Origin of the sequence: Serratia sp. ASV30 (genome assembly GCF_016428815.1) — a bacterium.
GTDB classification, from domain to species: Bacteria; Pseudomonadota; Gammaproteobacteria; order Enterobacterales; family Enterobacteriaceae; genus Chania; species Chania fonticola_C.
Map to the genome: position 1 here is coordinate 1 of NZ_JAELTL010000014.1, position 113,112 is coordinate 113,112.

Genomic DNA, 113,112 nt, shown 5'->3' on the forward strand with positions numbered 1-113,112 from the left:
CCCCCCCCCCCCCCCCCCCCCCCCCCCCCCCCCCCCCCCCCCCCCCCCCCCCCTTTTAGATGTGTATAAGAGACAGGTCTTATTTATAAGAAAGCTGAATCGTTTCAATTTTAAAGCAAAAAAACGCGTTAGATATAATATTTATATAATATAAGTTAAATACAATGAGCGGGTGGATATATTGTTCCCCCTCGTCCATTTTTAACAAAATTACTACAAGGAACGTTATGTCTTACGGTCATCCTATGAAAAAAAAACTTTCCCCTGGGTTAATCATCGCAGTCAGTGCCACACTGCTTTACGGTTGCGATAACTCAACTAACAGTAATCTCCCAAACGATGATAAGCATGTTCAATCCTCTTACCTGGAAAAGTATCGACCTCAATTACAATATACCGCAGCTAAAAACTGGCAAAACGATCCTAACGGATTAGTTTATTACGATGGGGAATATCATCTTTTTTATCAATACAACCCTAACGGTAATGGCTGGGGCGACATGTCCTGGGGCCATGCGATCAGCACCGATCTGGTACATTGGGAAGAGCTACCCGTGGCTTTAGCCGTTGAGAAAGATGCTGAGGGAAAGGCAACTCAGATGTTTTTCTCTGGTAGTGCTGTCGTCGATATCGATAACACCAGCGGCTTGGGTGAGCCAGGCAAACCCGCCATGATAGCCATGTATACCAGCTATTATCCGGCAAGTATGACATTGGCAAACGGTAAAACCGTTGAGGCAGGCACTCAGGCACAATCTCTCGCTTATAGCCTGGATAAAGGCCGCACTTGGCAGTTGTATGCCAATAATCCAGTATTGCCTTTGCCACCAACCGGCTATGAAGATCAATTCCGAGAGTTCCGCGATCCTAAAATGTTCTGGTTCGAACCGGAAAAAAAATGGGTAATGGTCGCAGTACTCGCCACCCAGCATAAAGCAGTCCTGTATTCTTCTAAAAATCTACGCGAATGGGAGTTTATGAGTGAATTCGGGCCAATAAATGCCACTGCTGGCGTGTGGGAGTGCCCTGATTTATTCGAACTCCCCGTCGATGGTGATCCCGCAAACAGGAAGTGGGTGATGGTCATCAATCTTAACCCTGGTGGGCCGGTTGGCGGTTCGGGCTCGCAGTATTTTGTCGGTAATTTTAACGGTACCACCTTTGAGGCTGATGACAACAGTGTCTTTGACAGCACACCTCCAGAAGGCGCCGTTGTTGAGAACTTCGAAGGTGACTATAACTCACTGGGATGGACCGCAACGGGAGATCTGGTTGATAGCTATGTATCGCAAGGTAATAATCCAGGTCAGAATGGAGTAAGCCTTTATCAGGGTGAGAAGTTGCTGAATACCTTCGTCAATGGTGACGCGGCAATCGGCACCGTAACGTCCCCGACGTTTAAAATTACCGATAACTATATCAACCTTATGGTTGGCGGAGGCAACCATCCCCACGTTGCTGACAGTACCCTGAAAACCGAATTGCCAGCGGGAGATCTATTGTTCTCAGGTGCAGATTTTGAAGGTGATGAAAAGGTGACCTATAGTCAACTCGGATGGACAGCTGAAGGTGATTTTGTCAATCAGCAGGTTGCCACTGGCACCATTGGCGATCAGCAGCAAGTCACCGGCTTCCTGGGTTCACACCTGGTAAACAGCTTTTTTGGCAAATTAATCAATAAAGAAGATGGAGATTCGGCAATAGGAACATTGACCTCTCCCGCGTTTACCCTTGAAAAACCCTATATCAACTTCCTGATCGGCGGCGGCAATAATCCCTATGGCAAAAGTGGGGCTACTGCGGTGGTGCTGTTGGTAAATGGAGAGGTCATGCGGAGCGCAACCGGAAATGGCAGCGAAGCCCTGAACTGGGTCAATTGGGATGTCGCCGAATATCAAGGGCAGCAGGCCAGGATCGCCATTATTGATGACAACAGCGGCGGCTGGGGCCATATTCTGGCCGACCACTTTATTGCCTCAGATCTACCGGCTAAACCGATTTCATCCGAAACCACGGTAAATCTGCTGGTTAATGACAACATCATCTATAGCGAGACTGGCTCAAATTCTGAAGCCCTTGGCTGGCGGTCGTGGAACGTCGCATCACTCAAAGGGGAGAATGCTCAAATCCAGGTTATTGATAATAATACCGGTGGCTGGGGTCATATACTGGTTGACCAAATCCTCTTATCTGACCAACCAAAACAAACCGCCAACTGGGCAGATTTTGGCTCCGATTTCTATGCTGCCGTTTCCTGGAACGGCGCTCCTGATGGTAAACGTTATTGGGCCGGTTGGATAAGCAATTGGGATTATGCCGGTAGTATACCCACCACTCCTTGGCGCGGTGGACAGACCTTGGTCAGAGAGTTGAAGCTGCAAACGGTGGGGGACCACGTCAAACTCACCCAGGCCCCGGTTGAAAGCATGACAAGCCTGCGTGGTAAACCGCTCTACCAGTTAAAAGAAGAGACGGTGCTCTCGGCAGGAGACACTCTGTTGGCAGATGCTGATGTGCAAGGACAAGTGTATGAAATAGAGGCGCAATTGAAACCGGAGCATGCTACAGAAGTCGGTTTCAAAGTCCGTAAAGGTGCACAGGGTGAAGAAACCCTCATCGGTTATGATGCAGTGGCAGGCGAACTCTATCTGGATCGGACAAAATCGGGTGAAAGCACATTCTTTTCAGGCTTTGCTGCCAAACACCGCGCCCCACTGCCACTTTCAGATGACGGCATACTGAAATTACGCATTATTGTTGATACATCCTCAGTCACCGTTTTTTCCGGTAAAGGTGAAGTAGTTCTGACCGATCTGATATTTCCCGATCCTTCCAGCACAGGCATTGAGGTTTACAGCCAAGGCAACTCAGCGACGATTGCTACGATGACCATCTGGCCGCTGAAATCAATTTGGGCTGATAAGTAGCCCTGCCCCCGCCCCCCCGAGCTTCCTGGAAGCTCGGGGGTAATTCATAATGTTGCGGTGCCCCTTCCGTCAAGAAGAATCGTAACTCAAAGAAAATTAATTATATTTACTCAATTTTAAAAAAAACATTCAAATTAACTATATAGGCTTCAGTTTTCTGATGTCCTGTCTATCTAACAATATCACCCCCTCATTTTAATTTATGGATATATCGTTTAAAAATGATATTTTCATCCTGTTACATATGTAGTAATGAAAACCATCACATCTACTTGCTATTTATTATGTTCAAGCATTACTATCTCACCGCTTTATTCTCATCACGGGGGCCTTATGGACGATGGAAGTTTTAGTTTTAGCTTAGTACTACTGGCTAAATTTCAGTAATGTAGTTCGTGCTACATTCTGAAATAAACAGAATGTAGACAATCAATCAACGGGTTATCAGCAACGGCCTGGCACTACCGATGTGCCTTGGCATCTGATAATACCGGCTTGTCATGCCTGTTCCTGTAGTATTCATCGTTCACCATCAGCGTAACAATCAGCAAATTAATTTATCTCAAGCTATATGCTTGTTTAAAACGGAGGCGCTCGGCTTAATTAAGCTGACGTTCCCGCCGGTTTTTTGAGAAATTTATGGGATTGGCATTATGCAAAAAAGCAGAAGTACATCTATTTCTAGAAAGTACTATCTAAATGACCTCATTGTTTTTGTAATAGCATCATTGGTCATCGTCTTTCTTATCCGTGCCTGGGGGGACATGCACGGCTCGTTCGATGAACACAGCGTGGGCACCATTAGTCTGGACACCTGGAATCTTTTCTATTACTCACTAAGAACGACAATGCGGTTTGCGATCGGCATGATTTGGTCATTGTTATTTTCCATTGTCTTTGCCGTCTTAGCAGCTCGCTATGTGCCATTACGCAGGGTGATATTACCTTTCGTCAACTTTATGGAGTCAGTACCTTTGGTGGGTTTTTTAACCTTCACCACGGTATATTTTCTTGACCTGTACCCACACAGCGTAATGGGGCTGGAGTGTACCGCTATCTTTGCGGTATTTACCGGCCAGGCATGGAATATGATGTTAACGCTGTACCAGACGCTGCGTATCGTTCCAAGTGAACTGGATGAAGCCGCACGCAGTTTCAACTACAATCCATGGCAACGCTTCTGGCGGTTAGAGTTTATCTATTCCGTACCCGGGTTATTGTGGAATGCCATGGTGTCACAATCGGCTGCATGGTTCGCTCTGGTGGCGTCGGAGGCTATCCCGGTCAGCGATAAATCAGTGGAGTTGCCTGGTGTAGGCTCCTATATTGCCGAAGCGCTGGCGCAGCAAAACCTGCACGCTATTCTGTTTGCCGTGATCACATTGGCAGCCAATATTATCGTGCTCGACCAATTGGTTTTCCGCCCGTTGGTTCGCTATACCTCCCGTTTCAAATACGAAGATGTTACCGCCAATAAAACAGAGGGCAGCTCATGGTTTTATAACTGTCTGAGCGATTCCCATATAGGATCAATGTTGTCAGCAGCCCTGCGTATGCTGGCTGATTTATGGCTGTTTAAACTGCCGCAGATCTGGTACGGCCTTGGCTTGCACAAGCTGTTTCGTATCACCGCCAAAGCCAACTGGCTGTGGCGCAGTACTTGGTATCTCGCGGTGGTCATGGCCTGTGCCTGGTTCGGTTATCAACTGTGGGAGTATTTCCCAAAGCAATACTTCGCCATGATGCCTGAATGGATGCTGCTGACGACTGCGCGTGTAGTGGCTGCAATGGTGCTCAGTATCGTGATTTTCACCCCACTCGGCGTCTGGATAGGTATGAATCCACGCCTGGTGAAATTCTTCCAACCGATCATTCAAATCCTGGCTGCTATCCCGCCGAATATTTTCTATCCTCTGATCGCCGCTTTTATCGCTGTTTATCATCAGGACCTTGGCTGGTGGGCGATTCCAATGATCATGCTCGGCACGCAGTGGTACGTGTTGTTTAACGTCATTGCTGGCGTCACGGCAATCCCATCACATATCACCGAAGTCAGCGAAACCTTCGGTTTACGGAGTTTCAAATGGTGGCGTTACTATATGCTGCCCGCGATTTTCCCCTACATCGTTACCGGCATTATTTCTGCAGCAGGCGGTGCCTGGAATAGCGCCATTGCAGCAGAGGTCATTCAGTGGGGAGCTACCACGATCAGTACTACCGGGCTAGGCGCTTTTATTTCAGTCGTGACCGATGCTGGTAAAAACCCGGAATCCGCGCTGGGCTGTGCTGCCATGTGCTCGCTGGTGGCGTTATGCGTAATCTTTATCTGGCAGCCGCTGTATCGCGTAGCAGAAACCAAATTCAAATATGATTAACGTGGGAAAATTAAATGACTATTCAAGAAGTGGTGCTCAGCGCCAAGCAGGTAAACAAAGCCTTCATTGGAGAAAACAAGCTCCCTAAGGAAGTTCTGCGCGACGTGAATCTGAATATTCACAAGGGTGAATTCGTTACGATCCTTGGGCAGTCAGGTTCTGGTAAATCAACGTTGATGCGCATATTTGCCGGCCTTATTTTCCCTGATACCGGCACGGTATCGCTGGCTGGAAAACCTATCGAAGGACCCGATGCCGATATCAGCATGGTATTCCAGTCTTATGCTCTTTATCCGTGGCTCACAGTGTATGACAACATCGCCTTTGGCCTGCTCGCGCAAGACTTGCCAGCGCCCTTGATCGACAAAAAGCTGAAAGCATTACTCACGCTGGTTGGCTTGAATGGGTATGAGAAAGCCTGGCCCCGTGAACTTTCCGGTGGTATGCGCCAGCGCGTAGGTTTTGCCCGAGCATTAGCCGTGGAGCCCAAAGTTTTACTGTTGGATGAACCCTTTTCTTCTCTTGATATCTTCACCGCGCAGAAACTGCGGATGGATTTAATGAATATCTGGACGAGCAAAAAAAATAATACCAGCGCCATCGTCATGGTGAGCCATGACATAGAAGAAGCGGTCATGATGTCCGATCGAGTCGTCATTATGGATGCCAATAGCCGACAGATCACCGATGAGATCGTTATCGACAGACCACGAGGATCACGGGGCAGGCAGAATATGGCATCCATTATTGATGAAACCAGCGATCGTTTGTATAAGAAAATTGCGATATCACAAAAAGCGTCATAACTTTCAACGTATTTATTAACATCAGGTTATTGAAATGAAAAATAAAATGCACTTGGCTGTATTGGGGCTACTATTGCCAGTAGCCAGCACCACGTTGGCCGCAGAAATCGTAAATAAAGACGGCAATAAATTGGATTTATATGGGCAGATTAATGGCGTTCATTATTTCAGTGATAATGCTGGCAGCAGCGGGGATCAGTCCTACACTCGCTTTGGCTTTAAAGGTGAAACACAAATTAATGATGACATCATAGGATACGGCCAATGGGAATATCAGATTGGGCTGAACGAAGCGGAAAACGGCGAGCAAAGTGGTAACTATACGCGGTTGGGTTTTGCCGGGGTGAAATTCGGCCCGTTTGGCAGCATCAGCTATGGGCGCAACTACGGTTTACTCTATGATGTTGGCAGCTGGACCGATGTATTACCCGAGTTTGGTAATGACAGTTATGAAGCTGCCGATAACTTTATGACCAGTCGGGGCAACGGTATGTTGACCTATCATAATCAGGGTTTGGGGGGGATTATTGATGGCCTGAATATCGGCATGCAATATCAGGGAAAGAATCGGGGGGACGACGCTCATCGCACGCAAGACCTACAGACACAAAACGGCGACGGATATTCCTTCTCCGCAACCTACGACATGGGTTGGGGACTGAGCGCTGGCGGTGCCTACGCCAATTCGGATCGTACACAGGCACAGCGTAGTTTTGGTCTGGCCAATGGCGATCGTGCCAGAGCCTGGACTCTGGGCCTGAAGTACGATCGGGATAACCTCTATCTGGCAGCAAACTATACCCGCACTCAGAACATGACCTACGTGGATGGTGGCAACTACACCGGCTTTGCACCAAAGGCCGATGCCGTCGAGGCCGTGGCGCAGTATCACTTTGATTCTGGCATCACCCCTTCTCTTGCCTATTTGCAATCACGTGGGCGTGACCTGCCTGGCATCGGTGATACCGATCTGGTCAAGTATATAGATATGGCGCTGGGTTATAGCTTCAATGCCAATATGTCGACCTATGTTGAGTACAAACTGAACCTGCTGGATAAACACAATGCGGCCGGTTTAAGTGCTGATGATGTCGTCGAGACGGGGATTATGTACCAGTTCTGAGAAGTTAAGCACTGAAACACATGCCCAATGAGGTTTGGCCTCATTGGGCTTTTTTATCGTTTTTGAACGGATAAAAGGCAGCAAGCGGACAGATGAATGAAAGTTAAAAACAGTGAATACAATCATGCTAGCCGTTTTTTCTGCACTCCGCATTGCCAATCGGCATTTCCCTCTGAAATTATAGTATTTATCATAGCGAAGCCAAAGATAATAATCACCACATTGACTGCATTGCAATCATTTAACGGTTTAGTTTCACTTCCATTTCTTCGGGATTTATAGCCAGCCACGTATTTAAACTACAACCTCGTTGACGCTATGTTTAGTTTAAACAACCCTTGCGACACCCATTAATATTAAATTACATTTTGCAGTTTTAAAACACCACTCAGTTATTGAGCTTCCAGAGCCTTGTGGGTACTATGAGACTCCGATTTGATACAGGATAAAATTATGGACACCGACGGTTCGTTATTCATTGGTTTGTTGAGCCTGCTGGAGGCTTAGGCGCAATAGTCATTTTACTGCGTCCTGAATAGTATCCGGATGTGACATACTCACGTCACAACTGCACTTTATTCTTACTTCCTTCAGCGCCTTATACTAGGCGATCCCTAGCTGACAGCACCACTCAATAGCCAGAATTCAACTTATTAATCAGACCAATAAGGCCGCTGGCATTCTCCCGTGTAAATTTTCACGTCTGGATGTTCCTGTGTAAAACTCAGCGGCATATCCTTTTCGCCAATTTTTAAATATAACCAAGGAAATATGATGGCCAAGAAAAAAGTATTACTTACTGTCAGCAACGTTAGCAAGAGCTTCCAACCTACGGCCAAAAAATCACATTTGGTCCTTAGTGATATCGACCTCAAAGTCTATGACAATGAAGTGATCAGCGTATTAGGAAAGTCCGGATCGGGCAAATCTACCCTACTGCGGATCATCTCAGGTTTGATATCTCCTGATTTTGGTGATGTCATGCTGGGTGAGGACAAAGTCTCAGGCCCTAACCCACAAATCAATATGGTTTTCCAGAACTTTGCTATTTTCCCTTGGTTAACCGTCTATCAAAACATCGCCTTTGGATTGCAGGCACAGCATTATTCCCAAGACACCATCGATAAACAGGTGATAAAAATGCTGAACCTTATTGGTCTGGAAAAGTATCGCAATGCTTTCCCACGAGAACTTTCCGGTGGTATGCGCCAACGGGTAGGGTTTGCCCGTGCGCTCGTCGTCGAACCTGAATTGCTGCTACTGGATGAGCCTTTCTCTTCCCTGGATATTTATACCGGAGAAAATCTGCGCAGTGACCTAATGCAGATTTGGTCGACGCGGCAAATAAAAACTCGCTCCATGATTTTAGTAACCCACAGCGTAACAGAAGCCGTAATGATGTCAGATCGGATTATTTTGCTTGGTTCAGAACCCGCTACCGTTACTGGCAATTATGAAATCACCCTGCGGCGTGAAGAGCGGAACAAACGCTCAATGCAAAGCCTGATCGAAGAAATCAGCGCGGAGCTAAGCCAGCAAATTGCCACTTCGGCCTATTAAAGCCAAGCCCTGTGTAAACGCCGCTGATCCGCGTCTGCCAAGGCATAATATCGAATTTTAATCGCTGACTGGCAGATGAAAAGTCTGCCATTTTAACTACCTGTTTATCAAGAGTTACCTTTTATTCGGTGTTTCATGATAAGCAGATACCATGTTGAGTTTTATCATGCATTTTTTTCAAACATTATTAACGTTGTCAACGGCATCGTTACTTGGCGCAATTATTGGCTATGAAAGACAGTTCCGGCAACGCACCGCCGGGTTACGCACCAATACGCTTGTTGCCACCAGCGCAGCTATTTTTGTACATCTGGCTATGACCATTGATGGCAGTGGGGGTGCGGTAAGAGTGATTTCTTATGTGGTTTCTGGCGTCGGTTTTCTTGGGGCCGGGGCAATCATGAAAGAAGGAATGAATATCCGTGGCCTGAACACAGCGGCTACGCTTTGGGGGTCGGCAGCCGTTGGTACCTGTGCGGGTTGTGCATTATATGGAGATGCACTGGCCGCTACCTTATACGTGCTGGCTGCCAACACACTGCTGCGCCCGATCGTCAATATGGTCAACAAGCAACCCTTCAGCGATGTTAACGGTGAATCTACCTACCAGATCTGCGTTATTGCATTTGAACACGAGCAGCGCGAAGCGTTAGCCAAATTCAAGCAGGTGATGCAAGCCGAAAACTGCTTTATCTCGCACCTGGATATCGAGCCTTTTGGCGATGATGACGTGGAGATCACCGCAACTCTCATGCCCGCCTCTGTCACTACTACGGTACTTGATAAAACCGTCAATACTTTACTTGGCGATAGCATGATGAAGCAGGCCTATTATAGCCGAATTTGTGGCTCTGGTTAAAAAACGTCATGCAGGCCCCTTTTACACAGCTGATTAAAATATGAATGAAGAGACTTATTATGAAAAGTATGCCGAAATTATCTCACCTGACTACCTTTAAAGAAATTGTTTATTGCGGTAGTTTACATGAAACATCAAAAAAACTGGCTATTTCACAACCGACACTCAGCCGTATTATTAAAGAACTTGAAGAAAATATTGGATCGCGTCTATTGGAACGCAGCAACCGTGGTGTTCGGCTCACGGCGGTAGGTGAAGCTTTTTTTCAACGCATTGACGCTATCACCAATGAGTTAAGAAATACCATTTATGAATTCCGTGGACTGCAAGAAACCGGAGAGAAATTCTTGCGCCTTGGCATGAGCACCTATCCATTGCTATGCTATCTCCCCGACGCCCTTGAGATCTTTAATCAGCGTTATCCACACACCCGTATTGTCGTGATTGAGGATTGCCCCGAAGGGTTGGTCGCCAAGTTGAGAAATAACGAATTGGATCTGGTGGTCTGTAACCTCAGCGAGGGGATTAACTGTGTCGATCTGGTAACGCAGGACTTTAAGTGTGAAACGTTTTCGCTTTATCAAGGGAACAATCAATCCCCTGATGACCTGCCGCTGGACAAAACCAAGTGGGTAGTCCCACATTCCTGTACTGCTGGCCGTTTAGCAATGCAAGACTCCTCTTTCCCGTGCACGCAGCAGGGTCATGTCGTGGAAACTGATTCTTTCCTCGCCACCTGGTGCCTAGTGAAACAACAGGGTTATCGCGCGCTATTAAGCGATCGTATCGTGACACAATACAGCCCGCAGCTGAACCTCAAGAAAATATCTGCTGAAGATATCAATATCAGCGCATGCTTTTATATTATTCAACGTGACGAGCCCATGACATCATCCATTACTAACGATTTTACCGAGATCCTGATGGCGATGTGAACGACAGGTAAACGTCCTCTTCCAGTTGGCTTTGTTGATTAAATCGAACTTCTGACTGCAATCAGGATCAGAACACCACATTCCTGATCCTGTAGCGGTGTCCCGTGGCAAAAAATTTAAAAACAACAACTGGGCGGCCTACAACAGAACTCTCGTCAATCTGGGGGCATTAATGAGGTTAATGTTGCCTAACGCCGCGGCGTTCACCGTTAAATAATGGCACGCCTAAAAGTTAAACCTCTCGGCTTTGGTTGGCTCGCTGTCGGTGTAGCAGCGTCATGGGGATAATCGCCCGCTGACTTTGCCCTTCTCCTTTTAACGCCTGCTGCATGGCTCCAAACGCCTTTTCGACCCAGGCATCCTCATTTTGGCGTACCGACCAGATGTTATTGGATAAAAATCCTAGCATCGGGTGTTCGTCGAAAGTTCCAATATTAATTTCCGAAGGAATATAGCCAAAATGCGAGCGCAGCACGCTTAATGCCCCTTCCAGCACCGGCAGCGAGGAAGCAATAAACGCAGGCGGCGCTGAGTGATGATGTTCCAGAAAAGTACGCATCAGCATTTCGCCATCTTCCCGGCGGTTATGCGCCGCCTCCATTATCCATTGGCGCGTATCTGCAATACCTCGCGTAGCCAGCACCGCCTCATAGCCACTCATACGCTCTTTGATCGTCGGTTGGCCGACGTCACCGGCCATGAAAAACAGTGGCATCTGGCCCGCGTCAAACATCGCTTCGGTCAGCGCGGCGCTGCCGCGCTGATTATCACTCACCACCAGCGATACGTCGGGTATGCCAAAGTCTCGGTCCAGCAATACCAAAGGTTTGGTTGAGCGTTTCATATGGTGTTTCTGCGATTGCAGCGAGGAAGGCACCACAAACAAGCCGTCCACGTTGCGTGCTACCAAGGCTTCCACCAGCCTGTTCTCATGTTTCAAATCGCTATAGGTACAGCAGATCATCAATTGATAGCCCGCCTCACGGCAGCGGATTTCCAGTTTTTCGGCCAGCGTTGAGAAAAATACGTTAGATAACCGTGGAATGATTAACCCAAGCGTTTCGGTTTTATTCAGTTTGAGGCTGCGAGCCGTATGGTTAACGGTGTAGCCATGTTCGGCCACGTATGCATTGATGCGAGCCTGGGTCTTGCTGCTGATACGGTATTGTTGCGCTTTATTATTCAGCACCAGACGGACGGTTGTGATGGAGATATTCAGTGCAGTGGCAATTTGCTCTACTGTTTTAGCCATGAGCAACAGCATCCATGAAAAACAATCAAGAACTCTAGTCTATCAGACTTAGCTACTTCGAGTCAGCGCGGGATCTAGTGGTATGAGCAAACACCGGCGGGGCACAAATTGGTGGTTGAAAGATACCTGCCAGAGCGGCGTAATCGCCCTGGCAGGTTGCGGATTACAGCGTATCTTTCGTCAGATCACGTCTGGAGGTTTCTGGCGCCCGCCAGGCGGCATAGGCCGCTACCAGTGCCGCAATGACCACATAGCAGGCAACCAGCGTCCAGTCATTGTTATCGATTGCCGTTAATCCTTTAGCAATAAACGGCGTGAAGCCTCCGGCAACAATGGCCCCCAGCTGTGCGCCAATCGATGCCCCGCTGTAACGGACTTTTGGGCCAAACAGCTCCGTGAAGAAAGAAGGCTGTACGGCGTTAATCGAGTTATGGGCAATGTTAATCAGCAGGATATAGCCCAGCACCATCAGTACGAAAGAGCCGCTTTCCAGTAACCAGAAGAAGGGGAAGGCCATTGCTGCGGCAAAGAGTGCACCGAAAATGTATACCGGGCGTCGGCCAACCTTATCGGACAAAGCGCCGAACAGCATATGCATCGGGAACGCCAGCACGCAGGTGGACATAATCACGTTCAGCATGGTCTGTTTATCGACCCCAAGCTGAGTGGTAGCGTAGGACACTGCAAATACCGTGGTCATGAAGAACGGCACGCTTTCGGCGAAGCGCAGCACCATAATCAGCAGAATACTGCGCCACTGGTCGCGGACCACCGTGATCACCGGGCTCTCTTCTTTTTGCACAACCTTTTTCGGATTCAATTTCTGCTGTCTTTGCACTTCCTGGAACACCGGCGTTTCATCCAGGCGACGGCGCATGTACATGCCCACCAGCACCAAAACGACGCTCAGCATAAATGGAATACGCCATCCCCAGGACAACAGCTGTTCTTCCGGTAACTGGGTCACTAGCGCAAATATCCCGGTAGCCAGTAACTGACCAGAGAACCCCCCGGTCTGTGGGATTGAACCGAGCAGCCCACGGCGATTGGCGGGAGCACTCTCGACCACCATCAACATCGCACCGCCCCATTCACCACCGACCAGAAAACCCTGTACGAAGCGCAGCACCACCAGCAAAATCGGTGCCCAGATCCCGATACTGTTATATGAGGGCAGGCAACCAATCAGGAAGGTCGCAGCCCCCATACCGCCCAGCGTGATTAACAGGGTAATTTTACGCCCGAGCGTATCCCCCATGTGACCGAAGAATACTCCGCCCAGCGGGCGGGCAACAAAGCCCACCCCGAAGGTGGCGAAAGAGGCCAGCATCGCGGTCAGAGGGCTGACGTTGGGGAAGAAAACCTTACTGAAAACTAACGCACTCGCCAGGCCATACAGCAGGAAATCATAGTATTCGATGGTGTTACCAATCCAGCTAGACACCACTACGCGGCGAATACTGGATTTATCCAGTACGGCTTTTTGTGTTACAGGCATATCCAGAGAAACTGACATGGCATACTACCTCATTGAGTCGCGCCAGAACGTTTTAGGCACTCTGGCGTCACCGCACTGCTTACAGCCGGCGAATGTTGTAGGGTACTGTTATGGTTCGTCCGGGCTGCTTCAAGCCAGATGCAATGCGCAGTAGACGATATTTTTTCGGTTCCAGGTGTAAGTGAGGTGCAAAGTATCCCCCTCAAAAATGATTGCGGGGTAAGAAAACTCCCCTTCCCCGCTCTCTACATCCAGCGGGGTTGACCAGTGCTCACCGTTATCAAACGACAGACTGAGTGAAATCGGGAAACGCCGACCCCAATTGCCTTCGATCGGGTTATAGGCAAGTACCAGGACGCCCTGAGCCGCGCGTACCAGATCGATACCGCTGTTATTATTGGGCAGGCAGGTAGCGTAGGCCGCGCACCAACTTTTACCGTTATCCGTAGAATCACTGCGATAAACGCGCCCGCGAGTGCTACGCATCAACATATGAATATGTCCTGCGGCCGATTCCCACAGCGAAGGTTGAATCACCCCATCCCACTGAAAAACCCTTTCAAGATCGTTTTCCCATAGGGCATCGGCCTGTAACCCTTGCCATAGCTGACTGTCATCATGGCTGGCCTGCTGTTGATGCTTAATGGGCACCTGAACCATCTGCCAGTGCTGGCCCCCATCTTCACTACGATCGACAAAGGCATCCCAATGGCGATCGTCTTCGGTTGACCCTGGTGCCAACCAACACCCGTCGCTGGTCACCAACAATTTGTTTTTCACCGGCCCGCGTGGCAAAGCATCCCTCTTGACCAATTCCGCGGGTGCGCTCCAGGTAACGCCGTCATCCGATGATTTCACACAGCGGGTCTTCCATTCATGGACATTGGGGCCGACTTTATAAAACAGCCAGATATCTCCCTGTTGTTTGTGCAGTACAGGATTCCAGTGTGCCAATCCCTCGCTGAAAATGGTTCTCTGCGGTGTCTGCCATACTCCCTGGTGTTGCCGCGATAGCCAGATAGCCGTATCGCTACTACCTTCTTTCTGCCCGGCAAAATAAGCCACCAGCACGTCACCACTAGTTAAGGTAAGTAGCGTTGAGGCATGACAGTTGTTAAAACCCGACCAGTCTTGAGGCAATAAAAATTGCTGAACCCTGAGTGTCAAAGACATAGCTTTCCCCGTCATCAAAGCTGTAAATGAATTTGCAACATTTCGCCGAGCCGCAGCATGCTGTTAATCGCTTCGGGATAAAAACTTTCCGGATACGATTGGCTATTTTTAGAGCGGCAAGCGATGGCGCTGAAATTACCTATCTGTTGCTGATAAAACTTGGCGCACACCGGATAATCGAGATTCTCGACCAACGCAGCGGTAGAAAGGTAGTCGGCTAATTGAGCCGCTTTTTCTGGCTCGGCGCGCCAGTGTTCAAACAGCCAGACATATAGCGCAGGATGGAAGTTGGCCATCACCCCGCTATAGGCCTGACACCCGGCCTGCAGTGAGGCCAGTAAGGTCTGACTATTGGCATTGGCCAGATGCAGACGGCTACCCTGGCTTAAGCTCAGCCTTCGCTCAATCACGGGCAACGAACAGCAGGTGTCTTTGATAAAAGTGTAACGCCCGCTGCTGGCACACCAGGCCACCACCTCATCGGATAGCAACCGTTTAAAGGGGTATGGGCACTCGTAAATACCCAGATCTATCTCCTTGGGGAGCGCGGCGGTAAGTTGCTGCAATGAGGCCAATACCTGACTGTCCGGCTCCCCGGCCAGGGCCAGGCGGTTGCTTATCAGAATCTGGCCATCAATCCCCGTCTCACACATGGCGTTGAGCTGTTCCTGTTGCTGGCTGATGCCACTGGCGGTATGGCCAGAAGCCACCACGGGCACACGGCCGTCAACCTTCTCGACAATAAACCTGACTAACTGGCGGGTTTCGCCGTCGCTGAGGAAAAACATTTCGCTCGACTGGCAGGCAGCAAACAGCCCGTGGACGCCCGCATCCAGATACCAGTCCACTAGTTTTTCCAGTGAGCCCCAATCAATTTCCCGCCGTTCGCTAAACGGCGTCAGCATCACGGGCCAGATACCGGTGTACTTCTGTGCTTCAGTTCGCGTTTGCATCATCGTTTCCTTACAGCAATTTGAGAGCATCGCCTGCTACCTGCACGCGGATCCCCTGAGTCAGAGACTGGGCCACAAAAGCCTTGAAGACCTCCGCCAATACCGCTTCCTCTACATAGGCCACCGTCAGGTGATTACTTTGGTGACCCGCCATCAGGTCATCTCGCCCAACGCCGTCCAACACCGCATTCAATAATGGCCACTCGTAGTTGGTTGCCCGCCGACGGCGTTCAAACTCGGCTTCGGGCAGTTCCACCGCGTGGCCGGTACCGATGTGCATAATCACCTCAATGCCCTCATAATGTGCACGCGCCCAGATAAAGCGGCCGCCTTTGCCCTGGCCGGTAATAGTTGAGCCACCATATGGGAAGAACATCGCTGGCTGGCGATAGCCGGTAGCACCGGCGATGCCTCCTTTTAGATGTGCGAACGGCACCGCCCCGGAAATCTCCAGATCCCAATAGAACGTGCCCTGATACTCACTCCCCCAGCGAATATCGTGCAGCGTAGTTTCAGCTGGCATGCCCAACGCATCCAGCAACTGCCACAGCATTGCCTGAGGGATCGCCGTACCCATATCGACTTCGTTGATGCAAGGAATGGCTTTGCCGGGCCAGATGATTTCGCCATTTTCGTCTGGGATAGGGAAACGCTCCGCATTACCGATAGCCCCTTCAGCGAAATCTGACGCCGCACAGCTGTCTTTCAAGCCCTGCTGATATTGCACTCCCACCGCAGCCAGGCCAAAACGCTTAACAAAGCGCGCCATGGCAATCATCATGGCGCATTGCTCCAGCACCTGCTCACGAGTCAGCTCCTGCTGGCTGTCGCTACCCAACTTAAAGTCCATCCCACGGTCTTCATACCACTGCAAACAGGCCTCGCGCAGCGCCTGTGGCACCTTGTTCATCTCGATCAGCAATGCCGATTGTGAAAGTGACTCGATAGGCATACCGATATTCACCATCGCTTGCTGCGGGAATACGCCATTTATCATTCCCATACAGAAAGTATCGAACAGCCCGATAATCGCCTTGTTGCGCAGCAGATATTCCCCTACCTGCCGCCCCTGCTGGCCTGCTACGCTGGCCATCACCGGGTGCGTTGGCTCAATGGGCCGCAAGTAGCCGGTAGGATGACTGACGGCCCCGTTACGTAGCCAGGTTGCCAACCCCTGTTCAAATAAATCGTCGTCAAAATTCACCGACCACAAACGAGAATATTGCTTGCCCAAGCTGGTCAAGCTACCTGCCATACATAGCATGCCAACCAGGCCAGGCCAGGTACCGTCAAAATTTGCCAGCAATAACACCGGACCACGGTGGTGGATCAGTGAAGGGGCGATATGGTGTGAATACTGCCAGGCGGTTAACAGCACGATCACTGGCGCATCAGCATCGATCTGCGCAAACAGGTCACTACCCTGGCGCTGGTTGCTAATAAACCCGTGGCCACGCTGAGCATCTACCGGGTGGGCACGCCGCATACGGTAACCATGCCGCTCCAACGCCGCCTGCAATTTTATTTCAAACTGCTGTTGTACCGGCCAACATGCCAGGTTGGCGGACTCGCGCAGATCGGCGTTTGTCACCATCAGGATCTCTTGGTGTTGGGGCTCAATCGGCGCGGGTGCCGATGGAAGTTTTACTGTCAGCATCTTCGATTCCTTAATATTGATTAGTTAAGCCCATACCTGCATGACATCCGCAGCCAGCTGTTGATGCTGATACATCTGCAAATACAGTTGATATTTTGCCTGCCGGATTTCCTCTTACGACTGTTCCACCACCTTTGTGTGAGGATGAAACTGGCTGATTGGGCGAACAGCAAAGACCAGACGCTCCCCCCTCAGCGTTAAATATCCGCGCTCTGACGCTCGCTCTGCACCGACATCAATTACGATAAAACAGCTGCCGCATTGCTCCCGCCCTCATTGCTAACTCGAGTTAGCAATGTATGACCCAGAGAAAGAACAGACAAAGCCTTTAGATGGAATTTGTGACTCAGTTCATGGTGAATTATTTAATTCATTGATTTGTATTAACTAAAAAATCACGATTAGCAGAAAAACCAGGGGCGGTGATGAGCGGATTTTTATTCAGGATAATTAGTGCGGAAGGACAGTTCTGCGACAGGCGTAAACCAGCTGGCATATGGTGTATTAGCGTATTGGCATAAAGCCCGTAACGGCCCCCTCAAATACCTGCTCAACACAAGGCAAACAAGGGTAACTACAGTCAACATCCAATGGCTTACTCAACATTGCCACAAACGAAAAACCCCAAGCTCTTACGAGCTTGGGGTCTGTATTTGGCGGAAGGACAGAGATTCGAACTCTGGGAGCTGTTACACTCGACGGTTTTCAAGACCGTTGCCTTAAACCACTCGGCCATCCTTCCAATGGGCGCAGATATTAACGGTACCGTTATGAAATGTCTATCGTTTTCACGTAAAAAAATACGTCAAAATGCGCGTTCGCTTAAATTTCAGGCCGATTGTGGTAAAAAAAGCCAGAACCCCGCATCAGCGAGGCTCTTTTGAACACTAAACAGGCCGTTATTTAGGTTGGGTATCGTACTCAGAACAACTCTGATAGCCCTTGTTCATCACGTGGCCGGTGTCGTTGTAGCTGACAAAATAGGTCTGCACTTTGCCATCCCGTGGTGCCACGGCATAGGTATCACAGGTACCCTTCGCATGGATCAGGGTGGCTGAGGTGGATGGCGGCCCGGCAATGGCTCGCACCTGCTGCTTCGTCATCCCGACTTTGACATCGCTTACCACAGGCTCGTTCACATAGCTCGCGGCCCTGTCGTAAGTGGTACACCCAGTAAGTACGGTAAATAGCGCCGCAGAACATACGGTCAAAACCAGTTTCTTTGTCATCGCTTATCTCCTTAGCATGCTTATTGTTATCTAAGTGTAGATGCTAAAAGGCTTTTCTGCCAATAATGCTTTGCCGCCGTTAATAGTTGGCCCAGATACCCGGCGTTACCAGTTCCAACAGGTGGCCATCCGGATCGCGGAAATAAATGCTCTCTGCCCCCTGTTCCCAACGCATACGCCCCTCTATCTCAACACCGTGTTCGGCTAACTGCTGCTCCCACAAGGGTAACTGGGCCTCGCTCACGGCCAAACCAAGATGTTGTGGGCCACTGCCGTCATGAGGGGGAATATAGCCTCCCGGATAGTGAGCACCGTCCAGCGAATCCCCGGCGACAAACAGCAGCAACACGCTTTGATCGGAGATGTTATAGGCCCGGAAACGATCATTTGCGACCATAGCTGGCAGTTGCAATACCTGCTGGTAGAAGGCAGCGGCTCGTTCGATATCATTGACATACAGCACCGTCTCAATCACGCGTTCAATCTTAAGTTCCATAACAACCTCCTGATTTATCAATTTATAAACAGGGTAGACAGGTACGGGCTCAGCAGAATAGCAATCAGTGCCGCGCGAAGATCAATCTGTGCTGCTGGAGAACGGGCAAAAAAAACGCGGCCCGAAGGCCGCGTTGTCACATTCACAGTATTGCTTAGAACTGGTAAACCAGGCCTACAGCAACCACGTCGTCGGTATTGATACCGGCTTTGTCGGTAAATGTGTTGTCGTCCAGCAAGTTGATTTTGTAGTCAACGTAGGTGGACATGTTTTTGTTGAAGTAGTAGGTCGCGCCCACATCAACATATTTCAGCAGATCCTGGTCGCCGTAACCGCCACCAATGTCCTTGCCTTTAGACTGCAGGTACGCCACGGAAGGACGCAGGCCGAAGTCGAACTGGTACTGTGCAACCACTTCGAAGTTCTGTGCCTTGTTCGCGTAACCGTACAGAGAGCTATTGCTGTTGCCGAAACGGGTAGCATTGTAAGACTGAGTATACATCGCTGCCAGATAGACGTTGTTGGCGTCGTATTTCAGACCACCGCTATAGCCTTCGGCCTTACTACCACGACCCAGAATAGAAGAGGTGCCGTTAGGGCCACCGTTCTGATCGTTGGTACGGTCAGCATTGAAGAACGCACCAGCAGCACTGATGCCATAGCCCAGATCGTAGGAAACGGACATACCGTAACCGTCACCGTTCTGGTTCAGGACATCACGACCATTGTTGCTTTCTTCACCGTTGCCGTTTTTACCCTGATACTGCAGAGCAAAGTGCAGGCCATCAACCAGACCGAAGAAGTTGTTGTTACGATACGTCACTACACCGTTGGTGCGTTGGAACAGGAAGTTGTCTGCACCATAGGTATCGCCACCGAACTCAGGCAACACGTCGGTCCATGCGCCGATGTCATACATCACACCGTAGTTACGGCCGTAATCCAATGAGCCGTAATCGCCGAATTTCAGACCAGCGAAGCCCACACGGGTGAAGGCATCATTTTCAGCTTCGGTTTTATTCAGCTGAACCTGATATTCCCACTCACCATAGCCGGTCAGCTGATCGTTGATCTGAGTTTCGCCACGCAGGCCAAAACGCATATAAGACTGATCGCCATCGGTTTTATCGTTGTCGGAAAAATAGTGAAGACCATCGATTTTACCGAACAAATCCAGTTTATTGCCGTCTTTGTTGTAGATTTCTGCTGCACCTGCAGTGCCTGCCATCAACAGAGCTGGGACGATCAGGGAGAGTACTCGAAGTTTCATCGTTATTATCCTCTTAATTATGTCGAGCTACGGCCACTGCTCTTCTGAGCATTATTAGCGCGACTGTGAATCACCATTCTGGTAACAAGGGCTATATTAATCCAGAAAGAAAATGATACCAAGTATCCGATAGTGTTTCATACCAATATTTAAAGGTTTCAAAATGTAAATACTGGCGAACTTTAACAAAAACTTACCGACAAATAAAATTAAGCACCGAAAGATAAAAAAATAAATTAAACCTTATAAAACAATGAAATATACAAATCTTTATAAAAATAAAGATATCAGTACAAAAGTATCAAACAATAAGCACGTTGTGCCAAAAATCGCTTCAACGCCTGGCGCTATAATCACCCCGCTATCATCATTATTTTCATTATTACCTTCATTATCCGTATGATAATTTTTGTAGTTACGACCGGCCTCTGGCCGGTTTTTTTATACCCAAAACCAGCGCGCAAATCGTTCCAATAAAGCATTTTATGCACAAATTTAATCACAATGAGATATCATAAACATGGTCAATCACCGCACTAATAGCTAAATAAATAATAAAAATACCGACCACTAATTAACCAGTGAATAATTTTCAGGTGCTCATCGTTTAAATAGCCCACAATCACATACAAAATAACAATGAATCCTGCATCAATTCCCTCGATAATATATTTGTTACTTTGAGAAACTATCTCACCCTCATCAGCAAGTGATCTAACACAGCACCTCCCCCCCTGATGGGTTACAGGGTTAACGCGAATCCTTTCGACCCCGATCACAGATTGTGATAAAAACAGGGGTTCATTTAAGCCACTATCCAGAGCCGATCCCGATACCGACATGACAGTCACTTGCAACGAACAAAGTAAGCCCGGTGTGCCCGAGCAGAATGCTACCCGCCTGGCCTTTTTTATCGCCGGACTGGCGATGGCCACCTGGGCGCCGCTGGTACCTTTTGCCAAAACGCGTATCGCGATAGATGACGGCTCATTAGGCCTGTTGCTGCTGTGCATCGGGGTTGGCTCGCTCATGGCAATGCCGTTGACTGGGCTATTGACCGGCAAATTTGGCTGTCGACGCGTGATCCTGCTGGCGGGCATCGCCCTATGCATCGATCTGCCGCTGCTGGTGCTGATGGACTCCACCTTGGGGATGGCATTGGCGTTGCTGCTGTTCGGTGCGGCGATAGGTATGATTGACGTAGCCATGAACATCCAGGCCGTGGTGGTCGAACGCGCCAGCAATCGTGCCATGATGTCCGGCTTTCACGGTTTCTTCAGCGTTGGTGGGATCGCCGGTGCGGGTGGAGTCAGCGCCCTGCTATGGCTGGGGCTAGGCCCGCTGCAAGCCACGCTGATCGCCGTCGTCGCCATTCTGGCTCTGCTGCTGATTGCCAGTAAAAACCTGCTGCGTGAGAGCGGCGGAGATAAAGAAGGCCCGATGTTCGTTCTGCCACGTGGCTGGGTGATGTTCATTGGCCTACTGTGTTTTATCATGTTCCTGGCGGAAGGCTCAATGCTCGACTGGAGCGCGTTGTACCTGACCACCATGCGCGGGATGGATCATAGCCAGGCAGGCTTGGGTTACGCCTTGTTCTCCATTGCCATGACGATCGGCAGGCTGAATGGCGATCGCGTGGTAAATGCCATGGGCAGATATCAGGTACTGTTGCTGGGTAGCCTGTGTGCGGCCATCGGCCTGGCATTGGCTATTACCATAGACAACGCCATAGCCTCTTTGATTGGTTTTATGCTGGTCGGCGTCGGGGCATCCAATGTGGTCCCTATTCTATTTAGCGCAGCTGGAAACCAACGCGTCATGCCTGCCAACCTGGCCATCGCTTCGGTCACCACGGTGGGCTATGCCGGTATTCTGGCCGGCCCGGCGGTGATCGGGTTAATCGCCCAGATCTCCAGCTTGACGTTTGCCCTGGCCTGTGTGGCGGCATTACTGCTGATCGTCACTGCCAGCGCCAAAGCGGTCACTCGCTAATTTCAGGAATGCGTAGCCATGTTGCAAGATAGACAACTGACCATTAACTCCCGCTACATCACACGCAGCTTCTGGCTGTTTATCGTGCTGCTGGCCATGGCCATTGGGTTGTACAGTTACAACTACACCAACGCCTACCTGACGGAGAAAAAGCATGCCGTCAGTACCATCGCCAATATGCTGCAAAAGCGCATCGACAGTTACCGCTTTCTGACCTACCAAATCTACGACAAATTTGGTAATACCGCGGCGCTTCCCGTTGAAACCCATCTGCAGGAAACCCGCCTGCGCCCGGATGTTTATTACGTTGAGAAGCCACGCAGCAAAACCGATGCGGTCATTTTTGGCAACCACGACAACGCCACGTTGGCTGCGGTTGCCAGGATTTCGGACTTCCTGGATAACCGTTGGGGAACCGAAACCGAAAACTATGCGATGTATTTTCTCAACGGGCAAGATAACAGCCTGAGCCTGGTGACAACCCAATCGCTGAAAGACCTGACCTCGCGGTTGAAAGAAAACTACCTGACCACGTCGGTATCGGACCGCCGCACCGAAATGCTACAACAGGCCAATATGCTGGACGAACGCGAGAGTTTTTCCGGCCTGCGCAAACAACGCTTCCAGAACGCCTACTCGTTTTCTATCCGCACGACCTTTAACCAGCCGGGGCATTTGGCCACGGTGGTCGCCTTCGACCTGCCGATTAACGATATCATTCCGCTTAACATGGCCCGCTCCAACTTCCTGTTGCTGCCCGATGAGCAAGAGATCGACGATAGTGTGGTGCCAAGCGAAACGGCAATCAACGCCCAGGCCGCCTTGAAAGGCAGTTGGGTTGAATTCAGTGTTTCATTGCCCAACTCGCCTCTGCAGCTGATTTACCGCGTCTCAGCTTTCAATCTGGCGATTGACCTGTTGCGCAATAACATCTGGCTACTGGCGATCAATCTGCTGTTGCTGGCGCTATCGATGGTGGGTATTTATTTCCTCCGCCAGCAATACATCCGCCCCAGCGAAAATATCGCCGCCGAGCTGGATCTCCAACGCTCGCTCAACCAGGAAATTGTCGCCAGCCTGCCTTGCGGGCTACTGGTCTATGACTTTGCCGACAACAGCGTGATTACCAGCAACAAGATCGCCGAGCACTTGATGCCACATCTTAGCCTGTCCAAAATCGCCCATATGGCGGAGCAGCATCATGGCGTGATCCAGGCGACGGTCAACAACGAAGTCTATGAGATCCGCATCTTCCGCAGTCAGCGAACGGCGGAAACCTATCTGTTCCTGCTCAACGATCAGGATAAAGAAGTGATGGTGAACAAACGGCTGCAACAGGCCCGCCGCGAATACGATAAAAACGTTCAGGCCCGTAAGTTGATGTTGCACAACCTGGGGATCGAGCTGAATCAGCCGGTGCGACAAATGCACGAACTGACCCGGAGCCTGTGCCAGCCATCAGATGTCGAGCAGCAACAGACATTGCTTAAACAACTCAACCTGGCTTCTGCATCGGTATTGGATCTGATCGACAATATCACCCTGCTCACCCGGCTGGAAACACAGGATTGGCAGCCGGTACGTCAACCATTCAATCCCTCTGCACTGCTGGATGAACTGCTGCTGGACGTGCTGCCAGCCATCAACCAGAAAGGGCTGGCGCTATTCAATCACGTTAATCTGGACGTCAACCAACAGTACATTGGCGATGCTGGCGCACTGCGCAAAATCCTTTCATTACTGCTGCGCTACGCCATCATCACCACCTCCTACGGCAAGATCACCCTGGTGGTAGAACAGGAAGCCGAACGCCCTGAACACCTGGTATTTCATATCAATGATACCGGCACCGGCATTTCCAATGAGGAAATCAGCAACCTGACCTACCCGTTCCTCAGCCAAACGCTGGTCGATCGCTTCGATCACGGCTCTGGGCTGACGTTTTTCCTGTGTAATCAGCTGTGCAAGAAACTCAATGGCCAGTTGGATATCCGCAGCAAAATCGATATCGGTACCCGCTATACCATTCGTGTCACTATGGAGCAGGAGAACATCGAGGAACAGGCGACGGAGAAATTACTCGATGGGGTAACGGCGCTGCTGGATATCACCTCCGACGAGATCCGTCGTATCGTGACTCAGCTACTGGCGGGCTATGGGGCCAACTGCATCGTGGCCGAGGAGCACCAAAACAGCCAGGATTATGATGTATTACTGACCGATAACCCGCAGCAGGCCGACGACTATACGTTACTGCTAACCAGCGATGAAGCAGGCTGGCAGCAGCTTGATAAAGGCTATATTCGCGTCAACTATAACCTGCACAATGCCATGATTGACGCGGTTCTGATCCTGATAGAACACCAGATGGCGGCACAAGAGCAGGAAGAAAACCCGGTAGGATCGCTGGCCGATAGCGCCCAAGTGTATGAAAAACAATTGAGATCAAGTGATTACTATGGTTTGTTTATTGATACAGTACCCGACGATATCAAAAAACTGTATACTGAGGCGGGCAGCAGTGATTTTGCAGCGCTGTCTCAAACTGCACACCGCCTGAAGGGCGTGTTTGCTATGTTAAATCTGCTTCCCGGAAAGCTTCTGTGTGAATCGTTAGAACAGCACATCGCGGACGGTGATGCGCTCAAGATCGAGAATAACATCAGTCAGATTGATTTTTTCGTCAGTAGACTGCTGCAGCAAGGTAGCCAACAACATGAATAACTTGAACGTAATTATTGCCGATGACCACCCTATCGTACTGTTTGGCATCCGGAAGTCACTTGAGCAAATTGAGTGGGTGAATGTCGTTGGGGAGTTCGAGGACTCTACAGCACTGATCAACAATCTGTCCAAGCTGGACGCCAACGTACTGATCACCGATCTTTCGATGCCGGGTGACAAATATGGCGACGGCATTACGCTGATAAAATATATCAAACGCCACTATCCGCAATTGTCGATCATCGTTCTGACCATGAACAACAATCCGGCCATTCTCAGCGCGGTGTTGGATCTGGACATCGAAGGCATCGTCCTGAAACAGGGTGCGCCCACCGATTTGCCAAAAGCGCTGGCCGCATTGCAGAAAGGCAAGAAATTCACGCCGGAGAGCGTCTCGAAGCTGTTGGAGAAAATCAGTGCCAGCGGTTACGGTGACAAACGTCTGTCTCCGAAAGAAAGTGAAGTGTTGCGTCTGTTCGCCGAAGGTTTCCTGGTGACCGAAATCGCCAAAAAACTGAACCGCAGCATCAAGACTATCAGTAGCCAGAAGAAATCAGCCATGATGAAACTGGGTGTTGATAACGATATCGCACTGCTCAACTATCTCTCCTCCGTCAGTATGACGCAGTTGGATAAAGACTAGTGTTCAACGGGTGCAGCATGCGGCACCCCTGAAACAACATTGTTATCAATCTAAAGGGCGCTCTTAGGCGCCCTTTGGTATTTATGCAGTTTCCGACTCAGCCCTAAGCCGCCGTACCCGTTGACTGTAATAGCCAAGCGACTGCTCCAGCGTCTCTAGCGTGACCGGTTTCGACAGGCAGTTATCCATCCCGGCCTCAAGACAGCGCTGTTTCTCTTCTGCCAACGCATTAGCCGTCACGCCAATCACTGGAGCCGTGAAGTTCGACTGACGCAGGCAACGTGTCAATTCATAGCCATCCATGTTCGGCATATTGACGTCGGTCAGAACTATATCCACCGTATTGCGTTCCAATACGCTGAGCGCGTCGACACCATCATTGGCAGTGATCACCAGATAGCCCAACGATGCCAGTTGATCGGACAGTAAGCGCCGGTTAATCGGGTGATCGTCCACCACCAGCAGGCGAATATCCCCATTATCGGCACTATTGGCCTTAACCGGTAACGGCAGTTGCACCAATGCCTTGTCGCTTTCGGTAACCACACCAAACAGCCGGTTCAACAGCAGGATGGCATCCCGTGGCGTAGAGGTACTATGCAGCCAGTAACCCGGATGCGTTTCCAATGACGGCCCGATGTGCGCGATGGAGAACTCTATCTGTGCCAACAGCGGGGTATCCACCTGCAAAGGATAATCGCTGAGCAGAACATCCCCTGTCGCGGTTTGCTGCCCCTCATAACGTAATACCGTGGCACCGTAGCCGCCAAGGATCGCCTGCAGATAGCTTTCCAACCGCTGATTACGAATTTGCAGCCACAGGTTTTTGCCCTGCCAGGTATCGCTGGCCTGAGGCGTCGGGAACAACGCCCCAAACAGCGGAATACGAATGGTAAACAAGCTGCCGAGGCCAGGCTCGGACTCCACCGCGATATCACCGTCCATCAGGTTGATCAGTTTTTCACAAATCGCCAGCCCAAGCCCAGTACCCTGGAAATGGCGCTGCACCCCGCTGCCAACCTGGAAGAAAGGATCAAACAGGCGCAGGACTTCTTTATCTGGAATACCGACGCCGGTATCGCGAACGCTGAACTCCAGATAGCTGTCACGGGTGCAGACTTGCAGGATGATACAGCCGGTATCGGTAAACTTGATGGCGTTATTCAATAAGTTAGACAATACCTGCTGCAAACGCACGGGATCGCCATTGATACGCTCAGGCACTCCTTGTTCAATAAAACAGTACAAACCGAGCCGTTTTTTCACCACCAGCGGCAAGTAGTTGCCCGCGATGTGGGTAATGACTTCCAGGCAAGAAAACTCACGGGGCTCTATCTTCAACTGCTCCGACTCAATCTTGGAGAAGTCCAGGATGTCGCTGATGATCTTCAGCAACAGCCCCGAGGAGTTGCTCATCGCATTGACCAGGCGATCGACCCCTTGTGGCAACGCCTTGGTCTGCAGCAGATCCAGGTTGCCGATAATCCCATACAGCGGCGTGCGCAGTTCATGGCTGACGGTGGCCAGGAACATCGATTTGGACTGGCTGGCCTGCTCCGCTGCCGCGGCCATTTCCTGCAGCGACTCTTCCATTTTGACACGGGCGCTAACGTCAACCAGCACGCAGATCGCCACGTCCTCATTGCGGTAACGGGAATGAACAAAGCTGATTTGCAGGTTGTTGTTGTTACTGGTCATCACATCAACAAAGTTGACCTGCTGTTCGCAGATAATACGCGTAATGCGATCGCGATCCTCGTTGGTCAACAGGTTGATATAGTTATGCGCCAGTTCATTACTCAGGATGTTGGTACCATCACTGATGCGCAGAATGCAAATGCCCACCGGCGCCGACGCCACGATCTTGCGGTTGAACTGTTCATGCTCCTCCAACCGGAAGGCATTCTCCTCCGCAGGCAGGAACATCTTGCGTTCGAACAGCCACGCCAGGCTAAACAACACCACGGCCGACAGCAGGTTAAGCAGCACCGCGTTGAGGATCAGCACCTTGAAGCGCTCCACCACGCTCTTCACCGGCAAGGAATACACGATGCTGAGCGACGAAGGCGGCAGCGCCTTCTTCATGATTAGATCCTGGTAACTGTCGACATAGCCAAAATAGGTGTGTTCCTGCGGATAAACATTGAGCGAAGAGGCGTAACGATCGCCATTGGCCAGTTGCAACACAGATTCGTTGTTCTCATCCAGCAGATTTACCCCCACCGGCAAGTTGCTGGTGGTGACAAAGTCCTCCAGGCGGATCGTCTGTTCAATCCCCAGCAACGCTTCCAGTTTGTTACCGACATAGACCGGCGTCATCACATACAGGTAACCTACATCAGGCCGCTGCTGGCTGGGGCTGATCCAATAAAGGTTATTGTCTTTCTCCGCGCTGTTGGCGGCGTTACGGTATTTAAGGATGCGCTCATGCAGCGCCTTGAGCACCTTTTGCCGGTCGGTGATGCCGCTGCTGCTACCGAATTCCGTCATGCACAGGCTATCACTGCCGATGAAAAACACTCGGTTCAGGTCATAGGCTGCGACAAAGTTTTCTTTCCAGTATTGGATCAGACCGTTTAACGAGGTGATCGCGTCACGGTAGTTGGAGTTCAGCGCGCAGTTGGATTCCGGGTACAGCGGCTTCATCTCCGGTTGGCTGTCTTTGCCATTCATCATGCCGGTGAACAGCTCGAGGCTCCCTACCGTGCCGTTGAGGCGGTTTTCCGCCATGTATTTGATGTCGCGTATGATATCCGCCGAATGGCGAATGTAGCCCTGTGCCTGGTCAAAGTTGAGATTGTATTCCTGCCTGATATCGGATTCTTTCTCATGCACGATATCCAGGATATAAAACGTGGTCAGCAGTGCGCCCAGCGACCACAGCATGAACGCCAGCACCCGAAACAGATAGCGGGAAATTTTTAACGTGGTACGGAAAGAGGCTAAGTATTTCAAGCAGGTACCATGCCAGAGTAAGGGGTGACGAGCATAATCATAGCAAAACAACGATCCCGTGCAGCATCGACAAGTGATTGCAGCAATTAAACCATACAACTGAAAAAGGGCCTAGCATCGCTGCCAAGCCCTTTTTGATCCACCCAGATTGTACGAGATCGCACTATTTAGGCGTTCTCGTCATCCAAATCGTCTGCGGCGCCGGTATCCTCATCACCCTCATCGAGTGGTGTGGTATCTTCTTCCGCTTCATCGCTACCTGGTTCAAGGCTATCAAGCTCTTCATCTTCAACCGGTTCAGCAACGCGCTGCAGGCCGACGACGTTCTCGTCTTCCGCAGTACGGATCAGAGTGACACCCTGAGTGTTACGGCCAACCACGCTGACTTCCGCGACACGGGTACGCACCAGCGTACCTGCATCGGTGATCATCATGATTTGATCGGTAGTTTCTACCTGCACAGCCCCAACAACCTGGCCATTACGCTCGCTGACCTTGATGGAGATAACCCCTTGGGTCGCGCGCGATTTGGTCGGATATTCCGTTACCGCGGTACGCTTGCCGTAGCCGTTCTGCGTCACGGTCAGGATATCGCCTTCACCGCGTGGAACAATCAGCGAAACTACACGATCGCCTTCACCGAGGTTGATACCGCGTACGCCGGTAGCGGTACGGCCCATCGAGCGCACCTGCCCTTCTGGGAAGCGCACCACTTTACCGTTGGCGGAGAACAGCATCACTTCGTTGCTGCCGTCGGTCAGGTCAACACCAATCAGCTCGTCACCCTCGTTGAGGTTAACGGCGATGATGCCAGCACTGCGTGGGCGGCTGAACTCGGTCAATGCGGTTTTCTTCACGGTACCGCTGGCGGTAGCCATAAACACATGGCGCCCTTCTTCGTATTCACGCACCGGCAGAATGGCGGTGATACGTTCGTTGGCTTCCAGCGGCAACAGGTTGACGATCGGCCGGCCACGAGCACCACGGCTGGCTTCCGGCAGTTGATACACCTTCATCCAGTACAGGCGACCACGGCTGGAGAAGCACAGGATCGTGTCGTGGGTGTTGGCCACCAGCAGACGATCGATAAAGTCTTCTTCTTTAATACGGGCGGCTGACTTGCCTTTACCACCGCGACGCTGTGCTTCATAGTCGGTCAGAGGCTGATACTTCACGTAGCCCTGATGCGACAATGTCACGACCACATCTTCCTGGTTGATCAGGTCTTCGATGTTGATATCAGACGTGTTGGCGGTAATTTCGGTACGGCGTGCGTCACCGAACTGATCGCGCATGGCCACCAGTTCTTCACGGATCACTTCCATCAAGCGGTCTGGGTTTTCCAGAATAAAGATCAGCTCGGCGATGATGTTCAGCAGCTCTTTATACTCGTCCAGCAGCTTCTCGTGCTCCAGGCCGGTCAGTTTCTGCAAGCGCAGATCCAGGATCGCCTGAGCCTGTTGCTCGGTCAGGTAATATTTACCGTCACGGATACCGAACTCTGGCTCCAGCCACTCTGGGCGTGCAGCGTTGTCACCGGCGCGTTCCAACATCGCCCCGACGTTACCCAGATCCCAAGGTTGCGCGATTAACGCAATCTTCGCTTCTGCCGGAGTCGGCGCGCGGCGGATCAATTCGATAATCGGGTCGATGTTGGCCAACGCAATGGCTAACGCTTCCAGGATATGGGCGCGATCGCGGGCTTTACGCAGTTCGAAAATGGTACGGCGGGTCACCACTTCACGGCGGTGGCGCACAAATGCACGCAGAATATCTTTCAGGTTCAGCAACTTTGGCTGGCCCTGATGCAGTGCCACCATGTTGATACCGAAGGTGACCTGTAGCTGAGTCAGCGAATACAGGTTATTCAGCACCACTTCACCCACCGCATCACGTTTGACTTCAATCACGATGCGCATACCGTCTTTATCAGACTCGTCACGCAGCGCGCTGATGCCTTCAACGCGTTTTTCTTTCACCAGCTCGGCAATTTTCTCGATCAGGCGCGCTTTGTTCACCTGATAAGGAATTTCATGCACGATGATGGTTTCGCGGCCGGTTTTAGCGTCCGCCTCTACCTCGGCACGGGCGCGGAGATACACTTTACCACGGCCAGTACGGTAGGCTTCTTCAATACCACGACGGCCATTGATGATTGCCGCCGTCGGGAAGTCCGGGCCTGGGATGTGTTCCATCAGCCCTTCAATGCTGATGTCTTCATCCTCGATATAGGCCAGACAGCCATTGATAACTTCAGACAGGTTATGCGGCGGAATGTTGGTCGCCATACCTACGGCGATACCGGACGAGCCGTTGACCAGCAGGTTCGGGATCTTGGTTGGCATAACGGCCGGGATCTGCTCGGTACCGTCATAGTTTGGCACGAAGTCGACGGTCTCTTTTTCCAGATCCGCCAGCAGTTCGTGGGCGATTTTCGACATGCGCACTTCGGTATAACGCATTGCTGCGGCGGAGTCGCCGTCCACAGAACCGAAGTTACCCTGGCCGTCCACCAACATGTAACGCAACGAAAACGGTTGGGCCATACGGACGATCGTGTCATACACCGCGCTGTCACCATGCGGGTGATACTTACCGATCACGTCCCCAACGACACGGGCCGATTTCTTGTATGGTTTATTCCAGTCGTTACCCAGTACATTCATCGCGTACAGAACGCGGCGGTGCACCGGCTTCAGTCCATCACGAACATCTGGCAACGCACGGCCGACAATAACGGACATCGCGTAATCCAGATACGAGCTTTTCAGCTCTTCTTCGATATTTACCGGTGTGATTTCTCTGGCAAGGTCGCTCATGGAGCTGCTATCCCTCATACTGAATGATTCATCTGCCTTGGCGTAGTGCCAAAGGTGTAAAACTATATCACAAAGCGCGCTTTACGGGGAAATTACCGGCGCTGTTTCGCTGAAATGTGCTGCCCTGCGGGCGAAAAATGCCCCGGTAACAACAGCGCTGCGCCAAGCGTGCCGGAACATGTATAATCTGCACCATAAGAGAACCAGGAGCTAATAACGCCCATGAATGCTGAATCATCCCGTCACGCGCCAAACGTTGATCACCAGGAAATCGCCAAATTTGAAGCTGTCGCCTCGCGCTGGTGGGATCTGGAAGGTGAGTTCAAGCCGTTGCATCGGATCAATCCGCTGCGTCTGAATTATATCATGCAGCGCGCAGGAGGCATTTTTGACAAACAAGTGCTCGACGTTGGCTGTGGCGGCGGCATTCTGGCAGAGAGCATGGCGCGTGAAGGTGCGTTGGTAACCGGGCTGGATATGGGGGCAGAACCGCTCCAGGTGGCGCGACTGCATGCGCTGGAAAGCGGTATGCAGGTGACCTACGTGCAAGAAACGGTAGAAAGCCATGCGCAGGCTCATCCGCAACAGTATGACATCGTCACCTGTATGGAGATGCTCGAGCACGTCCCGGATCCGGCCTCCGTCGTGCGCGCCTGTGCACATCTGGTCAAGCCAGGCGGCCATGTGTTCTTCTCCACCATCAACCGCAATACCAAAGCCTGGCTGATGGCGGTCATCGGCGCTGAATACGTGCTCAAAATGGTGCCACAGGGCACCCATGATCATAAAAAGTTCATCCGCCCTTCTGAACTGATCGGTTGGGTCGACGGCACCGAGCTGCGTGAAAAGCATATCATCGGCCTGCATTACAACCCGATCACCGACCATTTCAAGCTGGGCCGTAACGTGGATGTGAACTACATGGTCCATACCCAGCACCAGGGTTGAAACGGCCACAACGTACCGGCGGCGATGTTTCCGCCGCCGGTACGACTAAGCGTATAAGATAAATACCTATTTATCCGTTTTCGATCAAAAAAGCCGATCTAAACCGTTTTTAAGAATATAAAAGCAGATCAATATGCGGTTTTTTTCTAACGTTTAATAAAGCGGCAAACGATCGAGGTTTTCACAAAATCAGCAAAATCTCCTCGCGCTTATTGACAACCTTGTCACCCCAGATAGGGCGCGCACTAGGAACAATTGGTAACATTTCACCCCCAAGTTATCCACAAGATCGGCAGGTTTTGTTCACTTGCAAACCCACCGCTTTATCACTATCTTGTTACCTCACCGACATACACCCCCTATATATAGTGTTTACATACTGAGCAGAGCGACTACACTTTCTGCTTAGGGGAATCTCACGGACAGGTAAAAATGAACCAAAGCCTACTTGTAACTAAACGCGATGGCAGTAAAGAGCGCATCAACCTCGACAAAATCCACCGAGTCATCGACTGGGCCGCGGAAGGTTTAAACAACGTCTCGGTCTCTCAAGTAGAGTTACGTTCACATATTCAGTTTTATGACGGCATCAAAACCGCCGATATTCATGAAACCATCATCAAGGCCGCAGCCGATCTGATCTCCCGTGATGCACCGGACTATCAGTATCTGGCCGCTCGCCTCGCCATCTTCCATCTGCGGAAAAAAGCTTACGGCCAGTTTGAGCCACCGAAGCTGCTCGACCACGTCGCACGCATGGTGGAGATGGGCAAATACGATAAACATCTGCTGGAAGACTACACCACTGAAGAGTTCGAGCAGATGGACTCCTTTATCGATCACTGGCGTGATATGAACTTCTCTTACGCTGCCGTGAAGCAGTTGGAAGGTAAATATCTGGTGCAGAACCGCGTCAGCGGCGAGATTTACGAGAGCGCCCAGTTCCTGTATATCCTGGTAGCCGCGTGCCTGTTCTCCAACTACCCGCGCGCCACCCGTCTGGACTACGTAAAACGTTTCTATGACGCGATCTCCACCTTCAAGATTTCACTGCCTACGCCGATCATGTCTGGCGTGCGCACCCCAACCCGCCAATTCAGCTCTTGCGTGCTGATCGAGTGTGGTGACAGCCTGGATTCCATCAACGCCACCTCCAGCGCCATTGTGAAATACGTTTCACAGCGCGCCGGTATCGGTATCAATGCTGGCCGTATCCGTGCCCTGGGTAGCCCAATTCGTGGCGGTGAAGCCTTCCACACCGGCTGTATCCCGTTCTACAAACACTTCCAGACCGCGGTGAAATCCTGCTCTCAGGGCGGCGTACGTGGTGGTGCAGCGACGCTGTTCTACCCAATGTGGCATCTGGAAGTGGAAAGCCTGCTGGTACTGAAAAACAACCGTGGGGTGGAAGGCAACCGCGTCCGTCACATGGACTACGGCGTGCAGCTCAACCGCCTGATGTATCAGCGCCTGATCAAGAATGAAGACATCACCCTGTTCAGCCCGTCTGACGTTCCAGGGCTGTACGACGCGTTCTTCGCCGATCAGGACGAGTTCGAGCGCCTGTACACCCTGTATGAGAAAGACAGCAGCATTCGTCAGCAGCGAGTGAGAGCGGTAGAGCTGTTCTCACTGATGATGCAGGAACGTGCTTCTACTGGCCGTATCTACATCCAGAACGTCGACCACTGCAACACCCACAGCCCGTTCGATCCGCAGGTCGCCCCGGTACGCCAGTCAAACCTGTGCCTGGAAATTGCGCTGCCGACCAAACCGCTGGATGACGTTAACGACGAAAACGGCGAAATCGCGCTGTGTACGCTGTCCGCATTCAACCTGGGTGCGATTGAAAGCCTGGACGATCTGGAAGAACTGGCCACGCTGGCCGTACGTGCGCTCGACGCCCTGCTGGATTATCAGGATTACCCGATCAAAGCCGCTCACCGTGGCGCGATGGGCCGCCGTACCTTGGGTATCGGTGTGATCAACTTCGCCTATTACCTGGCGAAGAACGGCGTACGCTATTCCGACGGCAGCGCCAACAACCTGACCCACAGAACCTTCGAAGCGATCCAGTACTACCTGCTGAAGGCCTCGAACCGTCTGGCTCAGGAGCAAGGGGCTTGCCCGTGGTTCAATGAAACCACCTATGCGCAAGGCATCTTGCCAATCGATACTTACAAGAAAGATTTAGACGCGATCTGTAACGAACCGCTGCATTACGACTGGGAAAGCCTGCGTAAAGAGATCAAAGAGACCGGCCTGCGCAACTCAACGCTGTCTGCCTTGATGCCGTCGGAAACTTCGTCGCAGATCTCCAATGCCACCAACGGCATTGAGCCACCGCGCGGCCATATCAGTATCAAAGCGTCCAAAGACGGTATTCTGCGCCAGGTCGTTCCTGAGTATGAGCGTCTGAAAAACGACTACGAACTGCTGTGGGAATTACCGAATAACGACGGTTACCTGCAACTGGTTGGCCTGATGCAGAAATTTATCGATCAGTCGATCTCGGCAAACACCAACTATGACCCAACCCGTTTCCCGGGTGGCAAGGTGCCGATGAAGCAGTTGTTGAAAGACCTGCTCACCACCTACAAGTTCGGTGTCAAAACGCTGTATTATCAGAACACCCGCGACGGTGCAGATGATATCCAGGAAGACATGCAGCCTGCTCAGGGCGGCGATGACGACTGTGAAGGCGGCGCCTGCAAGATCTAACGTTTGATACAGCGGGCCGGAACTCTTCCGGCCCCTTTACTTTTCAGCTCGGCACTAATGGATCCAAGCTCATGGCTTACACTACTTTTTCTCAAAACAAAAACAACCAGTTGCTTGAGCCGATGTTCTTCGGCCAGTCGGTCAACGTGGCACGTTTCGACCAGCAAAAACATGAAATCTTCGAAAAGCTGATCGAAAAGCAGCTCTCCTTCTTCTGGCGTCCGGAAGAGGTTGACGTCGCGCGCGATCGTATCGACTATCAAGCGCTGCCGGAACACGAGAAGCACATCTTCATCAGCAACCTGAAGTATCAGACTCTGCTGGATTCCATCCAGGGCCGTAGCCCTAACGTGGCGTTTCTGCCGCTGATCTCCATTCCGGAGCTGGAAACCTGGATCGAAACCTGGTCATTCTCAGAGACCATTCACTCGCGTTCCTACACCCATATCATTCGTAACATCGTTAACGATCCGTCGGTGGTGTTTGACGATATCGTCACCAACGAGGAGATCCTCAAGCGGGCAAAAGATATCTCCGGCTACTACGACGATCTGATCGAAATGACCAGTTACTATCATCTGCTCGGTGAAGGTACGCACCAGGTCAATGGTAAAACGGTGACCGTTAACCTGCGCGCCATCAAAAGGCAGCTGTATCTGTGCCTGATGAGCGTCAACGCGCTGGAGGCCATTCGTTTCTACGTTAGCTTTGCCTGTTCGTTTGCTTTCGCCGAGCGTGAGCTGATGGAAGGCAACGCCAAAATCATCAAGCTGATCGCCCGCGACGAAGCCCTGCACCTGACCGGTACGCAACATATCCTGAATCTGATGCGCTCAGGCGCCGATGACCCAGAGATGGCCGAAATCGCCGTGGAATGCCAGCAAGAGTGCTATGACCTGTTCGTCCTGGCGGCACAGCAAGAGAAAGAGTGGGCCGAGTATCTGTTCCGCGACGGCTCCATGATTGGCTTGAACAAAGACATCCTGTGCCAGTATGTGGAATACATTACCAATATCCGCATGCAGGCCGTCGGCCTGGGCTCACCGTTCCCTACCCGCTCCAACCCAATCCCGTGGATCAACGCCTGGCTGGTGTCGGATAACGTGCAGGTGGCTCCGCAGGAAGTGGAAGTCAGCTCTTACCTGGTCGGCCAGATTGACTCTGAAGTCAACGCCGACGACCTGAGTGATTTCGAGCTGTAAGTGGCTGCACCAACCATCACGCTGCGTGCCACCGGTACGCAGCTCTCCTGCCCCGAAGGTGAGAAATGCCTGCTCGACGTGCTGGAACTGCATGAGGTGGAGGTGGAATACCAATGCCGCTCCGGCTATTGCGGTGCCTGCCGAGTGAAATTACTGAAGGGTGAGGTCGCTTACCACCAGCAGCCGTTGGCATTTATCAATCATGGCGAGATCCTGCCCTGCTGCTGCATGCCCGCCATGGATATCGAGCTGGAAATCTAACTCAATAAAATAATCATCAAACACTGAATACCCTAAGAATTTCAAGTTGCAGCTAGGCGGCAAGGGGGTGAACACCCGCAGTCAACAACGCTGCAGCTTGAAAGGCGACGGGTATCAATGCCCAAGACGAAGAGTCTCAAACACCCGCAAAGCGTGTAACAACCCACTCCCACAGCGAATACCCCTTATATTGTTATGATCCATAAAGGATATCTCACCGCCATGAACGAGTTTCTACTCGATAATTTCCACAATTTCCAGCCAGCCGTTTTTGCCGCAAACCTGGCCGCCATTCAGCCAACGGCGCAGCATATCCAGCGCCAGCATCGCGACCGACTCCTGGCGTAAACGCAGGCCATGACGTGAAGCACGATAGCTCACCGTCTGGCCAATACCGCCTTTTGGCGTATGCAGGGCAACACTGACACGATCCCCTGCCATGGCGCTAACCGCCAACGCCAACTGCGCACCGGTGAGCTGCGCCAAAGACTGGGCACGCGCCAGCACTGTTGCCAATGCCTCGGAGCAATGCGCAGGTAGCAGTTCGCCACCGGCCAGCGGGGCAGCTTCGCTCTGCAACTGCAGGTTGATTAGGCCGGCGGTAAATTGCTCGCTCAGCGCCAGCGTCAAGTTCTGCTGCTGTAAGCGTTGCGTCAGCTCTGCCGGTAGCCCAGCCGTTCCTTCAAAAATCGTATTGTCACCCGCAACCTGCCGCACTCGCTGCCAGGCTTGTTCCATCGCGGCACGCTGAACCTGTGGGCCAGTCAACTTCAATTCAATAATCGGACTGGAAGAGCGATAGCCCAGTACGACGCCCGGCGGCAAAGGCATGCCGTCCAATTCAGCGGCCAAGTCGCTTTCCGAAGTCCCGAAGGTGGTAAGGCGAAGGCACAATGGCGGCTCAGGCAGAGTAAAGCTCTGTCGCAGACGTGGCAGGATCTGCTCTTCTACCATCACTTTAAATTCGGAAGGCACGCCCGGCGTAAAGAACATCCGGCACTTATTCAGCGTTAAGGCGAAGCCGCAGGCGGTACCTACACGGTTATCCAGCATTTCCGCATTAGCCGGGATCTGCGCCTGTTTACGGTTTGAAGCCGCCATTGGGCGGCCACGTTCCGCAAAGTAGGCCTCCATACGGGCGATCCATTCAGGATGTTCGACCAATTCGGTATCACAAGCCTTGGCCGCTGCCAACGCACTGAGATCGTCGCTGGTTGGCCCCAGACCGCCGTTGACGATCAGCACGTCGGCAATATGGCTACGCTCCTGCAGGATTTCGATCAGCGAAGAAAGGCTATCCCCCACCGTTTCGCGCCCGCTCATCGGTAAGCCTTGCTGGAACAGGTAATCTGCCAGCCAGGCGGCGTTGGTATCAATAATTTGCCCATGCAGCACCTCATCACCGGTACTGAGCATCTCCACCCTTAACATTGATCTCTCCCTTATGTTCAGATCCCTCCACTATAGAAGCCCGTAAACAACTTTTCACTACGCAGCGAACGATATTGCTGTCTAAAGGCATTTTTTAATACCGCCGCCCTCCCACCCACAACCGTAAATTTATATGTACACCAGACGTAACGTCGGTTTGACACAAAATCGGCAATCAACTATTCTGCCGCACTAAAAATAGGCCCCCGAAAACGCCTATAAATCATCCAATAGCAGAGAAAAACGTGAAGAATCGTACGCTGGGCAGTGTTTTTATCGTGGCAGGCACCACCATTGGTGCGGGGATGCTGGCTATGCCCCTGGCGGCAGCGGGTGTAGGTTTTGGCGTAACGCTGGCATTGCTGGTCGGGCTGTGGTTATTAATGTGCTATACCGCGCTGTTGCTGGTCGAAGTTTATCAGCATGAGCAGGCGGACACCGGCCTGGGAACGCTGGCCAAACGCTATCTGGGCGGTGGTGGCCAGTGGCTTACCAGTTTCAGCATGATGTTCTTGATGTATGCGCTGACCGCTGCCTATATCAGCGGCGCTGGCGAACTGCTGGCTGTCAGCATCAGCCAGTGGACTTCTCAGGACTTCCCGACTTACCTCGGCGTACTGCTGTTCACCTTGGTCGCAGGGGGGATCGTCTGCATCGGCACCCATTCGGTAGATCTGTTCAACCGTATTCTGTTTACCGCCAAGTCAATTTTCCTGATCGTCATGCTAGGTCTGATGATGCCGCACATCCAGCAAACCAACCTGCTGACGCTCCCGCTGGAACAGGGGCTGGCGCTCTCGGCCATCCCGGTGATCTTCACTTCGTTTGGTTTCCACGGCAGCGTACCCAGCATCGTCAACTATATGGGCGGTAACATCCGCAAGCTGCGTTGGATCTTCATCATCGGCAGTGCCATCCCGTTAGTGGCTTATATCTTCTGGCAGTTGGCGACGCTGGGCAGCATCAGTTCCACCACCTTTGTCGGTATTCTGGCACAACAGGCCGGGTTGAACGGTTTACTGCAAGCGGTACGCGACGTGGTCGCCTCGCCGCATGTCGAGCTGGCGGTACACCTGTTTGCCGATTTGGCACTGGCAACGTCGTTCCTGGGGGTTTCGCTCGGGTTGTTCGACTTCCTGGCCGATCTGTTCAAACGCCGGGATAACGTGCGGGGCCGCTTGCAGACCGGTGCCATCACCTTCCTGCCGCCATTGGCATTCGCCCTGTTCTATCCGCGCGGTTTTGTGCTGGCACTCGGGTTCGCGGCAATCGCGCTGTCCGTACTTGCTCTGTTGCTGCCTTCATTGCTGGTCTGGAAAACTCGTCGTCGGCATCAGGCCAGCTATCGAGTCTGGGGCGGGACGCCAGCGTTGGCGTTGGTGTTTGTCTGTGGGGTGGCAGTGATCGCCATTCAGCTCAGCATCGCCAGCGGTCTGTTACCCGCCATCGGCTAACATAAAAAATGGGCGCAGCCTATGCGGCGCCCGTTGAAGATCAGGCAGGATTAGAAGCCCACGCCCACGCCAATATAAGGGCCATCTGCTATCGCGTTGTCGCGGTTGCCGTCTTTACCTTCAATGTTGATGTAACGATAACCGACATCCACATTGAACGGACGAACGTTTAAGCGCACCCCGCCATTGGCCTCGTTATAAGCTTTTGCCCCGCTGGTCAAAGACTCCGGCGCAAAATAGCCTTCACCATACAGGCTGAGATAGCGGTTGAGCTCCCATTGCAGACCACCTCCTAATGCCAATGCTCCGCCATTTTTGCCATCTTCCGGGCTAAGATAAATGGCCTTGCCGCCCACGGTAGCCGTCAAAGGCCCAACCGGCAGGCCGAAGCTCAATCCCAGGCTACCAATGTCACCATCATGATCGCTACGGATCCAGTTGCCGCTGATCCCCAAGCCCGCCGTTGTGCCCCCCAAGCCTACACCAAGGTTGGTGTAATGTTCCCCTGCCTCACCGCTCACGCTGATCGCATTGGCAGAGCCAGCCACAAACAGCAAACCTGCTGCGCACGCGACTAAAGTTTTGTTCATTATTGATCCTTTTCATTCTTCATCATCAGGGAGTGATGATGTCTATCACCGCAAAAAACACACGGGTCAGTGTAACCGAGTTGTCATCAATTCCCGGCTAATTTAAAGCAATAAACTGTTAATTTTTCAATAAACTGTAAATAAATAACCATCCGTCACCGCCAAAATTGCAACGATAAGTGCTGCCTATTTGCCGAGGAGTGCGAATGAGTCTACAACTAGTAGTGTCTTTGATGGAGGTCAGCAGGGCAGGCCTTTTCATTAGTTAACATGATGAAGATCTACAGCACCCGAAACTGAGCTATCAACTTAACTGCAACAGAGTAAGGAGCAATTGATGAGCAAGAAAGGATTAACTACCGCGGCTGGCGCGCCCGTTGTTGATAATAATAACGTGATCACCGCCGGTAAGCGCGGTCCGATGCTACTTCAAGACGTTTGGTTCCTGGAAAAACTGGCCCACTTTGACCGAGAGGTGATCCCAGAGCGTCGTATGCATGCCAAGGGGTCCGGAGCTTACGGCACCTTTACCGTCACCCACGATATAACCCAGTACACCCGCGCAAAAATCTTCTCTGAGATTGGTAAGCAAACCGAGATGTTCGTCCGCTTCTCTACCGTTGCCGGTGAGCGCGGGGCTGCCGACGCCGAACGTGATATCCGTGGCTTTGCCATGAAGTTCTATACCGAGGAAGGTAACTGGGATCTGGTCGGTAATGATACCCCGGTGTTCTACCTGCGCGATCCACTGAAATTCCCTGATCTGAACCACGTGGTAAAACGCGATCCGCACACCAACCTGCGCAATCCGGTGTACAAATGGGACTTCTTCTCCCATCTGCCTGAATCACTGCACCAGTTGACCATCGATTTCAGCGACCGTGGCCTGCCTAAATCCTACCGTCATATGCACGGTTTCGGCAGCCACACCTTCAGCTTTATCAATGCCAATAACGAGCGTTTCTGGGTCAAGTTCCACTTCCGCTGTGAGCAAGGCATTGAAAACCTGATGGACGATGAAGCAGAAGCCATCATCGCCAAAGATCGTGAAAGTTCGCAGCGCGATCTGTTCGACTCCATCAAGAACGGTGACTTCCCACGCTGGAAACTGCAAATCCAGATCATGCCAGAGCATGAAGCGTCACAAACCCCGTATAACCCGTTTGACCTGACCAAAGTCTGGCCGCACGGTGACTATCCGCTGATCGATGTCGGCTTCTTCGAGCTGAACCGCAACCCGGATAACTACTTCTCAGAAGTGGAACAAGTGGCCATGAACCCAGCCAACGTGGTGCCTGGCGTGAGCTTCTCACCGGATAAAATGTTGCAGGGCCGTCTGTTCTCCTATGGCGATGCGCACCGCTACCGCCTGGGCGTCAACCATCACCAAATCCCGGTCAACGGTGCCAAATGCCCGTTCCATAACTATCACCGCGATGGGGCGATGCGGGTGGATGGCAACAGCGGCAACGGCGCAACCTATGAGCCAAACAGCTTTGGGGTGTTCCAGGAGCAGCCAGATTTCAGCGAACCGCCATTGAGCATCGAAGGTGCCGCCGATCACTGGAATCATCGTGAAGACGACGATTACTACAGCCAACCGCGTGCGCTGTTCAATCTGCTGAGTGCCGAGGAGCACCAACGTATGTTCACCCGTATCGCCGGTGAGCTGTCGCAGGTGCCAGAACAGATCCAACGCCGTCAGGTTGAGCTGTTCACCAAGGTACATCCCGATTACGGCAGCGGCGTTGCCAAGGCCCTGGGCCTGAAATAATCGGTTACAGCAATAGCAAGGCCGCCCTCGGGCGGCCTTTTTTGCAACGCTACAGATTATGCCTGCAGTTGGCTACTCGCCCACTGTTGTAGACGACGGCGCGAAATCTTGATGCCGCCGTTTTTTAGCTCGTCGGGCAACGCCAATGCGGCAATCGGCCGCTGGAAGTTCGCCAGCCGGTCCTGCGCCCAAAGCATTAACCCCTCCAGCGTCAACTCGCCTTCCAGATCGACCACCGCTACCGGCCGTTGGCCAAACTCTGCATCGTCAATCGGCACGATAAACACCTGCAACACCTGTGGATGCGCGGCAAACACACGTTCCACATCTTCCGGCTGAACGCCTTCCCCGCCGCTGAAGAACAGGTTATCCAGCCGGCCAATGATACGCAGTTCACCCTGCTCCATCGCGCCACGATCGCGGGTATGGAACCATCCTTGCTCGTCGGTAATGGGCACTAGCTCGCCCCGCAACCAATAACCCAGCGCCAGACTGGTGGAGCGGATCCAGACTTCCTGATCCACCAGGCGTATTTCGCGGCCTGGTAAAGGTGCCCCAACGCCGGGCAGCTCGTCGGCACGCTTGGCGCAAACCGTTGAAGCCAGCTCCGTCAAACCATAACCGCACCAGCAGTGGATCCCTACCGCCTCGGCCTGCTGGGTGAGTGACACCGGGATCATCGCCCCGCCGAGCAGCACTTCTTTTAGCGCATGCTTGGCCATCGGTTCAGACAGCAGGCGCCAAAGTTGAGTTGGCACTAGCGAAGCATGGGTACATCCCGCCAACGCATCGGCCAAGGGTTGCATTTCACGCACCACAAGCTGTGCCCCCACCGCCAGCCAGCGCCAGATAATGCCCTGACCAGACACGTGAAACAGCGGCAACGAGAGCAGCCAGCTGTCCTGCGGCTGAAACTCCAGCAGTTGCAACACGCCATCGGCACTGGCAAGGTGGCCGGCATAACTATGGGCGGCGGCTTTTGGCAAGCCACTGGAGCCGGAAGTCAGCGTCAACGTCGCCAGTCTTTGTTCATCCCACGGTAACAACCGCAAGTGGCACTCATCAACGCCCGGCGGCGACAAGACGATCGCGCCAGGGGGCAACTCAGGCAAGCCATCCGGGCTGAAAGCAAAGTCGATATCCAGATCCGGCAGCAGAGCCGCCAGCATCGGCGCAGGCAGCGTCGGATTGAGCGGCAGCAGGCGCGCACCGCACTGCAAAAGCGCCAGATAGGCTAACAGCAGCGGATAGCTGTTTTTCCCGCACAGCAGCACACCGATACCGGGTAACACGCCCTGGCGCTGAAAGTCGGCAGCTAACACTTCCACCTGCCGTTGCAGCATTAACCAACTGACCGGCTGTTGTTCAAAGATGACCGCGGTCGCCTGCGGGCGCTGTTTGGCCCAATGCCGCCACGGCCAATCACTCAACTGCGCCATACACACTCCAAGGTATCAATGCCTAATAGCGGCAAGGTGCTCTCTGGCCAGTTGCGTATCAACTGGGCTTGCATCAGGTTCAACGTATCCAAACCTGGCACCGTGTGCGGCGTCAGCCAATGCGCAATGCGCGCCAGTTGTGTCAACCCCAGACTGGACTCAATGCTGGAACTGATCACCGCCACCAATCCGGCCTGATGCGCCTGCATGACCAGTTCACGGCAGCGGGCCAGGCTACCCACCAAAGTCGGCTTGATCACAATCGCTGCCACGCCCGGCTCGGCCTGCACGACAAAATCGGCTTCACGCACGCTTTCATCCCAGGCGATGGCAATCCCGGTTGCCTGAGCAAACTCACGGGATTCGTCACGGGTTTTGCAGGGCTCTTCCAGAAACGCGATGCGATCGCGCCACGCTGGGTTAACGTATTTGGCAAAACCGTCCGCTTTGGCACGACTCCAACTGCGGTTGGCATCCAGCCGTAGCTTGAGATCGGGCAAGGCTTCAAGCAATACGTTGACGACCATGCCATCCCGTACCGCCTCATACAGCCCCACCTTGACCTTGGCCACTTTCTCCCCCGGCAGCGCAGCCAACAGATCGAACAGCTCGTCGGGATCGCCGGTGCACAGCGGTGCCTTGCGGTAGTCGGCCTGCGTTGGCAATTGCCCGGCCAGTTCTGCCAAGGCACAGCTGGTGCCGAAAGCCACCGACGGCCACTCGCTTTCCACAGGCAGTTCACCCGCAACCCAAGCCTGCACCCAGGCCAAGGTAGCCTGCTGCGCCTGGTCGAGCGTCTCTTGGCTGAACTCAGGTAAGGGAGCTATTTCCCCCCACCCTTGCTGCCCATCCTGCTGCAGATGGATCAGTAAGCCATCTCGGGTTTTCAGCCGCTGGTTGCGCAGCACCACGCCCGCCTCCATCGGCAGGCTATAGCGATAGATCGCAGCAACACGGGTTAGTGCCGTCATTACGGGTTACGCTTGAATTTGCTGAAGTCAGGCTGGCGTTTTTCGATAAATGCGTTGCGCCCTTCCTGGCCTTCATCGGTCATATAGAACAACATGGTGGCGTTACCCGCCAGCTCTTGCAGCCCGGCCTGGCCATCGCAGTCGGCGTTCAGTGCGGCTTTCAGGCAGCGCAAGGCCATTGGGCTGTTCTGCAACATTTCACGGCACCAGCGCACGGTCTCTTTTTCCAGATCGGCCAACGGCACCACGGTGTTGACCAGGCCCATCTCCAGCGCCGCAGCGGCGTCGTATTGGCGGCACAGGAACCAGATCTCACGGGCCTTCTTCTGGCCGACGATACGCGCCATGTAGGAAGCGCCCCAGCCGCCGTCAAAGGAGCCGACTTTCGGCCCAGTCTGGCCAAAGATGGCGTTATCGGCCGCAATAGTCAGATCGCACATCATATGCAGCACGTGACCGCCGCCGATGGAATATCCGGCCACCATCGCCACCACCGGCTTAGGGCAGGTGCGGATCTGACGTTGGAAGTCCAGCACGTTCAGGTGGTGCACGCCGCTGTCATCACGATAGCCGCCGTAGTCACCGCGCACTTTCTGATCGCCACCGGAACAAAAGGCTTTATCCCCGGCACCGGTAAGAATGATGGTGCCGATGCCGTCGTCATAGCGCGCGTTCGACATCGCCTCGATCATTTCCTTCACCGTGTGCGGGCGGAAGGCGTTACGCACCTGCGGGCGGTTGATGGTAATTTTGGCAATGCCATCGCTGGACTTGTGATACAGGATGTCTTCGAAATCACCCGAGCAGTCCTGCCAGTCGATCGCGGCGTACAGTTGTTCTTCATTGGGATACAGCATGTTTGGTTCCTTTTTTTGCAAGAAATGCATCGAGCGCGGCGGCAAAATCTGCCGGATTGGCCAGATGAGCGTTATGACCCGCTTCTGGCACGGTTTGCAATGGCAAACCGGCATCACGCGCCAACGCCTGAAACTTGTGATCGTCGGCACCGCATAACACCATCACTGGCAGTGCCAACTGTTGTAATTGTGGCACCAGCCAAGGTTGGCGCCCAAGAGACGTCGCCTCCAGCATATCGGCGATGGCCGGGCCATGGTTGTCGGCACGGGCGGCGATCAGCGCCTCGCGGTGTACCGGGCTGAGGTTGGCAAAAACCGGTTGTAAATACCAATCGGCCAACACCTTTCTGATCCGCTCCGTGCGGAAACGCTTCGCCCAGGCGGCATCGTGGGCACGCCGCTGGGCACGTAAATCTTCGTTCTCCAGCCCTGGATTACCGCCCTCGATCACAATGCCTTGCAGCCCTTGCGCTTCGCCGCAGCAAGCATGGTACATGGCAATGCGCCCACCGAGTGAATAGCCCACCAGCCAGTAACGCTCAATATTATGCTGTTGCAGCGTGGCGGTGATTTGCCTGCTGACGTCGGCAAAGTCGAGGCAGGATTGATCGGCAGAATCACCATGACCGGGTAAATCAATTGCCAGCGAGGGCCACTGTTCACAGCGCGAGGCGATCACCCGCCACTCATTGTTGTTTCCCAGCAAGCCATGCAGCCAGATCAGCCAAGGGCGTTGGCTTTCGCCTTGTTGTAACACGCGGGAAGCCAGCATCAGTTTGCCCCCATTTTTTGCACCAGATGTTGCAGAGTTTCTGCTCCATCGCTCGGCGGCACCTGCAACTCAATCAGCGTGGCTCCGCTGTGACGCCAGGCCTTTTCCACTGCCTGCTGCAACTGTCCCCAGTTTTCCGGGCAGGCATAATCAAGCTGGAACATGGCTGCCGCCTGGCTGAACTCCACATCCTGCGGCATACAGTAAAACCGCTGGCGCTCAGGTTCCGGCGTTGGCAACAGCGAGAAAATCTGCCCGCCATTGTTATTCACCACGATCAGCACCGTGGGTGCCGAACATTGGCGCAACAGTGCCAGAGCGTTCAAATCGTATAGCGCGGAGAGATCGCCTACCACGGCCAACGTCGGCTTGGCGGTAGCACGCTGGACCCCAGCCGTGGTGGAGATTAAGCCGTCGATACCGCTGGCCCCACGGTTGCTGAACACCGGATAGCCAGCAGGCAACTGGGTTAAGGCATCGATCAGGCGCACAATCAGGCTATTGCCGAGAAACAGCTGGCCGTTCTCCGGCAACAGCTCAGGCAGGCGATGGGCCAGTTGAGCCTCACCAAACCGGTTAACCAGGTATTGCGACGTCGCATCAAGGGCATCATCCGCCAACGCGGACAGATCGCCAGCCCAAGGTGAGCGAGGTTGCGCCGGATGCAGATCGAGCCACTCGCCAACGGTAGAACGAATACGGCGGCCACGATGATGCGCAGGATCGAGACGCCCAGGCAGATCGTCAATCAGCCAGAACTCCTCCGGCTGGCAGCGCTCCTGCCACTGCAACAGGCGTTTTCCCGTTAGACTGCTGCCAAACTGCACCACCAACTGCGCGCTTGCCAACAGATCGCGAGCCTGGGGGTTAGCCAGCCATAAGTCGGCACAGGGCAACGGTTGCCCCGTTTGCGAAAGGGCATCGCCGATCAACGGCCAACCAAGCATGCCCGCCCATTCAGCCAGTTGCACGCCCTCTTCCGCCCCCATCCTGCCAGCGATAATCACGCCGCGCTTCTGCCGCCAGAAAAACCAGTCAGGCTGCTTAATAACCTGATGGGGATCCATTTCACGCAGCCAAGGGTGCGTATCCTGCCACCAGTCCCCTAACTCTGCCGACCACTGCTCATACAGCTGTTCATCTCCGCCATATAACGGCTCCGCAAACGGGCAGTTGATATGCAGGGCACCCTGCCGTAGGCGCGCCATCGCGCTGTCCAAGGTAGATACCAACCAGCGAGCCGGAATATCCGGGCTTGGGCGTGGCAAATCGATGTTCAAGGTGGGGTGGCTCGAGTAGAGGCCGTTTTGGCGGATCGCCTGATTGGCGCCGCAGTTAATCAATTCCGGCGGACGATCGGCGGTGAGAAACACCAGCCGCTCCCCGGTTAGCCCGGCTTCGATCAGGGCAGGATAAAGATTTGCTGCCGCGGTACCCGAGGTGACGATCACCGCCACTGGCTCACGCGTGGCCTTTGCCAGGCCGAGCGCTAAATGGCCCAGGCCCCGCTCATCGAAATGAGTATGACAGACAAAAGCGCGGTTCGCGGCAGCGGCCAACGTAAGAGGCGTGGAGCGCGATCCCGGAGCGATACAGACATGCCGCACTCCATGGCGGACCAGCGTTTCCAGCAACAACGCCGCCCACCGGCGATTAAAAACACTTGTCGACATATTTCGCTCATCAGTAGTAAACAGAGGTTACGCGCCGAAGCCTACCCAAAGGAGGTAGCGAACCGGGGATCATAACTCTGAATTATATAAGTAATTATCTTTACGGCTTTTGCGCTGGCGCAAAAACGCCGTATTTCCCTGTGGCAGGGGGCCTGCAATAAATCAATTTCGACCCACCCATGCCAAATAGCGCCCCAAAATAGAACAAAAAAAGAAACATATAAGACACAACAAGTTTACACACGAAGATCGGCCTGCTCAATGCACCTGCCCAGAATGTTCTGACTGCAACAGAGTGCGTAAGCCCGCCGCCTTGTTTTCGATCTCTTGCCACTCCTGCGCCGGATCGGAACCGGCCACAATCCCCGCACCGGCATACAGCTCAACCCGAGCATCCTCGATCTGGCAGGAACGCAGCGCAACGCAGAACTCAGCCTGTGCCGCAGAAAGATAACCCGCAGAGCCGGCATACCAACCGCGGGAAAAAGGCTCATGCTGGCGGATAAACTCACGCGAGGCCTGGCGCGGCAACCCGGCCACTGCAGCCGTCGGCTGCAGTCTTTGCAGGCAATCGGCATCATCACCCTGGTTCAGTTGCCCTTCAATACGCCGCCGCAGATGCTGTACCTTGCGCAACCGCACCACTTCTGGTGGCAACACATCGACCGCTCTGGCACCGCCTTGCAAACGCTGGCAAATATCATCGACCACCAGCAGGTTTTCCTGTTGGTTCTTGCTGTCTTGCAGCAACCACTGGGCCAGTGCCTGGGCCTGCCGCTCATCGGGATGGTTGGCAACCGTGCCCGCCAACGCTTCGGTCAGCAAATGTTTTCCCTCACGCAGGTACAATCTTTCCGGGCTGGAGCCAAGAAATGCGGAATGTGCATCAAAGCGCAGCATAAAGTGGTAGCATTGGTGATTCACCCTGCGGCTGGCGGCCATCATCGCAGGGGCAAACAACGGACTCTCCAGCGTCAACACTGAGCTGCGCGCCAAGACCACCTTATCCATCTGCTGCCGATTTATCGCCTTCAGCGCATCGCGCAGCATGATTTCCCACCCGGAACGTTCCGGCTGATGCTGCACCGACAGCACTTTCACCTGTAAATTCTCGATCGGTTTGATCACCAGCAGATTTTCAAGCCAGGCAAGCGCCGCTTGGGCGTCATCACTCAATGCCTCTTCAGAAAACAGGTTTAGCGTCAGTTCACATTTGCCTTGGCGATTAAGAATTTCCAGGCGCGGCAAAAACAGCTGGGCGTCACCGTCAAAGGCTGTCAGCCCCCATAAACGGGCCGCAGGATAGGCATTCACGAATGCCTGCGCCATCGAAGGGTGTGAAAACTGCCGCAAAGCGCCGCACACCGCCGCCTCCTGCCGCCCTTCGCGATGACGCCAGTAGAATTGAGGGAACAGCACCTGCGCCGCCAGCCACTCCAGCAGCACATCGCTCAGATGGCCGGGAACCACCAGCGTAAGCTGCCGAAATCCGGCTTCACGGGGAAAGCCGTGCCCAAGCTGCTGACGTAGCCGCCGCAGCAATCCCGAAAGTTGTTCCACTACCACCTCATTAACCAAACGCTATGTGGGGAATTATACGGTAAATCAACCCTCACGGGCGGAAAAAAAGCGCTTATTAACCCATACCTTCCGCCGCTAATTATTTATTAAAATTGAAGTTTAAGATTAAAAAACGACCACACGCGCGCGACGGAACTATACTTAGAAGTCATGTTCCTGCCGCAGTGAAATCTTGTCATATCAAATCGATAGTTAAATCAAGATGTTCACAGCCTCCCAACGGTATTAACCCGCTGTCCTTTGGGTCAGATGTAAGGAGCTTTTTGCGTGAAAGAAATACTTATCAATTGGTTAAAGAAGCAGCGTCGCCGTCCCAAAGTGGCCCGGTTGCCCTTACGGCATAATCGGGCTACTGCAGAAACCCCTCCCGCCAGCAACATCAAGGCAGAGCTGTTTTCGGTCGATCAAATGGAACGCTACGGCCAGCGCCTGGCACGCTCCCATAAACTGGCAACTCATAAAACGCCCTACTATTTGCTCAAACGTCTCGATAACAACGAGCGGGTATTGACGGACAGTTGCCGCAGGTTGAGCAACGATAAGAAAAACACTATGACCCCGGCGGGCGACTGGCTGCTGGATAATTTTTATCTTATCGAGGAGCAGATCCGCGTCGTTCGGCACCATCTGCCGAAAACCTTCGGGCGTGGGCTGCCACAGTTAGCCGCCCCGCACAATTGCCCACGAATTTTCGATATCGCCACCGAAGCTATTGCTCACGGCGACGGGCGATGGGATGCCGAGAGCCTGACGCGCTATATTGCCGCCTACCAAAAAGAGGCCAATCTGACCCTGGGTGAGCTTTGGGCGTTGCCGGGCATGCTGAGGCTGGCGCTGATTGAGAACCTGCGCCGCGTGGCGGTAGAAGTGGCCCAGGCGCAAGAAGAGCGCAGCCTGGCCGATAGTTGGGTGACCAAAATGCTGGAGTCGGCGGAAAACGATCCGGCCAATCTGATCATTGTCATTGCCGATATGGCACGCTCCAACCCGCCCCGCACCAGCGCCTTCGTAGCAGAACTGGTGCGTCGCCTACAGGGGCACGGGACCATGCTGGCGCTACCGCTGACCTGGGTTGAGCAACGCCTGGCCGAAGTCAGCCTGACCTCCGATGAGCTTATCCATCGTTTCAACCAACAACTTGCGGTCAGCCAACTTTCCGTCAGCAACAGTATCGCTGGCCTGCGGCAACTGAGTGAAATGGATTGGGCGGAATTTGTTGAGACCATGAGCAAGGTCGATCAGACGCTGCGCGAAGACCCAACCGGGATTTATCCTTTAATGCATTTCGATACCCGAGACAACTATCGTCATGTGATCGAGAGGCTGGCTCGCCACTGTTCTTATAACGAGGTTGAAGTAGCGCAACACGCTCTGAATATGGCACGGATCGCCGCCGAAGATCCCCGCAACGATCCACGTACTCATCACATCGGCTATTACCTGATTGACCATGGGCGCACGCAGTTAGAACAACAGCTCGACGTTCGGCTTAGCCGTATTACGCGCATCCGCCAGGCGCTCAGCCAATCCCCACTGCTTTCCTGGCTGGGCAGCATCAGCCTGCTCACAACGGCCTGCTGGGCCTTGCTGTTACGCCATGCCCACCAAACCGGGCTCACCTGGGGATTGTTGATCTTGCTGTTCCCCTTGGGGATGGTGCTCGCTCAGTTCGTCATTAGTCTGCTCAGTGAGATCACCACCCGTAGCCGTTCTCCGCAGCCGCTGCCAAGGCTGGATTTTTCCTGTGGTATCCCGGCAGAGTTCCGCACGCTGGTTGCCATTCCTACGCTGATAAGCAGCAAGCCGGGCATTGACCAGTTGATCAACACGCTGGAGGTTTGCTACCTGGGCAATGCCATGAAGCACCTGCATTTTGCCCTGCTCACCGACTTTAATGACTCGCCTCGACAACAACACCCCGACGATGCCGAACTGCTGGCCTATGCCAGCCAAAAGATGAGCGAGCTCAATGCGCAGTATGCCTGCGAAGGGCCAAGCCACTTTTTCCTGTTCCATCGCGATCGCCAATGGAATGAGAAACAGCAGAGCTGGATGGGGTTGGAGCGTAAACGTGGCAAGCTGAACGCGCTGAACGATTGGCTGCGCAACCGTGGCAATGCGTTTACCACCCAGATTGGCCAAGGGCTGGAGGTGCTGAAAAACGTCAAATACGTAATCACCCTGGACAGCGATACCGTGCTACCGCGTGAAACCGCACATCGGCTGATCGCCGCCATGGCCCATCCCCTGAATCAACCCCAGTATGATGCCAAGCTGCAACGGGTGGTGGAGGGTTATGCCATCCTGCAACCCCGCATGGCCGAAGAGATCCCCACTTATGGCCAGAGCCGTTACGCCGCCCTTTGCAGCAGTACGCCGGGCAACGATCCTTATACCCAGATGGCTTCAGATATCTATCAGGATCTGTTTGGCGAAGGCTCGTTTATCGGCAAAGGGATTTATGATGTTGACGTCTTCTCCCACAGCCTGAAGGGCACCTGCCCAGAAAACCTGGTGTTAAGCCACGATCTGCTGGAAGGTTGCTATGCCCGTTCCGGTTTATTGAGCGACGTCTTGCTCTATGAGCAGTATCCGAGCAACTATCTGGTCGATGTTGCCCGCCGCACCCGCTGGATCCGCGGCGATTGGCAGCTATTGAACTGGTTGCTGCCCCGGGTCACCACTGAAGACGGTTCGCGGGCCGCTAACCCATTAAGCCCTTTGTCACGCTGGAAACTGTTCGATAACCTACGCCGCAGCCTGGTAGCCCCCTGCTTCCTGTTGCTGCTGTTCTTTGGCTTAACCTGGCTATCGGATACCGCATACTGGTTGGCGGTGTTCGTCATTATTCTGCTGTTGCCCACGCTGCTGGCGCTGTTGCAGGATGTGGTGCGTAAGCCCCCGCGTCGGCCCGTTATTCAGCACTTACAGCTGGCACTGAAGGGTTCACTGCATCGGCTGTGTCAGATTGGTCTGCGTCTGGCCGAGCTACCTCATGAAGCCTGGTACAGCCTGAAGGCTATTGGCATCACCCTGTGGCGTTTGTTGATCAGCAAACGTAATCTGCAAGAGTGGACCAGCTTCGACCGATCCAAACACCATCTGACCGTCACGCTGGCGAATTTTTACCGCAACCTGTGGATCAACCCGTTTGCTGGCGTTTCATTGTTGCTGTTGGCCGCCTTTTCCAGTCCGATAGCGCTGTTAGCCGCTATCCCGCTAGCCGCCTTGTGGATCCTGTCACCGTACCTGCTTTATTCGCTCAGCCTGGAGCCACAGCGCAGCAAAACAGCCATCGACGATCGCCAGCGCCGCTTCCTACGCCAGAGCAGCCGCGAAACCTGGGAGTTTTTCGCTACCTTTGTCACCCAGCAGGAAAACTGGCTACCGCCGGATAACTACCAGGAAATTCCAGAGCCGGTAGTGGCGCACCGCACGTCACCCACCAATATCGGGCTGGCGTTGTTGGCCGACCTCACCGCCTATGATTTCGGCTATATCACCCTCAGTGCAGCCTTGCAGCGTATTACCCTGACGTTGAATACGCTCGATCGCATGGAGCATTATCGCGGTCACCTGTACAACTGGTACGACACGCGCACCCTGGAGCCCCTGAATCCACGTTATGTTTCAAGCGTGGATAGCGGTAATTTCGCGGGCCACCTGCTGACCCTCAGCTCTGGCCTGCCAGCATTGACTATGCAGCCAGTTATCGAACCAGCCCGCATTCTGGCCGGAGTGGAAGATACGTTGCTGATACTGGAGCAGCACTGGGGTAACGCCGCACCGAAAGGATTAACCAAGCTGCGTAAACACTGGGAACAGGCGCAAAACGCCCATCCGGCGGCACTACAGGCTGAACTCAATGAAATGCGTAACCACTGTAACGGATTGCAGGAACCTGCTCTGCAACAGGGCGACGAGGTCAAACGCTGGGCCGGTAACCTGCACCAGCAGCTCAACGATCTGTGCACCGAATGGGCATTATGGTTTAGCTGGCTGAGCGACAGCATGCCGGAGCTGGAACAAATCCCTAGCTTGCATTGGTTGGCCAACCCACCTGAACGGCTAACGCTGTCGACTGAACAGCAAACACAGTTGGATGCCGTGCAGCAGTTGGCAGCGGAACGCCTCGAACAGTTGGCGCAGTTGGCACGGCGCCTGACAGCAATGGCGCAAATGGACTTCAGCTTCCTGTATGACGAAGCCACCCATTTACTGACCGTCGGTTTCAACTGCGATCAAAACCGTGCCGACAGTGGTAAATACGATCTGCTGGCCTCGGAAATCCGCCTGACCAACTATGTAGCGATTGCCACCAACCAAATTCCGCAACGTAGCTGGTTTGCGTTAGGCAGGCTGTTTACGGTGATCGACAAGGAGCCAGCGCTGATGTCCTGGAGCGGCTCAATGTTTGAATACCTGATGCCGCAACTGGTGATGCCGGCCTATCCCGATACGTTGCTGGTGCAAATGTGCCGCTCTGCAGTCGAGCGGCAAATTGCCTGGGGCAAGGAGCGCGGTGTACCGTGGGGGATTTCCGAGTCCGGTTACTTCGGCTTTGACGCTTTGCAAAACTACCAGTATCACGCCTTTGGTGTGCCGGGGTTAGGGCTGCGGCGTGGGCTGGGTGACGACATGGTGATCGCCCCTTACGCCACCATGATGGCGCTGATTGTCGATCCGGACAGTGCCTGCAGCAACCTGGTGGAGCTGGAAAAAAACGGTGCCAAGGGCCGTTATGGCTTCTATGAAGCGCTGGACTACACCACTTCACGCCTCAGCCGGGGGCAGTTGTATGTCATCGTTCGTTCCTATATGGCTCACCACCAGGGGATGAGTTTCCTGGCGCTGTCACACCTGCTGCTGGATGCACCGATGGTGAAACGCTTTGCCAGTTACCCCGCCTTCCAGTCAACCCGCTTGCTGTTGCAGGAACGGGTGCCTGATGCGGTTGAGCTGTACAGCACCCGCCGCCACTTCGAAACCCATGACGGCGCGATTACACCGGCCAGCTTCGCCGCGCGTGAGTTCACCCGTGTGGATACACCGATCCCGGAAGTACAGCTGCTGTCGAATGCCAACTACCATCTGATGATCACCCAAACCGGCGGCAGCTACAGCCGCTGGCAAAATCTGGCGCTGACCCGCTGGCGTGAGGATGCCACCTGCGATAACTGGGGCGCATTCTGCTACCTGCGCGATCCGCAAACCGGTGAAGTGTGGAGCAATACCTGGCACCCTACCGGCGACACCGAGAAAGGCGGCTATCGCGCCGTCTTCAACGATGCCGGGGCAGAATTCCAACGCAAGCAGGGGCTGCTGTCGGTGAAAACCCAGGTGGTGATCTCCCCTGAGGACGACATCGAACTGCGGCGCTTAACCTTGGTGAACCGGGGCAAACAGCCGCGGACCATAGAGATCACCAGCTATGCTGAAGTGGTGCTGGCCCCGGCCAGCAACGATTTGGCCCACCCGGCGTTCAGTAATCTGTTTGTCCAAACCGAGCTGTTGCAGGAACAGGATGCCATTCTGTGCCATCGCCGCCCGCGTGAGCCGAAAGAAAAATCGCCGTGGTTGCTGCATATGATGTCGGTCCAAGGTTCCAGCAGCAAAACGTCCTTTGAAACCGACCGGGCCAAGTTTATCGGCCGTGGCCGCACGGCAGCCAACCCGCAGGCGCTATATCAGAATCAACCCCTGACCAATAGCGCTGGGCCGGTGATCGATCCGATCATCGCCATCCGTCAGCGGATCCGGCTGGAACCCAACGTGCCGCTGACGCTGGATATCTTCTACGGCGTGTGTGAAGACCGCGCCACCAGCCTGGCGATGTTGGAGAAGTACCGCGACCGCCATATGGCCGACCGTATTTTCGAACTCGCCTGGTCGCACAGTCAGGTGGTGTTGCGCCAGTTAAACGCCAACGAAGAAGACGCCAATCTGTTTAACCGCCTGGCCAGCGCGGTGGTGTTCCCGGCGCAGGAAATGCGTGCCGCCAGCAATGAAATCATCAATAACCGCCGCGGACAGTCCGGCCTGTGGGGCTATTCGATTTCCGGCGATCTGCCGATCGTGCTGCTGTCCGTCACCGACATTGAGAATATCGGGCTGGTGCAACAGCTCATTCAGGCACACAACTACTGGCGACTGAAAGGATTGCTGGTCGACCTGGTGATCCTCAATGAGGATTCCGGTGGTTACCGGCAAGATCTGCAAAATCGGATCATGGGGCTGATCGCCGCCGGGATGGAGTCTTCCCTGACGGACAAACCCGGAGGGATCTTCGTACGCTCCAGTGAACATATGTCACCGGAGGATCACACCTTGCTGCTGAGCGTAGCGCGGATCTATCTGGATGACCGCCGCGGTGGCCTGACGGAGCAACTCAACCAAAGGTTGCAACTGCCGCAAACGCTGCAACAGCCATTGGGGCCGCCGACTGCCTCCTCCAAACTGGCGACCATGGCCAATTTACCGCGTAATCTGCATTCACCGCAGTTGCCGATCATTGACAAGCTCCAGTTCTACAACGGGTTTGGCGGATTCTCGGAGGATGGTAGCGAATATGTGATCGCCATGAACGAAAGCAAGGTGACGCCGGCTCCGTGGTCAAACGTTATCGCCAACCCGATGTTCGGCTCGGTGATCTCTGAAAGCGGCCAAGCCTACACCTGGTATGAGAATGCGCATGAATACCGCCTGACGCCTTGGGATAACGATCCGGTCAGCGATCGCAGCGGCGAGGCTTTCTATCTGCGTGATGAAGAAAGTGGTCACGTCTGGTCACCAACGCCGCTGCCCGCCCGTGGGCGCGGCCATTACCTGACGCGTCACGGTTTTGGTTACAGCGTGTTTGAACACCGGGAAGGCGGTATCGACAGCCAGTTGACGATGCTGGTTGCCAAAGACGCCCCGGTAAAACTGTTCCTGCTGACGCTCACCAACACCTCTGGCCGTACGCGTAAGCTTTCGACTACCGGCTATGCCGAGCTGATCCTCGGTGATTTACGCCAGAAATCGGCCATGCACGTGGTCACCCGCGTAGCCACCCCGCCTGGCGGCTGTGGCATCCTCGCCACCAACCATTACACCAGCAGCGGATCGCCACGTACTGCGTTCTTCGGCGTTACCGGAGTCCATTGTTCGGTCACTGGCGATAGGCGGGAATTCATTGGCCGTAACGGTTCGTTGGCCGCTCCTGCCGTGCTTAAGCTGCGGCGGTTATCCGGCAAGACCGGTGCCGGGTTGGATCCCTGTGGCGCGGTGCAATCCGCCATCAGCATGATCGATGGCGATCAGCGCAGCTTTGTGTTTGTGCTTGGCCTGGGACAAGATGGCGACGAAGCCGAATCCCTGCTGCGCCAGTACCTCAACGAGGAGGCTTTGCAACACGAATTGCAGCAGGTCGATGCCCATTGGGACAAGATCCTCAACAAGGTGCAGATCGGTACGCCTCATCCAGCGGTTAACCTGCTGGCTAACGGCTGGTTGCTGTATCAAACCCTCTCCTGTCGCATTCACGCACGCAGCGGTTATTACCAGTCCGGCGGCGCATTTGGCTTCCGCGATCAGCTCCAGGATACCTTGGCCCTGACGCATGCCTTGCCTGAGCGGATGCGTGAGCAGATCCTGCTGTGTGCTTCGCGCCAGTTTGTTGAAGGCGACGTTCAGCACTGGTGGCATCCACCACAGGGCAACGGGGTGCGCACCCGCTGCTCCGATGATTACCTGTGGTTGCCGTTGGCGATTTGCCACTACCTCGACGCGACGGACGACTCATCGATCCTCGAAGAACAGGTGGGTTATCTGGAGGCCCGTATACTGGCACCAGGTGAGGAGTCTTCTTATGAACAGCCGGGCATCAGCCCGAAACAGGAAAGCCTGTATCTGCACGGGGCCAGGGCGCTGAAGCATGGCCTGACCTTTGGCGAGCATGGCTTGCCGCTAATGGGGGCCGGTGACTGGAACGACGGCATGAACATGGTGGGATTGGAAGGCAGAGGCGAGAGCGTTTGGCTGGGCTTCTTCCTGTTCTATATTCTGCAACGCTACGGCAAACTGGCCACCCACCGCGGCGATCTGGAGCTGGCGGAACTGTGCCGCGAGGAAGCAGAAAAACTGCGCGCCAACCTGCACAATAACGCCTGGGATGGCGAATGGTATCGCCGTGGTTACTTCGATAGCGGAGAACCCCTGGGTTCACACCAAGCGGCGGAATGCCGCATTGATGCCATAGCCCAGAGTTGGTCGATCCTTTCCGGTGCGGGTGACAAAGATCGCAGCGCACAGGCAATGCAATCTCTGGATAAGCACCTGGTGGACGACCAGGCCGGCATCATCAAACTGCTGACCCCACCTTTTGACGGCAACGGCCCGAACCCTGGCTACATCCGGGGTTACCTGCCCGGCGTGCGGGAAAACGGCGGTCAATACACTCATGGGGCGGTATGGGCGGTGATGGCGTTCGCCGAGATGGGCAATATCGAGCGCGCCTGGGAATTGATGGCGCTGATTAACCCCATCAACCACAGCCTGGATAGCACCGCAGCGGAACGCTACAAGGTCGAACCTTATGTCGCCACTGCCGATATTTACGCGGTCGCCCCGCACGTTGGGCGTGGGGGATGGAGCTGGTATACCGGCTCGGCGGGCTGGATGTATCGGTTGATCGTCGAGTCGCTGTTGGGGCTAAAACGCCACGGCAATACGCTTTCCATCCACACCCGCTTACCGGCAGATTGGCCGCCGGTCACCCTAACGTACCGTGAAGGGGAAAGCGAATATCACTTCACCCTACGCCAAGGGGAAGGTGAAACGCAGGTGATTATTGATGGTGTGTTGCAGCAGGAAGCGGTGATTAACTTGGCTGATGAGGCTAAAACCTACCAGGTGGAGGTAATTCTGGGAAAGCAATAAGGGACACAGTAGCTAAATAGCGGTGTTTAATACCGCTACACCCGAAGCTTGAGACAGGAGGGAGTCATTGCAGGTTAGCCGACCGTTAAGCGCAGGGATGCGCGATTGCGAGCCCCCAGGGACGGGTTTACGGCGTGTCGGCGTTCTGCATGACTCCTTCCTGTAACACTATTCGGCAGCTACCGCTGCTCATTGGTGTTACTTACGGGCCAGCAATAGCCCAAGCACCAAACCTACTGTGGCACCAATGCCGACACTGTGCCAAGGTTTGCCACGGACATAGTCATCGGCGCGACATGCCACCTCTTTCGCCCGCACGTAGTAACACTCCGAGCTATTCGCCAGGCGCGACTTTACGTCTTTTAGCGCCCGCTCGGCATGGGATTTGATATCCGTATAGGCCTGATCGGCTCGATCGCCAGAGTAATCCAACACGTCTTGTAGCGTGTCGCTCAGCATTCTCAGATCGTCATCCAGCGTCGTTTGGTTCTCGTCTCGGTTTTTCGCCATCTTTAAGCTCTCCGTTAGTAGTCAATTCAACGTTGCTTAGCCATCAACAACCCTTGGTCGTAGTCCCATGGTAGGACACGACCTGAATACACGCCATCGGAATGTTGATGAAAAAGGAGGCAGGACAAGAAACTGACGCCCTTTCAGGCGTCAGTGGAAGCCTGTTTGGCCAGCGCTACAGAGGGGGATTTACGGCGTGCGGCCAGCCACAAGCCACTGTTTTTCATAGCGTAGCCAAACAATAGCCCGACCAGCAGTGAGGCTGTGATCAATGGCCAGTTACCGTCACAGGCGAAGGTGGCGCAGGCACCGATAAAAGTCCCGGGAACAAAACCAAGCCATTGCTGTTTGGCCTGAATGCACATCAGGAAGGCGACAACGCCAGTCAGCAGGTAGCCCAGAATGCTCCAGGCGGGTTCCAACGCGCTGCCGTGAATAATGACCATCGCCCAGAACACGCCGCTCATACAGGTCAGTGTGCTGATCGCCAGGCCCTTTAGGCCACCTTGCGGGCAGGCAAAATAGGCCGTGCAGCCAAGAAAGCCCGCCCAACTGATTAGCCCAAGGCTGATGGCAACCCAGCCCCATACTCCGGAGAGAATACCGGTAGTTACCGCAATGGCAAAAATGACGTTCATAATCCTGATCCGCTAAAAATAATCCACCTAGTTTACGCGAAACCAGACCGTCATATGTGATAAAAATCACATATAAAATGCAATTTGATATATGAAAATCACAACAATGAGATTTTAATCACAAAAATAGCGTGTTTTTTCATCATGCAAGGCGTGAATACCTGTAGCCACATTACTGAGTTAACGCGGTAATACCGATCTACCATCGACCTGCAACGTTAAAAATAACCAGGTTCAGCGCGGGAAGCCCACTCGCGTAACCCATATGCCCAACCCTACACACACCATGGCGCTGACCAGAAATAGCAGGTTAACCGCCAGTTGCAGGCTGGCATGATCGATGATACTGCCAAGCAAAATGGGCACCCAGTTGGCAACATAAGCAATCACATAGAACAGTGAGATCAGGCGTGCATGGCTGGCTTTGGGTGAAATCAGGTTAACCAGTGTCGCACTGCCGACAAAGATGGCTCCGTAAGCATAACCGGCAATAACCATCCCCGCAGCGGCCAGCCCCAGCGAATGGATCTGAATGGCTTCGGCAAATACCACCACCGCTAACGCCTGTGCCAGGCAGCCAAACATCAGCGAATGCCGCGCATTAATTTGGCGGCTCAGGATCTGGCTGGCTCCGGCAATCAGCAGGTAGACCGCAATCACGTAGCCGAAACTGCTGCGGTTTTGCATGCCCAACAGCGTTTCCGCCACGTTGGGGCCGATAGCCAGAATGCTGGCAGCCAATGCCCAGCAGATAAATAGCGCACCGGCACACACCAAGAATCGGCTCCCGGTCGCACGCAGGCCCGCAGCCAAGGTATTTTCCCCTGCCCCTGCCTCCTCTGCCAAACTGACGCTAGCTTTGACCACTACGCGCGCAGGCCAGCTCAGCATAATCCCCAAAGCGGCCATCGTTGCTACCACCATGATGATCACAAACGGCATTGAGGTGGTATGAAAACCGGTCTGCAACGCTATACCGCTAAAAATCGGCCCCAATGCCAACCCGGCAGTAAAGGACAGGGTAGCAATTAACGCCGCCTGCTTGCCGCCGTCCGCTGGGCCAAAACGCACCAACGCAATATTTGCCGCACCGGTCAACGCCCCTGTGCCTACCCCGGCCAGCAAGCGAGCCATCAGCAGCAGAGAAAATGAATCGGCCAGGGCAAAAAGCAATGCCCCCAGCAACACCACCAGTAGCGCCGGGACGATCATGCTGCGTAAATCTTTTACCTTGCCAGCCAGGTTGCCCACGGCGAACAGGGAAATCAGTACGCCAGCAGCATAGGCCCCGTAGATCAGGGTCAAGCTGACCGACGTCAGTGCCAGTTGCTGTTGGTACAAGGGATAAAGCGGCGTTGGCGCACTGCTGTTGAGCAGTGCCGACATCAATGCCAGTGCCAGAAACAGCACAATGGCTCCAGCCGAGGAAGTCGTATTGGCTCGCGCGGTTTTATCAGCGGCTACACCGTCGGTCATGATTTTCTCCCTAAATACGCAGGCAAATCACCTCACCCGCAAAATATCAGGCGCTCATCATACCGTTCAGAGCTGACCGCCCAAACCACCAACAATGCAGCACTATGATGCATTGTTGCAGGTGGCCGGCGGCAAAATCACACCGAAGCCGTTGCTACCTTTTTAGCGGGTGCACGGCGCAAAATGGCCAACGCTCCGGAAAGGATGATCAGCACCATGCCCGCCGCGGCAATAAACGACAGGGTCTGGGCAAAAATCAGGTAGCCTAGCAGCGTGGAGAAAATGATCGTGCTGTAGGAAAGAATGCCGACGGTGACCGCATTGCCACCGCCATAGGCGCGGGTCATGGTGATCTGCCCCAGGCTGCCGAATACACCGATAGCGCAGACGTAAAGCAAACTGGTCGCATCCAACGCCGCGAATCCGACAATCGAACTCATCACCACGCCGAACAAGGTTCCGACCAGCGAGAAGTAAAACACCACACGCAGCTCAGGCTCCCCGGTACGCACCAGTTTGCCGACGTTGAAATAGGCCAACGCCGTCAGCAACCCAGACAGCAGGCCAATCAGGGTGGCGGTATATTCCCCGCTCGGTACATCTGGACGCAACAGGATCAGGATGCCCACAAAGCCCAGCAGCACCGAGAACAGCAACCTGCCGGTCAGTTGACCTCTGGCCGTGACGAAGGTGATCACCGATTGGAAAATCGGATTGGTATAGCCCAGCGTGGTTGCGGTGGCGATAGGCAGATGGATCAGCGCATAGAAGCCGCAATACATGGCCGCATTGCCAATCGCGGCACGCTTCATGTGCAAGCCAAGATGGCGGGTACGAAAACCGATATTTTTGATTTTTATCAGCGCCGCCACGATGGCCACGTTGATCAGAGAGCGGTAAAAAATAATATCGAAGAAACCGACCTTGGCCGAAGCCAGTTTGATGCAGGCCCCCATCAGCGCGAAGAACACGCTGGCAGCGACCATCCATAAAGCAACCATGATTTCCCCAGAATGCGGCCCAGCCGGCCTGCAGATAATCCCTTGCTCGGCGGCTTTCACCGTCGGAAATGTGTTAGCGACACCAACCAAGAATACCAGTATTTTTGCGCAAAATGGATTGCCTGCTACAAATAAGCTTGCTCCACAACCTCACGCAGATGCATTTACTTACCGCTTACCAGATAATAACTCTCTCAACCGCCGCTGGCGGTCAAAATAAATCGGATGCCACCAAGGACACTGCACAATGAATTGGGATGATGCACGCTTCTTCCTGGCGGTGGCACGCTGCGGTACGTTACGCAAGGCCGCCCATGAGCTTCACGTCGATCAAGCTACCGTTGGGCGGCGGATCACCGCTTTCGAACAGGCGTTGGGTTCAAAGCTGTTTATTCGCACGCCAAAATCCTTCTCGCTCAGCCCGCTGGGTGAAGCCATGCTGGCAGAAGTGCTGGCGATGGAAAATGCGGTTCAGGCTATCGCTCGTAAAGCCAGCAGCGGCGATCAAAGCCTGGCGGGCGAGGTGCGCATTGCCACCACCGATACCTTGGCCGAGGCCTTTGTGATACCGGCACTGAAACGGCTGCGCGAGAAATACCCGCATATCACCATCACGCTAGTGACGGCACTCAATATCTCCGACATCTCCTATCGCGGAGCCGATCTGGCTATCCGTGGTGCTCGCCCTGAATCTGATGAACTGGTCATCAAACGTCTGGCAACTATTGAGATGGGATTATATGCCACGCAGGGTTACCTGGACCAACACGGAACGCCGAGTAAAGGCGACCATCTGCGCGGCCACGATTTGCTGATGTTCCCACGCGACCTGGTGCCGCGCCATTGGGAAAACTTCGGCGGCGAAGCGCTAAATGAGCCAAATGTGGTGCTGCAATGCAACTCACAGCTGTTACTGCGTTCGGCAACGCGCAACGGATTGGGCATCGGCCTGCTCTCTTGCTTCCTGGCCGATAGCGATCCCGATCTGGTGCGTATCCTCCCGGAGAATCAGGACTGGGTAGATATCTGGCTGGTGTTACATCCGGATCTGCAACACACGGCAAGAATACGCGCGGTAGTTCAAGAACTGGAAGACTCGTTTAACAGCGTCTAACCCACAAAAAACAAGGGCCGCCATTTGGCGACCCTTGTTGTCTAGCTCGAGATCAATCAGAACATCGGCTGTGCCATCTGCACCAGCGTGATCAGCGGCTGCGGGTAGATACCCAGCAACAGCACCAACGCGGCAGAGATCAGCACCACCACACCACCGGCGGTCAACGCCCAGTTGTTTGGCGTATCACGAACCAGCGTTTCAGGCGCACTGAGGAACAGGCTGACGGTCACACGCAGGTAGTAGTACAAACCGATCGCACTACCCAGCACTACGGCACCGGTCAACCACCACAGGTGAGCACTGACGCCCATCGCAATCACGAAGAACTTACCGATAAAGCCCAGCGTCATCGGAATACCGGCCAGGGACAGCATCATCACCGTCATCACCGCTGACAGGATTGGCTTGTGCCAGAACAGGCCGCGATAGGAGAACAGCGAGTCGGCGTCCGGGCCACGGTACGGGCTGGACATCAGGCTAACCACACCGAAGGCACCCAGGCTGCTGAACAGGTAACCGGCCAGATAAACCCCGGCGGTTTCCAGCGACAGCTGGTGGGTTTGCACCGCAACCAGCGCCACCAGCAGATAACCCAAGTGAGCGATCGAGGAGTAACCCAGCAGTCGCTTGATGTTGGTCTGGCTGATCGCCATCAGGTTACCGAACAGGATCGAGCAGACGGCGATGATAGACAACACCATCCGCAGCGCTTCGTTGTCCGCAGCCGGTGCGTACAGGAACAGACGCATCACGACGGCGAAGATCGCAATCTTGCTGGCAGTAGCCAGGAAGGTTGAGACCGGCGCTGGCGCCCCTTGATACACATCCGGCGTCCACAGTTGGAAAGGTACCAGGGAGAGTTTGAAGCCCAGACCGACGATCATCATGCCCATGCCTGCCAGGATCAGCGGCTGATGCATCATGTTCTCCTGCATGCTCTTGCCCAGGCCTGCCAGTGACAGGTCACCGGATTCGGCATACAGCAGCGCCATGCCGAACAGCAGGAAGCTCGAGGCCGCCGCAGACAGCACCATGTACTTGATGGCCGCTTCCAGCGAACGCTTCTGGCGATAGGCATAACCTATCAGACCAAACAGCGGCAGCGAGATCAGCTCAATACCCAGGAACAGTGAAGCCAGGTGGTTGGCGCTCGCCAGCAGAATGCCACCCATGGTAGCAATCAGCACCAGCAGGTAGAACTCTTCGCGGTTATCCGGGTAACCCACCAGCCATGGATAGGCGAAGGTACAGGTTGCCAGACTTGCCAGCACCACCAACCCGGTATAGAACATCGAGTAACCGTCAACCCGCACCAGCGGGGTGACGTCCATTGGGCCTACCTGGCCAACAAAGTAGAGTGAAAGCAGCGCCAGGTTAAGACCGATCACTGTCAGGGTGGCGTTGATAAAGTGGTCGCGTCGCCACGCAATGCACAGCATCACAACCACCACCGTCAATCCGACGATCAACAGCGGTAACAGTGCGATCAGTTGTTGAGGAGTTATTGTCATGGCGAATTACGGCCTTGTTGTTGAAATTGCTGAAACTGACGGACCAAACCAGTGTTGCACGTTGCTCATCGCCGCACTTGAGGTATCGAGGATTGGCTGAGGATAAACACCCAGCAGCACCAGCAGTACCACCAACAGCAGAATGATAAACAGTTCACGTGCGGTCATGCCCGGCAACGGTTGATCAGATTTCGGGGTGCCGTAGTAGGCACGCTGCATCATGATCAACGAGTAAACCGAAGCAAACACCAGACCGAAGGTAGAAATCACGGTGATCACCGGCACAACCTGGAAGCTGCCGAACAGGATCATGAATTCACCGACGAAGTTACCGGTACCCGGCATCCCCAGGGTTGCCACCGCGAAGAACAGCGACAGCGCAGGAAGGTACTTGATACGTCCCCACAGGCCGCCCATCTGACGCATATCGCGAGTATGCAGACGTTCGTACAACTGGCCACAGATGATGAACATACCGGCGGCAGACAAGCCGTGGGCGATCATCTGGATCACTGCGCCCTGGTAAGCCAACTGGCTACCGGTGTAGATGGCGATCAGTACGAAGCCCATATGGGAAACGGAGGTGTAGGCAATCAGACGTTTGATATCGGTCTGCGCGAACGCCATCCAGGCACCGTAGAAGATACCAATCACACCCAGCCACATGGCGATAGGGGCAAACTCGGCGGACGCGTTCGGGAACAGCGGCAGGCTGAAACGCAGCAGGCCGTAGGCCGCCGTCTTCAGCAAGATCCCCGCCAGGTCGACAGAACCCGCCGTTGGTGCCTGGCTATGCGCATCCGGCAACCAGCCGTGCAATGGCACCACCGGCATTTTCACCGCAAATGCGATAAAGAAGCCCAGCATCAACATGTATTCAACGTTGTGCGACATCGGGGTTTTCAGCAGATCTTCGTAGTTGAAGGTCCACACACCGGTCGCATTGTAGTGCACGAATACCAGACCCAGGATCGCAATCAGCATCACCAGACCGCTGGCCTGGGTATAGATGAAGAACTTGGTTGCTGCGGTGATACGGGTTTTACCATCCGATGCCTTATGACCCCACAAGGCGATCAGGAAGTACATCGGCACCAGCATCATTTCCCAGAAGAAGAAGAACAGGAACAGGTCGATGGCCAGGAACACGCCGATCACGCCGCCCAGGATCCACAACAGGTTCAGGTGGAAGAAGCCCTGATACTTCTGGATTTCACGCCAGGAACAGAGGATCGCCAGCACGCCCAGGAAACCGGTCAGCACTACCATCAGCAGTGACAGGCCGTCCAGCGCCAGGTGAATGCTGATGCCAAAGCGCGGGATCCACGGCAACATAAACTCAGACTGCCACTGCGGCACGCCCTGCGGTTTTATCAACGAATAGCCCCCCTGCAACCACAGTTGCAGAGAAAGCGCCAACGTCAGCCCCATTGCGATCAACGCTATCCAGCGCGGCGCCTTAGTACCGAAACGCTCGCACTGCCAGCACAGCAGACCGCCGATAAAGGGGATAAGAATTAGCCAAGGTAATAGCATGGCGTTTTGTGTCCCTTATATGAATAATCTAAAAAACTTGTATCGGGCCCTTGTTCGACAAGGGCCGAACCCAAAATGCGTCTGTTTAAATTATTCAGTTAAACCAAAATCAACAGAGCCAGTACCAGCACTGCACCCACACCCATAGACGCGATATACCAGCGGATCTGACCGTTCTCACTCACCGTCAGGCCACGGTTCCCCCAGCGGGAGAACAGCGCAGGCAGATTCATCAGCGAGTTCAGCGGATCGCTTTGCAGCAGCTTGGCGATGCCCAGGTATGGCTTGACGAACACTTTGTCATACAGCCAGTCGAAGCCCCAGGCATGGAACCACCAGGTCGAGAAGAAACGACCCGGAGCGCTGTTCGCGATGCTGTTTACCAGGCGACGTTGGCCCAGCCACAGCGCAGCTGCCAGCAGGATCCCGACGATAGCGACCACGCCAGAGGCGATCTCCAACGTCAGAACGCTGCCGTGTGCCAGTTCAGTGGTTTCCGGCAGTACACCCTGCAACGGCGGTACAATCATCGCGCCGACGAAGGTGGACAGCACCATCAGAACCAACAGTGGCAGGTGGTGAGTAATACCTTTGCCCGCATGCGCTTTGATTTTCTCTTCGCCGTGGAACACGATGAAGATCATGCGGAAGGTATACAGTGAGGTCATGAATGCACCAATCAGACCGGCAATCATCAGGTTGACGTGGCCGTTCGCCATAGCGCCCGCCAGGATTTCATCCTTACTGAAGAAGCCCGCGGTGACGATAGGCAGAGCAGACAGCGCCGCGCCCCCCACCAGGAAGCATACATAGACCAGCGGAATGCTCTTGCGCAGGCCACCCATCTTGAAGATGTTCTGCTCATGATGACAGGCCAGGATCACCGAACCGGAGGACAGGAACAGCAGCGCCTTGAAGAACGCATGAGTCATCAGGTGGAAGATGGCCGCATCCCATGCCTGCACACCCAGTGCCAGGAACATATAGCCAATCTGGCTCATGGTGGAGTAGGCAAGTACGCGTTTGATGTCGGTCTGCACCAGCGCGGCAAAGCCCGCCAGCAGCAGCGTAACGCCACCAACGATACCGACCAGATTCAGCACTTCCGGCGTCATCAGGAACAGGCCGTGCATACGGGCAATCAGGTAGACACCTGCGGTAACCATGGTTGCCGCGTGGATCAATGCAGATACCGGGGTTGGACCCGCCATCGCATCTGCCAGCCAGGTTTGCAACGGCAACTGAGCCGATTTACCGACCGCGCCACCCAGTAACATCAGGGTTGCCCAGGTCAACGCCGTATCGCCAACCGCCAGTTTCTGCGGAGCCAGCACCATCAGTTCACGGATGTTCAGCGTACCCAGCTCGTGGTACAGGATGAACAGCGCAATGGCCAGGAACACGTCGCCCACGCGGGTTACGATGAAGGCTTTCATGGCCGCCGCGCCGTTGGCCGGATCTTTGTAGTAGAAGCCGATCAACAGGTAGCTGCACAGGCCCACGCCTTCCCAACCCAGGTACATCAGCAGCAGGTTGTCTGCCAGTACCAATACCACCATGCTGGCGATAAACAGGTTGGTGTAAGCGAAGAAGCGGGAGTAGCCCTCTTCACCACGCATGTACCAGGAAGCATACATGTGGATCAGGAAACCAACGCCGGTGACCACCGACAACATGGTCAGCGACAGGCCGTCCAGCACCAGGGTGACGCCGACGTTGAAGTCGCCAACGCTCATCCAGCTCCACAGGCTTTGCTCGTACAACTGCACGCCAGCGGCTTTTTGACCCAGAAAATCGATCGCCACATACACTGTGACCAGTGCCGCCAGGCCAATCGACCCTACGCCAACGGTAGCCGAGGTGTTTTCAGACCAGCGGCCACGGGAAAATGCCAACAGCAGGAACCCGATCAGCGGTAGCAGAATAGTTAAATATAATAGGTTCATCCGCGCATCTCACTGACAGTGTCAATATCCAGGGTATGCCGACGACGGTAGAGCTGTAGCAGCAACGCCAGGCCGATACTGGCCTCGGCTGCCGCCAGACTGATGGCCAGGATGTACATCACCTGCCCGTCGGTCTGGCCCCAATAGCTACCCGCCACGATAAACGCCAACGCCGCAGCGTTGATCATCACTTCCAGACTGATCAGCATAAACAGCAGGTTACGGCGTAACATCAAGCCGGTCAGCCCCAGGACGAACAGGATCGCCGCCAGGATCAGCCCATGTTGAAGAGGGATCATGCTTGCTCCTCCGATTTTCTTTTCGCCATTTCGCTGCTTGCCGGGGTATTACTGAACACTTCACCCGGTTTGTGCTCACGACCAATGTGGAAGGCAACGACCAGGCCCGCCAACAGCAGCATTGAAGCCAGCTCAACCGCCAGCACGTAAGGACCAAACAGGCTGATCCCGACCGCTTTGGCGTCCACCATCTCACCGGTGATACCCTGATCGGACACGCTGCGGATCGCCACAATCAGCACCACCAGCAAGATCAGTGACAGCAGACCAGGGCCAATCCAGACGGAAGGCTTCAGCCAGTCGCGCTCTTGCTGCTGCACCGCGTTACCGAGGTTGAGCATCATGACCACGAACACGAACAGCACCATAATGGCACCGGCGTAGACGATGATTTCCAGAGCACCCGCAAAGTAGGCACCCAGTGAGAAAAAGACTGCCGAGATCGCCAGTAAAGAGACGATCAGATACAGCAGCGCATGCACAGGATTGGTATGCGAAATGACGCGAATGGTCGCGATAATCGCAATGAACCCTGCCAGATAAAAGGCAATTTCCATGCTTGCTGGCTCCTTAAGGCAACAGACCTTTGACGTCGATCGGTTTGGCTTCGTTTTCGGCTTCGCCTTTGGCTTTGCCGTCAATCGCCATACCGGCCATCCGGTAGAAGTTATATTCCGGATATTTACCCGGCCCCGAGATCAACAGATCTTCTTTTTCGTACACCAGATCCTGGCGCTTGAACTCACCCATTTCGAAATCCGGCGTCAGCTGGATCGCGGTGGTTGGGCAAGCCTCTTCGCACAGACCGCAGAAAATGCAGCGTGAGAAGTTGATGCGGAAAAACTCCGGATACCAGCGGCCATCTTTCTGCTCTGCTTTTTGCAGGGAGATACAGCCAACCGGGCAGGCAACCGCACACAGGTTACAGGCCACGCAGCGCTCTTCACCGTCCGGATCGCGCGTCAGCACGATGCGGCCACGATAGCGCGGCGGCAGGTAAACCGGTTCTTCCGGATACATCTGGGTTTCGCGTTTGGCGAAGGCGTGCAGGCCAATCATCCAAAGGCTGCGCACCTGGGTGCCAAAACCAACCACTAACTCTTTCAATGTCATGGTTTATTCACCCCTTATTGAGCGTTGTACAAAATGACCGCGGCGGTTGCCAGCAGGTTCAGCAGCGTCAACGGCAGGCAAATCTTCCAGCCGAATGACATCACCTGGTCATAACGCGGACGCGGCAACGAAGCACGGATCAGAATGAACATCACCATGAAGAAAGCCGTTTTCAGTGCGAACCAGATGAATGGCGGCAGGAATGGCCCCTGCCAACCGCCGAAGAACAACGTCACAATCAGGGCGGACACGGTCACGATACCGATGTATTCCCCCACGAAGAACAGACCGAATTTCATGCCGGAATATTCAATGTGGTAACCGTCGGCCAGTTCCTGCTCGGCTTCCGGCTGGTCAAATGGGTGGCGGTGACATACCGCCACACCGGCAATCGCAAAGGTAATGAAACCAAAGAATTGCGGAATGACGTTCCAGATGTGCGCCTGTGATTCAACAATCGCCTGCATGTTGAACGAGTCGGCTTGCGCCACCACGCCCAACACGGACAGGCCGAGGAACACTTCGTAGCTCAGGGTTTGTGCCGAAGCACGCATCGCCCCTAACAGCGAGTATTTGTTGTTACTGGACCAGCCGGCGAACAGCACGGCATACACCGCCAGGCCAGCCATCATCAGGAAGAACAGAATACCGATGTTGAGATCGGCCACCGACCAGGTCGGGCTGACCGGCACGATGGCAAAGGCCAACAGCAGCGAGGTAAAGGCAATCACCGGGGCCAGCGTAAAGATCATGCGGTCGGCGAAGGTCGGAACCCAGTCTTCTTTGAAGAACATTTTGATCATGTCGGCGACCAGCTGCAGCGAACCGCCCCAGCCGACACGGTTTGGTCCGTAACGGTTCTGGAACAGCCCCAGCAGACGGCGTTCGCCGAAGCTCATAAACGCCCCGCAGGTGACCACGACCAACAGGATCACCACCGCTTTCAACACGGCGATCAGGATGTCGATCACCTCAGGTGTCAACCAGCTCATAGTGCCGCCTCCCGCAGATTTTCAACCTTCGCACCCACCAGTACCGGCGGGATCCCTGGCAAGCCGAGCGGCAAACCAACCTGGCCTTGGCTCAGGGTTTCACTCAGGCGTACCGGCAAACGCAGCGTTTGACCGGCACAGCTGAACTCGACCCAGGCACCGGCATTGACACCAAGCTGCGCGGCATCGGCAACGTTGATCATCACGTAGGCCTGAGGCATACGCTGCTGGATCACTTCGGAGCGCTGTGACATTTCGTCACTGCCAAACAGGTGGTAATACGGCGCAACACGCCAGCCTTCGGCTTTAAACGCCGTAGGGATAGCGGTGAAGTAACCGAGGTTGCCCTCCCCTGCTTCGATCAGGCGGATACCCGGATCGCCATGGCGCAGTTTGCCACCCACTTCGGCCTGGAACTTGTTCCATGCCTGCGGTGAGTTCCAACCTGGAGCCCAGGCAAATGGGATCTGCTGACGGTCAGCCAGCGGGCTGTTGTTCCCTTCCATCGAGAAGGCGAACATGGTGTCTTTATCCTGCGGCTGACGCGGTTCATGCACGCTGATATCGGCACGCATCGCGGTGCGGCCACTGTAGCGGTGCGGTGAACGGGCCAGTTTCTGACCACGGATGCGGAAGGTCGCATCTGGTGCAGCTTCGACAATACCTTGTAACTGCGGCAATGCGCTCACGCAGGCGGCAATCACGTCATCTAGCTGAGTCCAGTCAACCTGGCGGCTGGTGTAGGTGGAGTGCAGCGAGTGCATCCAACGCCAGCTTTCCAACATCACGCTATAGATATTTTTCTTGGCATCATCGTAATAAGCCGGGTCGTAAACCTGGAAGAAGCGCTGTGCGCGGCCTTCCTGGCTGACCAAAGTCCCATCGCTCTCTGCAAAACTGGCCGCAGACAGGATCAGGTTGGCTTTGTCCATGATGGCGGTGCGCTGGTGATCGGCAACGATCAGGTTACTGATCTTGGCCAATGCGGCATCCACTTTGGCCGCCGGGGCGTGACGATAGAGATCGTTTTCCATCACGATGGCGGTATCAGCGGCACCACTTTCCAGTTGCACCAGTGCCTCGTCCAGCGAGCCACCACCAATCATCGCCAAGCCCATGCTGTTAGCAGCGGCTGCGACGAAGGTGATACCAACATTGGCACCGCGACCTTTCAACGCCTTGGCAATGTTGGCCGCAGCTTCAATGATAGCTGTGCTACCCGCATTGCTGCCGGTAATGATCAATGGCTTCTGCGCACCGGCCAGGGCCTGTACGATCACATCAATTTTCTTGTTCAGGTCTTCGGCCAGATCGGTCACCGCGGGAGCGGAATCATCCAGCGCGTGGGCAATGGCGAAGCCTAAACGGGCTTGATCATCCACCGGCGCACGATAGTTCCAGGCGGCGATGTCGTCCAAGCGGGTGTTATCGACGTTAGTGACGAACAGCGGGTGTTTGGCGTGCTGCCCGATGGTTTGCACCGCCGCGATCTGCCAATCGGCAACGCGGTGTGCCGCAGCCATCGCGCGGGCTTTACCTTTCACTGCCTGACGCACCGACAGCGCGATACGAGCGCCGGTTTGGGTCAAATCTTCACCCAGTACCAACACCGCGTCGTAGCTTTCGATTTCGCGCAGGTTAGGCGTATAAACGCCGCTGTTTTTCAACACGTTGAGCATCAGGTTCAGGCGCTGTTGTTCAGCCTGATTGATGCCGGTATAGAAGTTCTCGGCGCCGACCAGTTCACGCAACGCAAAGTTGCTTTCCAGGCTGGCACGCGGTGAACCGATACCGATGGTTTTGTTGGCCTGACGCAGAATATCTGCCGCGCCCTGCATCGCCTGCTCGGCGTTCAGGGTGATCCAGTCGTTGCCACGCAGTTGCTGCGGCTGACGAGGGCGATCTTTCTGGTTCACATAGCCATAACCAAAGCGGCCGCGGTCACACAGGAAATAGTGGTTTACGCTGCCGTTGTAACGGTTTTCGATACGACGCAGTTCGCCATAGCGCTCACCCGGGCTGGTGTTACAGCCGATGCTGCACTGCTGGCAGATGCTCGGAGCAAACTGCATGTCCCACTTACGGTTGTAACGCTCGGAGTGGGTTTTGTCGGTGAATACGCCGGTTGGGCACACTTCTACCAGGTTACCGGAGAACTCGCTTTCCAGCGTGCCACTTTCCGGACGACCGAAATAGACGTTGTCGTGCGCGCCGTACACACCGAAATCGGTGCCATCCGCGTAGTCTTTGTAGTAACGCACACAACGGTAGCAGGCGATGCAGCGGTTCATCTCATGCGAGATAAATGGCCCCAGTTCCTGGTTGTTATGGGTGCGCTTACTGAAGCGATATTTACGGAAGCTGTGGCCGGTCATTACTGTCATATCTTGCAGGTGACAGTTACCGCCCTCTTCACATACCGGACAGTCGTGCGGGTGGTTGGTCATCAACCACTCGACTACGCTTTCACGGAACTGTTTGGCTTCTGCGTCATCGATGGAAATAAAGGTTCCATCGGATGCCGGTGTCATACAGGACATCACCAAACGGCCACGCGTATCGTCCGCGTTTTGGTATTGCTTTACCGCACATTGGCGGCAAGCGCCGACGCTTCCAAGCGCCGGATGCCAGCAAAAGTAAGGAATATCGAGGCCGAGGGAGAGACACGCCTGCAACAGGTTGTCGGCTCCATCTACGTCGTATTCTTTGCCGTCTACATGAATCGTAGCCATAGTCAGCATGCTTCCAAGTGGCCTGCCATAAGGCAGGCGTTAATCAAAAATTCTGGCCGTGTTTCAGGGCGCGCTCACCGCACCCAGGCAAAGCGGGATTACCAGCGTTGCTTCAACAAGTTGTTTGGCTGAATGCCGCCAACCGCCTGGAGATTGCCCAAGTACTGTGGGGAAATCCCGGCTTCAAACTCTTCACGGAAATATTTAATCGCGCTTTGCAGTGGCTCTACGGCACCTGGCGCATGGGCGCAGAAGGTTTTACCTGGGCCAAGGGAACGGCACAGCTGCTCGAGGGTTTCGATATCCCCCGGCTGGCCTTCGCCTCTTTCCAAAGCACGCAGGATCTTCACGCTCCACGGCAAGCCGTCACGGCACGGTGTACACCAGCCACAGGACTCACGGGCAAAGAACTCTTCCAGGTTACGCACCAGGGGAACCATGCCGATTTCGTGATCCACCGCCATCGCCAGCGCCGTACCTAAACGGCTGCCTGCTTTACCGATGCTTTCGAAGTCCATTGGCAGATCCAGGTGGTCGGCGGTCAGGAAATCGGTACCCGCCCCGCCCGGCTGCCAGGCTTTAAATTTCAGGCCATCGCGCATGCCACCGGCGTAATCTTCCAGAATTTCACGCGCGGTAGTGCCAAACGGCAGCTCCCAGACGCCTGGGTTTTTCACCCGGCCAGAGAAGCCCATCAGTTTGGTACCGGCGTCGTTACTCTTACCGGCGGAGATCCCTTTGTACCAGTCCACACCATGCTCGAGGATGGCAGGCACGTTACACAGGGTCTCAACGTTGTTCACGCAGGTTGGTTTGCCCCATACGCCCACAGAAGCGGGGAATGGCGGCTTGGAGCGCGGGTTGGCGCGGCGGCCTTCCAGCGAGTTGATCAGCGCCGTTTCTTCACCGCAGATGTAGCGGCCAGCGCCGGTGTGGACGAACAGCTCGAAGTCAAAGCCGCTGCCCATGATATTTTTGCCCAGCAGGCCTGCTTCGGTAGCTTCCGCAATCGCACGGCGCAGATGCACTGCGGCCTCGACGTATTCGCCACGCAGGAAGATGTAACCCCGGTAGGCTTTCAGGGCGAATGCCGAAATCAACATACCTTCCACCAGCAGGTGCGGCAGTTGCTCCATCAGCAGACGGTCTTTATAGGTGCCCGGCTCCATTTCATCGGCGTTACACAGCAGGTAACGGATGTTCATGGATTCGTCTTTCGGCATCAGGCTCCACTTCAAACCGGTGGAGAAACCTGCACCGCCACGACCTTTCAGCCCGGCATCTTTCACCAGGGTGACGATGTCGTCGGCGGCCATGCCTTTCAGCGCTTTTTCCGCGCCCTGGTAGCCGTTTTTGCTGCGATATTCATCCAGCCATACCGGCTGTTGGTCATCGCGCAGGCGCCAGGTCAGCGGATGCATTTCGGCAGTACGTTTGATATCAATCATCATTTATACCGCTCCAACAGTTCGACCGCGTTTTCTGGCGTCAGGTGAGCATGAGTATCTTCATCGATCATCATGTTCGGGCCTTTGTCGCAGTTACCCAGACAGCAGGTCGGCAGCAGGGTGAAACGACCGTCGAAGGTAGTCTGGCCCGGCTTGATGTTGAGTTTCTTTTCCAGCGCGGCCTGAATGCCCTGATAGCCGTTGATGTGACAAACTACGCTGTCACAGTAACGGATCACGTGGCGTCCTACCGGCTGGCGGAAAATCTGGCTGTAGAACGTGGCCACGCCTTCTACGTCGCTGGCTGGGATGCCCAGCACTTCAGCGATGGCATAAATCGCCCCATCCGGAACCCAGCCACGCTGCTTCTGCACGATCTTCAGTGCTTCAATGGAGGCGGCGCGTGGATCCTCGTAATGGTGCTTTTCGTGCTCGATCGCATCACGTTCTTCCGCACTCAGCACAAATGCATCAGCGCCGCTCTGTGGAGCGGCTGCATTGGTGGCCTCAAGCGCATCGTGACTCACGTGAGTGTCTTTAAGATCATGCATAGTTAGCGGTCCACATCTGACATTACAAAATCGATACTACCCAGATAGACGATCAGGTCAGAGACCAGGCTGCCACGGATCACCGCAGGGATTTGCTGCAGGTGAGCATAGCTTGGCGTACGGATCCTGGTGCGATAGCTCATGGTGCTGCCGTCGCTGGTCAGGTAGTAGCTGTTGATCCCTTTCGTGGCTTCAACCATCTGGAATGATTCGTTGGCTGGCATCACCGGGCCCCAGGAAACCTGCAGGAAGTGGGTGATCAGCGTTTCTATATGTTGCAGCGTGCGCTCTTTCGGCGGCGGCGTGGTCAGCGGATGATCGGCCTTGAACGGGCCTTCCGGCATGTTGTTCAGGCACTGCTCAAGAATGCGCAGGCTCTGACGCAGCTCTTCCACTTTCAGCATCACACGGGTGTAGCAGTCGCTGTTGCCGTCGCCGACCGGAACTTCGAAATCGAAGTTTTCATAGCCGGAGTATGGACGCCATTTACGCACGTCAAACTCAACGCCGGTAGCACGCAGGCCAGCACCGGTCACACCCCATTCCAACGCTTCTTTCGCGTTGTAAGAAGCGACGCCGACAGAACGCCCTTTCAGAATGGTGTTGTGCAGTGCGGCTTTCACATAGGAGTCGAGGCGCTTCGGCATCCAGTCCAGGAAGTCACGCAGCAGGCGATCCCAGCCACGCGGCAGGTCGTGTGCCACGCCACCAATACGGAACCAGGCCGGGTGCATACGGAAACCGGTAATCGCTTCCACCAGATCGTACACTTTCTGCCGATCGGTAAAGGCGAAGAACACCGGGGTCATGGCGCCCACGTCCTGGATAAAGGTACTGATGTACAGCAGGTGGCTGTTGATGCGGAACAGTTCAGACAGCATCACGCGGATGGTGTTGACACGATCCGGCACCACGATCCCGGCCAGTTTTTCCACCGCCAGTACGTAAGGCATTTCGTTTACGCAGCCGCCGAGGTATTCGATACGGTCGGTATACGGGATAAAGCTGTGCCAGGACTGGCGTTCGCCCATCTTCTCTGCGCCACGGTGGTGGTAGCCCACGTCCGGCACACAGTCGACGATGTCTTCACCGTCCAGCTGCAGAATAATACGGAATGCACCGTGTGAAGACGGGTGGTTCGGGCCGAGGTTGAGGAACATGAAGTCCTCGTTCTCGGTGCCGCGCTTCATGCCCCACTCTTCCGGCTTGAACTTCAGCGATTCCATCTCCAGATCTTCTTTCTGCTTGGTCAACACAAAGGGATCGAATTCGGTAGCACGCGCCGGGTAGTCTTTACGCAGTGGATGGCCTTCCCAGGTCTGCGGCATCATGATGCGCGTCAGGTGCGGGTGGCCGTCGAAGGTAATACCGAACATTTCCCAGGTTTCGCGCTCATACCAGTTGGCATTCGGGAAAATCTTGGTTGCTGTGGGCACGTGCAGGTCTTTTTCAGACAGCGCCACTTTCAGCATGATGTCACGGTTACGTTCAACAGAAATCAGATGGTAGAAAACAGAGAAGTCCGCGGCAGGCAAGCCTTCACGGTGGGTACGAAGACGCTCGTCCATGCCATGCAGATCGAACAGCATGACGTACGGCTTCGGTTGTTTTCTCAAAAACGTCATCACTTCCAGCAACTGCTCAACTTTAACCCATACCACGGGCATTCCGGTACGGGTGGGCTGAACAGTAAAGGCTTCCGGCCCAAAACGGTTGCGCAGTTCGCCGATCACCGGATCATCGAGATGATCGCGGGTATGCCAAGCAGGCAGAGCTTCGTGCGTCGTTAAATCTGTCATAATTTTTTTCACCACACTAAAGGGTTATTTCGCCGCAAGTTCAACTTTTCGCTGTGTTAACCAATAGCGCACTAAGATGGACGTTAAATGAACGTCTTAAATCTCGTCAGGCGACCGAAGGTTGGTTACCGCAATACGCTCGGCGTGCTTACGTTCTTTTTCTGATGGCATATTGGCGCGGTACACGCCCTGATCGCCAACGACCCACGACAGCGGGCGACGTTCTTTGCCAATGGATTCTTGCAGCAGCAACAGTGCCTGCATGTAAGCTTCCGGGCGCGGCGGACAGCCTGGGATATACACGTCGACCGGCAGGAATTTATCCACGCCCTGAACAACCGAGTAGATGTCGTACATGCCGCCGGAGTTGGCGCAGGCGCCCATCGAGATCACCCATTTAGGCTCCAGCATTTGCTCGTACAAGCGCTGAATAACCGGGGCCATCTTGGTAAAGCAGGTGCCGGCAACGACCATAAAGTCTGCCTGGCGTGGGGAGGCACGCAATACTTCCGCACCAAAACGCGCCACGTCGTGAACGGCGGTAAACGAGGTCACCATTTCCACATAACAGCACGAAAGGCCGAAGTTATACGGCCAAAGAGAGTTTTTACGCCCCCAGTTCACCATGTCATGCAAAGCATGTTCGAGTTTACCCATGTAAACCGTACGGTGAACCTGCTGCTCAAGGGGATCGCCAACGATCTCCTGTTTTTGCAGGGGATAACGGTCGTTCTCACCGTTCGGGTCTATGCGGGTGAGCGTATAGTCCATCTTAATGCCTCGCTGTTACTGCGGATGACTGTTGCTAGCGTTCTTGATGGTACCTGGCTTGCTCAAACGCTTGGAACGCGTTGGAGTCCAATCCAATGCGCCGATACGCACCAGATAAACCAGACCAGCCAATAACACCAAAATGAAAATGGCGGCTTCGATAAAGCCTACCCAACCGCTCTCACGAATGGAGACCGACCAGGCATACAGGTATAAGGCTTCAACATCGAAAATAACGAAGAACATGGCCACCAGGTAAAACTTGGCGGACAGACGCAGGCGCGCCGTACCGACCGAGTCGATCCCTGATTCATAGGGGGTGTTTTTCGAGCGAGCCTGGGCTCTCCCACCCAAGAAGAACGCACCCAGCAGCATTAAGCCGCAGAGCCCGATAGCCATGATAAGAAATACGGCGAACGCCCAGTGATGAGCGATGACTTCAATGGTTGTTGACATACTCTATGCTTACTCATCAAAAGTGGCGTCGATCGCTCTGCTCTTGTAACTGGCAGTTAGTGCACCACATCGATTTAAGGGAAGGATAAATAACCACACAAACAGACTGCTTTTACAGAGAGTTAGGCAGTGTTTTACTGTGGGCTTTTTACTCCTTTCTATAACCTTCTGTCAACTTTGACAAAAGTATCTACACACTAATTTACATACGAAGCATTTAATTAACATATGATGCGCTTGGCTTAGGCTAAATCGTGTCAGTTGATTGCTCAACGGAAACAGATAGATATAACCCCGCAGGCACATTTCACTTTTACTATACCATTCTCTCAGGAATTCCCTGTTGTTCCACTCACTACCTAGGGGTATTTTTTTGATCCAGGACACGTTTCAGGCAGAAATCCTCAAAAAAAGTGTGGCAGTTTAACAATTTTTGTCAATTTCAGGTAAAAAAACGTCAGCGTAAAATAGCAAAATAACCCTACCAACTCCAGGCATTTACTCATTGTTATCACTGCATAAAAAACGAGCAATACGAAGAAATGAGGGTTTCATCGGCTAGAAACCATGAAGAAATACCCATTTAGCATTGAATTTACCTTCAACAGGCCAAAATCCTTAATTTCCCTTTTTTTAAGCTAAAAAAAACCTCCGCCATGGCAGAGGTTTGTAACTTTCAATACGGCAAGCTTAGAGTAAAACGCTACTCTTCGCTATCCACCAGGCTGGAACCTTCATCGATCACCGAAGATTCACCGCCACCGAAGTGGTAAATCTCACTGCCGTTTTGTACGGCACTGAAGATCGCCATGGCCAGTTCATTTTCGCACTTCATGTCTTTGCACAGCGCATACTGAGTATCAGGAAGATGCGGTAAACCTTCCGTCGCCCCCAGGACTCGCAGATCTGGGCTCATCATCTCGATTGGCCGTACGGTGATCCCCAAACCTGCCCGGCACGCAGCGCGCACCGCAGACAGCGTAGAGGCCACGTAGGCAATACGCCAAGGAATACCGGCAGCGTCAAGGTGCTTGATCGCCATCGCACGGAACGGGCTTGGCTCATCCATCACCACCAGAGGGATCGGTTCCCCCGCCTGGTAATGGTAATCCGCCGAGCAGTACCACAGCGTTGGAGACGTGCGCAGAACGATGTGCGGATGCCCTTCGGTATCCACGGTGGTGATGGCCAGATCCACTTCGCCGTTCTTCAGCATGTCGATCATGAACGGACTACGCTTCACCCGCACATCAATCGCCAGCTTGGGATAGACCGACGTCACGCGGTTTAGCAAGAAGGGCAAAATGCTATCGGCGGTGTCATCAGAAGCACCGATAGTCAGGACACCCTTGATATTGTTGTACATCAAGGAGGCACAGGCTTCGTCGTTGAAGCGCAGGATTTTCCTGGCGTAGCCGAGAAGCTGGATACCGTGTTCGGTTAACAACTTATTGCGCCCATGACGGGCGAACAACTCTTTGCCAACCAATTGCTCTAACCGCTGCATTTGTTGACTGACTGCGGACTGAGTACGACAAACGGCAACGGCAGCCGCCGCAAACGTATTCAAATCAGCAACAGCAACAAAGGTTCTTAGCAGATCGAGGTCGAGATTAAGTATCGGACGATTTGCACTTGTCATAGTGTTTTCTTCACTTTTTAAATTCTAATTTACAAACTACCCTGGTGTATTTCTAAGACGCAGCTGAAAAGGGCATGCGCCACTTATGACAGTACCCCACTCATTAGAAGAGGGCAAAAAAATTACTTATATTTCGTTATCTGCATCGCTTTTTATCCATGATCTATCGCAACGGCTTATTGATAGTGGTGAAAGTTACGACGAAAAGTGCTTACCCTTATAAGCATTGATAATCCTATGCGGGCAAAATCCCCCCTTTCCTCCCGGTTACCTCGATCTCTGGCCGCCAGAGACCATGACAGCATTGTTGTTTTCTGTACAAAATATTAACAACCCCCTCGTATATCCAACGACTCATCGATTAGGGAATTTAATAAATTCAAGCAGTAAGTCTTTTGATTATTAAAAGACACTGACCATTACTTAAATAAAATTTAAGTTAATTACTGAAGTGGGTCTAATGTAATTCTACTTCAACTCAGTGTGGTATTGTCAGTACCGACAAGAAACCAGATTAATCCCATATTACTATTTTTATGCGGCTTTGGTGTTTTTCTGGCGCTTGGCGCACGTCTTTCAGCGGTTAACTGATAAAAACCCCTTACGTGATGCGCTCACCACCCGACATATAAATCTTAAAATAAATACAAATTCAGACTTAATCACTAAAAAATAGATCAATTCAGACAGTTATTGTCTTAAAAAGCGATTTTTGCCGATCGTTTTCACCAAAGCAGTGCATAACCCTTCAAAAGCCCGGCCTCCAGGAGTACATTGGACGGATTGCGGTGTTCCACGGTAGGAACGACCCTATCTTAGCAAAAGGCTCAACTTTCTATGTCCCCCATTGAGAAATCCAGCAAACTGGACAACGTCTGTTATGACATTCGTGGCCCGGTGCTCAAAGAAGCGAAACGTCTTGAAGAAGAAGGCAATAAAGTCCTCAAGCTGAACATTGGCAACCCTGCCCCATTCGGCTTTGATGCCCCCGATGAAATTCTGGTCGACGTGATCCGCAATCTGCCAACGGCACAAGGCTACTGCGATTCCAAAGGGCTGTACTCGGCGCGCAAGGCGATCATGCAGCACTACCAGGCACGTAACATGCGTGACGTGACCGTTGAGGATATCTACATTGGCAATGGCGTTTCTGAGCTGATCGTGCAGTCCATGCAAGCGCTGCTGAATATCGGTGATGAAATGCTGGTGCCTGCGCCAGACTATCCGCTGTGGACCGCCGCCGTGTCGCTTTCCAGCGGCAAGGCCGTGCACTATATGTGCGACGAGGAAGCAGGCTGGTTCCCGGATCTGGATGATATTCGCAGCAAAATCACCCCACGCACCCGTGGCATCGTGATCATCAATCCTAACAACCCAACCGGCGCGGTCTACAGCAAAGAACTGCTGGAACAGATCGTCGAGATCGCCCGCCAGCATGACCTGATCATCTTTGCCGACGAAATCTACGACAAGATCCTCTACGACGAGGCAGAGCATCACTCCATCGCCGCACTGGCCCCAGATCTGCTGACCGTCACCTTTAACGGCCTGTCCAAAACCTACCGCGTTGCCGGTTTCCGTCAGGGCTGGATGGTGCTCAACGGGCCGAAGAAGCATGCCAAAGGCTATATTGAAGGGCTGGAGATGCTGGCTTCCATGCGTCTTTGTGCCAACGTACCAATGCAGCATGCGATTCAGACGGCACTGGGGGGTTACCAGAGCATCAGCGAATTTATTCAGCCTGGTGGCCGCCTGTATGAACAACGTGACCGCACCTGGGAACTGCTGAACGATATCCCTGGCGTTTCCTGCGTGAAACCTCAGGGTGCGCTCTATATGTTCCCACGCATCGACGCCAAGCGCTTTAACATCCGCGACGACCAGAAGCTGGTGCTGGATCTGCTGTTGCAAGAGAAAGTGTTACTGGTACAGGGCAGCGCGTTCAACTGGCCTTACCCAGACCACGTCCGTATCGTTACTCTGCCCCGCGTGGATGAATTGGAAATGGCGGTGGGCAAACTGGGCCGCTTCCTGGAAACCTATCACCAGTAATTTTTGCCGGGCGCTGCGTGCGGCGCCCGTTTCTCTGATTGGCACTGACGCAGTATACTGCTCTCCTACAGACCCAAAGAGAGAACATCATGAGCCAGAGCCACTTCTTTGCCCACCTGTCCCGTTTGAAACTGATTAGCCGCTGGCCGCTGATGCGCAATGTGCGTACCGAAAACGTTTCCGAACACAGCTTGCAGGTCGCCTTTGTCGCCCATGCGCTGGCCGCGATCAAAAACCGCAAGTTTAACGGCAACCTGAATGCCGAACGCGTGGCGTTGTTGGCGATGTATCACGATGCCAGCGAAGTGCTGACCGGTGATATGCCTACTCCCATCAAGTATTACAACCCGCAGATTGCCCACGAATACAAAAAAATCGAGAAGATTGCCCAGCAAAAGCTGCTGGAGATGCTGCCGGAAGAGTTACAAAACGATTTCCGCTCTATCCTGGATGAGCATCATCACAGCGAGGACGAAAAGCTGATCGTGAAGCAGGCCGATGCGCTATGCGCTTATCTGAAGTGCCTGGAGGAGCTTTCGGCGGGGAATAATGAGTTCAAGCAGGCCAAGGCTCGTCTGGAGAAAACGCTGCAAATGCGCCACAGCCCGGAAATGGATTATTTTATGCAGGTATTCATCCCGAGTTTCAGCCTTTCGCTGGATGAAATCAGCAGCGACTCAACAATGTGAGCTTAGAGCCAGGTGCATATGCACCTGGCAGTCTGCGACACCTTAGCCGCAGGTCGTACCTTCAGGCTTTCGGTGGTCTCACCGGTGGCAATATCCCCGTAATACGCGCTGGTATATTCTTGCACCCGGGTGTGTTTATCTGCGTCCAACACTACGAAGCTAAAGTAAGGGTTATAAATCCATGTTTCATTTTCATGGCAACTCCAGAAGGATCGCTAAACTAAGCTTGGGCGACATGGGCCGCCGTAAAGTCTCAACGAGCTGCAGCATGAGCCGATAAAATGCCAAAACGCTTTCTGGTTTCGGTCGTTAGCGTTCTAAAAAAAGATAAAGCACCTTTTCTTAATCCTGACATAAAACGCAAACCGTGTGCTTAAAACGCATACAACCAAGGCACCAGGATCACGCTGACAATCATCACCAGCACGGTGAAAGGCACCCCAATTTTCAGAAAATCGCCAAACTTGTAGTTCCCCGGCCCCAACACCAGCGTATTGACCGGTGATGACACCGGCGTCATAAAGGCGGCAGAGGCGGCAATCGCGATAATCATGGCGAACGGATAAGGCGAAACTCCCATTTCACGGGCCGCGGCGATGGCTATTGGAGCCATCAATACCGCCGTGGCGGTGTTGGAGATAAACAGCCCTATGGTGGCGCACAGGACAAACAGACAGGCCAGCATGACGTGTGGCCCGGCGTCACCGGCAACGTCCATCAACCCACGGACGATCAGGTCTACCCCGCCCGTTTTCTGCAACGCCTGGGCAAAGGGCATCATACCGACGATCAAAATGATGCTAGGCCAATGGATCGCCTTATAGGCGCTTTCCATATCGATGCAGCGAAAACGCCCCATCAACAGGCAAGCGATCAGCGCGGCGATCGGATTCGGGATCTCGTCGGTCAGCATCATTGCCACCATCAGCGCCAGGCAGAACAACGCATGAGGAGCCTGGGTGATAGCCGGTGCCACTTCGTCCACTTCTGCGGGCAGGTTCAAGACGATAAAGTCATGGGTTTTGGCCTGCAACTGGCGGATTGCTTTCCAATCGCCGATCACCAACAGAATGTCCCCCAGCCCTAAAGGCTCATCCACCAGCTTGCCTTGCAGGGTTTCACCATTGCGGCGGATGCCGACTACGTTGAGATCGTAACGGCTACGGAAAGTGGCATCGCGCACGCTTTTCCCCAGCAGGGCCGACTCAGGGATTAGCGAAACTTCGGCCATCCCCACGTTGCGTGACTGTTCGGAGAAATATTCCCCTCTCAGCACCATGGGCTCAAGTTGTTGCTCACTACAGAACTGACGCAGATCGATATCGCAATCCGTCATGTCGATCAGCAATACGTCCCCTTCGCGCAGTTCCGTGCTGCCAAAGGCGCTGATCATCACCCGGCGAAAACGCTTCCAGCGCTCGATGCCGATAACGTTGGCGCTGTAACGCGCGCGCAAATGCAGCTCATCCAGCGAACGGCCAATCAGGGGGGAACCACTACGCACCGCCAAACGACGCGCCCGGCCGGTGAGCTTATAGTCGCGAATTAAATCGCGGAAAGTCCGACGCTCCCAGGCCGACTTGGTTTTGGTGCCGCCGCTGTCGCCGAGCCAGCGGCGCGCAATCAGCATGTAACCCACGCCCAACAGCAACACCACCAAACCAATTGGCGTGACGCCAAAGAACCCGAAACCAGTGATGCCTTCACGCACCAGTTCGCTGTTGACCACCATATTCGGCGGCGTGGCGACCAGCGTCATCATGCCGCTGATCAAACCGGCAAAGCTCAGAGGCATCATCAGCCGCCCTGGGGAGATTTTCATGCGTACCGCGACGCTGAGCACCACGGGGATAAAGATGGCTACCACCCCGGTTGAGCTCATAAAGGCCCCCAGCCCGGCAACGGTAAACATCAGCAGCATCATCATCTTGGTTTCACTGCTGCCTGCCACTCTCACTAACCAGTCACCAACCTGATAGGCCACCCCGGTGCGCACCAACCCTTCGCCAATGACGAACAGGGCGGCAATCAGAATGACGTTAGGATCGCTGAAGCCAGCCGTTGCCTCTTGCAAGCTCAAGGTTCCACTGAGCACAAACGCAATGATCACCAACAGTGCCACCACATCCATACGCAGCTTGTTGGTGGTAAACAGCACAATGGCTATTAACAATAAACTCAAAACCCAAAGTAATTCGCTGTTCAAAACGGCCTCATTCTGCAGTGATCCCGGCATAAGAAATTAGCATAAAAAAACCCCGCCGATGCGGGGTCTAATCAAATTGGGGTAATAAAGTGCAGATTAAGCAATAAGTTCGATGATTGCACCCTGTTCGGACCTGGTTATCTTGAGCTGTTCCAAGGAGGAAAGGATCAGATCCACCTGGTTTAGTTTCGGTGCGTCTGCCGGTGCATTTACCGCAATCACCTGGCAGCCAGCTGCCAAACCGGAAAGGATCCCGGCTGGGGCATCTTCCACCACCACACAGTCCTGCGGTGCCAGCCCAAGGCCTTTTGCCCCTAACAGGTAGGCGTCTGGATACGGTTTACCTTGTTTGACCAACTCACAGGTGACAAACACTTCAGGAAGTGGCAACCCACCGGCAATACGGCGTGCGTTAGCTACTGGCACGGAACCCGAGGTGACAATCGCCCAAGGTATCCCCAACGCATTGATCTGCTCCAGCAAGGCCAATGCACCAGGCAGAGCGTTGACGCCGTCGGTATCCTCTGCTTCCACCTGCTCAAGCAGTTTGAACTCATGCTGTAGCTCAGCCTCGGTGGCATTCGGCATAAAGTGACGCAGCGAGGTGATCGCCTGTTTCCCGTGGATAAAGTCCAGCACCTGTTGCGGGCTGATGCCATGGCGTTCTGCCCAATGCGTCCAGGCTCGCTCTACTGCCGGTAATGAATCTACTAACGTTCCATCAAGATCGAACAGAAAACCCTTACACTCCACGGGAAACCCCTCTACGTTTAATCAGGCATTGATGATTTGCGCAATCTCGACGGCGCTCAAATGATACTGGCGTGGGCAGGATAGCCAGATACTCAGCATGCGCTGGTATTTTTCCCACATTTTGGTTTGGGCGTTAAACCCGTGGCTACCAGAATCGAAATGAGTATACCGCCCTTCCGTGTTCACCAGGAAACGCACATAGCTCAGGTAGCGTGCTTCGGTTGCAGCATCAAAACCAAGGAATGCCAGGCGACGCGCGTCCAGCCCCTGGCGATCCTTGAGGTTCTCCCAGGAAACCTGGAGCGCATGGTGCATTTCCATGATGTTGATGATGGTGCGGCACACTTCTTCGCTCATCTCACCAAAATCACGATCCAGCTCGCGCATTTGCAAACCAAAACCGCGCTCGATGATCGTCTGCAAGCGGCGGTAGCGCTCTGCATTGTCCGGATCGAGCATGGTCATCATCTTGTATTGATTCGACAAAATCAGCCGTTGGGCGTGAGTCATTTCCATTTCATTGTCCTCAGTTCTGCAAATTAACCAGAGCATCGCATGACTTCAGTATGGCGTGGAATCACAACTAAACCTTTCTTTGATTTGAACCGGGATATTGGTCAAATGTGGGGCGTAGCCAGACATGATCAGGGCACGAATTTGCGGCATAAAGCAAGCAAGGCCGGTGAGTCCCCGGCCCAGTAGCGCTTAAAGATCGTCGAGGAAGGTTTTGTCCAACTGCTTGAAGGCACGTTTCAGCACGTCCGCCAGCGCCTGGTAGGTTGGCGTCCCTTCAACGGGGGCAATCGCCTGCCCGGCTTCCGCCAGCTTGTTACGGACCTCATGGAACCATTGCAGCAAGGTTGGCGGCAACGGCGTCACGGAACGACGGCCCAACCACCACAGCCCCTGCATCGGCAGGCTACAGGCGAACAAAGCAGTAGCGATCGCCGGGCCAAGCTGACCGCCGAGCGCGATCTGCCAGGTCAGGGTAAAAATCGCCAACGGGGGCATAAAGCGAACGGCAAAGCGGGTAGCGCGCGCCACGCGGTTCTCAGGGAAAAGCGGTGCCAGCCGTTTGTCTGCTGGCCAGGTTTTCATGTAATGCTGCCCGCGCTGGAATATCTGAAACCAGCTTACGGAACCGGATGGTCTGCTCGTCATTGCGCACCTCAACTTCACGTATAAAAAATAAAATATTCTTGCAAACACACTAACAAAAAAGTTGAAGCTTTAAATTTATTTTGTGTTTGTGGCGGGCTATCGGTATCCTAAGCCGGCCATGTGCCGGTAGAAGATGACAGAAGATTTGTCAACTTTTAGCCCTATCTCCCTAATCCTGCCGTTGGCGGCCATGTGGGGCTAGGAAACGGTAAAAATCAGGATCGCTTAAACCGCAGAGAAATCATCGGTTTTTTCATCATTGTGTCCTTTGTATCACTGACATGATGTTAATCATAAATGTCAACGGCATTATGCGCTACGCTTGTTGTCTGATTGACGTTTTATTCACCACGTGTTTTTGGGTCTTCCTTAATACCAACACGAACTATAAGTAGGTACTTCCATGTCGAGTAAGCTAGTACTGGTCCTTAACTGCGGCAGTTCTTCCCTGAAATTCGCCATCATCGATGCAGCCAACGGTGAAGAATACCTCTCTGGCCTGGCCGAGTGCTTCCATCTTCCTGAAGCCCGTATCAAATGGAAAATGGATGGCAGTAAACAAGAAGCGGCACTGGGTGCCGGTGCAGCGCACAGCGAAGCGCTGAACTTCATTGTTAATACTATTCTGGCACAAAAACCAGAGCTTTCTGCCCAGTTGACCGCTATCGGCCACCGCATCGTGCACGGCGGCGAGAAGTTCACGGCTTCTGCCGTCATCAACGACGAAGTCCTGCAGGGTATCAAAGATTCGGTACCTTTTGCACCACTGCATAACCCGGCTCACCTGATCGGTATTGCTGAAGCGTTGAAATCCTTCCCTAATCTGGCTGATAAAAACGTTGCCGTGTTTGACACCGCGTTCCATCAGACCATGCCGGAAGAGTCCTATCTGTATGCCCTGCCGTACTGCCTGTACCGCGACCATGGCGTTCGTCGCTACGGCGCACACGGCACCAGCCACTTCTATGTGACGCAAGAAGCCGCGAAGGCGCTGAACAAGCCGGTTGAAGAAGTTAACATCATCACCTGCCATCTGGGCAACGGAGGTTCCGTAACCGCAGTACGCAACGGTAAGTGTGTTGATACTTCCATGGGTCTGACCCCGCTGGAAGGTCTGGTAATGGGTACCCGCAGTGGTGACATCGATCCAGCCATCATCTTCCATCTGCACGACGCCATGGGCATGAGCGTTGACCAGATCAACAAGATGCTGACCAAAGAGTCTGGCCTGCTGGGCCTGACTGAAGTCACCAGCGACTGCCGTTACGTTGAAGACAACTATGACACCAAGGCTGATGCCAAGCGCGCCATGGACGTCTTCTGCCACCGTCTGGCCAAGTACATTGGTGCCTATAGCGCCCTGATGGAAGGCCGTCTGGATGCCGTGATCTTCACCGGTGGTATCGGTGAGAACGCCGCGATGGTACGTGAGCTGACCCTTGACAAACTGGGCCTGCTGGGCTTTGAAATCGATCATGAACGCAACCTGGCTGCCCGCTTCGGCAAATCAGGCAACATCACCAAAGACGGCAGCCGTCCGGCACTGGTGATCCCGACCAACGAAGAATTGGTCATCGCGCAAGACGCTTCCCGTCTGACCGCTTAATGCTCTCCACACCGTCAGCCCAGGCTGGCGGTGTTGTTTTGAGCCTGTCATCTTTGTCTGCGCCCCCGTTGCAGGCAGAAAACCGTGAAGAGGACTATTCTGTGTCACGTACAATTATGTTGATCCCCACAGGCACCAGCGTCGGTCTGACCAGCGTCAGCCTGGGTGTCATCCGCTCCATGGAGCAAAAAGGCGTTCGCCTGAGCGTGTTCAAACCTATTGCCCAACCGCGTACCGGCGGCGATTCCCTCGACCAGACCACCACCATCATCCGCAGCAACTCGACCATTCCGGCGGCCGAACCCCTGCGTATGAGCTACGTTGAGGGCCTGTTGAGCTCCAACCAGCAGGACGTGCTGATGGAAGAGATCGTGGCCCGTTACCACGAAAACACCAAAGACGCAGAAGTGGTGCTGATCGAAGGCCTGGTGCCTACCCGTAAGCATCAGTTCGCCAACTCGCTGAACTACGAGATCGCCAAAACGCTGAACGCAGAGATCGTCTTTGTGCTGGCACTGGGCAACGATTCTCCAGCCCAGTTGACCGAGCGCATCGAACTGGCTCGCTCCAGCTTCGGCGGCAGCAAGAACAAAAACATTACCGGCGTGATCATCAACAAGCTGAACGCTCCGGTGGACGATCAGGGCCGTACTCGCCCAGACCTGTCCGAAATCTTTGACGATTCCACCAAGGCCAGCGTAGCCAACGTCGATCCTGCACAGCTGTTCGCCAACAGCCCGCTGCCGGTGTTGGGTTGCGTACCGTGGAGCTTCGAACTGATCGCTACCCGTGCCATTGATATGGCCCGCCACCTGAAGGCGCGAGTGATCAACGAAGGCGACATCATGACCCGCCGGGTAAAATCTGTGACCTTCTGTGCGCGCAGCATTCCGCACATGCTGGAACACTTCCGCCCAGGTTCCCTGTTAGTCACTTCTGCCGACCGTCCGGACGTGCTGGTTTCAGCCTGCCTGGCCGCGATGAACGGCGTGGAAATTGGTGCCATCCTGTTGACCGGCGGCTACGAGATCGATGCCTCCATCAACAAGCTGTGTGAGCGCGCCTTTGAAACCGGCCTGCCGGTGTTCATGGTTGACACCAACACCTGGCAGACCTCGCTGAGCCTGCAAAGCTTCAACCTCGAAGTGCCTTCAGACGACCATCAGCGTATTGAGAAAGTACAGAACTACGTGGCCAGCCACATCAACGCCGAATGGATCGAGTCCCTGACCGCCACTTCTGAGCGTTCACGTCGTCTGTCCCCACCGGCGTTCCGTTATGAGCTGACCGAGCTGGCACGCAAAGCGGGTAAACGCATCGTGCTGCCGGAAGGCGACGAGCCACGCACCGTGAAAGCGGCGGCCATCTGTGCCGAACGTGGTATCGCGGAATGTGTGCTGCTGGGTAATCCGGAAGAGATCAAACGCGTTGCCGCCGCGCAGGGCGTTGAGCTGGGTAAAGGCATCGAGATCGTCGATCCGGTCGCCGTGCGTGAACTCTATGTGCCGCGTCTGGTTGAGCTGCGCAAGAGCAAGGGCATGACCGAAGTGGTTGCGCGTGAGCAGTTGGAAGACAACGTGGTTCTCGGCACCCTGATGCTGGAGAAAGGCGAAGTTGACGGCCTGGTTTCCGGTGCCGTTCACACCACCGCCAATACCATCCGCCCACCGTTGCAGTTGATCAAAACCGCACCGGGCAGTTCCCTGGTTTCCTCCGTGTTCTTCATGCTGCTGCCTGACCAGGTTCTGGTCTACGGTGACTGCGCGATCAACCCGGATCCAACCGCTGAACAGCTGTCTGAAATCGCCATTCAGTCTGCCGATTCCGCAGCCGCATTCGGTATCGAACCACGCGTAGCGATGATCTCTTACTCTACCGGTAATTCCGGTGCAGGTAGCGACGTTGAGAAAGTGCGTGAAGCGACCCGTCTGGCACAGGAAAAACGCCCGGATCTGATCATCGATGGCCCACTGCAATATGACGCAGCGATCATGGCCGACGTGGCCAAATCCAAAGCGCCTAATTCGCCAGTAGCCGGTCAGGCGACCGTGTTCATCTTCCCGGACCTGAACACCGGTAACACCACTTATAAAGCGGTGCAGCGTTCTGCTGACCTGGTATCTATCGGGCCAATGCTGCAAGGCATGCGCAAGCCGGTGAACGACCTGTCCCGTGGTGCTCTGGTTGACGACATCGTCTATACCGTAGCCCTGACGGCGATCCAGTCGGCTCAGGCTGATGCACAGGCAGCTAAAGCCTGATGAGACAAAGGTGCCACTACGGCACCTTTAGACTCTGGTAATACCCATAACGGCCTGGTGATCATCACCGGGCCGTTTTATTTTTGGCGTCAACAAAGAGTAAGCAATGCACCTCCTGATGCCTCTCACCCTAACCCTCTCCCACAGGGAGAGGGGACCGATCGAGTGGATCTGAAAATTCGGTGGCTCACCTTGGATGAGGGGGCGGTCGAATTTGTTGAAATGACCTATTTACTTCCAGCAGAGCGCCGCCTATCAGTTCCCTCTCCCTATGGGAGGACCAATAGCTCATCCGCAGCCGCTACAATATGCGCCGCCGTCAGGCCATATTCCTGCTGCAAGAACTCCTGCGTACCCACTTGCCCATAGCGGCCTTTCACTCCCACCCGCCGCATCGGTACCGGGCACTCTTCCACCAGTACCTCCGCCACTGCCGAACCAAGTCCGTTATGAATGCTGTGGTTCTCGCAGGTGACGATCCTGCCGGTTTTCGCCGCAAAGGTTTTGATGATTTCACGATCGATAGGCTTGAGCGTAAACATGTCTATCACCGCCGCGCTAATGCCACGCTGTTGCAGCTCCTGCGCCGCCTGCAACGCTTCGGCGACCATAATGCCGTTGGCGATCAGCGTAATATCACTGCCGTCACGCAGCAAATTAGCCTTACCGATGGTGAAACGATAGCCTGCGGGATAAATTCGTGTCGCCTGCTTACGGATGGTTCGCACCCAGTAGAAGCCTTGCAACTTCACCAGTTGCTGCAAAATATCCTGGAACATGGTGGCATCGGTCACTTCCAGCACCACCGAATTCGCCAGGCCGCGCACGATCCCCATGTCTTCAAACGACATATGCGTGCCCCCGTTATGGCAGGCGCTGACCCCGGCATCGGAAGCGATCACCTTAACGTTGTTGCGCTGATAGTCCAACGACATAAACAGCTGATCGAAACAGCGGCGGCTGGCAAAAGCGGTGAAGGTGTGAACAAATGGCACTCGTCCGCTCAGTGACAAACCGGCGGCCACGCCAATCACATTGGCCTCCATGATGCCGCAGTTGATAACCCGCTCTGGGTGATCCTTATGTACGCCATCCATCGCCATCGAACTCATCAGATCGGCCTCCAAGGCGATCACTGGCGTATCGGCCTCGGCCTGTTGACGGATCACGCTGGCGTACACCTTGCGCATTTCTACGGCGTCTTTTTCCAACGGCATTTCCAGGTTAAACATAGGCGGCCTCCAGCTCGGCAATGGCCTTTTCGATTTCGCTGCGAACATCTGGCGTTAAGCGCAGATGATGTGAGTTTTTCAGGTTCTCCAGGTAAGCCACCCCCTGCCCCTTGAGGCTATCGAGGATCACCACCAATGGCCGTTGCTCTCCACTACGTTCCGGCAATACGGCATCTCGGATCGCCGCAATGTCATCCCCACGAACGGTTTGCACCTCAAAACCAAAAGCGCGGAATTTACCGGCCAGATCGAAGGGTTTGATCACCTCATCCAGCGCGCCGTCCAACTGCTGTTTGTTGTAATCAATAAACAGCGTCAGATTATGCAGGTTATGGTGGGCGATAAACTGGAACGCTTCCCAGCATTGGCCTTCGTTCAATTCACCGTCCCCCAGGATGCAGAATACCCGGTTGCTGCGCTTTGCCAGTTGGTGTGCAAGCGCCATACCGGCAGCGATAGAGACCCCTTGCCCGAGCGAACCGGTGGTGGCATCTACCCCACGGGTGAGCAAACGGTCTGGGTGGCTCGGCAACCGGGTGCCATTCTGGTTGAGCGTTTGCAGCTGTTCCAATGGGAAATAGCCCTTAAGCGCCAGCACGCTATACAGCGCCGGGCCTGCATGGCCTTTCGACAGCACGAAATAATCGCGCTCAGGCCAATCCGGGTCACCCGGATCGATACGCATCACTTCGCCGTACAGCACCGCCAGCGTTTCAACCACCGACATACAGCCACCATAATGGCCAAATCCCAGTCCAGTGAGTGCCTTCAGCGTTTCCAGACGGATTGCCCCGGCCAATTGCGTCAAATCAGTCACGGTGTTGCTCATGAGCTTTCCTCCTTATTTTTGGCTGGGGCATCTTTGCGTTTCCCCAAGAAGTTATGTGCGACCAGCAAGCCAAAGATGGCGACGATCGCGACCATGATCATTTCTTTGGTCAGGAAGCGCGCCATATTGCCCAACACGATCCCCACCACACCGAAGTCCGTATCGGAGAAGGTGGTGTTGGCAAAACCCAGCGCGCCCAGTACCGGCAACAACAGCACCGGCAGGAAGGTAATCAACAGACCGTTGGCAAATGCCCCCAGCATGGCACCGCGCCGCCCGCCGGTCGCATTGCCGAACACCCCGGCAGTGGCCCCGGTGAAGAAGTGCGGCACCACGCCCGGCAGGATCAGCACCATCTTCATTTGGCCGAGCAAGAACAGACCGGCCAAGCCCCCCAGGAAGCTGAACAGGAAACCAATCAACACCGCATTAGGGGCGTAGGGATAGACCACCGGGCAGTCCAGCGCCGGGCGGGCATTAGGGACCAGTTTTTCCGAAAAGCCGGTAAAGGCCGGGACGATCTCGGCCAGGATCAGGCGCACCCCTTGCAGAATGATGAATACCCCGGCGGCAAAAGTGATCGCCTGAATAATCGAGTACACCAGGTAGTTCTGCCCGCCACTCAATTGGCTTTCGACGTAATCCTGGCCCGCGCAGATAGCCAGGATCAGGTAGATCACGATCATGGTCATCGAGATGGAAATCGAGCTGTCACGTAGGAAGCTGAGGTTTTTAGGTAAATTCATCTCCTCGGTGGAACGCGAGTTTTTCCCCACCTTGGAGCCGATCCAGCCGGAAAGGACATAGCCCAAGGTACCGAAATGGCCAAAGGCAATGTCGTCGTTACCGGTAATGCGGCGCATATAGCGCTGGGCGATCGCCGGGAAGAACGCCATCACCAAGCCCAGAGTCAACGCTCCGGTGAACACCAGCTGTACGCCCTCAAAACCGGCCACGGTGAGGATGATGCCGATCATACAGGCCATGTAGAAGGTGTGGTGTCCGGTCAGGAAGATGTATTTCAAGCGGGTAAAGCGGGCCACGATGATGTTGGCCACCATGCCAAACGCCATGATCAACGCGGTGGAGGCACCGTATTTCTCTAGTGAGATAGAGACAATGGCTTCGTTATTGGGAATAATTCCCTGAATATTGAACGCATGCTCAAACATGCCGCCCAATGGATTCAGCGAGCCGACTAATACCGTCGCCCCACCGCCCAACACAATAAAGCCCAGAATGGTTTTAACCGTACCTTTGACTACGTCAGAAAAAGATTTCTTTTGTGCCAATAAGCCAATCAAGGCAATCACCCCGACCAATACCGCCGGGACCTTTAATATATCAACCACAAACCTGAGCGTTTCCTGGATAAACATATCCACCTCGCCAATGGGTTAGATTAAATAATGGAGTGAGCTGCGAAGTAAGCACGCAGCTTGGCTTCAAGCTCATTAATATCAATAATATTGCTGATCACCACCAACTGGTCGGCAGGCACGCTGGCGCTAGCGGCAATATCTTTTGCCATCACGAAGATATCTGCCGCCCCCGGCGTTGCCGAGGAAAGGTCAGAGTGTTCAACCTCCGCCTCAATATTCATTTTCTTCAGCACTTTCTTGATGTTCATTTCCACCATAAAGCTGCTGCCTAATCCTGAGCCACAAATAGCCATGATTTTCATAATTATTACCTGCCAAATTTTATGTGTGGGATAGCGTCACCCGATATCTATCGGATGCTGAGTATTATCAAAAGTTGCGAGTAAAACCGGTTAGAGATTAATAATTGGCGATAACATCCTCAATTTGCCGTTTGGTTTGCGCCAGGAACAGTTTCTCCATGGCTTCGCTATCAGAAAATAACTCGGCCAGCTGCGAGATCATTTCAATGTGGCTACTGCTATCTGGAGCGGAAAGCATCACCACGATGAAGACCGGGTCGTTATCTTCTGACTGAAAATGCACGCCCTGATTTATCTTCAATAGTGAAAGACCGAGCGCTTTGGCGCCCTCCTCCGGCCTGGCATGGGGCATCGCGATACCAGGTGCCAACACGAAATAGGGCCCCAGCGCCTGATGTTGGCGAAATATGGCCGTCAGGTAATCGGCGGTGATCACTCCGCGCTGCAGCAGCGGCTGGGCGCTAAGCGTGACCGCCTCCTGCCAGTCGCTAACCTGATCGCACAGTTGAATGTGGTCGGCGTTCAGCCAGTCGTTGAGCACATCTCCTCCTTATGGGTATTTCCCTTAAGCCGCCAGAGTTTCCGACCCCTAACGGGACGAAATCTGTTGGCTATGGATCGTTTGATGGCGCGTGGCCGTCATGCAATAGCCCGGCGACGGTAAAACTTTAATCAACGTGCTGGGGTTAAACTGTGATTAAACGCACAAAGATAGCGCTACCAAAAATCAATCATCCAGATCTGTGATAGCGCTATCAAAACTATCGCGGACGAAACCCGGCGGCTTAGTTTTTTTATCGATCACCTGAGGAACGGGGTAGAATGGGTACAGAAGCGGGAACCACGAAGCCCAGTAATGGCTTTCAACCCATGAGCTCATTTATGCGTTATGCGCGCATTTCAGTCAGGATCAGCAATGTCGATCGGTAGAAAACGACGCAGTACCGGCCGGGTTACCCTGGCCGACGTGGCCCAATTGGCAGGCGTGGGCACCATGACCGTCTCGCGGGCGCTACGCACGCCGGAGCAGGTTTCAGATAAGCTGAGAGAAAAAATCGAGTCGGCGGTCAGTGAACTGGGTTACCTCCCCAACCTGGCGGCCAGCTCGTTAGCCTCGGCGTCTTCTTATACCATCGCCATGGTGGTGCCGAGTTTTTCCGAGTCCGGCTGTGCGGATATGTTTGCCGGGTTACAGCGGGTATTGCAACCGGCGGGTTACCAGATCATGCTGGCCGAGTCCCAACATCATATCGAGCGTGAAGAAACGTTGCTGGAAACCCTGCTCTCTTACAACCTGGCGGCGGCCGTGCTGTTAAGCATTGAACATTCTGAAAATACCCGTCAGGCATTAACCGCCGCCAATATTCCGGTGGTGGAGATTGGGGCAATCCGCACCGACCCGATCGACATCAATATCGGCATTGATTACGTCGCAGCCATGTATCAACTCACTCAAACCTTAATTGCCAGCGGGTATCAAAATATTGGCCTGCTGTGCGCCAATCAGGAGCAGTGGATTTTCCAACAGCATCTGCAAGGCTGGCACAAAGCGCTACTGCAAAACCACATGTCCCCTCATCGGGTGATTAATGCCGCGCAACCCGCCAGCTTCAGCCTCGGCGCCCAGCAATTGCCGGAGTTTTTACTGGCCTGGCCGGAGTTGGATGCCTTGGTCTGTGCGTCTGATGAACTGGCCTGTGGCGCGCTGTATGAATGCCAGCGGCGGAGGATCAAGGTGCCGGAGCAGTTGGCTATCGTGGGGTTTGGCAACAGCGAGGTCAGCCAGGTCTGCCAGCCACCGCTGACGACCATGACCGTGCCGCATAAGGAGATTGGTATCCAGGCAGGTAAGGCATTGTTGGCACGCTTGAACGATCAGCCCTGGCAACCAGAAGGTTCGATCCCTTCAACCCTGTGCCGTCGTAGCAGTTGTTAACGATGACGATACCGGGAACCCGCCAATAAGGCGGTATTCCCGGTAACTTAACCACACTTACCAGCTATAAGAGACCCCAACACGGTAGCGCGTCTGGCGGTTATCATTTTTGCTATCTTGCTTCACGTTCCCGACTTCAACATAAGGCTTCCAGTTTTTATCCCATTTGTAAGCCAGTTTGACGTTATGTTCGTAATCGGTTTTACCGTCGTCAAAAATAACCTTGTTGCTGCTCTTATACACGTAGTTATATTCGGCCGACCAGTCTTTGTAGAAGTTATAACCTAACCAAAAATCACCACGGTTGGTTTTCTCATCCCCCTCTGATCCTTTGGAGGTGGTGCGCTTATATTCGTAGCGATATCTGCCCGCCACATAAATGTCTTTAGTAAAGTTATACTGCGCGCGCAGATAAGGGCGATAGCCGTTATTATTACTGTTGGACTCTAGCGAGAAGCCAGGCTGTAGAGTGATTGCATCAAATTTATGCTGATAGCTGACGACGGCTTCTGTCCCATTACTGACCTGCTCGTGGAAAGGTTTATCAGGCGTTGAGTCTGAAGGATCCTGACGCCATTTTGCTTCCAGAGAGAATCCCAGGCCGTTATCGAAACGATGCGAGACCAACATACGATTTTTATGATCGCCTTTGCCGGTATCCTGCCATTCATGGCGCAAATCGAGCGACATGGCCATTGCACTAAAGTTTGCTACAGAGGCTAACACCAGAGTCAATAATTTAAATTTCATTATTACTACCCTTATCATTAATTATAGAAAAGACATCCCCACTCTATTTAAGGGGATTATAGTGTTATTTAAAATACGTATTACTCAATAATGGAAATAGCGAACATTTAACTTAAAACAAACTTTATCTTTTTTGATGAATAAAGATTACCCAACATAAATAGTCGTACGTGATACCGCGCCACCTTAAGCCTCTGACAGATGGGCGCTATGCAGGTTAGCCGACCGTTGAGCGCATGGATGCGCGATTCGAGCCCCCAAGGACGGGTTCACGGCGTGCCGGCGTTCTGCATAGCTCCCAGCTGTATCACTAAAACTAACAGCTATTTAAGTAAGCCTTATCTCATTGCGCGTTTCAGAATACGGTCGCCCTGGCGCTGGAAATCTGTCGCGACTTCCTGAACCGTTTTCTTACCATAATCGATATTCTGAATGGCATCCTGGAACAGCACGACGATCTGCGGGTCATCAAAATACGGCGACGCAGTGATGGCATGCGGCAGTGACAGCGCCAGTTTCAACCCGGAAACTGCTGGATCGTTATCCTGGATCGCACCACTTTCGCGCAACTGGTTGACGGCCACTTTGCTCAGCGGTACGCCACGCTCCAGCTTCAGTGCCTCGACGCCTTCCTTACTGTTTAACAGGAAGTTAATCAACATTGCCGCTTCTTTTGGATGCTTGCTGCTTTTACCAATCGAGAACATTTGCGACGGTTTGAAGAACAATCCGGCATCCTTGGCTCCTGGCAACATCGGGTATGGCCCCAGTTCAAGCTTGGCCGGTGCCTTCAGGTTGTCGGAATATTTGTTGATGGTGGAGTTCCACATATAGGTTCCGCCCCACTCCCCCGCAATCCAGGGTTTCATCTCATACATATTGCTTTTGCCGAACGAAGCATAGTATTTCGATGACGGCATGACGTGGCTATCCACCATGTCTTTATACATCTGGAAAAAGTCGACCCATTGCGCTTCGCTGTAAGCAAACTTTTTCTTAGACTCGTCGATAATATCAACGTTATATTTTTGGATCATATACGAGCGCAACAAGGCAAAGGTATCCTGATGCTCTAACACCACCGGATAATATTTCTCGCCCAGTTTTTCGTTGAAAGTTTTACCGGCGGCGAGCAACTCATCCCAGTTATTGGGATATTGCACGCCCGCGTCTTTCCAGGTGACATCGTTATAATAGAAAACGCGCGCGGTCACTGAAATCGGAATGCCGTTCAGCTTGCCGTCAATCGTGGTAGTTTGCAGCTCTTTGGGATCAAACTGGGTCAGATCCAGATACTCACTCACCTTGTTCAGGTCATAGAACCCGGTGCCGGTTTTTGAAAAGATCGGCAGCCAGTTCCAGTTGGTTTGCATCACGTCCGGCTCGGTGCCCCCGGCAATCTGGGTGGTCAGACGTGAAAGGTGGCCGTCCCAGCCGGTATATTCCGATTTCACCTTGATATTCGGGTTCTGTTTCTCGAACGCTTCGATCGCTTTCAACGTAACCTGATGGCGGCCATTGCCTCCCCACCAGGACATACGTAAGTCAACCTGTTCAGCGGCAAAAGCCTGATGGGCAAATATCGCCATGGACGAGGCTACCAGAGTACGTAAGACTATTTTTTTCATTATTTACTACTCCTGTTAAAGAGAAATATTCTTTTCTGTTTTCGCATCAAAAATGTGGCATTTATCCATATCGAATTTGAAGTAAACCGGACGATGCAGCCCATTTTTCAGGATCGGTTTAACGTCATCGGAAGGAATACGGCAGGTCAGTTCAAAATCATTCACCTTCAGGTAAACAAAGAACTCATGGCCCATATTCTCGACGCGGACCAGTTCTCCTTCGGAGTGGTTGCCCTCAAACGGCGACTCTGAAATCGACACAAACTCAGGCCGCACGCCAAAGAACACGTCCTGCCCGACAAAGCTGGCGACCTTATCCTGTTGATACTGGCTGAGGGTCAAGGTGTAATTACCGACGGTAAGGCCGATTTTGCCGTCCTTCTCTACCAGCTTGCTCGGCTTGATGTTCATTTCTGGCGCGCCGATAAAGCCGGCGACAAACATGTTTTTCGGGAAGTGGTACAGGTTATCTGGCGTATCCACCTGCATGATATGGCCCAGCTTCATCACGCAGATACGGTCGCCCATGGTCATGGCTTCGGTCTGATCGTGGGTGACATAGACGGTGGTTGCCGGTTTGCCGCTCTTTTTCAGCTGCTTGTGCAAGTCGGAAATACGAATACGCATCGACGCACGCAGCTTGGCATCCAGGTTAGACAACGGTTCATCGAACAGGAACACGTCTGGTTTTTTCACAATTGCGCGGCCCACGGCCACACGCTGCGCCTGCCCACCAGAGAGTTGGCGTGGCAAACGATCCAACAGTTCTTCCAGCTCCAGGATCTTGGCGGCTTCGTTAACCTGCTCTTCAATCTGCTCTTTAGGCAGCTTGCTCAGCTTCAAACCAAACGCCAGATTGTCTTTTACCGTCATATGCGGATACAGCGCATAGTTCTGAAACACCATGGCAATACCACGGGATTTAGGGGCCAGGTTATTCACCACGCGGTCGCCAATGCGCACTTCGCCGCCGCTGATGGTCTCCAGCCCTGCCAGCATCCGCAGCGTGGTCGATTTGGCACAGCCGGAAGGGCCGACAATCACCATAAACTCGCCATCGGCAATGGTCAGATTGATGCCATGCACCGCCTTATAACCGTTGCTGTACACTTTCTGCAGATTGTTAAAAATGACTTCAGCCATGATAGATCCTCAATTAACCTTTAATTCCGCTGCTGGTAACGCCCTGCACAAAGTAGCGTTGGGCCAGGAAGAACACGATGATGGACGGCAGAATAGAGATGCTTGCCATAGCCAGGATTTCGTTCCACGGCGCACCTTCTGTCACGTCGATAGACATTTTCAACGCCAGCGCAATCGGGTACTTATCGACGCTGTAGACGTAGATCAACGGGCCAATAAAGTCATTCATCGACCACATAAACTGGAACAGAGCGACGGAGATAATCGCCGGTTTCAGGATCGGCACCACCACATACCACAGCACCTGGAACGAGTTGCAGCCATCAATCTGGGCCGCCTCTTCCATATCCCGTGGCACACCGCGCAGGAACTGGATCAACATAAAGACGAAGAACCCTTGGGTCGCAAATGCCAGCGGTAAATAGAGCGGCAGATAGCTGTCCAACATGCCCATTTCACGGAACATGATGTATTGCGGGATCAATAACACCGTGCTTGGCAGCAACATGGTGGTGATCAGCGTGGCAAACCAGAATTTCTTCCACGGGATCTCAAAGCGGGCAAAGCCGTAGGCCACAATGGTTGAAGAGATAATGGTTAATAACACCTTGGGGATCACAAACTTAAAGGTATTAAGCATGTAGTGACCAAAGTTATATTCCGTGCCGGTTTTCCAACCGTTGACGAAACCATCCGAGGTCGCATTGTCTGGCCACAGGCCCAGAGTGGTGAAGATCTCCTGGTTGGGTTTAAACGAGGCCGAGAACATCCACACCAGCGGATACAGCATCAACAATCCCACCAGCAGCAGCACAACGTAACGAATAGCGGCGCTGATTTTTTCCCGGCGCAATGTGCGCTGAACTTCACGCTCAGCGATTTCCTGCGCGCTGGACATGGGTAATTGGTTCTGTTGCATGTCAGCCATTTTTGCCACCCTTATCTGCCGAGTAGAAGACCCAATACTTCGATGATTTAAAGGCGATTGAGGCGAACAGGGCCACAACCAGGAACAGGATCCACGCCAATGCGGCACCGTAACCCATATCAAAATATTTAAAGGCGGTATCGTAGATATACAGTGAGAACAGATAGGTGTAATGGGTTGGCCCGCCCCCGGTAATCACATACGGAGCCGTAAACTCCTGGAACGCCTGCGTGGTCTGCATAATAAAGTTGAAGAAAATCACCGGCGTGATCAGCGGTACCGTGACCTTCATAAACATCTGCCACTTGGAAGCACCATCAATCATGGCCGCTTCATATTGTGACTGTGGCACGTTTTGCAGCGCCGCCAGGAAGATCACCATCGCAGAGCCGAACTGCCATACACGCAGCAACGTGACCGACATTAATGCCAGTGAAGGCTCTCCCAACCAGTTGACCGGATCCATCCCAAAGACACCGATAAAGCTGTTTAGCAGCCCGTCGATGGCAAACAAAGCACGCCATAGCACGGCGATAGCCACGCTGCTGCCCAGAATCGAAGGAACGTAATATGCGGTACGGAAAAAGCCGATGCCGCGTAGTTTGAAATTAAGAACAAAAGCGATACCTAACGCAAATGCCAATTTTAACGGGATGGTCAGAAACACATATGCAAAGGTGACGCCCATCGATTTCCAAAAAAGATGGTCTTCCATCAGCATATAACGATAGTTTTCTACCCCGTTAAACACCGGGGGATTCATCAGGTCATATTCCGTAAAGCTCAGCAAGAATGATGACACAAAGGGGAACGCCGTAAATATGATCAACCCTATTATATAAGGTGATATATAGGCTAACCCCAGCATTCTGTTTTCATTCATGGTTGTTACCCATAGCCATTTAAATAGAAAAAGAAATGAAATTAGTTAAGTAAAATTTAAGTACGATTAAACATTAGAAATGACAAGCCCGGCAGTCTGCCCAGGTTCAGCATCCTCCCCGTCGTGATAAATCGATAAATTTTTTCAGGCGATCGCTGGTCAATCTCAGCCAGTGATCTGCGGCCAATGTTCGCATTGTCACTATGCTTTCGGGTTGCTTGCTACAGTAGGATAATTCCATTTTCCGGTCTCCCAGATGATCCTGTCATCGACCAACCAACAAACTGAAACACTATTTCAAATTATTATATCTGAAATTTTTCCAACGTCATTCAGCGGATAGCAAAAGTGTGACCAAAGTAGAAACGTTGTTTTGATTTTTTTATTTAAAAGCAAAAATTATCAAAACCACGCACCGAAGCCAGCACAAGGCAATGAAAAATAATGATATTTTTTCTTGATGGTTTTGTAACGACAAGGATAGCAATGTTGATGAGATCGGTTAGTCAATTGTAGGTAGGTAGAATCAGCGGATTTGAGTCGAGAAGGGAAGTATGAACGTCGTCATTGATGGTTACATTTGTGATTTAAGGTGATTGGCAAGGGGCGAGAGCCTAACTGGGAGGGAGAAGAATAGACGGCCTTGCTACTCTATGGATAGCAAGCAAGGCCGTGCGTTAAATCAGGCGTCTTCCTCGCCAGAGCTGGCTCTGCTTTCGCGCGGCAGCGGCTTACCGTGATCCTGGCCGTTATTACGCGTCAGCCACAGAGATAATGCCTTCAGCGAATCGGGGGTGAACTCGTCGCAGCGAGCGGTGATCTCCTCTGGCGTCAACCAGCTCACTTCAGCCACTTCTTCTTCCTGCAGGGCAAACGGGCCATTGGCGACGCAGCTAAATAACGCCCCCCAAATACGGCACTGTTCCTCTTCAAAGTAGAACAGGCCATGTTCGGCAAACGGGATCCCGGCAATACCCAGCTCTTCTTCCGCCTCACGGCGGGCAGAGTCCAACACGTTTTCCCCGCTTTGTACCACGCCCCCTGCGGTGGCATCCATCCAACCCGGGTAAAAATCTTTGGTGTCAGTGCGCCGCTGCACCAGAATTTTCCCCATGCCATCATGCACCACAATATAGGTCGCACGATGACGCAGCCGTTGGGCACGCATCTGTTGACGACTGGACTGAGCAATCACTTCGTTTTGCTCGTTGACGATATCAACCCACTCGGTATCTGCAGCCTGATCCTGTTCCGCCATCCTGTAAAACCTTCTTTTTTGGGCGCGATGCATGCCGCGCACGGGTTATGCTTCAATTATTTTTGGTATGTGTCCCAGCTCTGCCAAGGAACAACCCTGGCTGCCATTTTCGAGCTATCGGGTCTATAAAATTAGTGCGTTAACGCCACCTCTGCAACAACCTTGCCGTTGTGCAACTCGAGCACGCTCAAGACGTCGTCTGCCAGTATGCCATAGCTGGCTGGAAAACCCCCTTTCGGGATGCTGACCGAGCCCGGATTAAAGCAGTAGATATCCCCTTGCCTTTGTGCCTGGGGCAAATGCGTATGGCCATACACCAGCACGTCTCCGCGCGTTAAAGGCGGTAATGTGTTGGGATGATAAAGGTGCCCGTGGGTTAAAAACAATCGTCTTTTGGCTAATAGCACCTGTTGGTAAGGGGCCATCATCGGGAAGGAAAGCAGCATCTGATCGACTTCACTGTCGCAATTACCGCGAACGGCAACGATCTTGTCACTAACGTGATTCAATCGTTCGGCCACCTGCGCGGGCTGATAATTATCTGGCAAGGCGTTACGCGGACCGTGATTAAGCAAATCCCCCAACAGTATCAACCAATCGGCCTGGCTTTGAGCAAACAATTCGAGGATTTTGTCGGTGGCGGAGAGCGAACCATGCAGGTCCGAGGCGAACATCAGCTTCATAATCTTTCCTTTAACACGGAATATGAAACCATTTTAACGTAGCTGGGGTAGACAACAAGCGGTGGGGAAAACAGGTGGCCGATATTCGGCCACCTGAAGAACATCAGGCGCGGGCCAGCAGTTCTTTGACAAACGCCACAATCTCCGGCTTTTTACCGTTGGAGAACAGGCATTCCTGGAAGCGAGGGCCGCTAACGGCGGTCTTCACCAGCTCTGGATCGATGGCACGCAGCGTATCAAGGTAGTTGTCTTTGATCACTGCCTGCTTAACCTGATTGAGGATACCGGCGTTACGAACCTGAGGTTCCTTACGTTCTACCGGATAACCTTCACCTTTACGCCCGGTAAAGGCCTTCTCAAAGATATAGCGCACGTTCAACTCTGCACCCCAGCCAAAGCCTTTGGCAAACGGCAGAGACAGCGCATTACCGTTGTTGATCTGAGCGAACAGGAAAGCATCCGCAGGATCGATACAATAGCCGCACACTACGCCAGGATGAATGTTCAGTGACATCAAGGCGCCCTGCCCGGTACCACAGCCGGTGACCACAAAGTCGACCGCTTCGGCGTTCAACAGAATGCTGGCCATAATCCCTAAATGAATATAGGTCAGATGGTGATCCTGCTCATCGCTCATACCCACGTTGAACACCGCATCATGATTGCCAGCCGCAACCGCCTGCAATTGTTCGAGTACCAGCGCATTTTTACCCGCCTGGCTGTTTTCCATCATCAGTGCAATATTCATCTTTCGCTCTCCGCAAATAAAATCAATCGGTTATTCTTTGTCTGGTTAGCGAGCCAACCAGCCGCCATCTACCGCTACGGTGTAGCCATTGATGTAATCCGACGCTGGTGACGCCAGGAATACCACCGGCCCCATCAGATCTTCTGGCAGGCCCCAACGGCCAGCCGGGATACGCTCGAGGATTTCCTCACTACGAGCCTGATCGTCGCGCAGTTGGCGAGTATTGTTCGTCGCCATATAGCCAGGAGCCAACGCGTTCACGTTGATACCGTGGCTGGCCCATTCGTTGGCCAACAGACGAGTAACCCCCATCACGGCGCTCTTGGACGCGGTATAAGACGGCACACGGATGCCGCCTTGGTAAGACAGCATGGAGGCGATATTGATGATCTTGCCGCCGGTGCCTTGGGCAATAAACTGGCGGGCCACCGCCTGAGACATGAAGAACACCGTCTTGATGTTCAGGTTCATCACGTCATCCCAATCTTTTTCGCTAAACTGCAGCGCATCCTGGCGGCGAATGATGCCCGCGTTATTAACCAGAATATCAATATGGCCGAATTCGGCCACCGCGCGCTCCAGCAGCTCAGGCAGCACTTCCAGTTTGCTCAGGTCGGCTTTCAGGCTCAGGAAACGACGCCCCAGCGCGGTGACTTTGGCGATGGTTTCTTCCGGCTCAACCACGTTAACGCCAACGATATCACAACCCGCTTGAGCCAGCCCTATGGCCATCCCCTGTCCCAACCCGGTGTCACAACCGGTCACAATCGCCACTTTACCCTGTAATGAAAAATTATCGAGAATCATGCTCTTGTCCTTAGTACTCAGGGCATCAGCGGCCCTTGTCAAAAGTGGGGATAGCGTTGCAATCCCGCCAGTGTCCGCAGCTTGCTGCCATACAGGGGGAGCGATATTGCCCGCCCCTGTCATCATGATGGCGCAAGTCTAACGCTTATCCCTGACGCGATCAATAAAATTGAAACAATGTTTTAATTTAAATGAAAGTAATTTTTGATTGTGTGATGTGTGCCGTTTTCACCAGGGAAAAGACGACGCCGCAGGTTCATCACATGCGGCGTCTCTAAAGAGGGTCATTTCACTGCTGATAACATAAAGGCATTGTTGTCGGCGATGTTCCCCACCACCGCATCGGCATATTCTCCCGGCTTGCTGCGCAGCGAGACGTTGCCGCTGAATACACCCTGTTTATCCTGCGTGGTATATGGGCCCGGGCGGAAAATGTAGTTAAACCTCTGGTTATCAATCGCCATATTGTTGGTCACTTGCAGTGCGCCAGGGTTGAAGTTGTCGGTAAACCCATCCATGCCGTTTTCAATGGCGAGGCTGTTAGTCACCTGATGGGCCACTGGCAACCCTTCTCCCCCCAGTTTGAAACCATTATTGACATTACGCAGCGCGACGCTGTTCTCAATGATCACCTTACCGTTCGGGCCATCCTCAATCTTGTTAAACAGATCAAAACCGTCATCTACGTTGTCATGGGAGAAGCAGGCGACTAGCCGATTTCCATCACCCACACGCATTTTGACGGCAAACCCATCCGCATTGATCAGACCTGGATCCTTGTTGGCGTATGATTCGGAATGGGTGATCAGGTTGTGGCTGGCCCATAGTGGTCGATCGGCGTTGGCCGGGGAGGAAATGACAATTCCGGTATCATCCGCATGGTGTGCCACCACCCGATCAAGGTGGTTATGGCTGCCCGTAATACGCAGGCTTTTTTCCGTTACCGTGATGCCCTGAATATCCCAATGGCTGGCTTCCAGTTCCATCCCGTGCAGCACCACTTCATCCCCAAGCGGCCGGAGCTTTTTGGCATGCTTGGCAGTGCCACTGGCTACGGCAGGTATGACAGCCAAGGGATAATCCCCCGCCGCCAGCCAAAGCGTGCCGCCCGGCATTAATGATTGCACGGCGGTGGCAAAATCCAGCGGGTGCTGCTGGCTGCCATCATTTTCGGCTTTGCCCTGTGGCGCAGCATACAGATTAGCGGCGTCGGCATAGCGCGCTTTGCGCACCAGCAACTTGTCACTCTGAGCGTTGCCTTTTACCGTGGTGAAACGGTAATCCAGCGCGGTTTCGGCCTTCTTCAACACAACCTTCACCGCCAGCATCTCCCCAGCCGGTACCTTACGCTCTGCGGCAATGACCACGCCGTCCTGGCTTAGCGACAGAGTGCCACTCTCATTACTGCGGAGCTGGAAGACGTAATCCTCCGTGGCGGATATTGGCGCAGAACCGATCTCGATCTGCAGCGGCATCGCTTTAACCGCGAACTCTTGTGCCGCCGGAAGCTGACTTTCGCTGAGCGTCAGGCTGGCCTGTGTGACGGTAATGCGTGCGTTACGTGAAGCAAAGAAGCCCACGTAGTAACCTTCAGGATCCAGCTTGGTGACGCGGCGCGGATCGTTGGTCGTTTTACTGACCCAATTGTCGCTACCTAGCGGGGCGTAGGCCGCGGTAAACCCCTGATCCGTGCGAGCCAGACGCAGCCGGAAGCTTGGCGTTTTTTGCAGTTCGACCTCGGGCTGATAGCTCTCACGTTTGATCTCGACACCCGCGTTGCCCCAGGAGTTGAGCACGCCATTGCGGGAAATCAGCGTCATTTTGACCCGCTGATGATCCTTTTTATCCTGCGTCATGATGGCATTCATCACCATGTTGGATGCCGCCGGAAACTCCTCATAACCCTGCTGGATCTTCTCCAACCTTGGTTTGCCGAGGATATCGCGGATCAGCAATCCCGCCCCCTCCTGCCCGGCGGGCAGAGCCATATTTTCCGGGCCAAACTGATCGACCGTCACCTCCGCCTCCAGAACCACATTGGCATTGGCAGGAACGCGCGTGTAGTAGAAGGTCAGGCCATCATGACTATTGCCGATTTTGCCCCCACGGCTTTCAACGTGGAACGGCATTTTCAGCGGCCCGGCCAGCATCGGCTTACCGTTGGCCATCGTCACCTGATTGGTGCCCACTTTTTCCGGCAGCACGTTGGTGGCAAAGTTGACATCCGTTGACTGGCCAAAAGCGACGGCCTGCCAAACCAGTTCATTAGCGGCAGGCAGCGGTGCGGCGACACCGTGATGACACACGCTGGCCAGAGCAATTAATAACGACAGAGGTACGATCTTCATTTCCCTTTCCTTGTTTTTAATAGGTAGGGATCCCCCCGCCATGTTGGCGAGAAGATCCTGTTACTGGGTTTTGGTGAGATCAGGCCGGTTAGGCCGGTTTATACACAGGGGCTGAAACTTCAGGAGTGATATTCATCTTCTGGCAGATCTTGCTGTTGCCCCAGCACTGTTCGTAGGGCAGCCCCACCAGTTTCTCGATGACCAGGCGAACGTCGGGTTTGATATCGCCGATCTTGCCGCCAGCCTTGATGCGGGCCACTTCGTACAGCACCACCTGGTGAGTTTGGCGGTTAAGCGTCATCTGGCTACTAAAGACAATCGCCATCAGCGCCAACAAGATCACACCAGCAAAGAACACCCAGGAGATCGCGGTAATGGCGGTTTCCGGCTGAGTATGAGACTTGGACTGGAAGCCGTAGTAACTGAGGATCGCCCCCATGGTGAAGACGATAATCGAACGCATAATCTTTCCGGAGAAGGTCATCGCCCCAGCATAGATCCCTTCGCGACGGCGACCGGTAAAGACCTCATCCACGTCCGCCAGGAAGGTATATACCGTCCAGGGAATGTAATACACGCCGCCGGTGCCCAGGCCGAAGATCACGGTGATGCCGATGATGGCAGCAGTGGCAATATGCGCAGGCAAGTTAAAGAAGTGCAGCAGGGAATAGCAACAGACCGCAAACATCACGATACCGAGCGCCCAGGAATAAGGTTTACTGAAGCCTTTTTTCACGCACAGACCAATAAAGATGGCGGTCGATATCAGCTGTAAGATGGCATTCAGGCTGTTCAATCCGGCCAGAATGGCGGGATCGTATTGCAGCACGAAGATCACGAAATAGGTGAATACCGAGGCAAACAGCCATTCCGCACCAAAGCCGAACAGATACATGCCCAGATGCTTGCGAAATACCCGCAGGTAGAAGGTCGATTGCATATCCCGCGCCAATGAAGCCAACGTTTTGAGCAGCGATTTCTTATGCTTAACCTCCGCTATCGCTTCATCCTTGCGTTCCCAGGAGAACAGATACAGCACGGTGATGGCAATAAACAGAATCACCCCATAGGTGATACCGGTATACAGAAAAGGCTGGGCCGACTCTTTGCCGTAGAGCAGAATAAATTGCCCTGGGATAAACGCCGCCAAAAAGTTGGCCATCTTGCCAAAAATCGCTTTATAGCCAGTCAGCTTGGAGCGCATGGCGAAATCATCGGTCATTTCGGTCGCCAGCGTCTCGTAGGGCACCATTACCGAGGTATAAATCAGTTCGAAAATGACGTAGGTGGCGAGGTAGTACCAAAAACCAAAGCCCTCAACCCACAGCAGCGGGTAAAAGACCATCAATGGCGCACCGATCAGCAAGAAGAAACGGCGCCGACCAAAGCGCTTACCGAGCCAGGTATTGCCAAAGTTATCGGTCAGATAGCCCATCACCGGGTTGCTGATAGCATCGATGACGCTCGCAACCGAGAAGATGAATGACGCCTCCAGCAGCGTCAGCCCACAGAACGTGGTGTAAAAATAGAGCAGCCAGGCACCGCTGATTGCCAGCGCGCCGCTGCCCAGCAGGTTCCCCCCGCCATAAGCCAGCTGATGCCCGAGCCTGACCGTTCTTCCCTTACCCAGAGCGTTAATACCATTAGTTGTCATCGTTTCTTCTCGCAAACAAAAATAATGAACTGCAATTTCATTTTTACAGGAATAACGTTTTATACTTTTAGGCGAGTTATAATGTTGTGATGAAAGTCACATAAAAAATAAGGGGATCTCATTTAGCCATTTTTAAAACGCGGGCAGCATCTGGCCGCAGCCCCAGCATCAGGGATTGCCCATGCGTTATCTTTCTATAATGGCGAGCATGCAACGGCGTCATGCTGGTTGGCTATGAGCAAAACCGCGATCCGCCATCAATCGGGCAAAGCGCAACGATTTATGCGATGCAGCTCTCATAAATCACCCGTTCGGGTTGGCCTAATTCGTCACTTTGATATCATTTTTCTAAATTTATGAAACAATGTTTTATTTAATTAAATGATCGCCCGAACAGCGGCGGTTTATCGATAAGGTTAAGGGAGGCCATCGTGGCTAAAGGTTCAATCCACCAGTTCAATTTCCATCGTACAACCGATGCCGGTACCGGCGCACAACTCACTCGCCTGACACCGCCTGAAGTGCTGTGCCACCGCAATTATTTCTACCAGAAATGTTTCACCAACGACGGCAGTAAACTGTTGTTTGCTGGTGAGTTTGACGGTAACCGCAACTACTACCTGCTGGATCTGCAACTGCAGCAAGCGGTGCAACTGACCGAAGGCCCGGGCGACAATACCTTCGGCGGTTTTTTATCCCCGGACGATCGTTTCCTGTATTACGTGAAGAATGAGCGTGAGTTGCGCCGGGTAGAACTGAGCAACTGCAATGAACAAACCGTGTATCGAGTGCCTGAAGAGTGGGTTGGCTACGGTACCTGGGTTGCCAACAGTGAATGCACCTGCCTGGTGGGCATCGAAATCGATCGCCAGGATTGGCAACCGCTGACCGACTGGAAAATTTTCCACAGCTTCTTCACCAAAAACCCGCATTGCCGCCTGCTGCGTGTCGATTTGGCCAGCGGTGAATCACGTGTGATCTATGAAGACCGCCTCTGGCTGGGCCACCCAATCTATCGCCCATACCATAGCGACTGCGTCGCCTTCTGCCACGAAGGGCCGCACGATCTGGTAGATGCCCGCATGTGGCTGATCAACGAAGACGGCAGCAATATGCGCAAGGTAAAAACTCATGCCCCAGGCGAAAGCTGCACCCACGAATTCTGGGTGCCGGACGGTTCGGCCCTGATGTACGTCTCTTATTTGAAAGGCCAGCAAGAGCGCAACATCTGCCGTTACGATCCACAAACCGGGCAGGACGAGATCGTGATGACCATGCCAGCCTGTTCGCACCTGATGAGCAACTACGACGGCAGCATGTTAGTGGGTGACGGTTCGGCTACGCCGGTCGATATCAAGGATTCTCAAGGCTACACCATTGAGAACGACCCGTGGCTTTACGTGTTCGACGCCAAACAAAAACGTCAGGCACGCCTGGCCGCGCATAACAGCTCATGGCGCGTGCTGAATGGCGACCGTCAGGTAACGCATCCGCACCCATCCTTTACCCCGGACAACCGGCAAGTGCTCTTCACTTCAGATTTTGAGGGTGAACCTGCGCTGTATCTAGCCCGCTTGCCGGAAGATCTCTTTGCTTGATGGCACTATTTGATTGAGGAACAACCATGTTTATCTACAAACAGGATTGTGCGTTAGAAGATTTAGGGAGCGGCGTGACACGCCGTATCCTCGCTCATGGCGGCACCATGATGGCGGTGGAGGTCAACTTTAGCCAAGGTGCTGTCGGCCCGTTGCATAGCCACCCGCACGAGCAACTGACCTACGTACTTTCCGGCCGCTTCAGCTTCACCATCGATGGCGTCACCAAAGAAGTAGCTGCCGGTGATACCTTGTACAAAAAGCCCGACGTGGTGCATGGCTGCGTCTGCCTGGAGGCCGGAACCTTACTGGATACCTTCACTCCACAGCGTGAAGATTTCCTGAAGTAATCTTATGTGCTCCCTGCCATCATGCCGGGAGCATTTGCCCCCTAATAAGCTGTAGCAATTCGCCCCCTCCTCTTGCATAAAATTGCCCTGTTCCCCTTGCCCACACCATCAATATGCCTGCCGCCAAACCGACCACAGACGAGAAATATCAATAATTCATATTTCAAACAATTAAACACTAATACATACATTCAGTGAATATATATGAGTCATTCTCAGTAATTGACCGATAAGTTAAGGATTGTTCTTATCTTTTGATTTTATTGAAATAATTGGTAACTTATCGATAAAATCAATTGTTTTTGTCATATCGATCTATTTTATTGATCATTAAAAACATCTCTGCTATCCTATGCAATATAAATTTTCAATATAAATCAATGGAATGAGTAAATATCATGGCTTACTGCGAGTATGTCGCCTATTGCCCACATTGTGATATTTCCATAGAGCTGACAGGGAACGTTCCTCCCTACGTTGAGGGGGCGGGCTGCTGTTGGATGTGCAGCAAGAAACTCATCCTGATTTTCAGAAAGTCGGCAAAAAACCGTGCACGCCATCGACAAGATTGCGGCTCATCCGCCAACCCGCGCACCAGATAGGATTATTACTGATTAGGATGATCAACTATGCCTGATATTCATATCTACACGGTGAGTAATGACCGCTATTTCTCCGCTGGCTTACACGCGCTGCTTAGGCACGGTGAAACCTTGCCCCACAATAAAATAGCGTTGCATGAATTACCCTTCGAGAAAGAGACATTTGAGGCTCACACGCTGCCGAAGCTGAAAAATAGCGCCTGTGATTTTCTGATTTTGGATTGCAGTTGCGGCTTTATTAATTATTACGGTGCCTGTTCCGCGCTCTATGCAGCCCTTGAGCAGGGCACGCTGGAGGCCAGGATCATCTTGATGTATGAAAACAGCCTGTGCCTGACCAACCCGGATATGTACAACCATTTTATCACTCTGGATAAAAATGCCTGTGTAGAGGATATCTTGCTAGCGATATTCCCTCGCCAAACGGTGCAGGATGAGTTTGATGCCGAGGAAGAGGAAGCCACAAGCCGGCAGTATCTGACCGGCCGAGAGCTGATCGTCATCAACGAAATCTACAGCGGTGCACAGCCTTATGAGATCGCCAAAAAGCTCAAGCTCAGGCTAAAAACCATCAACTGCTATAAAAACCGGGCGATGAAAAAGATTTGTAGCAAAAGAACGTTGGATGCATACGCGTAACGGCCTGTTCGCCAGGTTGGTTCCCCCTTCATCGGCGGCGGTTTCACCTTGTTCGGGGTACTCCGCCACGACGAAAGCCGGGAGCCAACATCACGAGATCATATAGGCTGTCTCGGCATCCATCTTTATCTGAACCCCTTGTGACTTCTATGCCCAACCAGATCTGAAAGTCTGCTCAGTGCCAACAGCGGACGTTATGCTAATCATTGATGAGATGATTCGGTTGGAGCGTACGCTTAGCCAGTTTCTTTTTCAGAATGATAACCATGATTGGGAACCCTGATGCGGAAATTGCACATACCCCCAGCAACGTGTTCATATTTTGTGGTGCTATGGCGTGCCCAGGTAATAGAAAAGCTGACAGAAAAAATGCGACCGTTGTGATCATGTACATTATTGATGACTGCAATGAAGAGAATCCTGCTCGTTGCCTGTCATCAGGAAACTGAATGGTCAGCGCCGAGGAGGAAACCAGACGACTGTATGATGCACCGAGAAATACAGTAATAAATAGCCCCGCATGCGGATAGCCCAGAATGGGTATTAGCAAACTCACTATAAAGACGATGGTTGACCCTGTAGCCAGAACCAAAGCAGAGAAACGGGAAGTTAACGCGCCTGTCATTTTTGTTGACAGGTATCCTGCAATGCCCCCGGCGAAAAACAGCCATGGCAGCAGGTCTTGAGAGGCGCCCAGCAGTTGGGTCATTAATGGTACCAGAACAGGAATGATCAGCATCGGGCTAAATTGTACCAGCGCATTACTGGAAGCGAACAGCAAAGTATTAACGTCGAGTGGCAGTGCGTGGGGTGTGTCGAAAGAGAGTGGATCCGGAGGGATGATGGAAACAATCAGTGGCAATGCCAACAAACACAGCGTACTGATAAACCACAAAGCGACATGCCAGCCGTAATGAGCACACAAAAATAGTATCGCGGGCATTCCGACAATGCTTACCATCGAAAATGATGCAATGACCGTCGCCAACATTTTTCCGCGCAAGTTAGCCGGTGCAAGATTTATCAATATACTGATACCCACCCCCATTGTTGTGCCTCCTACCAGTCCTGCGCAGAATCGTAATGCAAGCAGAAGACTAAAACTGGAGGTGAATGTCTGTCTCTTATACACATCTCCGAGCCCACGAGACAGGAGGTATCATCTCGTATGCCGTCTTCGGCTTGAAAAAGGGGGGGGGGGGGGGGGGGGGGGGGGGGGGGGGGGGGGGGGGGGGGGGGGGGGGGGGGGGGGGGGGGGGGGGGGGGGGGGGGGGGGGGGGGGGGGGGGGGGGGGGGGGGGGGGGGGG

Annotated in this window: 83 protein-coding genes, 1 tRNA gene and 1 pseudogene; 26 read left to right on the plus strand and 59 right to left on the minus strand. The window is 53.5% G+C overall.

Annotation, left to right across the window (positions count from 1 at the left end; genetic code table 11):
- Positions 1 to 227: 227 nt before the first annotated feature.
- The 7 genes from JHD74_RS08560 to JHD74_RS08590 all read left to right on the plus strand — a co-directional run bounded on the left by JHD74_RS08560 (position 228) and on the right by JHD74_RS08590 (position 10,585).
- Positions 228 to 2,927, plus strand: a complete 2,700-nt coding sequence (locus JHD74_RS08560) for a glycoside hydrolase family 32 protein (protein ID WP_233169483.1) — start codon at positions 228 to 230, stop codon at positions 2,925 to 2,927.
- A 764-nt stretch (positions 2,928 to 3,691) separates the two neighbouring features.
- The gene (locus tag JHD74_RS08565) at positions 3,692 to 5,302 is read left to right on the plus strand and encodes an ABC transporter permease subunit (protein ID WP_233169484.1); all 1,611 of its coding nucleotides are present in this window, start codon (positions 3,692 to 3,694) and stop codon (positions 5,300 to 5,302) included.
- A 14-nt stretch (positions 5,303 to 5,316) separates the two neighbouring features.
- Positions 5,317 to 6,108, plus strand: a complete 792-nt coding sequence (locus JHD74_RS08570) for an ABC transporter ATP-binding protein (RefSeq protein ID WP_074028114.1) — start codon at positions 5,317 to 5,319, stop codon at positions 6,106 to 6,108.
- Between the two features lie 46 nt (positions 6,109 to 6,154).
- Positions 6,155 to 7,231: a porin gene (locus JHD74_RS08575; RefSeq protein ID WP_199062443.1), complete on the plus strand. Its 1,077-nt coding sequence runs from the start codon at positions 6,155 to 6,157 to the stop codon at positions 7,229 to 7,231.
- Between the two features lie 774 nt (positions 7,232 to 8,005).
- Positions 8,006 to 8,791 (plus strand): ABC transporter ATP-binding protein, encoded by a 786-nt coding sequence (locus tag JHD74_RS08580; RefSeq protein ID WP_233169485.1) that lies wholly within the window; start codon positions 8,006 to 8,008, stop codon positions 8,789 to 8,791.
- 166 nt (positions 8,792 to 8,957) lie between these two features.
- Positions 8,958 to 9,650 carry an MgtC/SapB family protein gene (locus tag JHD74_RS08585; protein ID WP_143182182.1) on the plus strand — a complete coding sequence of 231 codons (693 nt, stop codon included), beginning with the start codon at positions 8,958 to 8,960 and terminating at the stop codon, positions 9,648 to 9,650.
- Between the two features lie 59 nt (positions 9,651 to 9,709).
- Complete coding sequence (locus tag JHD74_RS08590; RefSeq protein WP_199062410.1) at positions 9,710 to 10,585, plus strand: LysR family transcriptional regulator; 876 nt, start codon at positions 9,710 to 9,712, stop codon at positions 10,583 to 10,585.
- Between the two features lie 232 nt (positions 10,586 to 10,817).
- Here JHD74_RS08590 and JHD74_RS08595 read toward each other — a convergent pair whose 3' ends face one another.
- The 9 genes from JHD74_RS08595 to ompC all read right to left on the minus strand — a co-directional run bounded on the left by JHD74_RS08595 (position 10,818) and on the right by ompC (position 20,113).
- Positions 10,818 to 11,837, minus strand: a complete 1,020-nt coding sequence (locus JHD74_RS08595; protein ID WP_024530047.1) for a LacI family DNA-binding transcriptional regulator — start codon at positions 11,835 to 11,837, stop codon at positions 10,818 to 10,820.
- A 163-nt stretch (positions 11,838 to 12,000) separates the two neighbouring features.
- Positions 12,001 to 13,353 (minus strand): MFS transporter, encoded by a 1,353-nt coding sequence (locus JHD74_RS08600; protein ID WP_024530046.1) that lies wholly within the window; start codon positions 13,351 to 13,353, stop codon positions 12,001 to 12,003.
- A gap of 111 nt (positions 13,354 to 13,464) precedes the next feature.
- Positions 13,465 to 14,508, minus strand: coding sequence for an exo-alpha-sialidase (locus JHD74_RS08605; protein ID WP_199062411.1), 1,044 nt, complete (start codon positions 14,506 to 14,508; stop codon positions 13,465 to 13,467).
- A gap of 14 nt (positions 14,509 to 14,522) precedes the next feature.
- The gene (locus JHD74_RS08610) at positions 14,523 to 15,461 is read right to left on the minus strand and encodes a dihydrodipicolinate synthase family protein (protein ID WP_199062412.1); all 939 of its coding nucleotides are present in this window, start codon (positions 15,459 to 15,461) and stop codon (positions 14,523 to 14,525) included.
- Positions 15,462 to 15,471: 10 nt separating this feature from the next.
- Entirely contained in the window at positions 15,472 to 17,118 is a 1,647-nt protein-coding gene (locus tag JHD74_RS08615) for a signal transduction protein (protein ID WP_024530043.1), read from the minus strand.
- A 654-nt stretch (positions 17,119 to 17,772) separates the two neighbouring features.
- Positions 17,773 to 17,860, minus strand: a tRNA-Ser gene (locus JHD74_RS08620).
- A 157-nt stretch (positions 17,861 to 18,017) separates the two neighbouring features.
- Complete coding sequence (osmE, locus tag JHD74_RS08625) at positions 18,018 to 18,347, minus strand: osmotically-inducible lipoprotein OsmE (RefSeq protein WP_199062413.1); 330 nt, start codon at positions 18,345 to 18,347, stop codon at positions 18,018 to 18,020.
- Positions 18,348 to 18,426: 79 nt separating this feature from the next.
- Positions 18,427 to 18,843, minus strand: coding sequence for a VOC family protein (locus JHD74_RS08630; protein WP_024530041.1), 417 nt, complete (start codon positions 18,841 to 18,843; stop codon positions 18,427 to 18,429).
- A gap of 154 nt (positions 18,844 to 18,997) precedes the next feature.
- Positions 18,998 to 20,113 (minus strand): porin OmpC, encoded by a 1,116-nt coding sequence (ompC, locus tag JHD74_RS08635; protein ID WP_024529620.1) that lies wholly within the window; start codon positions 20,111 to 20,113, stop codon positions 18,998 to 19,000.
- A gap of 840 nt (positions 20,114 to 20,953) precedes the next feature.
- On the opposite strand from ompC, the gene JHD74_RS08640 reads away from it, so the two are divergent.
- From JHD74_RS08640 to rcsB, 3 genes are read left to right on the plus strand one after another with little or no spacing between them, the layout of a single operon-like run.
- Positions 20,954 to 22,105, plus strand: coding sequence for an MFS transporter (locus tag JHD74_RS08640; RefSeq protein ID WP_024529619.1), 1,152 nt, complete (start codon positions 20,954 to 20,956; stop codon positions 22,103 to 22,105).
- Between the two features lie 21 nt (positions 22,106 to 22,126).
- Positions 22,127 to 24,829, plus strand: a complete 2,703-nt coding sequence (gene rcsD / locus JHD74_RS08645) for a phosphotransferase RcsD (protein ID WP_199062445.1) — start codon at positions 22,127 to 22,129, stop codon at positions 24,827 to 24,829.
- Positions 24,822 to 25,472, plus strand: coding sequence for a response regulator transcription factor RcsB (rcsB, locus tag JHD74_RS08650; RefSeq protein WP_021178490.1), 651 nt, complete (start codon positions 24,822 to 24,824; stop codon positions 25,470 to 25,472). Before rcsD ends, rcsB begins: the two co-directional genes overlap by 8 nt.
- An 81-nt stretch (positions 25,473 to 25,553) precedes the next feature.
- On the opposite strand, the gene rcsC is transcribed toward rcsB, so the two are convergent.
- Together rcsC and gyrA are read right to left on the minus strand one after the other, a co-directional pair.
- Positions 25,554 to 28,427, minus strand: coding sequence for a two-component system sensor histidine kinase RcsC (rcsC, locus tag JHD74_RS08655; protein ID WP_024529617.1), 2,874 nt, complete (start codon positions 28,425 to 28,427; stop codon positions 25,554 to 25,556).
- A gap of 167 nt (positions 28,428 to 28,594) precedes the next feature.
- On the minus strand, positions 28,595 to 31,246 hold the full coding sequence (gene gyrA, locus JHD74_RS08660; protein WP_074028099.1) for a DNA topoisomerase (ATP-hydrolyzing) subunit A: 2,652 nt from the start codon (positions 31,244 to 31,246) through the stop codon (positions 28,595 to 28,597).
- A gap of 222 nt (positions 31,247 to 31,468) precedes the next feature.
- Between gyrA and ubiG the strand changes: the two genes are divergently transcribed.
- The 4 genes from ubiG to yfaE all read left to right on the plus strand — a co-directional run bounded on the left by ubiG (position 31,469) and on the right by yfaE (position 36,378).
- Positions 31,469 to 32,194 (plus strand): bifunctional 2-polyprenyl-6-hydroxyphenol methylase/3-demethylubiquinol 3-O-methyltransferase UbiG, encoded by a 726-nt coding sequence (gene ubiG / locus JHD74_RS08665; RefSeq protein WP_021178493.1) that lies wholly within the window; start codon positions 31,469 to 31,471, stop codon positions 32,192 to 32,194.
- A 432-nt stretch (positions 32,195 to 32,626) separates the two neighbouring features.
- Positions 32,627 to 34,915 carry a class 1a ribonucleoside-diphosphate reductase subunit alpha gene (gene nrdA, locus JHD74_RS08670; RefSeq protein ID WP_024529615.1) on the plus strand — a complete coding sequence of 763 codons (2,289 nt, stop codon included), beginning with the start codon at positions 32,627 to 32,629 and terminating at the stop codon, positions 34,913 to 34,915.
- Between the two features lie 71 nt (positions 34,916 to 34,986).
- Positions 34,987 to 36,117, plus strand: coding sequence for a class Ia ribonucleoside-diphosphate reductase subunit beta (gene nrdB, locus JHD74_RS08675; RefSeq protein WP_024529614.1), 1,131 nt, complete (start codon positions 34,987 to 34,989; stop codon positions 36,115 to 36,117).
- A complete protein-coding gene (yfaE, locus tag JHD74_RS08680; RefSeq protein ID WP_021805960.1) occupies positions 36,118 to 36,378 on the plus strand; it encodes a class I ribonucleotide reductase maintenance protein YfaE in 261 nt (86 codons plus the stop codon).
- 234 nt (positions 36,379 to 36,612) lie between these two features.
- Here yfaE and JHD74_RS08685 read toward each other — a convergent pair whose 3' ends face one another.
- Positions 36,613 to 37,809 carry a nicotinamide mononucleotide deamidase-related protein YfaY gene (locus tag JHD74_RS08685; RefSeq protein ID WP_024529613.1) on the minus strand — a complete coding sequence of 399 codons (1,197 nt, stop codon included), beginning with the start codon at positions 37,807 to 37,809 and terminating at the stop codon, positions 36,613 to 36,615.
- A gap of 245 nt (positions 37,810 to 38,054) precedes the next feature.
- Between JHD74_RS08685 and tyrP the strand changes: the two genes are divergently transcribed.
- Positions 38,055 to 39,263, plus strand: coding sequence for a tyrosine transporter TyrP (tyrP, locus tag JHD74_RS08690; RefSeq protein WP_024529612.1), 1,209 nt, complete (start codon positions 38,055 to 38,057; stop codon positions 39,261 to 39,263).
- Positions 39,264 to 39,313: 50 nt separating this feature from the next.
- Here tyrP and JHD74_RS08695 read toward each other — a convergent pair whose 3' ends face one another.
- Positions 39,314 to 39,853 carry a YfaZ family outer membrane protein gene (locus tag JHD74_RS08695; RefSeq protein ID WP_024529611.1) on the minus strand — a complete coding sequence of 180 codons (540 nt, stop codon included), beginning with the start codon at positions 39,851 to 39,853 and terminating at the stop codon, positions 39,314 to 39,316.
- Between the two features lie 337 nt (positions 39,854 to 40,190).
- On the opposite strand from JHD74_RS08695, the gene katA reads away from it, so the two are divergent.
- The gene (katA, locus tag JHD74_RS08700; protein ID WP_199062414.1) at positions 40,191 to 41,627 is read left to right on the plus strand and encodes a catalase KatA; all 1,437 of its coding nucleotides are present in this window, start codon (positions 40,191 to 40,193) and stop codon (positions 41,625 to 41,627) included.
- Between the two features lie 56 nt (positions 41,628 to 41,683).
- Here the strand turns inward: katA and menE are convergent, their stop codons facing one another.
- The 6 genes from menE to menF all read right to left on the minus strand — a co-directional run bounded on the left by menE (position 41,684) and on the right by menF (position 48,899).
- Entirely contained in the window at positions 41,684 to 43,066 is a 1,383-nt protein-coding gene (menE, locus tag JHD74_RS08705) for an o-succinylbenzoate--CoA ligase (protein ID WP_199062415.1), read from the minus strand.
- Positions 43,054 to 44,037 (minus strand): o-succinylbenzoate synthase, encoded by a 984-nt coding sequence (menC, locus tag JHD74_RS08710; protein WP_024529608.1) that lies wholly within the window; start codon positions 44,035 to 44,037, stop codon positions 43,054 to 43,056. The genes menE and menC overlap by 13 nt, the downstream gene beginning before the upstream one ends.
- Positions 44,037 to 44,894 (minus strand): 1,4-dihydroxy-2-naphthoyl-CoA synthase, encoded by an 858-nt coding sequence (gene menB / locus JHD74_RS08715; RefSeq protein WP_024529607.1) that lies wholly within the window; start codon positions 44,892 to 44,894, stop codon positions 44,037 to 44,039. The genes menC and menB overlap by 1 nt, the downstream gene beginning before the upstream one ends.
- Positions 44,878 to 45,666, minus strand: coding sequence for a 2-succinyl-6-hydroxy-2,4-cyclohexadiene-1-carboxylate synthase (gene menH / locus JHD74_RS08720; protein WP_199062416.1), 789 nt, complete (start codon positions 45,664 to 45,666; stop codon positions 44,878 to 44,880). Before menH ends, menB begins: the two co-directional genes overlap by 17 nt.
- Positions 45,666 to 47,339: a 2-succinyl-5-enolpyruvyl-6-hydroxy-3-cyclohexene-1-carboxylic-acid synthase gene (gene menD, locus JHD74_RS08725; RefSeq protein WP_199062417.1), complete on the minus strand. Its 1,674-nt coding sequence runs from the start codon at positions 47,337 to 47,339 to the stop codon at positions 45,666 to 45,668. Before menD ends, menH begins: the two co-directional genes overlap by 1 nt.
- Before the next feature lie 258 nt (positions 47,340 to 47,597).
- Positions 47,598 to 48,899 (minus strand): isochorismate synthase MenF, encoded by a 1,302-nt coding sequence (menF, locus tag JHD74_RS08730; protein WP_199062418.1) that lies wholly within the window; start codon positions 48,897 to 48,899, stop codon positions 47,598 to 47,600.
- 288 nt (positions 48,900 to 49,187) lie between these two features.
- On the opposite strand from menF, the gene JHD74_RS08735 reads away from it, so the two are divergent.
- Positions 49,188 to 57,839: a glycoside hydrolase family 94 protein gene (locus JHD74_RS08735; protein WP_199062419.1), complete on the plus strand. Its 8,652-nt coding sequence runs from the start codon at positions 49,188 to 49,190 to the stop codon at positions 57,837 to 57,839.
- Between the two features lie 198 nt (positions 57,840 to 58,037).
- On the opposite strand, the gene elaB is transcribed toward JHD74_RS08735, so the two are convergent.
- From elaB to JHD74_RS08755, 4 genes are all read right to left on the minus strand, one after another.
- A complete protein-coding gene (gene elaB, locus JHD74_RS08740; RefSeq protein ID WP_024529602.1) occupies positions 58,038 to 58,349 on the minus strand; it encodes a stress response protein ElaB in 312 nt (103 codons plus the stop codon).
- A 143-nt stretch (positions 58,350 to 58,492) separates the two neighbouring features.
- Positions 58,493 to 58,987: a DUF1097 domain-containing protein gene (locus JHD74_RS08745; RefSeq protein WP_199062420.1), complete on the minus strand. Its 495-nt coding sequence runs from the start codon at positions 58,985 to 58,987 to the stop codon at positions 58,493 to 58,495.
- 234 nt (positions 58,988 to 59,221) lie between these two features.
- Positions 59,222 to 60,463: an MFS transporter gene (locus tag JHD74_RS08750; RefSeq protein WP_199062422.1), complete on the minus strand. Its 1,242-nt coding sequence runs from the start codon at positions 60,461 to 60,463 to the stop codon at positions 59,222 to 59,224.
- Between the two features lie 137 nt (positions 60,464 to 60,600).
- Positions 60,601 to 61,464 (minus strand): DMT family transporter, encoded by an 864-nt coding sequence (locus JHD74_RS08755; protein WP_024529599.1) that lies wholly within the window; start codon positions 61,462 to 61,464, stop codon positions 60,601 to 60,603.
- Positions 61,465 to 61,711: 247 nt separating this feature from the next.
- On the opposite strand from JHD74_RS08755, the gene JHD74_RS08760 reads away from it, so the two are divergent.
- Positions 61,712 to 62,578, plus strand: a complete 867-nt coding sequence (locus JHD74_RS08760; RefSeq protein WP_074028090.1) for a LysR family transcriptional regulator — start codon at positions 61,712 to 61,714, stop codon at positions 62,576 to 62,578.
- A 56-nt stretch (positions 62,579 to 62,634) separates the two neighbouring features.
- Here JHD74_RS08760 and nuoN read toward each other — a convergent pair whose 3' ends face one another.
- From nuoN to lrhA, 14 genes are all read right to left on the minus strand, one after another.
- A complete protein-coding gene (gene nuoN / locus JHD74_RS08765; RefSeq protein WP_021805986.1) occupies positions 62,635 to 64,092 on the minus strand; it encodes an NADH-quinone oxidoreductase subunit NuoN in 1,458 nt (485 codons plus the stop codon).
- Positions 64,093 to 64,098: 6 nt separating this feature from the next.
- Entirely contained in the window at positions 64,099 to 65,628 is a 1,530-nt protein-coding gene (gene nuoM, locus JHD74_RS08770) for an NADH-quinone oxidoreductase subunit M (RefSeq protein ID WP_199062424.1), read from the minus strand.
- Between the two features lie 98 nt (positions 65,629 to 65,726).
- The gene (nuoL, locus tag JHD74_RS08775; RefSeq protein WP_199062426.1) at positions 65,727 to 67,574 is read right to left on the minus strand and encodes an NADH-quinone oxidoreductase subunit L; all 1,848 of its coding nucleotides are present in this window, start codon (positions 67,572 to 67,574) and stop codon (positions 65,727 to 65,729) included.
- Entirely contained in the window at positions 67,571 to 67,873 is a 303-nt protein-coding gene (gene nuoK, locus JHD74_RS08780; RefSeq protein WP_021178516.1) for an NADH-quinone oxidoreductase subunit NuoK, read from the minus strand. Before nuoK ends, nuoL begins: the two co-directional genes overlap by 4 nt.
- Positions 67,870 to 68,430 carry an NADH-quinone oxidoreductase subunit J gene (gene nuoJ / locus JHD74_RS08785; RefSeq protein ID WP_024529595.1) on the minus strand — a complete coding sequence of 187 codons (561 nt, stop codon included), beginning with the start codon at positions 68,428 to 68,430 and terminating at the stop codon, positions 67,870 to 67,872. The genes nuoK and nuoJ overlap by 4 nt, the downstream gene beginning before the upstream one ends.
- 13 nt (positions 68,431 to 68,443) lie before the next feature.
- On the minus strand, positions 68,444 to 68,986 hold the full coding sequence (nuoI, locus tag JHD74_RS08790) for an NADH-quinone oxidoreductase subunit NuoI (RefSeq protein WP_021178518.1): 543 nt from the start codon (positions 68,984 to 68,986) through the stop codon (positions 68,444 to 68,446).
- A 14-nt stretch (positions 68,987 to 69,000) separates the two neighbouring features.
- Positions 69,001 to 69,978: an NADH-quinone oxidoreductase subunit NuoH gene (nuoH, locus tag JHD74_RS08795; protein WP_021805990.1), complete on the minus strand. Its 978-nt coding sequence runs from the start codon at positions 69,976 to 69,978 to the stop codon at positions 69,001 to 69,003.
- A complete protein-coding gene (gene nuoG, locus JHD74_RS08800) occupies positions 69,975 to 72,710 on the minus strand; it encodes an NADH-quinone oxidoreductase subunit NuoG (protein ID WP_199062428.1) in 2,736 nt (911 codons plus the stop codon). Before nuoG ends, nuoH begins: the two co-directional genes overlap by 4 nt.
- Positions 72,711 to 72,808: 98 nt before the next feature.
- Entirely contained in the window at positions 72,809 to 74,161 is a 1,353-nt protein-coding gene (nuoF, locus tag JHD74_RS08805) for an NADH-quinone oxidoreductase subunit NuoF (RefSeq protein ID WP_021805992.1), read from the minus strand.
- The gene (nuoE, locus tag JHD74_RS08810; protein WP_021178523.1) at positions 74,158 to 74,709 is read right to left on the minus strand and encodes an NADH-quinone oxidoreductase subunit NuoE; all 552 of its coding nucleotides are present in this window, start codon (positions 74,707 to 74,709) and stop codon (positions 74,158 to 74,160) included. The genes nuoF and nuoE overlap by 4 nt, the downstream gene beginning before the upstream one ends.
- A gap of 2 nt (positions 74,710 to 74,711) precedes the next feature.
- Positions 74,712 to 76,508 carry an NADH-quinone oxidoreductase subunit C/D gene (nuoC, locus tag JHD74_RS08815; protein WP_024529593.1) on the minus strand — a complete coding sequence of 599 codons (1,797 nt, stop codon included), beginning with the start codon at positions 76,506 to 76,508 and terminating at the stop codon, positions 74,712 to 74,714.
- A gap of 96 nt (positions 76,509 to 76,604) precedes the next feature.
- Positions 76,605 to 77,279, minus strand: coding sequence for an NADH-quinone oxidoreductase subunit B family protein (locus JHD74_RS08820; RefSeq protein ID WP_024529592.1), 675 nt, complete (start codon positions 77,277 to 77,279; stop codon positions 76,605 to 76,607).
- Between the two features lie 15 nt (positions 77,280 to 77,294).
- Positions 77,295 to 77,735 carry an NADH-quinone oxidoreductase subunit A gene (locus JHD74_RS08825; RefSeq protein ID WP_024529591.1) on the minus strand — a complete coding sequence of 147 codons (441 nt, stop codon included), beginning with the start codon at positions 77,733 to 77,735 and terminating at the stop codon, positions 77,295 to 77,297.
- A 703-nt stretch (positions 77,736 to 78,438) separates the two neighbouring features.
- Positions 78,439 to 79,377 (minus strand): transcriptional regulator LrhA, encoded by a 939-nt coding sequence (gene lrhA, locus JHD74_RS08830; RefSeq protein WP_024529590.1) that lies wholly within the window; start codon positions 79,375 to 79,377, stop codon positions 78,439 to 78,441.
- An 837-nt stretch (positions 79,378 to 80,214) separates the two neighbouring features.
- On the opposite strand from lrhA, the gene JHD74_RS08835 reads away from it, so the two are divergent.
- Both JHD74_RS08835 and yfbR read left to right on the plus strand, forming a co-directional pair.
- Positions 80,215 to 81,429, plus strand: coding sequence for a pyridoxal phosphate-dependent aminotransferase (locus JHD74_RS08835; protein WP_074028088.1), 1,215 nt, complete (start codon positions 80,215 to 80,217; stop codon positions 81,427 to 81,429).
- 89 nt (positions 81,430 to 81,518) lie between these two features.
- Complete coding sequence (gene yfbR / locus JHD74_RS08840; RefSeq protein ID WP_024529588.1) at positions 81,519 to 82,118, plus strand: 5'-deoxynucleotidase; 600 nt, start codon at positions 81,519 to 81,521, stop codon at positions 82,116 to 82,118.
- A gap of 373 nt (positions 82,119 to 82,491) precedes the next feature.
- Here the strand turns inward: yfbR and JHD74_RS08845 are convergent, their stop codons facing one another.
- The 4 genes from JHD74_RS08845 to yfbV all read right to left on the minus strand — a co-directional run bounded on the left by JHD74_RS08845 (position 82,492) and on the right by yfbV (position 86,238).
- Positions 82,492 to 84,324: an SLC13 family permease gene (locus JHD74_RS08845; RefSeq protein ID WP_024529587.1), complete on the minus strand. Its 1,833-nt coding sequence runs from the start codon at positions 84,322 to 84,324 to the stop codon at positions 82,492 to 82,494.
- A gap of 96 nt (positions 84,325 to 84,420) precedes the next feature.
- Positions 84,421 to 85,077 carry a sugar phosphatase gene (locus JHD74_RS08850; RefSeq protein WP_024529586.1) on the minus strand — a complete coding sequence of 219 codons (657 nt, stop codon included), beginning with the start codon at positions 85,075 to 85,077 and terminating at the stop codon, positions 84,421 to 84,423.
- A 21-nt stretch (positions 85,078 to 85,098) separates the two neighbouring features.
- The gene (locus JHD74_RS08855) at positions 85,099 to 85,593 is read right to left on the minus strand and encodes a YfbU family protein (protein WP_021178532.1); all 495 of its coding nucleotides are present in this window, start codon (positions 85,591 to 85,593) and stop codon (positions 85,099 to 85,101) included.
- Positions 85,594 to 85,782: 189 nt separating this feature from the next.
- Positions 85,783 to 86,238 (minus strand): terminus macrodomain insulation protein YfbV, encoded by a 456-nt coding sequence (gene yfbV / locus JHD74_RS08860; RefSeq protein WP_024485138.1) that lies wholly within the window; start codon positions 86,236 to 86,238, stop codon positions 85,783 to 85,785.
- A 403-nt stretch (positions 86,239 to 86,641) separates the two neighbouring features.
- Between yfbV and ackA the strand changes: the two genes are divergently transcribed.
- Together ackA and pta are read left to right on the plus strand one after the other, a co-directional pair.
- Positions 86,642 to 87,844 carry an acetate kinase gene (gene ackA / locus JHD74_RS08865; protein WP_199062430.1) on the plus strand — a complete coding sequence of 401 codons (1,203 nt, stop codon included), beginning with the start codon at positions 86,642 to 86,644 and terminating at the stop codon, positions 87,842 to 87,844.
- 101 nt (positions 87,845 to 87,945) lie between these two features.
- Positions 87,946 to 90,105 (plus strand): phosphate acetyltransferase, encoded by a 2,160-nt coding sequence (gene pta / locus JHD74_RS08870; RefSeq protein ID WP_024529584.1) that lies wholly within the window; start codon positions 87,946 to 87,948, stop codon positions 90,103 to 90,105.
- Positions 90,106 to 90,374: 269 nt separating this feature from the next.
- Here the strand turns inward: pta and JHD74_RS08875 are convergent, their stop codons facing one another.
- From JHD74_RS08875 to JHD74_RS08895, 5 genes are all read right to left on the minus strand, one after another.
- Positions 90,375 to 91,337, minus strand: a complete 963-nt coding sequence (locus JHD74_RS08875; RefSeq protein WP_199062432.1) for a transketolase family protein — start codon at positions 91,335 to 91,337, stop codon at positions 90,375 to 90,377.
- On the minus strand, positions 91,330 to 92,166 hold the full coding sequence (locus JHD74_RS08880; protein WP_024530684.1) for a transketolase: 837 nt from the start codon (positions 92,164 to 92,166) through the stop codon (positions 91,330 to 91,332). The genes JHD74_RS08875 and JHD74_RS08880 overlap by 8 nt, the downstream gene beginning before the upstream one ends.
- Positions 92,163 to 93,545: a PTS ascorbate transporter subunit IIC gene (locus JHD74_RS08885; RefSeq protein ID WP_024530683.1), complete on the minus strand. Its 1,383-nt coding sequence runs from the start codon at positions 93,543 to 93,545 to the stop codon at positions 92,163 to 92,165. Before JHD74_RS08885 ends, JHD74_RS08880 begins: the two co-directional genes overlap by 4 nt.
- 23 nt (positions 93,546 to 93,568) lie before the next feature.
- A complete protein-coding gene (locus JHD74_RS08890) occupies positions 93,569 to 93,850 on the minus strand; it encodes a PTS sugar transporter subunit IIB (RefSeq protein WP_024530682.1) in 282 nt (93 codons plus the stop codon).
- A gap of 97 nt (positions 93,851 to 93,947) precedes the next feature.
- Positions 93,948 to 94,391, minus strand: coding sequence for a PTS sugar transporter subunit IIA (locus JHD74_RS08895; protein WP_024530681.1), 444 nt, complete (start codon positions 94,389 to 94,391; stop codon positions 93,948 to 93,950).
- A gap of 375 nt (positions 94,392 to 94,766) precedes the next feature.
- Between JHD74_RS08895 and JHD74_RS08900 the strand changes: the two genes are divergently transcribed.
- Positions 94,767 to 95,786: a LacI family DNA-binding transcriptional regulator gene (locus JHD74_RS08900; RefSeq protein ID WP_024530680.1), complete on the plus strand. Its 1,020-nt coding sequence runs from the start codon at positions 94,767 to 94,769 to the stop codon at positions 95,784 to 95,786.
- 57 nt (positions 95,787 to 95,843) lie between these two features.
- Here the strand turns inward: JHD74_RS08900 and JHD74_RS08905 are convergent, their stop codons facing one another.
- The 11 genes from JHD74_RS08905 to JHD74_RS08955 form a co-directional block, all read right to left on the minus strand.
- Positions 95,844 to 96,536: an oligogalacturonate-specific porin KdgM family protein gene (locus JHD74_RS08905; protein ID WP_024530679.1), complete on the minus strand. Its 693-nt coding sequence runs from the start codon at positions 96,534 to 96,536 to the stop codon at positions 95,844 to 95,846.
- Positions 96,537 to 96,874: 338 nt separating this feature from the next.
- Positions 96,875 to 98,164: an ABC transporter substrate-binding protein gene (locus JHD74_RS08910; RefSeq protein ID WP_024530678.1), complete on the minus strand. Its 1,290-nt coding sequence runs from the start codon at positions 98,162 to 98,164 to the stop codon at positions 96,875 to 96,877.
- 15 nt (positions 98,165 to 98,179) lie between these two features.
- Positions 98,180 to 99,307: an ABC transporter ATP-binding protein gene (locus tag JHD74_RS08915; protein ID WP_024530677.1), complete on the minus strand. Its 1,128-nt coding sequence runs from the start codon at positions 99,305 to 99,307 to the stop codon at positions 98,180 to 98,182.
- Positions 99,308 to 99,320: 13 nt separating this feature from the next.
- On the minus strand, positions 99,321 to 100,235 hold the full coding sequence (locus tag JHD74_RS08920; RefSeq protein ID WP_024485192.1) for a carbohydrate ABC transporter permease: 915 nt from the start codon (positions 100,233 to 100,235) through the stop codon (positions 99,321 to 99,323).
- Positions 100,228 to 101,118 carry a carbohydrate ABC transporter permease gene (locus JHD74_RS08925; RefSeq protein WP_024530676.1) on the minus strand — a complete coding sequence of 297 codons (891 nt, stop codon included), beginning with the start codon at positions 101,116 to 101,118 and terminating at the stop codon, positions 100,228 to 100,230. Before JHD74_RS08925 ends, JHD74_RS08920 begins: the two co-directional genes overlap by 8 nt.
- 682 nt (positions 101,119 to 101,800) lie before the next feature.
- Positions 101,801 to 102,376 carry an NUDIX hydrolase YfcD gene (gene yfcD, locus JHD74_RS08930; protein WP_199062433.1) on the minus strand — a complete coding sequence of 192 codons (576 nt, stop codon included), beginning with the start codon at positions 102,374 to 102,376 and terminating at the stop codon, positions 101,801 to 101,803.
- 131 nt (positions 102,377 to 102,507) lie between these two features.
- A complete protein-coding gene (gene yfcE, locus JHD74_RS08935) occupies positions 102,508 to 103,059 on the minus strand; it encodes a phosphodiesterase (protein ID WP_024530674.1) in 552 nt (183 codons plus the stop codon).
- Positions 103,060 to 103,162: 103 nt separating this feature from the next.
- Positions 103,163 to 103,807, minus strand: a complete 645-nt coding sequence (locus JHD74_RS08940) for an RpiB/LacA/LacB family sugar-phosphate isomerase (RefSeq protein ID WP_021178550.1) — start codon at positions 103,805 to 103,807, stop codon at positions 103,163 to 103,165.
- A 45-nt stretch (positions 103,808 to 103,852) separates the two neighbouring features.
- Complete coding sequence (kduD, locus tag JHD74_RS08945; protein WP_065683085.1) at positions 103,853 to 104,614, minus strand: 2-dehydro-3-deoxy-D-gluconate 5-dehydrogenase KduD; 762 nt, start codon at positions 104,612 to 104,614, stop codon at positions 103,853 to 103,855.
- Positions 104,615 to 104,898: 284 nt separating this feature from the next.
- Positions 104,899 to 106,962 carry a right-handed parallel beta-helix repeat-containing protein gene (locus JHD74_RS08950; RefSeq protein ID WP_199062434.1) on the minus strand — a complete coding sequence of 688 codons (2,064 nt, stop codon included), beginning with the start codon at positions 106,960 to 106,962 and terminating at the stop codon, positions 104,899 to 104,901.
- 88 nt (positions 106,963 to 107,050) lie between these two features.
- Entirely contained in the window at positions 107,051 to 108,616 is a 1,566-nt protein-coding gene (locus tag JHD74_RS08955; protein ID WP_024530672.1) for an MFS transporter, read from the minus strand.
- Positions 108,617 to 109,047: 431 nt separating this feature from the next.
- Between JHD74_RS08955 and JHD74_RS08960 the strand changes: the two genes are divergently transcribed.
- From JHD74_RS08960 to JHD74_RS08970, 3 genes are all read left to right on the plus strand, one after another.
- On the plus strand, positions 109,048 to 110,214 hold the full coding sequence (locus JHD74_RS08960) for an oligogalacturonate lyase family protein (RefSeq protein WP_199062435.1): 1,167 nt from the start codon (positions 109,048 to 109,050) through the stop codon (positions 110,212 to 110,214).
- Positions 110,215 to 110,240: 26 nt separating this feature from the next.
- A complete protein-coding gene (locus JHD74_RS08965; RefSeq protein ID WP_024530670.1) occupies positions 110,241 to 110,564 on the plus strand; it encodes a cupin domain-containing protein in 324 nt (107 codons plus the stop codon).
- A gap of 629 nt (positions 110,565 to 111,193) precedes the next feature.
- Positions 111,194 to 111,805 carry a LuxR C-terminal-related transcriptional regulator gene (locus JHD74_RS08970; RefSeq protein ID WP_199062436.1) on the plus strand — a complete coding sequence of 204 codons (612 nt, stop codon included), beginning with the start codon at positions 111,194 to 111,196 and terminating at the stop codon, positions 111,803 to 111,805.
- Positions 111,806 to 112,004: 199 nt separating this feature from the next.
- Here JHD74_RS08970 and JHD74_RS08975 read toward each other — a convergent pair.
- Together JHD74_RS08975 and JHD74_RS08980 are read right to left on the minus strand one after the other, a co-directional pair.
- A pseudogene (locus JHD74_RS08975) lies at positions 112,005 to 112,922 on the minus strand (MFS transporter); the annotation flags it as partial.
- Positions 112,923 to 112,929: 7 nt separating this feature from the next.
- On the minus strand, positions 112,930 to 113,112 hold a 183-nt coding region (locus JHD74_RS08980), incomplete at its 5' end, for a hypothetical protein (RefSeq protein ID WP_199062437.1).

What these genes read in the sequence shown, in the direction of transcription:
- yfcE (WP_024530674.1), bottom strand. Translation starts at nt 103,059, where the DNA reads ATGAAGCTGATGTTCGCCTCGGACCTGCATGGTTCGCTCTCCGCCACC.
- JHD74_RS08920 (WP_024485192.1), bottom strand. Translation starts at nt 100,235, where the DNA reads ATGGCTGACATGCAACAGAACCAATTACCCATGTCCAGCGCGCAGGAA.
- JHD74_RS08885 (WP_024530683.1), bottom strand. Translation starts at nt 93,545, where the DNA reads ATGTTTATCCAGGAAACGCTCAGGTTTGTGGTTGATATATTAAAGGTC.
- menC (WP_024529608.1), bottom strand. Translation starts at nt 44,037, where the DNA reads ATGACGGCACTAACCCGTGTTGCTGCGATCTATCGCTATAGCCTGCCG.
- JHD74_RS08580 (WP_233169485.1), top strand. Translation starts at nt 8,006, where the DNA reads ATGGCCAAGAAAAAAGTATTACTTACTGTCAGCAACGTTAGCAAGAGC.
- rcsB (WP_021178490.1), top strand. Translation starts at nt 24,822, where the DNA reads ATGAATAACTTGAACGTAATTATTGCCGATGACCACCCTATCGTACTG.
- JHD74_RS08965 (WP_024530670.1), top strand. Translation starts at nt 110,241, where the DNA reads ATGTTTATCTACAAACAGGATTGTGCGTTAGAAGATTTAGGGAGCGGC.
- nuoH (WP_021805990.1), bottom strand. Translation starts at nt 69,978, where the DNA reads ATGAGCTGGTTGACACCTGAGGTGATCGACATCCTGATCGCCGTGTTG.
- lrhA (WP_024529590.1), bottom strand. Translation starts at nt 79,377, where the DNA reads ATGACAAGTGCAAATCGTCCGATACTTAATCTCGACCTCGATCTGCTA.
- nuoI (WP_021178518.1), bottom strand. Translation starts at nt 68,986, where the DNA reads ATGACATTGAAAGAGTTAGTGGTTGGTTTTGGCACCCAGGTGCGCAGC.
- JHD74_RS08950 (WP_199062434.1), bottom strand. Translation starts at nt 106,962, where the DNA reads ATGAAGATCGTACCTCTGTCGTTATTAATTGCTCTGGCCAGCGTGTGT.
- nuoC (WP_024529593.1), bottom strand. Translation starts at nt 76,508, where the DNA reads ATGACAGATTTAACGACGCACGAAGCTCTGCCTGCTTGGCATACCCGC.
- JHD74_RS08695 (WP_024529611.1), bottom strand. Translation starts at nt 39,853, where the DNA reads ATGAACAAAACTTTAGTCGCGTGCGCAGCAGGTTTGCTGTTTGTGGCT.
- JHD74_RS08825 (WP_024529591.1), bottom strand. Translation starts at nt 77,735, where the DNA reads ATGTCAACAACCATTGAAGTCATCGCTCATCACTGGGCGTTCGCCGTA.
- menD (WP_199062417.1), bottom strand. Translation starts at nt 47,339, where the DNA reads ATGTCGACAAGTGTTTTTAATCGCCGGTGGGCGGCGTTGTTGCTGGAA.
- nrdB (WP_024529614.1), top strand. Translation starts at nt 34,987, where the DNA reads ATGGCTTACACTACTTTTTCTCAAAACAAAAACAACCAGTTGCTTGAG.
- ubiG (WP_021178493.1), top strand. Translation starts at nt 31,469, where the DNA reads ATGAATGCTGAATCATCCCGTCACGCGCCAAACGTTGATCACCAGGAA.
- JHD74_RS08755 (WP_024529599.1), bottom strand. Translation starts at nt 61,464, where the DNA reads ATGGTTGCTTTATGGATGGTCGCTGCCAGCGTGTTCTTCGCGCTGATG.
- elaB (WP_024529602.1), bottom strand. Translation starts at nt 58,349, where the DNA reads ATGGCGAAAAACCGAGACGAGAACCAAACGACGCTGGATGACGATCTG.
- JHD74_RS08605 (WP_199062411.1), bottom strand. Translation starts at nt 14,508, where the DNA reads ATGTCTTTGACACTCAGGGTTCAGCAATTTTTATTGCCTCAAGACTGG.
- yfbV (WP_024485138.1), bottom strand. Translation starts at nt 86,238, where the DNA reads ATGACGAGCAGACCATCCGGTTCCGTAAGCTGGTTTCAGATATTCCAG.
- JHD74_RS08910 (WP_024530678.1), bottom strand. Translation starts at nt 98,164, where the DNA reads ATGAAAAAAATAGTCTTACGTACTCTGGTAGCCTCGTCCATGGCGATA.
- yfbR (WP_024529588.1), top strand. Translation starts at nt 81,519, where the DNA reads ATGAGCCAGAGCCACTTCTTTGCCCACCTGTCCCGTTTGAAACTGATT.
- JHD74_RS08575 (WP_199062443.1), top strand. Translation starts at nt 6,155, where the DNA reads ATGCACTTGGCTGTATTGGGGCTACTATTGCCAGTAGCCAGCACCACG.
- nuoN (WP_021805986.1), bottom strand. Translation starts at nt 64,092, where the DNA reads ATGACAATAACTCCTCAACAACTGATCGCACTGTTACCGCTGTTGATC.
- menE (WP_199062415.1), bottom strand. Translation starts at nt 43,066, where the DNA reads ATGGCGCAGTTGAGTGATTGGCCGTGGCGGCATTGGGCCAAACAGCGC.
- gyrA (WP_074028099.1), bottom strand. Translation starts at nt 31,246, where the DNA reads ATGAGCGACCTTGCCAGAGAAATCACACCGGTAAATATCGAAGAAGAG.
- ackA (WP_199062430.1), top strand. Translation starts at nt 86,642, where the DNA reads ATGTCGAGTAAGCTAGTACTGGTCCTTAACTGCGGCAGTTCTTCCCTG.
- ompC (WP_024529620.1), bottom strand. Translation starts at nt 20,113, where the DNA reads ATGAAACTTCGAGTACTCTCCCTGATCGTCCCAGCTCTGTTGATGGCA.
- nuoG (WP_199062428.1), bottom strand. Translation starts at nt 72,710, where the DNA reads ATGGCTACGATTCATGTAGACGGCAAAGAATACGACGTAGATGGAGCC.
- nuoK (WP_021178516.1), bottom strand. Translation starts at nt 67,873, where the DNA reads ATGATCCCTCTTCAACATGGGCTGATCCTGGCGGCGATCCTGTTCGTC.
- JHD74_RS08590 (WP_199062410.1), top strand. Translation starts at nt 9,710, where the DNA reads ATGAAAAGTATGCCGAAATTATCTCACCTGACTACCTTTAAAGAAATT.
- JHD74_RS08595 (WP_024530047.1), bottom strand. Translation starts at nt 11,837, where the DNA reads ATGGCTAAAACAGTAGAGCAAATTGCCACTGCACTGAATATCTCCATC.
- nuoL (WP_199062426.1), bottom strand. Translation starts at nt 67,574, where the DNA reads ATGAACCTATTATATTTAACTATTCTGCTACCGCTGATCGGGTTCCTG.
- nrdA (WP_024529615.1), top strand. Translation starts at nt 32,627, where the DNA reads ATGAACCAAAGCCTACTTGTAACTAAACGCGATGGCAGTAAAGAGCGC.
- JHD74_RS08900 (WP_024530680.1), top strand. Translation starts at nt 94,767, where the DNA reads ATGTCGATCGGTAGAAAACGACGCAGTACCGGCCGGGTTACCCTGGCC.
- nuoF (WP_021805992.1), bottom strand. Translation starts at nt 74,161, where the DNA reads ATGATGATTGATATCAAACGTACTGCCGAAATGCATCCGCTGACCTGG.
- osmE (WP_199062413.1), bottom strand. Translation starts at nt 18,347, where the DNA reads ATGACAAAGAAACTGGTTTTGACCGTATGTTCTGCGGCGCTATTTACC.
- JHD74_RS08600 (WP_024530046.1), bottom strand. Translation starts at nt 13,353, where the DNA reads ATGTCAGTTTCTCTGGATATGCCTGTAACACAAAAAGCCGTACTGGAT.
- JHD74_RS08890 (WP_024530682.1), bottom strand. Translation starts at nt 93,850, where the DNA reads ATGAAAATCATGGCTATTTGTGGCTCAGGATTAGGCAGCAGCTTTATG.
- JHD74_RS08855 (WP_021178532.1), bottom strand. Translation starts at nt 85,593, where the DNA reads ATGGAAATGACTCACGCCCAACGGCTGATTTTGTCGAATCAATACAAG.
- JHD74_RS08880 (WP_024530684.1), bottom strand. Translation starts at nt 92,166, where the DNA reads ATGAGCAACACCGTGACTGATTTGACGCAATTGGCCGGGGCAATCCGT.
- JHD74_RS08585 (WP_143182182.1), top strand. Translation starts at nt 8,958, where the DNA reads ATGCATTTTTTTCAAACATTATTAACGTTGTCAACGGCATCGTTACTT.
- nuoM (WP_199062424.1), bottom strand. Translation starts at nt 65,628, where the DNA reads ATGCTATTACCTTGGCTAATTCTTATCCCCTTTATCGGCGGTCTGCTG.
- JHD74_RS08750 (WP_199062422.1), bottom strand. Translation starts at nt 60,463, where the DNA reads ATGACCGACGGTGTAGCCGCTGATAAAACCGCGCGAGCCAATACGACT.
- JHD74_RS08610 (WP_199062412.1), bottom strand. Translation starts at nt 15,461, where the DNA reads ATGCAAACGCGAACTGAAGCACAGAAGTACACCGGTATCTGGCCCGTG.
- JHD74_RS08640 (WP_024529619.1), top strand. Translation starts at nt 20,954, where the DNA reads ATGACAGTCACTTGCAACGAACAAAGTAAGCCCGGTGTGCCCGAGCAG.
- nuoJ (WP_024529595.1), bottom strand. Translation starts at nt 68,430, where the DNA reads ATGGAAATTGCCTTTTATCTGGCAGGGTTCATTGCGATTATCGCGACC.
- JHD74_RS08940 (WP_021178550.1), bottom strand. Translation starts at nt 103,807, where the DNA reads ATGAATATTGCACTGATGATGGAAAACAGCCAGGCGGGTAAAAATGCG.
- JHD74_RS08745 (WP_199062420.1), bottom strand. Translation starts at nt 58,987, where the DNA reads ATGAACGTCATTTTTGCCATTGCGGTAACTACCGGTATTCTCTCCGGA.
- JHD74_RS08685 (WP_024529613.1), bottom strand. Translation starts at nt 37,809, where the DNA reads ATGTTAAGGGTGGAGATGCTCAGTACCGGTGATGAGGTGCTGCATGGG.
- JHD74_RS08955 (WP_024530672.1), bottom strand. Translation starts at nt 108,616, where the DNA reads ATGACAACTAATGGTATTAACGCTCTGGGTAAGGGAAGAACGGTCAGG.
- JHD74_RS08875 (WP_199062432.1), bottom strand. Translation starts at nt 91,337, where the DNA reads ATGTTTAACCTGGAAATGCCGTTGGAAAAAGACGCCGTAGAAATGCGC.
- JHD74_RS08560 (WP_233169483.1), top strand. Translation starts at nt 228, where the DNA reads ATGTCTTACGGTCATCCTATGAAAAAAAAACTTTCCCCTGGGTTAATC.
- JHD74_RS08615 (WP_024530043.1), bottom strand. Translation starts at nt 17,118, where the DNA reads ATGCTGACAGTAAAACTTCCATCGGCACCCGCGCCGATTGAGCCCCAA.
- katA (WP_199062414.1), top strand. Translation starts at nt 40,191, where the DNA reads ATGAGCAAGAAAGGATTAACTACCGCGGCTGGCGCGCCCGTTGTTGAT.
- menH (WP_199062416.1), bottom strand. Translation starts at nt 45,666, where the DNA reads ATGCTGGCTTCCCGCGTGTTACAACAAGGCGAAAGCCAACGCCCTTGG.
- JHD74_RS08905 (WP_024530679.1), bottom strand. Translation starts at nt 96,536, where the DNA reads ATGAAATTTAAATTATTGACTCTGGTGTTAGCCTCTGTAGCAAACTTT.
- kduD (WP_065683085.1), bottom strand. Translation starts at nt 104,614, where the DNA reads ATGATTCTCGATAATTTTTCATTACAGGGTAAAGTGGCGATTGTGACC.
- nuoE (WP_021178523.1), bottom strand. Translation starts at nt 74,709, where the DNA reads ATGCATGATCTTAAAGACACTCACGTGAGTCACGATGCGCTTGAGGCC.
- JHD74_RS08925 (WP_024530676.1), bottom strand. Translation starts at nt 101,118, where the DNA reads ATGAATGAAAACAGAATGCTGGGGTTAGCCTATATATCACCTTATATA.
- JHD74_RS08820 (WP_024529592.1), bottom strand. Translation starts at nt 77,279, where the DNA reads ATGGACTATACGCTCACCCGCATAGACCCGAACGGTGAGAACGACCGT.
- JHD74_RS08915 (WP_024530677.1), bottom strand. Translation starts at nt 99,307, where the DNA reads ATGGCTGAAGTCATTTTTAACAATCTGCAGAAAGTGTACAGCAACGGT.
- menB (WP_024529607.1), bottom strand. Translation starts at nt 44,894, where the DNA reads ATGCTGTATCCCAATGAAGAACAACTGTACGCCGCGATCGACTGGCAG.
- JHD74_RS08630 (WP_024530041.1), bottom strand. Translation starts at nt 18,843, where the DNA reads ATGGAACTTAAGATTGAACGCGTGATTGAGACGGTGCTGTATGTCAAT.
- yfcD (WP_199062433.1), bottom strand. Translation starts at nt 102,376, where the DNA reads ATGGCGGAACAGGATCAGGCTGCAGATACCGAGTGGGTTGATATCGTC.
- JHD74_RS08760 (WP_074028090.1), top strand. Translation starts at nt 61,712, where the DNA reads ATGAATTGGGATGATGCACGCTTCTTCCTGGCGGTGGCACGCTGCGGT.
- JHD74_RS08570 (WP_074028114.1), top strand. Translation starts at nt 5,317, where the DNA reads ATGACTATTCAAGAAGTGGTGCTCAGCGCCAAGCAGGTAAACAAAGCC.
- JHD74_RS08565 (WP_233169484.1), top strand. Translation starts at nt 3,692, where the DNA reads ATGCACGGCTCGTTCGATGAACACAGCGTGGGCACCATTAGTCTGGAC.
- JHD74_RS08970 (WP_199062436.1), top strand. Translation starts at nt 111,194, where the DNA reads ATGCCTGATATTCATATCTACACGGTGAGTAATGACCGCTATTTCTCC.
- JHD74_RS08835 (WP_074028088.1), top strand. Translation starts at nt 80,215, where the DNA reads ATGTCCCCCATTGAGAAATCCAGCAAACTGGACAACGTCTGTTATGAC.